Annotated in this window: 71 protein-coding genes; 32 read left to right on the top strand and 39 right to left on the bottom strand. The window is 61.7% G+C overall.

What is annotated here, in order from left to right; translation table 11 throughout:
- Together KGB24_RS07555 and KGB24_RS07550 are read right to left on the bottom strand one after the other, a co-directional pair.
- Positions 1–1,444 (bottom strand): aldehyde dehydrogenase family protein (locus KGB24_RS07555; protein ID WP_223474753.1); only part of this gene is annotated, 1,444 nt, incomplete at its 3' end.
- 231 nt (positions 1,445–1,675) lie between these two features.
- Positions 1,676–2,398, bottom strand: a complete 723-nt coding sequence (locus KGB24_RS07550) for a hypothetical protein (protein WP_223416180.1) — start codon at positions 2,396–2,398, stop codon at positions 1,676–1,678.
- A gap of 201 nt (positions 2,399–2,599) precedes the next feature.
- On the opposite strand from KGB24_RS07550, the gene KGB24_RS07545 reads away from it, so the two are divergent.
- Positions 2,600–2,854: a DUF1652 domain-containing protein gene (locus KGB24_RS07545; RefSeq protein ID WP_008027970.1), complete on the top strand. Its 255-nt coding sequence runs from the start codon at positions 2,600–2,602 to the stop codon at positions 2,852–2,854.
- 50 nt (positions 2,855–2,904) lie between these two features.
- Here KGB24_RS07545 and KGB24_RS07540 read toward each other — a convergent pair whose 3' ends face one another.
- Entirely contained in the window at positions 2,905–3,261 is a 357-nt protein-coding gene (locus KGB24_RS07540) for a hypothetical protein (RefSeq protein ID WP_008039921.1), read from the bottom strand.
- Between the two features lie 345 nt (positions 3,262–3,606).
- Here KGB24_RS07540 and peaA point away from each other — a divergent pair, with 345 nt between their 5' ends.
- The 4 genes from peaA (at position 3,607) to peaD (ending at position 8,167) form a co-directional block, all read left to right on the top strand.
- Positions 3,607–5,187, top strand: a complete 1,581-nt coding sequence (gene peaA, locus KGB24_RS07535) for a quinohemoprotein amine dehydrogenase subunit alpha (protein WP_008027966.1) — start codon at positions 3,607–3,609, stop codon at positions 5,185–5,187.
- 80 nt (positions 5,188–5,267) lie between these two features.
- Positions 5,268–6,698 (top strand): quinohemoprotein amine dehydrogenase maturation protein, encoded by a 1,431-nt coding sequence (peaB, locus tag KGB24_RS07530; RefSeq protein ID WP_008027964.1) that lies wholly within the window; start codon positions 5,268–5,270, stop codon positions 6,696–6,698.
- A gap of 1 nt (position 6,699) precedes the next feature.
- The gene (qhpC, locus tag KGB24_RS07525) at positions 6,700–7,023 is read left to right on the top strand and encodes a quinohemoprotein amine dehydrogenase subunit gamma (protein WP_008027961.1); all 324 of its coding nucleotides are present in this window, start codon (positions 6,700–6,702) and stop codon (positions 7,021–7,023) included.
- 25 nt (positions 7,024–7,048) lie between these two features.
- Positions 7,049–8,167, top strand: a complete 1,119-nt coding sequence (peaD, locus tag KGB24_RS07520) for a quinohemoprotein amine dehydrogenase subunit beta (RefSeq protein WP_008027955.1) — start codon at positions 7,049–7,051, stop codon at positions 8,165–8,167.
- 113 nt (positions 8,168–8,280) lie between these two features.
- Here the strand turns inward: peaD and KGB24_RS07515 are convergent, their stop codons facing one another.
- Both KGB24_RS07515 and KGB24_RS07510 read right to left on the bottom strand, forming a co-directional pair.
- Entirely contained in the window at positions 8,281–8,682 is a 402-nt protein-coding gene (locus KGB24_RS07515; protein WP_223416179.1) for a lysozyme inhibitor LprI family protein, read from the bottom strand.
- 48 nt (positions 8,683–8,730) lie between these two features.
- Positions 8,731–9,654 (bottom strand): ADP-ribosylglycohydrolase family protein, encoded by a 924-nt coding sequence (locus tag KGB24_RS07510; RefSeq protein ID WP_223416178.1) that lies wholly within the window; start codon positions 9,652–9,654, stop codon positions 8,731–8,733.
- Positions 9,655–9,852: 198 nt separating this feature from the next.
- Here KGB24_RS07510 and KGB24_RS07505 point away from each other — a divergent pair, with 198 nt between their 5' ends.
- Positions 9,853–10,341: an SRPBCC family protein gene (locus KGB24_RS07505; RefSeq protein ID WP_223416177.1), complete on the top strand. Its 489-nt coding sequence runs from the start codon at positions 9,853–9,855 to the stop codon at positions 10,339–10,341.
- Between the two features lie 481 nt (positions 10,342–10,822).
- Here KGB24_RS07505 and inhA read toward each other — a convergent pair whose 3' ends face one another.
- Positions 10,823–11,506 (bottom strand): isonitrile hydratase, encoded by a 684-nt coding sequence (gene inhA, locus KGB24_RS07500; RefSeq protein ID WP_223413942.1) that lies wholly within the window; start codon positions 11,504–11,506, stop codon positions 10,823–10,825.
- Between the two features lie 90 nt (positions 11,507–11,596).
- Here inhA and KGB24_RS07495 point away from each other — a divergent pair, with 90 nt between their 5' ends.
- Entirely contained in the window at positions 11,597–12,589 is a 993-nt protein-coding gene (locus KGB24_RS07495; protein WP_223413941.1) for a GlxA family transcriptional regulator, read from the top strand.
- Here the strand turns inward: KGB24_RS07495 and KGB24_RS07490 are convergent.
- The gene (locus KGB24_RS07490; RefSeq protein ID WP_223413940.1) at positions 12,565–12,954 is read right to left on the bottom strand and encodes a hypothetical protein; all 390 of its coding nucleotides are present in this window, start codon (positions 12,952–12,954) and stop codon (positions 12,565–12,567) included. The two genes, KGB24_RS07495 and KGB24_RS07490, sit on opposite strands and share 25 nt — an antisense overlap.
- Positions 12,955–13,289: 335 nt before the next feature.
- Here KGB24_RS07490 and KGB24_RS07485 point away from each other — a divergent pair, with 335 nt between their 5' ends.
- The 8 genes from KGB24_RS07485 to KGB24_RS07450 all read left to right on the top strand — a co-directional run bounded on the left by KGB24_RS07485 (position 13,290) and on the right by KGB24_RS07450 (position 43,339).
- On the top strand, positions 13,290–14,462 hold the full coding sequence (locus KGB24_RS07485; RefSeq protein ID WP_223413939.1) for an MFS transporter: 1,173 nt from the start codon (positions 13,290–13,292) through the stop codon (positions 14,460–14,462).
- Between the two features lie 172 nt (positions 14,463–14,634).
- Positions 14,635–15,369 carry a thioesterase II family protein gene (locus KGB24_RS07480; RefSeq protein ID WP_223413938.1) on the top strand — a complete coding sequence of 245 codons (735 nt, stop codon included), beginning with the start codon at positions 14,635–14,637 and terminating at the stop codon, positions 15,367–15,369.
- Between the two features lie 225 nt (positions 15,370–15,594).
- Positions 15,595–24,837, top strand: coding sequence for a non-ribosomal peptide synthetase (locus tag KGB24_RS07475; RefSeq protein ID WP_223414195.1), 9,243 nt, complete (start codon positions 15,595–15,597; stop codon positions 24,835–24,837).
- 54 nt (positions 24,838–24,891) lie between these two features.
- Positions 24,892–25,950, top strand: coding sequence for a TauD/TfdA family dioxygenase (locus KGB24_RS07470; protein WP_008032309.1), 1,059 nt, complete (start codon positions 24,892–24,894; stop codon positions 25,948–25,950).
- Positions 25,951–25,961: 11 nt separating this feature from the next.
- A complete protein-coding gene (locus KGB24_RS07465; protein WP_223414197.1) occupies positions 25,962–29,060 on the top strand; it encodes a non-ribosomal peptide synthetase in 3,099 nt (1,032 codons plus the stop codon).
- Entirely contained in the window at positions 29,057–40,855 is an 11,799-nt protein-coding gene (locus KGB24_RS07460) for an amino acid adenylation domain-containing protein (protein WP_223414198.1), read from the top strand. The genes KGB24_RS07465 and KGB24_RS07460 overlap by 4 nt, the downstream gene beginning before the upstream one ends.
- A 92-nt stretch (positions 40,856–40,947) precedes the next feature.
- The gene (locus KGB24_RS07455; protein WP_223414199.1) at positions 40,948–41,913 is read left to right on the top strand and encodes an alpha/beta hydrolase; all 966 of its coding nucleotides are present in this window, start codon (positions 40,948–40,950) and stop codon (positions 41,911–41,913) included.
- A 505-nt stretch (positions 41,914–42,418) separates the two neighbouring features.
- The gene (locus KGB24_RS07450; protein WP_223414200.1) at positions 42,419–43,339 is read left to right on the top strand and encodes a hypothetical protein; all 921 of its coding nucleotides are present in this window, start codon (positions 42,419–42,421) and stop codon (positions 43,337–43,339) included.
- 134 nt (positions 43,340–43,473) lie between these two features.
- Here KGB24_RS07450 and KGB24_RS07445 read toward each other — a convergent pair whose 3' ends face one another.
- From KGB24_RS07445 to pvdM, 5 genes are all read right to left on the bottom strand, one after another.
- A complete protein-coding gene (locus KGB24_RS07445) occupies positions 43,474–45,891 on the bottom strand; it encodes a TonB-dependent siderophore receptor (protein WP_223414201.1) in 2,418 nt (805 codons plus the stop codon).
- Between the two features lie 125 nt (positions 45,892–46,016).
- Positions 46,017–47,666, bottom strand: coding sequence for a cyclic peptide export ABC transporter (locus tag KGB24_RS07440; RefSeq protein WP_223414202.1), 1,650 nt, complete (start codon positions 47,664–47,666; stop codon positions 46,017–46,019).
- Between the two features lie 104 nt (positions 47,667–47,770).
- Entirely contained in the window at positions 47,771–48,676 is a 906-nt protein-coding gene (locus tag KGB24_RS07435; RefSeq protein ID WP_223414203.1) for a formylglycine-generating enzyme family protein, read from the bottom strand.
- A 29-nt stretch (positions 48,677–48,705) separates the two neighbouring features.
- Entirely contained in the window at positions 48,706–49,986 is a 1,281-nt protein-coding gene (locus KGB24_RS07430; protein WP_223414204.1) for an aminotransferase class V-fold PLP-dependent enzyme, read from the bottom strand.
- Positions 49,987–50,014: 28 nt separating this feature from the next.
- Positions 50,015–51,364, bottom strand: coding sequence for a pyoverdine-tailoring dipeptidase-like protein PvdM (pvdM, locus tag KGB24_RS07425; protein WP_008032325.1), 1,350 nt, complete (start codon positions 51,362–51,364; stop codon positions 50,015–50,017).
- 245 nt (positions 51,365–51,609) lie between these two features.
- Here pvdM and KGB24_RS07420 point away from each other — a divergent pair, with 245 nt between their 5' ends.
- Positions 51,610–53,238 carry a PvdJ/PvdD/PvdP-like protein gene (locus KGB24_RS07420; protein ID WP_223414205.1) on the top strand — a complete coding sequence of 543 codons (1,629 nt, stop codon included), beginning with the start codon at positions 51,610–51,612 and terminating at the stop codon, positions 53,236–53,238.
- Between the two features lie 140 nt (positions 53,239–53,378).
- On the opposite strand, the gene KGB24_RS07415 is transcribed toward KGB24_RS07420, so the two are convergent.
- Genes KGB24_RS07415 through KGB24_RS07405 form a run of 3 tightly spaced genes read right to left on the bottom strand, consistent with a single transcriptional unit; the run spans position 53,379 to position 57,927 of the window.
- Positions 53,379–54,773 (bottom strand): efflux transporter outer membrane subunit, encoded by a 1,395-nt coding sequence (locus tag KGB24_RS07415; RefSeq protein ID WP_223414206.1) that lies wholly within the window; start codon positions 54,771–54,773, stop codon positions 53,379–53,381.
- A 7-nt stretch (positions 54,774–54,780) separates the two neighbouring features.
- A complete protein-coding gene (locus tag KGB24_RS07410; RefSeq protein WP_223414207.1) occupies positions 54,781–56,754 on the bottom strand; it encodes a MacB family efflux pump subunit in 1,974 nt (657 codons plus the stop codon).
- A complete protein-coding gene (locus tag KGB24_RS07405; protein WP_223414208.1) occupies positions 56,755–57,927 on the bottom strand; it encodes an efflux RND transporter periplasmic adaptor subunit in 1,173 nt (390 codons plus the stop codon).
- 427 nt (positions 57,928–58,354) lie between these two features.
- On the opposite strand from KGB24_RS07405, the gene KGB24_RS07400 reads away from it, so the two are divergent.
- The 7 genes from KGB24_RS07400 (at position 58,355) to KGB24_RS07370 (ending at position 68,871) form a co-directional block, all read left to right on the top strand.
- Positions 58,355–58,834, top strand: coding sequence for a sigma-70 family RNA polymerase sigma factor (locus KGB24_RS07400; RefSeq protein ID WP_008032335.1), 480 nt, complete (start codon positions 58,355–58,357; stop codon positions 58,832–58,834).
- Between the two features lie 149 nt (positions 58,835–58,983).
- The gene (locus KGB24_RS07395) at positions 58,984–60,321 is read left to right on the top strand and encodes a lysine N(6)-hydroxylase/L-ornithine N(5)-oxygenase family protein (protein WP_223414209.1); all 1,338 of its coding nucleotides are present in this window, start codon (positions 58,984–58,986) and stop codon (positions 60,319–60,321) included.
- A 491-nt stretch (positions 60,322–60,812) separates the two neighbouring features.
- A complete protein-coding gene (gene mgtA, locus KGB24_RS07390; RefSeq protein WP_223414210.1) occupies positions 60,813–63,515 on the top strand; it encodes a magnesium-translocating P-type ATPase in 2,703 nt (900 codons plus the stop codon).
- 128 nt (positions 63,516–63,643) lie between these two features.
- On the top strand, positions 63,644–64,360 hold the full coding sequence (locus tag KGB24_RS07385) for an MgtC/SapB family protein (protein WP_008032341.1): 717 nt from the start codon (positions 63,644–63,646) through the stop codon (positions 64,358–64,360).
- A gap of 123 nt (positions 64,361–64,483) precedes the next feature.
- Entirely contained in the window at positions 64,484–64,882 is a 399-nt protein-coding gene (locus KGB24_RS07380) for a chemotaxis protein CheY (protein ID WP_223414211.1), read from the top strand.
- 110 nt (positions 64,883–64,992) lie between these two features.
- The gene (locus KGB24_RS07375) at positions 64,993–65,628 is read left to right on the top strand and encodes a response regulator transcription factor (protein WP_223414213.1); all 636 of its coding nucleotides are present in this window, start codon (positions 64,993–64,995) and stop codon (positions 65,626–65,628) included.
- The gene (locus KGB24_RS07370) at positions 65,629–68,871 is read left to right on the top strand and encodes a transporter substrate-binding domain-containing protein (protein WP_223414214.1); all 3,243 of its coding nucleotides are present in this window, start codon (positions 65,629–65,631) and stop codon (positions 68,869–68,871) included.
- Here KGB24_RS07370 and dkgB read toward each other — a convergent pair.
- From dkgB to KGB24_RS07355, 3 genes are all read right to left on the bottom strand, one after another.
- Complete coding sequence (gene dkgB / locus KGB24_RS07365) at positions 68,868–69,671, bottom strand: 2,5-didehydrogluconate reductase DkgB (RefSeq protein WP_223414215.1); 804 nt, start codon at positions 69,669–69,671, stop codon at positions 68,868–68,870. The two genes, KGB24_RS07370 and dkgB, sit on opposite strands and share 4 nt — an antisense overlap.
- A 235-nt stretch (positions 69,672–69,906) precedes the next feature.
- A complete protein-coding gene (locus KGB24_RS07360; protein WP_223414216.1) occupies positions 69,907–70,446 on the bottom strand; it encodes a PaaI family thioesterase in 540 nt (179 codons plus the stop codon).
- 223 nt (positions 70,447–70,669) lie between these two features.
- On the bottom strand, positions 70,670–71,578 hold the full coding sequence (locus tag KGB24_RS07355; RefSeq protein ID WP_223414217.1) for a LysR substrate-binding domain-containing protein: 909 nt from the start codon (positions 71,576–71,578) through the stop codon (positions 70,670–70,672).
- A gap of 105 nt (positions 71,579–71,683) precedes the next feature.
- On the opposite strand from KGB24_RS07355, the gene KGB24_RS07350 reads away from it, so the two are divergent.
- From KGB24_RS07350 to KGB24_RS07340, 3 genes are all read left to right on the top strand, one after another.
- Positions 71,684–72,550, top strand: coding sequence for a pirin family protein (locus KGB24_RS07350; RefSeq protein ID WP_223414218.1), 867 nt, complete (start codon positions 71,684–71,686; stop codon positions 72,548–72,550).
- 126 nt (positions 72,551–72,676) lie between these two features.
- The gene (gene ycaC, locus KGB24_RS07345; protein WP_008032356.1) at positions 72,677–73,303 is read left to right on the top strand and encodes an isochorismate family cysteine hydrolase YcaC; all 627 of its coding nucleotides are present in this window, start codon (positions 72,677–72,679) and stop codon (positions 73,301–73,303) included.
- 183 nt (positions 73,304–73,486) lie between these two features.
- Positions 73,487–74,929 carry a mechanosensitive ion channel domain-containing protein gene (locus KGB24_RS07340; protein WP_223414219.1) on the top strand — a complete coding sequence of 481 codons (1,443 nt, stop codon included), beginning with the start codon at positions 73,487–73,489 and terminating at the stop codon, positions 74,927–74,929.
- Positions 74,930–75,074: 145 nt separating this feature from the next.
- On the opposite strand, the gene KGB24_RS07335 is transcribed toward KGB24_RS07340, so the two are convergent.
- The 3 genes from KGB24_RS07335 to KGB24_RS07325 all read right to left on the bottom strand — a co-directional run bounded on the left by KGB24_RS07335 (position 75,075) and on the right by KGB24_RS07325 (position 79,071).
- A complete protein-coding gene (locus KGB24_RS07335; protein WP_223414220.1) occupies positions 75,075–77,504 on the bottom strand; it encodes a TonB-dependent receptor in 2,430 nt (809 codons plus the stop codon).
- A 101-nt stretch (positions 77,505–77,605) separates the two neighbouring features.
- The gene (locus KGB24_RS07330) at positions 77,606–78,565 is read right to left on the bottom strand and encodes a FecR domain-containing protein (RefSeq protein ID WP_223414221.1); all 960 of its coding nucleotides are present in this window, start codon (positions 78,563–78,565) and stop codon (positions 77,606–77,608) included.
- Positions 78,565–79,071 carry a sigma-70 family RNA polymerase sigma factor gene (locus KGB24_RS07325; RefSeq protein ID WP_223414222.1) on the bottom strand — a complete coding sequence of 169 codons (507 nt, stop codon included), beginning with the start codon at positions 79,069–79,071 and terminating at the stop codon, positions 78,565–78,567. Before KGB24_RS07325 ends, KGB24_RS07330 begins: the two co-directional genes overlap by 1 nt.
- A 218-nt stretch (positions 79,072–79,289) precedes the next feature.
- On the opposite strand from KGB24_RS07325, the gene KGB24_RS07320 reads away from it, so the two are divergent.
- Positions 79,290–79,730: a carboxymuconolactone decarboxylase family protein gene (locus KGB24_RS07320; RefSeq protein ID WP_223414223.1), complete on the top strand. Its 441-nt coding sequence runs from the start codon at positions 79,290–79,292 to the stop codon at positions 79,728–79,730.
- On the opposite strand, the gene KGB24_RS07315 is transcribed toward KGB24_RS07320, so the two are convergent.
- The 3 genes from KGB24_RS07315 to KGB24_RS07305 form a co-directional block, all read right to left on the bottom strand.
- A complete protein-coding gene (locus tag KGB24_RS07315; protein ID WP_223414224.1) occupies positions 79,731–81,323 on the bottom strand; it encodes a DHA2 family efflux MFS transporter permease subunit in 1,593 nt (530 codons plus the stop codon).
- Entirely contained in the window at positions 81,320–82,441 is a 1,122-nt protein-coding gene (locus tag KGB24_RS07310) for an HlyD family secretion protein (RefSeq protein ID WP_223414225.1), read from the bottom strand. The genes KGB24_RS07315 and KGB24_RS07310 overlap by 4 nt, the downstream gene beginning before the upstream one ends.
- A 97-nt stretch (positions 82,442–82,538) precedes the next feature.
- The gene (locus KGB24_RS07305; RefSeq protein WP_223414226.1) at positions 82,539–83,303 is read right to left on the bottom strand and encodes an AraC family transcriptional regulator; all 765 of its coding nucleotides are present in this window, start codon (positions 83,301–83,303) and stop codon (positions 82,539–82,541) included.
- Between the two features lie 99 nt (positions 83,304–83,402).
- On the opposite strand from KGB24_RS07305, the gene KGB24_RS07300 reads away from it, so the two are divergent.
- A complete protein-coding gene (locus KGB24_RS07300) occupies positions 83,403–84,551 on the top strand; it encodes an MFS transporter (RefSeq protein WP_223414228.1) in 1,149 nt (382 codons plus the stop codon).
- 733 nt (positions 84,552–85,284) lie between these two features.
- Here the strand turns inward: KGB24_RS07300 and paaZ are convergent.
- The 9 genes from paaZ to paaA all read right to left on the bottom strand — a co-directional run bounded on the left by paaZ (position 85,285) and on the right by paaA (position 94,528).
- Complete coding sequence (paaZ, locus tag KGB24_RS07295) at positions 85,285–87,339, bottom strand: phenylacetic acid degradation bifunctional protein PaaZ (RefSeq protein WP_008032371.1); 2,055 nt, start codon at positions 87,337–87,339, stop codon at positions 85,285–85,287.
- A gap of 58 nt (positions 87,340–87,397) precedes the next feature.
- A complete protein-coding gene (locus KGB24_RS07290) occupies positions 87,398–88,651 on the bottom strand; it encodes an OprD family porin (protein ID WP_223414229.1) in 1,254 nt (417 codons plus the stop codon).
- Between the two features lie 32 nt (positions 88,652–88,683).
- On the bottom strand, positions 88,684–90,330 hold the full coding sequence (locus tag KGB24_RS07285; RefSeq protein WP_223414230.1) for a cation acetate symporter: 1,647 nt from the start codon (positions 90,328–90,330) through the stop codon (positions 88,684–88,686).
- Positions 90,327–90,635, bottom strand: coding sequence for a DUF485 domain-containing protein (locus tag KGB24_RS07280; RefSeq protein WP_008032377.1), 309 nt, complete (start codon positions 90,633–90,635; stop codon positions 90,327–90,329). The genes KGB24_RS07285 and KGB24_RS07280 overlap by 4 nt, the downstream gene beginning before the upstream one ends.
- A gap of 193 nt (positions 90,636–90,828) precedes the next feature.
- Positions 90,829–91,905, bottom strand: coding sequence for a 1,2-phenylacetyl-CoA epoxidase subunit PaaE (gene paaE / locus KGB24_RS07275; protein ID WP_223414231.1), 1,077 nt, complete (start codon positions 91,903–91,905; stop codon positions 90,829–90,831).
- A gap of 33 nt (positions 91,906–91,938) precedes the next feature.
- The gene (gene paaD, locus KGB24_RS07270) at positions 91,939–92,472 is read right to left on the bottom strand and encodes a 1,2-phenylacetyl-CoA epoxidase subunit PaaD (protein ID WP_223414232.1); all 534 of its coding nucleotides are present in this window, start codon (positions 92,470–92,472) and stop codon (positions 91,939–91,941) included.
- Positions 92,459–93,220 carry a 1,2-phenylacetyl-CoA epoxidase subunit PaaC gene (gene paaC, locus KGB24_RS07265; RefSeq protein WP_223414233.1) on the bottom strand — a complete coding sequence of 254 codons (762 nt, stop codon included), beginning with the start codon at positions 93,218–93,220 and terminating at the stop codon, positions 92,459–92,461. The genes paaD and paaC overlap by 14 nt, the downstream gene beginning before the upstream one ends.
- 8 nt (positions 93,221–93,228) lie before the next feature.
- Complete coding sequence (paaB, locus tag KGB24_RS07260; protein WP_007943393.1) at positions 93,229–93,510, bottom strand: 1,2-phenylacetyl-CoA epoxidase subunit PaaB; 282 nt, start codon at positions 93,508–93,510, stop codon at positions 93,229–93,231.
- Positions 93,511–93,538: 28 nt separating this feature from the next.
- Complete coding sequence (gene paaA / locus KGB24_RS07255) at positions 93,539–94,528, bottom strand: 1,2-phenylacetyl-CoA epoxidase subunit PaaA (protein WP_008032385.1); 990 nt, start codon at positions 94,526–94,528, stop codon at positions 93,539–93,541.
- 220 nt (positions 94,529–94,748) lie between these two features.
- On the opposite strand from paaA, the gene KGB24_RS07250 reads away from it, so the two are divergent.
- On the top strand, positions 94,749–95,285 hold the full coding sequence (locus KGB24_RS07250; protein WP_223414234.1) for a hypothetical protein: 537 nt from the start codon (positions 94,749–94,751) through the stop codon (positions 95,283–95,285).
- A 647-nt stretch (positions 95,286–95,932) separates the two neighbouring features.
- Here KGB24_RS07250 and paaK read toward each other — a convergent pair.
- From paaK to paaF, 6 genes are all read right to left on the bottom strand, one after another.
- Entirely contained in the window at positions 95,933–97,258 is a 1,326-nt protein-coding gene (paaK, locus tag KGB24_RS07245; protein WP_008025272.1) for a phenylacetate--CoA ligase PaaK, read from the bottom strand.
- Between the two features lie 99 nt (positions 97,259–97,357).
- Positions 97,358–98,569 carry a 3-oxoadipyl-CoA thiolase gene (pcaF, locus tag KGB24_RS07240; protein WP_223414235.1) on the bottom strand — a complete coding sequence of 404 codons (1,212 nt, stop codon included), beginning with the start codon at positions 98,567–98,569 and terminating at the stop codon, positions 97,358–97,360.
- Positions 98,562–99,011, bottom strand: a complete 450-nt coding sequence (gene paaI / locus KGB24_RS07235) for a hydroxyphenylacetyl-CoA thioesterase PaaI (RefSeq protein WP_008025274.1) — start codon at positions 99,009–99,011, stop codon at positions 98,562–98,564. Before paaI ends, pcaF begins: the two co-directional genes overlap by 8 nt.
- Positions 99,004–100,521 carry a 3-hydroxyacyl-CoA dehydrogenase PaaH gene (gene paaH / locus KGB24_RS07230; RefSeq protein ID WP_223414236.1) on the bottom strand — a complete coding sequence of 506 codons (1,518 nt, stop codon included), beginning with the start codon at positions 100,519–100,521 and terminating at the stop codon, positions 99,004–99,006. Before paaH ends, paaI begins: the two co-directional genes overlap by 8 nt.
- Positions 100,522–100,524: 3 nt before the next feature.
- Positions 100,525–101,316 (bottom strand): 2-(1,2-epoxy-1,2-dihydrophenyl)acetyl-CoA isomerase PaaG, encoded by a 792-nt coding sequence (paaG, locus tag KGB24_RS07225; protein WP_008038297.1) that lies wholly within the window; start codon positions 101,314–101,316, stop codon positions 100,525–100,527.
- A gap of 50 nt (positions 101,317–101,366) precedes the next feature.
- On the bottom strand, positions 101,367–102,140 hold the full coding sequence (gene paaF / locus KGB24_RS07220) for a 2,3-dehydroadipyl-CoA hydratase PaaF (RefSeq protein WP_223414237.1): 774 nt from the start codon (positions 102,138–102,140) through the stop codon (positions 101,367–101,369).
- A 359-nt stretch (positions 102,141–102,499) separates the two neighbouring features.
- Here paaF and paaY point away from each other — a divergent pair, with 359 nt between their 5' ends.
- The 3 genes from paaY to feaR all read left to right on the top strand — a co-directional run bounded on the left by paaY (position 102,500) and on the right by feaR (position 105,167).
- Positions 102,500–103,096 carry a phenylacetic acid degradation protein PaaY gene (paaY, locus tag KGB24_RS07215; protein WP_223414238.1) on the top strand — a complete coding sequence of 199 codons (597 nt, stop codon included), beginning with the start codon at positions 102,500–102,502 and terminating at the stop codon, positions 103,094–103,096.
- Positions 103,097–103,242: 146 nt separating this feature from the next.
- Positions 103,243–104,166, top strand: coding sequence for a phenylacetic acid degradation operon negative regulatory protein PaaX (paaX, locus tag KGB24_RS07210; protein WP_008025283.1), 924 nt, complete (start codon positions 103,243–103,245; stop codon positions 104,164–104,166).
- 86 nt (positions 104,167–104,252) lie between these two features.
- Positions 104,253–105,167: a transcriptional regulator FeaR gene (feaR, locus tag KGB24_RS07205; RefSeq protein ID WP_192228907.1), complete on the top strand. Its 915-nt coding sequence runs from the start codon at positions 104,253–104,255 to the stop codon at positions 105,165–105,167.
- Positions 105,168–105,261 lie beyond the last annotated feature (94 nt).

Genomic DNA, 105,261 nt, shown 5'->3' with positions numbered 1-105,261 from the left:
CCGCATACCCCATCTCCCGCCCGACCCCCGACATCTTGTACCCGCCAAACGGCAGCGCCGGGTCCAGGGCGCTGTGGCAATTGACCCACACCGAACCGGATTTGATCCGCGGAATCATCCGGTGCACCGCCGCCAGATCATTCGACCAGATGCTCGCGCCAAGCCCGTAGGGACTGTCGTTGGCCATGCGCAACGCATCGGCCTCATCATCAAATGGAATGGCCACCAGCACCGGCCCGAAGATCTCTTCCTGCACCAGCGAGTGCTTCTGGTCGACATCAACGATCACTGTCGGTTTGACGAAGAATCCCGGCCCGAATTGCTCACCGCCGCAGGCAATCGTCGCACCGCTTTCCCGACCCTTTTCGATGTACCCGTAAACCCGTTCCTGCTGGCGCGCCGAGATCAGCGGCCCCATCTCGACACTCGGGTCCAGCCCGTTGCCGAGCTTCATGGCGTTGGCAATGTCGGCGATGTCCGCCACCACATTGTCGAAATGCTTGCGCTGCACATACAGCCGCGAACCGGCACAGCAGACCTGGCCCTGGTTGAAGAAAATCGCGCTGGCAGCGCCTGCGGCGGCGGTCTTCAGGTCGGCGTCGGCCATGACGATGGTCGGCGATTTGCCACCCAGTTCCAGGGTGACGCGGGTCATGGACTCCATGGCGATCTTGCCGATCTGCTTGCCGACGGCGGTGGAGCCGGTGAAGGTCAGCTTGTCCACCAGCGGGTTGTGGGTCAGCGCCGAACCGGCGGTAATGCCGGTGCCGGTGACCACGTTGAACACGCCTTCGGGATAACCCGCTTCCAGCACCAGCTCAGCAAGTTTCAAGGCAGTCAGCGGGGTTTCATCGGCGGGTTTGAGCACCACGGTGCAACCGGTGGCCAGTGCCGGGCCGAGTTTCCAGCAGGCCAGCAGCAGCGGGAAGTTCCAGGCGACGATGGCGCCGACCACGCCCACCGCTTCGCGACGAATGAAACTGTGGAACTGATCGTTTGGCATCAGCGGCAACGACACTTCCACGCTGGAGCCTTCGATCTTGGTCGCCCAACCGGCCATGTAGCGCAGGAAGTCGATGGACAGTTGCACGTCCATCACCTGAGCCACCGCCGCGCTCTTGCCGTTGTTCAGGCATTCCAGCTGCGCCAGCAGTTCGGCGTCGCGTTCCATCAGGTCGGCAAGTTTCCACAGCAAATTCTGCCGCTCGCGGGGGCGGGTGCGGGTCCAGGTGGAATCATCGAACGCCTGACGCGCCGCGAGCACCGCACGGTCAACGTCTTCGGGCGTGGCCCGCGGCACCACGCACAGCACTTCGCCGGTGGCCGGGTTGTGCAGTGGCATGGTCTGGCCGTCGGCAGCCTCGACCCAGTCGCCGCCGATAAGCATGCGCGGGGCGCGCTGGATGAACGCCGAGGTGGCGGGAAGCAGGTAGGGGAGCGTCATGGCGAGGCCTCTTGTTGTTCGTGAGAACGAGGCTTTCGCAATGGCTGTGCCAACTGTCTGGAAGGGCCGGATAGCCCTTTGGCGGCGGGCGCGGGATGAAATTCGGGGCCGTCGGGTTCCGCTGTGTTGTCGCAAATCGCGACGGCGGCTGAGATTCAAGAGACGGTTTTTTCAGCTCTGGCCAACGATGCGGCCTGAGCTGATTCGGGCACTCCGCCCCTGTTGTCGGAATCAGGCCGTCACGTCGATCTTATTGCGCTCGGCCAGCATCTGCGCTTCTGTTGCTTGCGTCATCCGCTCGCCTTTACTCCACAACTGCGAAGAGAAGAAGCCGTTCAGGGTTTCAGCGTTTGGCACCGAGCCTTTCTTCAAGAACAGGGCGCCCAGATCGATGGTGCTGGCGAAGTTTTCCTTGTTCAGGTTGTACCCGCCCACGTAGCTGCCGCCCCATACAGAGTCGGCGGCCACCAGGTCGATAGAGGCGTCGCGGTAACTGCTGGCTGCCGATTTCAGCGAACTGGAGGCATTCAGCAGATTGTTCAGCCGATTCATGTCGGAAGAACTGAGCTGGCCTGAACTGTTGAGGGCTTTGAGGCTTCCATCCGCTTGAATGGTGAAGCCGAATTTTTTGTCGGCGAGATCCGGATAGGCGTGGGCCAACGCGGACTGGAACTCTTCGAATGAGGATTTCAGCGATTGGTGGGCGTTTTTGTGCCGCTCGGCAACCTGCGGGAAGTCAGGTGACTGGGTGCGGCCGATCCAGGTCTCGATCGACTCCATGGTCGGACTGGGTGCCGGGGCTTCATCGCTTGGGTGGTAAATCGCTGCCGGATTGATGTTGACCGCTGTTTTCTGCAGGTCTTCACTCAGCGTTTTCGCGGTCAGTGGTTGGCTGGACTGGCTGAGCTGAGCGGCCGATGGCTGGATCAAGGCAGCATTTAAAGAAATTGCCATGTCGTCATTCCCTTAACGTTTGGTGTAGCAGGTTATCGGCGCAAAGCGCGATAACTTGAGCGCCGATGACCACCCGTCGAGACGACGAGCAACCGGGTTGCGCCCTTGAGCCCCCCACCTTTGGGGAATAGAATTTTCAGGCTCGGTGGTGAAATGACGGAGCATTTCCCCTGCTATACATCTGGCGTAAGGGAGGTTGCGATGTTCCTTTCAACCCTGGAAATTCAAAGCATCATCGAACACAGTTTTCTACCCGCCGTCTGCACCTGCAACATGGAAGCGGACCAGTCCATGACGATCCGGGTCTGTGACTGCATGACGGGCAAAGTGGACCTGATCGCCACCCACGTTCCGGTGTGGACACTGGACAGTCCCCATGCCATCGCCACACTGGTGGCGGACATGCGCCAGGAAATCGAGGCGCACAAGAGTATTCATCCCACCTATTCCATCTGAACCGGCGACAAGCCGCACCGTTGAAGGCCGGTGCGGCTCGCGTCAGGCAATCAGGCTGCTATTTTCCGGGAAATCTCATCGAACGTGTTGCTATCAACGGCGGCCAGCAGCTTTTTGTCGTCTTTCAGCGTTGCCAGAAAGGTCACTTCAGTTTCTTTTCCGGCCAGCATGAAACCGGCAATCGCGCCGATGGGCCCCAGCAGCATGGCCCCGGCGACGCCAAAGCCGATGGCGTCCTTGATGTTGTTGATCGACTCTTCGTTGGCGACTTCCACGCTTTTGAACGAGGAGAGTGGCAGGGTGATGCCGGGCCACGGGTGAAGCGACGTTCTCAAGGTGAAAACGCCGTCTCTGTACTCTCCGTCACCCTGCAGAAAGTCCCCCGCCAGGACAGTGATGTTTGCCATTTCGTTATCCCCTGAACGGCAATTGGTGAACAACCATTTCGCCCCCGCACGGGCCTGTCGTCAATCGTCGTGCGATGAGCTGTCCCGGTTAAGGCATCTATGCTTGTCTCAGACTGCAACAACTGTCGCGATATTAGACGCACGCGCTCTCGATCAAGCATGGCCAATCGCATTCAACTTCACGCAAACGCTTGATAAAAAAGGTAATCGGCAAGCTGGCACGCTCCGTGTATTGCTCATCGCAGACGTTTCTCTTGCCTCCGTCTGCGGTGCGCCGCCGGCGGCAGAAACCATAAAAACGATAAGCCACAAAAATAAGAAAGCACCGTGCGAGGTTCGACGTTGATGAAGAGAAAACTCCGATCAGGCCTGAGCGTCAGTCTGCTGGCCGTGGCCGCGTGTGTGGCGCTGCATTCGCCTGACAGCCTGGCAGCCCGCGACGCCCAGACCATCCTCAAGGAAACCTGTCAGGGCTGTCACACCCCTGAAGCCGAAAATACCCTGAGCCGCATCAGCCACCAGCGCAAAACCCCGGAAGGCTGGCTGATGAGCATCGCCCGGATGCAGACCATGCATGGTTTGCAGATCAGTGATGACGACCGCCGTACGCTGGTCAAATACCTGGCCGACACCCAGGGCCTGGCGCCAAGCGAGACGGACGGCGTGCGTTACGCGCTGGAGCGTCGACTCAATACCGTCGAGAAGTTCGACGACCAGACCAGCCAGATGTGCGGTCGCTGCCACTCCGGTGCGCGGGTCGCCTTGCAACGGCGTCCGGCCCAGGAATGGGAGCGCCTGGTGAACTTCCACCTCGGCCAATGGCCGTCCCTCGAATACCAGGCATTGGCCCGTGACCGCGACTGGTTCGACATTGCCCGTAAAGACATGGTGCCGCTGTTGGCCAAGCGTTATCCGCTGGACAACCCGGCCTGGAAAAAATGGCTGAGCGCAGCACCCAAAGCCGAAGCGTTTGCCGGTGACTGGAGCTTCAGCGGCCACTTGCCGGGCAAAGGTGAACTGGCCGGGGTGATGAGCGTGACCGCCGCTGGCGATGACACCTTCAAGGTCAGCGTCAAAGGCCAATACGCCGACGGCACGCCGTTCAATGGCGACGGCAGCGCGATTCTCTACACCGGCTACGAATGGCGCGGCAACGTGACCATCGACGGCGTGACCATGCGCCAGGTGTTCGCCGCCCAAGGCAATGCGATGCAAGGCCGGATGTTCGAGGCCGAGCACGATGAGCGTGGTCTGGACTTCGTCGCCGCCAAGCAGGGCAGCAGTCGTTTGCTCGCTGTGCAGCCGGGTTACCTCAAGGCCGGCAGCGAGTCTGAAGTGACCCTGATCGGCAGCGGTCTCAGCGGTAAACCGAACTTCGGCAAAGGCGTGGAAGTGGTCGAAGTGCTGGAGCAAAGTCCGCAGCGTATGCGCGTCAAGCTCAAGGCTGCTGCCAATGCCCAACCGGGGCTGCGCAACGTCACCGTCGGCACGCTGAAAGGCCCGACCCTGTCGGTCTACAGCAAAATCGCCGAAGTCAAAGTCGTGCCCGAGTTCTCGGTGGCGCGGATCGGCGAGGGCGGTGGTTCGACGCCGAAAGTCCAGGGCCGTTTTGACGCCGAAGCCTGGGGCAAGGGCGCTGACGGCAAACCGTATCGCATCGGCGTGTTCCCGGCGCAATGGAAAGTCGAAGCCTTCGACGACCGCGCCAAGGAAGACGAAGACGTCAAGTTCGCCGGCACCATGCAGGCTGACAGCGGCGTGTTCACACCGGGCGATGCCGGGCCGAACCCGCAACGCAAAATGTCCACCAACAATGCCGGCAACCTTAAGGTGATCGCCGCCGTCGACGACGCAGGGAAATCCCTGACCGGCGAGGGCCACATGATCGTCACCGTGCAACGCTGGAACAATCCACCCATTCCATGAGTTGGCTGACCGTTAACCGTTTCAGACACTTTTTGGAATGACCGCAGGCCTCGTGAAGGAGGTCTGCACAGGAGGTTGCAATGGGCGCTATTTTGAATCTGGTCGAGCGGAATCTGCACGAAGTGCACGTCGACGCCGACCGCATGCTGTTCCACATCCCCAGCAGTTCGCTGTTCGCCAGTGATGAGCTGACGGGCACCATCATCGACACCTTGCGCGGTCCAGGCTGTTCGTCGGACGACCTGATCCAGCGCCTGGCCGCACGTTTCAACGGCGAAGAAATCACCGAGACCCTGCGTGAGCTGATCTCGCTGGAACTGGTCAGCGACGGCTCGCCGCTGACCCCCGACATCGGCACCAAACGGGTCGAGCGCACCGCGATCAATACCGTGGTGCTCAACGTCAACACCGGCTGCAACCTGAGCTGCACCTACTGCTACAAGGAAGACCTCGACAAGCCGTCGGCGGGCAAGAAAATGGACGTTGAAACGGCGATTGCGTCAGTGGAAATGCTGCTGCGCGAATCCCCGGATGAAGAGCGTTTCACCGTGGTGTTCTTCGGCGGCGAACCGTTGAGCAATCGCAAGCTGATCGAGTACATGGTCGATTACTGTGAGAAACGTTTTCGCGAAGCCGGCAAGTTCGTCGAGTTCGTGATGACCACCAACGCCACGCTGCTCACCGAAGAAACCGTGGACTACCTCAACGCCCACCGTTTCGGGCTCTCCGTCAGTATCGACGGGCCGAAAACCGTGCACGACCGCAACCGCATCACCGTGGGTGGGCAGGGCACCTATGACGTGGTGCGGCGCAAGGCCGAGATGCTGCTGTCGCGCTACAACAGCCGTCCGGTGGGTGCGCGAGTGACGTTGACCACCGGCGTCACCGACGTCGAAACCATCTGGGATCACCTGTTCAACGAGCTGGGGTTTGCCGAAGTCGGCTTTGCTCCGGTGACTTCCGGCGACATCAGCAGCTTCAACCTCACCAGTGATGAACTGGTGCAGGTGTTCGCCAACATGAAGGCGCTCGGTCGGCGTTATCTGGAAGCGGCGCTGGAGCACCGCAACATCGGCTTCTCCAACCTTCACCAGTTGATCACCGACATCCACGAAGGCCACAAAAAAGCCCTGCCGTGCGGCGCCGGCCTGAAAATGCTGGCGGTGGATCACAAGGGTGAACTGAACCTGTGCCACCGTTTCACCGGCTCGTCCTTGCCGACCTTCGGCAACGTGCACAGCGGGGTGAAACAGGTGGAGTTGAACGACTTCCTGTCCCAGCGTCTCGACCGTACCAACACCGGCTGCGAAGACTGCCAGATCCGCAACCTCTGCTCCGGCGGCTGCTACCACGAGAGTTACGCCCGTTACGGCGACCCGACCCACCCGACCTATCACTACTGCGAACTGATGCGTGACTGGGTGGACTTCGGCATCGAGGTCTACACCCGGATCATGGCCAACAACCCTGCGTTTATCAGCAGCTACATCACTCCGCGCAAGGCTCACTGATATGAAACATCTCAAGGCAATCAATAACAAAGCGTTGAAACTCGATGAAGCCGCGGCCGAGAACCGCATCGAAGAAGTGGTGGCGATGAGCTCTGTCGCGGGCTGCGCCTCGACCACCGACCCGGGCTGGGAAATCGATGCGTTTGGCGGTGTGTCGTCGCTGTGCCAGCCGATGGAAGCCGACCTTTATGGCTGCTCCGACCCTTGCTGGTGGCCGGCCCAGGTGCCGGACATGATGAGCACCTACCCGGACTGGAACAAGGATGCCCAGGCGTCCAACGACAACTGGCGCAACCTTGGCACTGTCTTCCCTAAAGACAAGTGATCGGACAGACAAGAAGGATTCCAGCATGCCTAGCATCAAAGCCTGCGGCCTGGCCGCGTTTGCCGTCCTGAGCACCTGTTCGCTCACTGTTCTGGCCGATGAAAACACTGCTCTGCAAGACGGTCACGAGTACATGTTGACCACCAATTACCCGAACAACCTGCACGTGATCGACCTGGCCACGGACACGCTGTTCAAGACCTGCAAGATGCCCGATGCCTTTGGTCCGGGCACTGTCCAGCTGTCGCCGGACCGCAAGACCGCCTACGTGCTGAACAATCACTACGCGGATGTCTACGGCGTCGAACTGGACAGCTGCAAACAGGTGTTCCACGCCAGCATCACCCAGAAGCCGGGGGAGAAAGCGAGGTCGATGTTCGCCTTCACCCTCAGTCATGACGGCAAGGAGCTGTTCACCGTTGCCAACCCGACGTTGATGCTCAATGACCGCTATGAAGTTCAGCAGCCACGACTGGATGTCTACGCCACCAACGCCGGCATGGATGCCAAACCCGTGCGCAGTTTCCCGGCGCCACGGCAGCTGACCATCATGCAGAGTGGCGACGACGGCACGCTGTATGTGGCCGGGGCGGACGTCTACAAGGTCGATGTGAAAACCGGAAAATTCGACGTGCTGATCCCCAGCCGGCACTGGAAGCGGGCGAACTACAGCGCGCCGGACGTGCTCTACGTGTGGAACCAGCAGACCTATCGCCATGACTTCTCGCTGCTCTACACCGCGGCAAAGTTCAAGGACAAGAAGCAGGATCCGTTGACCGCCGAGTACCTGTACGGGTTGTTCAGCATCGATCTGAAAACCGGCAAGACCGAAACCACCGACTTCGGCCCGCTGACGGAAATCTACTTCAGCGGCATGCGCTCGCCGAAGGACCCGAACCTGATGTTCGGCGTGCTCAATCGCCTGGCGAAGTACGACATCAAGGAAAAGAAAATGCTCCAGGCGGCGACGCTGGATCATTCCTACTACTGCATTTCCTTCAACAAGGACGGCAGCAAGATTTACCTGGCGGGGACGTTTAACGATGTGGCGATTTTTGATGCCGACAGCCTGAAACAGGTGGGCAGCATCAAGTTGCCGGGTGGGGATATGGCGATTACCACGGCGCAGATTTTCGTCCGGTAATCGCGGCATTTGAAAGGACGTCTTCGCGGGCAAGCCTCGCTCCTACGGGTTTCGGTGATCCCTTGTAGGAGCGAGGCTTGCCCGCGAAGAGGCCATGGAAAATGCTAGAGAACTTACTGCCCCGGCACAGGGCAACTCAAATCCCCCTCCTGGCACTTCAAGTAAGTTTTGAAAGCCTCAACCCGAGCCTTGGTCAGGTCCGTGATGCAATTGCTGTAAATCAACGGATAAACACTCCCACCCTCAACCCCGGACGCCGAAAATTTGCACTCGGCATCCCGGAACCCGATCCACGCCCGTTGCGCGCCAATCAACTGCTTCTTGCTCTCGGGGCTGTCCTTCAAGCGCGCGGTGATCTGCTGGTAAAGCGCATTCAACTCCTTGTCCGCCGCCTTGTTCTGCTGCGCCGCGCATTGATTCATCGTGGCCTGGTCGGTGGCGTTGTCGCAATCGACGGCATGAGCAACGGTGGTGAACAGCAACGGCGTCAGCGCCAGGAGCACGCGTGGGGTCATGGGAAACTCGCTGTGACAGGAAAAGAAGAGGTGCAGTGTAGCGAAGCCTCATTTACTTGCGGTGTCAGCGCCTGAAGCCTTGAGCAATTGATCGGCGCAAGCCTCGATGTCTTCGCGCAGGTACAACTTCGCCAGCCAACGTTCGGGAATGGCCTGGACACCGTAGAAAGCCCCGGCCAACTGACCGACGATGGCGGCGGTGGTATCGGCATCATCGCCCAGGTTGGCGGCATTCAGGATGGCGGCTTCGAAGCTGTCGGTGTGATGAAAACACCACAGCGCGGCTTCGAGGGAGGCCACGCAATAGCCGCTGCCACGGATAGCGCTTTCAGGTTTGTCGATATAGTCGCCTCGGGCGATGGCGGCGACTTTGGCTTCCCGGAATGCCGTTGCCGGCAAGCGAAGTAAATCCGCTTTGGCCGCGCCCTGTAACGCGTGACCTATCAGCTCGGCGAACAACTGGCAGCACTCAACGGCTTCAGGCGCGGCGTGTGTCGTACGGGAACTGTGAGCGGAGAACTCGCTGATCCGGTTACGGTCGGGGAAGTAATACAAAACCACCGGCACCAGCCGCATCAACGAGCCATTTCCCGCTGTGTAGGGATCGGTTGAACCCGCAAAGGGTTCGCCGGTTTGCTGATACCGGGCCAAAGCCTCGCTCACGGTCATGCCGATGTCGAAACATTCCCCGGTGGAGCTGAGGTAACCCGATTGCCACCAATTAAGGTAGCGCCCCATCTGGTCGGCGGCATCGAAGCCGTTTTTGCTCAGCAGGCTTTCGGCCAGGCACAGCGCCATTGAGGTGTCATCGGTCCATTGCCCGGGTTTCAGGTTGAATGGGCCGCCGCCCACCATGTCGGTCAGGGGCCTGAACGAGCCGCGTGGCTTAAACTCGACCGTGGTGCCGACGGCATCACCGCAGGCCAGGCCCAGCAGGGCGCCGCGATAACGTTCCGTGAGTGAGGGCTGCATGAATCTTCCTTGTCCGGTCAATGTCGTCCCTGCAAACGGTAGCAGCTCCCGCCCGATGACTCTTGTTCGCAGCGCCGAACTTTGGCCCGGATGTGCGGCCGAATATTTCAGGCAGGTTGATTGAGAGGCCCGATTGGTACAACTTTAGGGTTGGACTTGTGGTCACACAGGCCTACTGTTCAGTACAGGAGGTGACTTATGAACCCAGCATCAGATCGCATCGAAAGGAAGATCCTGCTTAAAGCGCCGCGCTCGCAGGTCTGGCGTGTGCTGGCCCATGCCGAAGCGTTCGGGCAATGGTTTGGCGTGGCATTGGAAGGCAAGCGTTTTGTCGCCGGCGAGTGGACTCAGGGGCAGGTCACTTACCCCGGTTATGAGCACGTTTTGTGGAATGTGCTGGTGGAGCGGGTCGAGCCAGAGCGGGTGTTTTCGTTTCGCTGGCACCCCTACGCGGTGCGCCCGGAAGTCGACTATTCCCAGGAACCCACCACGCTGGTGAAGTTCGAGCTGGAGGACCACCCTGAAGGTACGTTGCTCAAGGTGTCCGAGTCCGGTTTCGATCACATCCCCCAGACACGCCGGGAAAAGGCTTTCCGCATGGACAGCCGGGGCTGGGAGGAACAGATGAACAACATTGAACAGTTTTTGGCTGAAACCGCCAAAGCCCGGGTGAGACAGGAAGAATGATCACCATGGCGCAGGCGCTGCCCGTCGTAGCTCCGCTGCAGGCCTCGAAACTCGCGGCTTGAGCGCTCGACACCTGAGGCGTCTAAGGGTTTTCGGAAGGGCTGGTATAGCGAATGTCTTACACGCGATGGTAGCTATGTCGTCTATTGCACATTGGATCCGATGCGTAATCTAGCCACATCAACTGAAGCACAGGAAGCGCTTCAGGATCACGGATGATCGACCATCAGCAAGGATTCGCTACCGACAGGGAGTCGACAATGGTCTTGGGAAAAACCCGCCTCTGGCGGGTTTTTTTTCGTCCGTAGAAAAGTAATTCAACCATCACACACATCAACTGTAGGAGCCGGCTTGCTGGCGATGGCGTGCGTTCAGGCGGCAAATGTGTTGACTGACCCACCGCCATCGCCAGCAAGCCGGCTCCTACAGTTGATCCCCGTCGTACACAGAGTATGAGCGAACCTGAACCCACATTGATTACCTACAAGCCGAGATTTGCTGCGGCCCGTTCAGTGATCAGCGTCCGCTGCTGCAACGATGGCGCCGTACGCCGATGAGCCTCTGCCAAAACACTCTTGGGCGCTGATTCCGGGCTGCCAGATTCAAACGGCGGCGCCGGCGCGTACTCCAGCTGCAACTGCACCAATTGCGCCGTGTCCTTATCGAACAATTCAGCCGCCAGGGTCAGGGCAAAGTCGATCCCGGCGGTGATCCCGCCACCGGTCAGCAGATTGCCATCGCGCACCACCCGATCCTTCACCGGGATTGCACCCAACGGTCCAAGCAACTCGTGATACGCCCAGTGAGTGGTGGCGCGCTTACCCTTGAGCAAACCTGCCGCGCCGAGCACCAATGCGCCAGTGCACACCGAGGTGACATACCGCGCATTGACCGCCTGCGCCTTGATGAACGCCAACGTCTGCTCATCCTCCATCAATGGCCCGACACCACTGCCGCCGGGAACGCAGATCACGTCCAGCGCCGGACAATCATCGAAAGTGGTGGTGGGCTTGAGCACCAGGCCGGTGCTCGCGGTGACCGGCATCAGGTCTTTCCAGATCAAATGCACCTTCACGTCCGGCAGCGAGGCGAGTACGTCGTAAGGGCCGGTCAGGTCCAGTTGCTGAACCTGCGGGAACAACAGAAAACCGATCTGCAACGTCATGGTGTTTTTCTCGTGAAGTGGGTGGACGGCTTCACTGTAGGCTCGTAGGATTTGGCGTATACGCCAATTACCCCACGAATTACGCCAAGTATGCCCAAGTCTATTCATGTGCTCGCCTTCACCAACGTGCAACTGCTCGATGTCACCGGGCCGCTGCAGGTATTCGCCTCGGCCAATGACATTGCCCGCCAGAAAGGCTTGCCGCCGCCTTACGCGCCGACGGTGATTGGCAGTGGCGGCGGGGCGGTGATGTCGTCGGCGGGCTTGGCGCTGGTGGCTGAACCGTTGCCCGGGCAGGGCAGCGACACATTGATCATTGCCGGCGGCTGGGGCGTTTATGCGGCGGCGGAGGATGAGGCGCTGGTGGCTTGGGTGCGTGAGCATGCGGCGGGGTGTCGGCGGGTGTCATCGGTGTGTACCGGGGCGTTTTTGCTGGCGGCCAGCGGTTGGCTCGATGGCCGGCGGGTGGTCACTCACTGGACCCGTTGCGAACAGTTGGCGCAAAAACACCCGCGCTTGCGTGTCGAACCCAATCCAATCTTTATCAATGACGGCCCGGTCTGGACCTCGGCCGGCGTCACTGCCGGCATCGACCTCGCGCTGGCCATGGTCGAAGAGGACCTCGGTCGCACCATGGCGCTGGAAGTGGCGCAGCAGTTGGTGGTGTTTTTGAAGCGTCCGGGCGGTCAATCACAATTCAGCGTGACCCTGTCGTTGCAAAAGGAAGGCAACCGTTTCGACGATCTTCACGCCTGGATCAGCGAAAACCTCACCATGGACCTGGGCGTTCCGACCCTCGCCTTGCAGGCTGGCATGAGCGAACGCAGCTTCGTCCGTCACTACCGCGCCGACACCGGCCAGACACCCGCGCGGGCCATCGAACTGATTCGGGTCGAAACGGCGCGGCGGTTACTCAGCGATACCGGCGTGCCGATCAAACGGGTCGCGGTGCAGTGCGGGTTTGGCAGCGAAGAGACGTTGCGGCGCAGCTTCCTGCGGGCGATGGGCGTGACGCCGCAAGCCTATCGCGAGCGGTTTTCGGTGAGTTCCGAGGCAGATCAGGCTTCCGTTTCCATGACCTGATTGAAGTACTTCGCCCGATCCGGCGTAAACGTCACCACCATCCCGGTTCGCGAGCAGGTCAATGCCCGCTCTTCAGCCAGATCAACGTCCAGGTCCTCCCCGCGCAAACCTTGCCACTGGGCGAGGTACTTGAGGGATCCGTACTTTTCGAGTTTCTTCAGGCTGCGGCTGACGCCACCTTTCCAGCCCAGCACCGGCAGTTCACCGGCCAGGCATTGTTGGGCCATTTCGGGAAAGCGGGCGGCGCGTTGGCGGCCGATTTCCCAGCATTTGATCAGGCCTTTGTCGGGGTCTTCCCACAGTTCATCGCGGTTCAGGCCGGATCGGAGTGGGGTGTCGATGCTGCGGTAGATGCGCTGGCTCATTCAGGTTCCTTGAATTCGGGTTTTGTTGGACAGCTCCGCTGTACCCGTTGAAGAGGGATGTTAGGTGGGGATGTAATGATCGGCAACAAACGATTTTCCGGGGACGGTGCGGTTTTGTTTAGTGCTTGTAGGTGTGTGGCCTACGGGGCCTGGGTGTTTAAGCAGGCAGACCGCGTTAACGTTCGATCGCCAGCAAGCCGGCTCCTACAGTTGACCGCGTTTCACTGTAGGAGCCGGCTTGCCGGCGATGGGGCCTTCACATTCAACCAACAATTGCCCGCTTTCCCCTCAACCAGCCTTATGGCAACTTGCAGGCCCTTGTCGAGAGCCGAGCCATGGCCAACCCCTACCGCGAACTGTTCAAAGCCCCGGGCAGCCGAGCCTTTGTGCTGGCCGGGATGATCGCGCGCATGCCGATTTCCATGACCGGCATCGGCCTGATCACCATGCTCTCGCAATTGCAGGGCGGCTACGGATTGGCCGGTGCGGTGGCGGCGACGTTTGCCTTGGCCACGGCGTTTTGCGCGCCGCAGGTTTCGCGGCTGGTGGACCGTTTCGGACAGCGTCGGATCTTGCCGGTGTCGGCACTGATCGGTGGCGGCGCGTTGTTGCTGGTGTTGTTGTGCACGCGTTTGCAGGCGCCGCAATGGACACTGTTTGTGTTTGCCGCGCTGGCCGGTTGCATGCCGAGCATGTCGGCGATGGTGCGGGCGCGCTGGACCGAGGTCTATCGCGGCCAGCCGCAACTGCAAACCGCGTACGCCCTGGAGTCGGTGCTCGACGAAGTCTGTTTTATTGTCGGGCCGCCGCTGTCGGTAGGTTTGTGCGTGGTGGTGTTCCCCGAAGCAGGGCCGTTGGCGGCACTGCTGATGCTGGCGATTGGCGTCACGGCGTTCGTCCTGCAACGGGACACCGAACCGGCGATACATCCCCATGAAGAACACCATCAGGGCTCGATCATTCGTTCCAGCGAAATTCAGTTGCTGATGCTGTTGATGGTCGCCATGGGCACCATTGTCGGCGTGGTGGATGTGGTCAGCGTGGCCTTCGCCCAGCATCAAGGGCAACCGGCGGCGGCGAGCATTGTGTTGTCGGTGTATGCCATCGGTTCATGCCTGGCCGGTTTGGCGTTCGGCGCGTTGCGCTCGAAAGTGCCGCTGCCGCGACTGTTTCTGTACGGCGGGGTGGCGACGGCGGTGACCACGTTGCCATTGCTGCTGGCGACCAATATTGTCGGGTTGGCGCTGGCCGTGTTCGTCGCGGGTCTGTCTTTTGCGCCGACGCTGATTGTCGCCATGGCATTGGTGGAACGCATCGTGCTGCCGGCCAAACTCACCGAAGGCCTGACCTGGCTGGTGACGGGGATGAGCATCGGCGTGGCGATTGGCGCGGCCAGCTCGGGTTGGCTGGTGGATGCGTTTGGCGCGCGCAGCGGGTTTTGGGTGGCGATTGCGGCGGGGGCCGTCGTGCTTGGTTCCGCGGTCCCAACCTATCGCCATTTGAAATAGAGATCCAATGTAGGAGTGAGCCTGCTCGCGATAGCGGAGTGTCAGCTTGCATCAATGGTGCCTGAGAAACCGCTATCGCGAGCAGGCTCACTCCTACAGGGGGTATGTGTACGACTAATTCCCGGCGGCGCTCGTCCGTTCTCTTAGCAGACAACTTTTCGAGGTAAGCCCGGTGACCCAGCTGACATTGCTGTGCCTGCCCTATTCAGGCGCGAGCGCCATGGTTTACAGCCGCTGGCGGCGCAAACTGCCGGAGTGGCTCAAGCTGCAGCCAGTGGAACTGCCGGGCCGTGGCGCGCGGTTCGGCGAACCGTTGCACACCGACATGCGGCGCCTGGCGCTGCAACTCGCCCAGGAACAGACAGCCACGCTCAAGGCGCCGTATGCGCTGTTCGGCCACAGTCTCGGCGCGTTGCTGGCCTGTGAAATGGCCCATGCCTTGCGCTCGCTGGGTTGCCCGGAACCGGTGGCGCTGTTCGCCTCGGGCACCGCTGCACCGACGATGCGGGCTGATTACGATCAGGGTTTCGCCGATCCGAAAACCGATGCCGAGCTGATCGAGCAACTGCGCACCCTCAATGGCACCAGCGAAGAAGTGCTGGCCAATGAAGAACTGATGAGCCTGACGCTACCGATCCTGCGCGCGGATTTCCTGCTGTGCGGCCGTTTCGAGCCGATCCAGCGTCCGCTGCTGAAATGCCCGGTGCACGTGCTCGGCGGCAAAGAGGATCGCGCAACCACCGAACAGCTGATCGGCTGGAGCAAGGAAACCCACGGCAGTTTTTCCGTGGACATGCTGGCCGGCGGTCACTTCTTCATCCATGAGCACGAAGCCAAGGTGCTGCGCGTGATCAAGGACCAGCTCGACGTCCACCATCGCCGGCACGCCATGGCCGCGACTGCCTGACCCAATACCCCCTGTAGGAGCCGGCTTGCCGGCGATGGCGGCCTGGCAGGCAACATCTATGTCGCCTGTCATGGCCTCATCGCCGGCAAGCCGGCTCCTACAGGGGAGCGCCCGATTTGTCTCCCCGCTGACACTTATTCTCATTCGCTAATTTTTCCGGTCTGCATTCGTTTTATAGGGACGACGTGCCTTTGTGCTTCCCGCCACTGATCCGGATGCTTAGAAATGAATGCTGATGACTCCTTGAAACTTGCTCGCCGGTTTATCGGGTTGCCCCTGGAAAAGCGCCAGATGTTCCTTGCGGCCCTGCAAAAGGAAGGCATTGATTTCGCCCGCTTCCCCATTCCTGCCGGCGTCGAGGCCGAGGATCGCCAGGCGCTGTCGTATGCCCAGCAACGCATGTGGTTTCTCTGGCAACTGGACGCGCAAAGTGGCGCCTACAACCTGCCGGGCGCGGTGCGTTTGACCGGTGCGTTGAACCTGTCGGCGCAGGAACAAGCCTTCGTCAGCCTCGTGGAGCGTCACGAAACCCTGCGCACGGTGTTCCAGCGCCAGGCCGACGACACCTTGCTGCAAGTGCCGGCCAGCGCGCCGCTGATCATCAAGCATGTGGACTTCAGCGCCTTGCCGGAAACGGAGCGCGAACGTGCCGTCGCCCAAGCGGCCGAACAGCAATCGGTGCTGCCCTTCGATTTGTCCGTCGGCCCGCTGCTGCGGGTGACCTTGCTCAAACTCGCCGAGCAGGAACACGTCCTGCTGCTGACCCTGCACCACATCGTCTCCGATGGCTGGTCGATGAACGTGCTGATCGACGAGTTCATCCGCTGCTACGACGCCTTCGAGGCCGGTGCACAACCGCAACTCGCGCCGCTGCCAATCCAGTACAGCGACTACGCCTTGTGGCAGCGCCGCTGGCTGGAGGCAGGCGAGCAGGCGCGCCAACTCGATTACTGGCAAGCGCAACTCGGCGATGAGCACCCGGTGCTGGAGTTACCGACCGACCACTCGCGCCCGGCGATGCCGAGCTATCGCGGCACGCGCTACGAATTCGCCGTTGACACGCAACTGGCCGAGCAACTGCGCGCCACCGCGCAGAAACACAACATCACCCTGTTCATGCTGTTGCTCGGGGCGTTCAATGCGTTGCTGCATCGCTACACCGGGCAGACCGATATCCGTGTCGGCGTGCCGATTGCCAACCGCAACCGAGCGGAAATCGAAGGCCTGATCGGCTTCTTCGTCAACACCCAAGTGCTGTGCACCCAGCTCGATGGCCATACCCGCGTTGACGATCTGCTGCGTGCCATCAAGGAGACTGCGCTCGGTGCCCAGGCCCATCAGGACTTGCCGTTCGAGCGTCTGGTCGAAGCGCTGAAACTGGAGCGCAGCCTCAGCCACACGCCGCTGTTCCAGGTGATGTACAACCACCAGCCGCAGGTTGCGGACATGTCCAGCATCAGTACCGCGTCCGGCCTGGTGCTGGGCGCGATCGAGTGGGAAGGGCGCACCACGCAGTTCGACCTGACCCTCGACACCTATGAAAAGAGCGGCAAGCTGCACGCCGCGCTGACCTACGCCAGCGACCTGTTCGACGCGCCGACCATCGCGCGCATGGCGCAGCACTGGACGCGGCTGTTGCAGGCAATGGTGATCGACACACATCAGCGGGTCGGCGAGCTGCCGATGCTGGCGGCGGATGAACAACAGGTGCTGGTGCATGACTGGAACCGCACCGCCGAAACTTATCCCGTCGAGCAATGCATTCATGAACTGATCCACGCCCAGGCCTTGCGCACACCCGAGGCGCCGGCGCTGGTGTTTGGCGACCGACAGCTGACTTATGCACAGCTCGATGCGCGCACCAATCAGTTGGCGCATTACCTGCGCGAGCAGGGTGTCGGTCCCGATGTGCTGGTGGGGATCGCCGTCGAGCGTTCGCTGGAAATGGTCATCGGCCTGTTGGCGATTCTCAAGGCTGGCGGCGCTTACGTGCCGCTCGATCCGGAATACCCGGCGGAACGCCTGGCCTACATGATCGAAGACAGTGCGATTGGCGTGTTGCTGACCCAAAGCGCCCTGGCTGGCACGCTGCCGACCGAGGGCATCAAGGTCATCGCACTGGATCAGGACGAGGACTGGCTGGCCGGTTACAGCGAAAATTGCCCGCAGGTGTCGGTGAATCCGCTGAACCTGGCCTATGTGATTTACACCTCCGGTTCCACCGGCAGACCCAAGGGCGCCGGCAACAGCCATGCGGCGCTGGTCAACCGTTTGTGCTGGATGCAACAGGCGTACGGGCTGGACGGCAGCGACTCGGTGTTGCAGAAAACCCCGTTCAGCTTCGACGTGTCGGTCTGGGAGTTCTTCTGGCCGTTGATGACCGGTGCCCGTCTGGTGGTGGCGCCGCCGGGTGCGCATCGCGAACCGGCGCGGTTGATCCGCCTCATCGGCGAGTTCGGCATCAGCACCTTGCACTTTGTGCCGTCGATGCTTCAGGCGTTTATCCACGAGCCGGGCGTTGAAGCCTGCACCAGCCTCAAGCGCATCGCGTGCAGCGGTGAAGCCCTGCCGCTGGATGCCCAACTTCAAGTGTTCGCCAGGTTGCCGGGCGCCGGGTTGTTCAATCTGTACGGTCCGACCGAAGCGGCCATCGACGTGACCCACTGGACGTGCGTTGACGAAGGCGCCGACAGCGTGCCCATCGGCCGGCCGATTGCCAACCTGCGCACCCACGTTCTGGACGCGCAGTTGCTGCCGGTGCCGGCGGGCGTGGCGGGGGAGTTGTACCTGGGCGGCGCCGGCCTGGCGCGCAGCTATCACCGGCGTCCGGGGCTGACGGCCGAGCGGTTTGTGCCGTGCCCGTTCCAAGATGGCGCACGCCTGTACCGCACCGGCGACCGCGTGCGCCAGCGTGCCGACGGGGTGATCGAATACCTCGGCCGCCTCGACCATCAAGTGAAACTGCGCGGCCTGCGTATCGAGTTGGGGGAAATCGAAACCCGACTGATGCAGCATCCGCTGGTGCGCGAAGCGGTGGTCCTGGTGCAGGGCGGCAAACATCTGGTGGCGTACCTGGTGCTGGAAAACGCCGAGGCGCAGTGGCCGGAAACCCTCAAGGGCTGGCTGCTCAATAGCTTGCCGGAATACATGGTGCCCACCTACCTGATGCCACTGGATGCCTTGCCGGTGACCGCCAACGGCAAACTGGACCGCAAGGCCCTGCCGCAACCGGACGCGGCGCCACAACAGGCGTTCGTCGCGCCGCAAGATGCGATGCAGATGGCATTGGCGCAGATCTGGCAAGACGTGTTGGGCCTGGAACGAGTGGGCCTTGAAGACAACTTCTTTGAACTGGGCGGTGACTCGATCATCTCCATTCAAGTGGTCAGTCGCGCCCGTCAGGCCGGCATCCGTCTTAGCCCGCGCGACCTGTTTCAGTACCAGACCGTGCGCAGCCTGGCGCTGGTGGCGACGTTCGACAACCGCAGTGCCATCGACCAGGGACCGGTCAGCGGTGAGGTGCTGCTGACCCCGGCGCAACACTACTTCTTCGAACAGGCCATCGCGCAGCCGCAACACTGGAACCAGTCTTTGCTGCTGACACCGCGCGAGGCGCTGAACCCGCAAGCACTGGAAGCCGCGCTGGTGGCGCTGATCAACCATCACGATGCCTTGCGCCTACGGTTTGCCGCGAGTGTCGATGGCTGGCAGCAGTCTCATGGACCACAGGTCGAAACGGCCGGATTGTGGCAGCGGCACGCGGCGTCGACCGAGGCGTTGACGGCCCTGTGCGACGAAGCACAACGCAGCCTCGATCTGGCCGATGGGCCATTGCTGCGCGCGTTGCTGGTCAGCCTCGACGACGGCACGCAACGCCTGTTTCTGGCGGTCCACCATCTGGCGGTGGACGGCGTGTCCTGGCGGGTGCTGCTCGAAGACCTGCAGCAGGCCTACGCGCAATTGACGGATGGTAGCGCCGCAACGTTGCCGGACAAAACCAGCGCTTATCAACACTGGGCCAAGCACCTGCAAGCGCATGCCCACACGCTGGATCAGCAACTGCCGTACTGGCAGGCACAACACGCCGATGCCCGCGACCTGCCGTGTGAAAATCCGCTGGGCAGCTTGCAGCATCGCCATGGCCAAAAAATCGAATCGAAGCTCGACGCCGGGTTGACGCGGCAATTGTTGCAAACGGCGCCGGCAGCCTATCGCACTCAGGTTAACGACCTCCTGCTGACCGCGCTGGCGCGGGTGATCTGCCGCTGGACCGGGCATAACTCGACGCTGATCCAGCTCGAAGGTCATGGCCGTGAAGACTTGTTCGACGGCCTCGACCTGACGCGCACCGTGGGCTGGTTCACCAGCCTGTTCCCGGTGCGCCTGCAACCTAGTGCGCAAACGGCGAACACGATCAAGGCGATCAAGGAACAACTGCGCGCCATCCCCGACAAAGGCCTGGGATATGGCCTGCTGCGTTACCTCGGCGAACCGGCCCAGCGTGAAGCGTTGCAAGGGTTGCCGGCGCCCCGCATCACCTTCAACTACCTCGGCCAGTTCGACCGCCAGTTCGATGAAGACGCACTGTTTGTACCCGCAGCGGAAAGCGGCGGCCAGGCCCAGGGTGACGATGCGCCGCTGGCCAACTGGCTGACGCTGGAAAGCCAGGTCTATGGCGGTCAACTCTCGCTGCAATGGGGTTTCAGTCGCGACATGTTCGCCGACAGCACCGTTCAAAAACTGGCCGACGCCTACACCGAAGAACTCACCGCACTGATCGAACATTGCTGCGCAACGCCGGTGGGCCAGGTCTCGCCGTCGGACTTCCCGCTGGCTCGCATCGACCAGACGCAGCTGGACGCCTTGCCCGTCGCAGCCCCGACCATCGAAGACATTTATCCGTTGACGCCGATGCAGCAGGGCATGCTGTTCCATACCTTGTATGAGCCGCAGGCCGAGGCCTACATCAACCAACTGCGCCTGGAGATTCAGGGGCTGGAACTGGCGGCCTTCGGTCGGGCGTGGCAGGCGGCGATCAACCGTCACGACATTCTGCGCAGCAGCTTCCACTGGTTGGGCCTGGAAGCTGCGCATCAGGTGATTCATCGCCAGATCGACCTGCAATTGCAGGTGATCGAGGCGGCCGATATCGACCTCGATGCACTGGCCGCCGAAGAGCGCAGCCGTGGCTTCGAACTCAGTGCCGCGCCGCTTTTCCGGCTGATGCTGGTGCGACAGAGCGGCGACGCCTGGCACCTGATCTACACCAGTCATCACATCCTCATGGACGGCTGGAGCAACGCGCAGTTGCTCGGCGAGGTGATTCAGCATTACGCCGGGCAAACACTGGCCAAGCCTTTGGGGCAATACCGCGACTACCTCGGCTGGATACAGCAGCAGCCATCGGCGGCGGGCGAACAGTTCTGGAAACAGGCGCTGGCCGCGCTCGAAACCCCAACCTTGCTGGCGCAAGCCTTGCCGACGCCGGTCGAAGGGCGCGGCATGGGCGAGCATCACCTGACGCTCGAAAGCGCCGCCATGCAGCGTCTGGCAGAGTTTGCCCGGCAGCAGAAAATCACCCTCAACACCCTGTTGCAGGGCGCATGGGGCCTGCTGTTGCAGCGCTACACCGGCCAATCGTGCGTGGCGTTCGGCGCGACGATTGCCGGGCGATCCGCACCGTTGCTGGGTATCGAGCAACAGCTGGGCCTGTTCATCAACACCTTGCCGATCATTGCTGCGCCGTCGTCCGCGCAACCGGTCAGCCAATGGCTCAATGAGTTGCAAGCGCTGAACCTGAGCCTGCGCGAGTTCGAGCATGTGCCGCTCTACGACATTCAGGGCTGGGCCGGGCAGCAGGGCAACGCGCTGTTCGACAGCTTGCTGGTGTTCGAAAACTTCCCGGTGGCCGAAGCGCTGAAGCAAGGTGCACCGGCGGGCCTGACCTTCGGCGCATTGCGCAATCACGAAATCACCAGCTACCCGCTGACCCTCGGCATCGAAGTCGGCACCAGCCTGCGTCTGGAATTCAGTTTCGACCGGGCCTTGTTCAGCGCCGCGCAGATCGAGCGTTTGAGTGCGAACCTGCTGCATGTGCTGGAGCAATTCGTTGCGCAGCCGCAGCAAGTGTTGGGCGCCGTCAGTCTGTTGGATGCGAAGCAAACAGCACAGGTACTGTTGGGCTCGCGTCCCGCCGCGCCGCAGCTGGACAGTCCGCTGTTGGCGCATCAGCGTTTCGAGCAGCAAGCGGCCCGCACGCCCGATGCATGGGCCGTAATCGCCGGCGACGAGCGACTGACTTATGCACAGCTCAACGCCCAGGCCAACCAGCTCGCCCATCGCCTGCGCGAACACGGTGTGGCGCCGGGGCAGCGGGTGGGCCTGTCGGTGCGGCGCAATGCGCAGATGATCGTCAGCCTCATGGCCATCCTCAAATCCGGTGCCGGTTACGTGCCGCTGGACCCGGACTACCCGGCCGAACGCCTGGCCTACATGATCGAAGACAGCAGCATGGATCTGCTGCTGGCGCAACCGGAGCTGCTGACCGATGTCGCGCTGCCCGAAGGCTTGCCGCGCCTGGCGCTGACAGAGGCGTCGCTGGCCGGCTATTCCACGGCCAACCCGGTCAACCTCGCCTGTGCCGAAGACCTCGCGTACCTGATTTACACCTCCGGTTCCACCGGGCGGCCGAAAGGCGTGTGCCTGGCCCACGCCGCACTGCGCGAGTTTTGCGTGATTGCGGCGGACTATTCGCAACTCAGTGCCGACGACCGCGTGCTGCAATTCGCCACGTTCAGCTTCGACGGCTTTGTCGAGCAGTGCTACCCGCCACTGTGCGTGGGCGCGGCGCTGGTGTTGCGCGGAGATGAGCTGTGGGACACCGACACCTTGTACCGGCAGATCATCGAACAGGGCGTGACCCTGGCGGACTTGCCGGCGGCCTACTGGTATTTGCTGGCTCAGGAATGGGCCGCGCAGCCTCAGCGCGACAAAGGTCGGTTGCGGCAGGTTCATGTCGGCGGCGAAGCCATGTCGCTGGAGGGCCTGAAGTTCTGGCATGCCGCCGGGCTCGGCGACGTACGTCTGCTCAACACCTACGGGCCGACTGAAGCCACCGTGGTTTCCAGCACTCACCTGTGCACCCTGGCCGACACGCAAAACCTGATCGGCGTGCCGATCGGCCGCGCCTTGTCCGGTCGGGCGTTGTACGTGCTGGACACCGAGGGTCATCTGTTGCCAACCGGTTGCGTGGGCGAGTTGTGCATCGGCGGTGATGCCGGCATTGCCCAGCACTATCACCAGCGACCGGGTTTGAGTGCCGAACGCTTTATCGCCGATCCGTTTTCCACCACGCCGGGAGCACGTTTGTACCGCAGCGGTGACCTGGCGCGGTATCGCGAAGACGGCGCGCTGGAATACCTGGGGCGCATCGACCATCAGGTGAAAATTCGCGGTTTCCGCGTTGAACTCGGTGAACTGGAAGCGCACCTGCAAGGCTTGCCGATGATCAGCGAAGCCGCAGTGCTGGTGCACGAAGGTGTCGGTGGCAAGCAATTGATCGGTTACGTCGTGCCGGTGTTGCCGAACGCCGAGTCCCGGCAACTCACTGAAACCGTGCGCCAGGCGTTGGGCGAGCGTCTGCCGGACTACATGCTCCCGGCGCAACTGGTGGTGATGAGCGCATTGCCGCTCAACCGCAACGGCAAACTTGACCGTGCGGCGCTGCCGGCACCGGAAGTCTGGGAAGCCGTGGCCGGCACCGCACCGCAAGGTGAGCTGGAAGTCGAGCTGGCGCAGATCTGGCAGCAGGTGTTGCAAGTTGCCCGTGTCGATCGCGAAAACAGCTTCTTCGAATTGGGCGGCCATTCGTTGCTGGCCACGCAGATCGTCTCGCAGATTCGTCAGCGACTGGGCCTGTCGGTGAGTTTGCGCAGCCTGTTCGAACACCCGCGCCTGGAGGATTTCGCGGCTCAGGTGCAAGGCCTGCGGCACGCCGCCAATGTCTGCGAACGCCCGGCGCTGGTGGCGGACCACTCCGGCGAACGCCAGCCGTTGTCCTTTGCCCAGCAGCGGTTGTGGTTCCTGTGGAACCTCGAACCCGACAGCTCGATGTACAACATGCCCGGCGCCTTGCGGTTGCGCGGCGCGTTGAACCTGTCGGCGTTGCAGCAAACCTTCGAAACCCTGGTGCAACGCCACGCCGTGTTGCGCACCACGTTCTATGAGGAAGACGGCCAGGCCTGGCAGCGGGTACACGCCGAACTGCCGCTGGATTTCGCCATCAGCGATCTGCGGCATTTGCCGGCCCCGGACGTCGAAGCCGCGCAACGGGCCCGTGAAGAAGTCGCCCGGCCGTTCGATCTGCGCAACGGGCCGTTGCTGCGGGTGCGGGTGTTGCAGGTTGCGGATCAGGAGCATGTGCTGCTGCTGACGGTGCACCACATCGCGGCGGATGACTGGTCGTTCCGGATTCTGATCAATGAATTCGTCACGCTGTACCCGACCCTCAACCGGGGCGGCGTCGCGCAGTTGCCGGAGCACAGCGTGCAATACGCCGACTTCGCCAAATGGCAGCGCCAGTGGCTGGAGCAAGGCGGCGAGCTGCAACGTCAGCTCGATTACTGGCAGGCGCGCCTCGGTCAGCCGCAAGCCGTGCTGGAGCTGCCGGGCGACGGCGATCAGCGTCAGGCACAAGAAGGCGACAGCCAACATTTCACCTTGAATTCGACCTTGAGTCAGCAGTTGCGCGACTTCGCCCAACAGCGTGGATTGTCGCTGTTCATGGTGCTATTGGCCGGCTTTACCCTGGTGTTGCGTCAGCGCACCGAGGTCAGTCGCGTGCGCATCGGCACCGATATCGCCAACCGAAATCAAGTTGAGCTTGAACAAATGGTCGGCTTCTTCGTTAACCAATTAGTGCTGCAAGTGGAGGTCGATGCCGACCAGGCTGCCGGGCAACTTTTGCAAGCCTGTCGCCGTGCGGTTCTGGAGGCTTCGGACCATCAGGACCTGCCGTTCGAGCGATTGGTGGAAGCGTTGCGCTTGCCGCGTCGGGCCGGGCGTTCGCCGTTGTTCGACATCAAGTTGATCTATCAGGAAGGCGTCGGTCGCTTGCCCTCCATGGACGGCTTGTTGGTCGAGGACTTCCCGTCGGGCCGGCAAGCTGCCGAGATCGGCATGGTCGCTGCGTTCTACAACGAGGCCGAACACATTCACCTGAGTTTCGAAACACCCGCCGGGCAGTACTTGCCGAGCACGCTGCAAAGCCTGTTCGAACAAATCGAGGCGGTACTGCAAGCGTTGTTGCGCGCCGACGAGCTGACGGTCAGCGATCTGCTGGAACTGGCCACCGAGGTGCAGCGCCGTGCCGATGCGCGATTGAACGAGCAGCGCAAGGCGTTGCTGGGCGGGCCCATGGCGATCAAGCGTCGTCGCGGCACGCCGGCAACGCAAGGCGCGGCGGACTGATTTATTGCGGCGGTGCCAACCGGGCGCCGCCGTCATCATTTTCTGGAGGGGTTTATGACTGTTTCAACCACCAAGTCCATTCCCAAAATCGGCCGCGGTGCGCGCAAGAGCCTGTCCACCGACCCGACCCGGCTGGTGAGTTTTGCGCCGATGTTCGACGGCGCCAGCATGCCGCTGGTGTGCCGCCCGGCAGTGCCTGGTGTGAGCCTGGTGGAGTGGGCGACGGAGAATCGCGCCCTGATCGAAAGCAAGCTGCTTGATCACGCGGTGATTCTGTTCCGTGGCTTCCAGGTGGCCGACATCGCCGAATTCAACCGCTGTGTGGCGGCGATTTCCGACGGCGCCCTGGAGTACCTGTTCCGCGCCTCGCCACGGACCCAGATCACCGGTCAGTTCAAGATCTACAGCTCCACCGATTACCCGGCGGCGGAGAAAATCTTCCCGCACAACGAGCATTCCTATTCGCCGGTGTTCCCGCGTCACCTGTACTTCTACTGCGACACGCCCTCGACCACCGGCGGCGAAACACCGTTCGGCGACACCCGCGAAATCCTCGCGCGGATCGACCCGGCCGTGCGCGAGGAGTTTCAGCGTAAACGCATCATGTACGTGCGCAACTACGGCGACGGCATGGGGCTGCCATGGCAAACCGTGTTCCAGAGCGAAGATCGCGGCGAAGTCGAAGCCTACTGCGCCAAGATCGGCATTCAGGCCGAGTGGAAGTCCGGCAATCGCCTGCGCACCCGGCAAAACGGCCCGGCCATCGTGCGCCATCCGCTGACGGGCGAGCGCATCTGGTTCAACCACGGCACCTTCTTCAACGCGCTGACCCTGCCGGACAGCATCCGCGACAACCTGCTGCGTGAATTCGGCCCGCTGGACCTGCCGCAAAACACCTTCTTCGGCGACGGCTCGGCCATCCCCGACGACGTCATCCGCCACCTGCAAGGCATCTATCGCGACGTGATGGTCGAGTTCGCCTGGGAGAAGGGCGACGTGGTCCTGCTGGACAACATCCTCAGCGTGCATGCGCGCAACGAATTCACTGGCTACAGAAAAATCCTCACGGCCATGGCCATCGCGCAGAAAAGCGCCGACCTGGATCAGGAATAAGGACCCTCGACATGAACACCACCGCCCTCGAACCTTCGGTAGACGTTTTCCAGACTTCGGCTCAGCAGGCCTTTTATTTGCGCGCTCAGGAACTGGGCGGACAGCCGCTGTTCGCCGCCTTGACCGTGCCGGTCGCCCAGGCTGTGGAGGCGCAGGCATTGCGCGCGGCACTGGATGAACTGGGCCAGCGCCATGAAACCCTGCGCACGGTCTATCGCCGTTTGCCGGGGATGAAATGGCCGGTACAGAGCCTGTGCGATGAGTTGCCGGTCGCGTTGCTGGGTCGCGTGTCTTCGCTGGATGAAGCGCTAAACCGCAGCCGTGAAACCCTGACTGAGGCGTCGGATCGGGTGCTGGTGGTGGCGTCAGTGGAAACCACGGACGGTCAGCATTTCGTCACGTTGCTGGCGCTGGCCAGCAGCCTCGACGAAGCATCGCTGCGGGTGCTGTCGGCGGAGCTGGCGAGCCTGTTGCGCGGCGAAACACTGGCCGACAATCAGGAAGACTTGCAGTACCTGGATTACACCGCGTGGCAGGAAGAACTGCGCGAAGAAGACATCGGCCATCAAGGCGCCGCATTCTGGCGCAACCTGCAACAGCAGTTCGCGCAGGCCCATCATCTGCCTTTTGAAAAGGCCGTTGGAGTGACGCTGGCTCGCCATCAGGCGACGCTTGATGACGCGGCATGGTTGGCCGATGTGCAACGGCTGGCCGCCGCTCAGGGCGTCGAAGCGCAGCGCGTGGCGTTGTTGCTGTGGAGCGCGTTTGTGGCGCGCATCGGCAATCAGGAAAAGTTGCTGATGGGCTGGGAAGTGGCGGGGCGCAACGAGCAGACCGAAGCGACCCTCGGGCGTTTCGCCCGTCGTTTGCCAGTGGCGTTCGATCACCGCAGCCACGAAACCCTGGCGCAAGCGCTGGCCTCGTTTGCTGGCAACGTCGAGCAATCGCTGTCCTGGCTCGACTGCCTCAACGAGTTCGAACTGAGCGCTGAAGTCGCGACGCCGCTGCGTTATGGCCTGGCGTATCAGGCCGATGCCGACGCGAACATTGAAGTGGACGATGCCAACCCGGAAGTCCTGCGCCTGCGGGTTCAGGGCGAACAGTTGCAGCTATCGTGCCTGGCCGGTGCGGTGCCCGAGTCGATGCTGGCAGCGTGGCTGGAACAGTTTGTCGAATTCAGCCGCCAGTTGCTGACCTCGCCCGAGCTGACCCTGGGCCAGGCCACTCAGGTCAACGCGGTGCAACTGACCCGCTTGATCGAAGACTTCAACCCGCTGGCCGCCGAGCAGGCACTGCCGCATCGCTACCTGCAAGACCTGTTCACCGAACAGGCACGCCTGCATCCGCAGCGCATCGCCGTCAGCGTCAATGGCCAACGCCTGAGCTACGCCGAACTGGATGCACGCTCCAACCAGGTCGCCAATACCCTGCGCGCGCAAGGCGTTGCGCCGGATGAAATCGTTGCGGTCTACGGTCAGCGTTCGCTGGAAATCGTCATCGCACTGCTCGGCACACTCAAGGCCGGCGCCGCTTACCTGCCGCTCGATCCGAACTACCCGATCGAGCGTCTGGCGTTCATGTTGCAGGACGCCGCTGCGCGTCAGGTGTTGGCCTGTCAGCCGCTGCCGGAAGCGTTGCACGGCGAGCGGGTGATTTCGCTGATGCCGGAAACTGAAGTCTGGTCTGCATCGCAGGAACAGCCAGTCCCGCTGGGCGACAGCGCCCATCTTGCCTACGTCATTTACACCTCCGGCTCCACCGGCAAACCCAAGGGCGTGATGATCAGTCACGCCAACGCGGTGGCCTCGACCCTCGCACGCAGCGCGTTCTATCGTCAGCCGTTGCGCGCGTTCCTGATGCTTTCGTCGTTCTCCTTCGACAGCTCGGTGGCCGGGGTTTTCTGGGCGTTGGGGCAGGGCGCGACCCTGTGCCTGCCGGACGAAGACAGCTACAAGGACCCGGCGCTGCTGGCGGCGCTGATCCAGCGTGAAGAGGTTTCCCACTACCTGACCTTGCCGTCCTACCACGCGCAGATTCTCGAACACCTCGAAAACCCGGCGCTGGCGTGTGTGATTGTGGCGGGCGAAGCGTGCAGCAACGCCCTGGTCGCACGTCATCGCGAGGCCTTGCCGCAAGTGGCACTGGTCAACGAATACGGCCCGACCGAAGGCACGGTCTGGTGCTCGGCGTGGGAACTGCCGCTCGGTCAGGATGACGACACCATCCCGATTGGCCAGCCGATTCCGGGGATGCGCATTCACGTGCTCGGCCCGGACTTGATGCCGGTGGCCGTGGGCGTCGAAGGTGAGCTGTATGTCGGCGGCGCCGGCATTGCCCGAGGCTACCTCAAGCGTGCCACGCTGACCGCCGAACGTTTTGTGCCCGACCTGTTTGCGAAGCAGGCCGGTCAACGCCTGTACCGCACCGGCGACCTCGCACGCTACCGCGCCGATGGCGTGCTGGAGTACCTCGGCCGGGTCGATCATCAAGTGAAAATCCGTGGCTTCCGCATCGAACTGGGCGAGATCGAATCCGCCATGCGCAGCGCCCCCGGCATTGAAGACGCCGCCGTCATCGCCCGTGAAACGCCGACCGGTCCGCAACTGCTGGGCTTCGTGATTTCCCCGGCCGACACCGCCGACATCCGCCTCAACGAATTGCGCAGCCACCTCAGCGAAGCGTTGCCGGAGCACATGCAACCTGCGCGCTTGCAGGTGCTGGAACGTTTCCCGCTGATGCCCAACGGCAAACTCAACCGCCAGGCCTTGCTCGACCTCGACGTACGTCGCAGTGCCTTCGTCGCCCCGCGCACCGATCTGGAAAAAGTCCTCGCGGCGATCTGGGCCGAAGCGCTGCACGTGGAGCGGGTCGGCGTGCACGACAGTTTCTTCGAGCTCGGCGGTCACTCGCTGTTGGCAACGCGGATTCGTGCGCGGATTCAGGAAGAACTGAACCTGGCGATCCCGCTGAAGCTGTTCTTCGAGGGCGACACCCTGGAACGCCTGGCGGCGGAAATCGAGCAGTTCCGTCAGCACAGTGAACACAAAGAAAACGATGTAGACGCGCTGGAAGCGTTGTTCGACGAAGTGGATGAGGAACACACGCGATGAGTGCTGCACCGGACAGAATGATGACCCTGGCCCAGCGTTTCTGCGGCTTGAGCCTGGACGCGCGGCGTGCCTTGCAAGAAAAGATGCACGCGCAAGGCCTGACCCTTGAGCTGCTGCCGATCCCGCCAAGGGACCCGGCGGTCGACACGCTGCCGGCGTCGTACGCGCAGCAGCGCTTGTGGTTTTTGTGGCAGATGCAGCCACAGGCGACCGCGTACAACCTGACCGGTGCCTTTCGCCTCAGCGGTGAGCTGAACCGCGCCGCGCTGGCGCAAACCCTCGCCGCGCTGGTGCAACGTCATGAAGTGCTGCGCACCACTTTCGTGTTCGATGAGCAGCAAGTGCTGCAAAAAATCCACCCGCAGATGGACGCGCCGCTGGTCGAGGCAAACGCCGCCGACGAGGCCGAACTGCATCGCCAGGTCGGCCTCAACGCCGAGCAGCCATTCGATTTGCAGCACGGTCCGTTGATGCGCTGCCGGTTGATCCGCCTCGACGCGCAGCAGCATGTGCTGGTGCTGACGTTCCACCACATCGTCACCGACGGCGGTTCGCTGCCGATTCTGTTGCAGGAATTCACCCAGCTCTACGCGCAACTCAGCGCCGGGCAAGCGCCGCAACTGCCGGAACTGGGCATTCAGTACGCCGATTTCGCCCGTTGGCAGCGCCTGTGGCTGGAGGCCGGCGAGGCCGAGCGTCAGCTTGCTTACTGGCGTGAACAATTGGGCCGCGAGCACCCACCGCTGAACCTGCCGGCGGACCGTCGTCGCCCGGCGATCCCGAGCCAGCAGGGCGCCAGCGTCGAGCTGAACGTGCCGGCGGCCCTGGCGTCGGCTCTGAAAGATCTCGCCCGTCGCGAAGGCTGCACGCTGTTCATGGTGTTGATGGCGTCGTTGCAAACCCTGTTGCATCGCTACAGCGGCGAACGGGACATTCGCGTCGGCGTGCCGATTGCCAACCGTACCCGCCAAGACGTGGAAAACCTGCTGGGCTTTTTCGTCAACACCCAGGTGCTGCGTACCCAGCCCCATGCCGACCAGCCATTTATGCAGTTGCTGGCCGAGGTCAAGGCGGCGGCACTGGGCGCGCAGGCGCATCAGGATTTGCCTTTTGAGCAATTGGTCGATGGCCTCGATGTCGAACGCAGCCTGAGCCACACGCCATTGTTCCAGGTGATGTTCAACCACCAGCGCGATGCCGGCGGCGAACAGCGCTGGGACTTGCCGGGCCTGAGCGTCGAGCCGTTGATCTGGGATGAAAAGACCACCAAGTTCGAGCTGATGCTCGACACCGTGGAGAGCGACGACGGCATCCACGCCTCGTTCGTCTATGCCACCGAATTGTTCGACGCTTCGACCATCGAGCGTCTCGGCCAGCATTGGCTGAATCTGTTGCAAGCCATCTGCGCCGATAGCTCGGTCGCCTTGGCCGACCTGAACATGTTCGCCGCAGCCGAGCAGCACGCCACGTTTCTGGACTGGAACCGCAGCGCCGCTTCGCAGGCCACGAACTCTCTGTGCGCGCATCAACTGATCGAAGCCCAGGCCGCCGCGCACCCGCACAACATCGCGGTGACCTGCGATGGCGCGACCCTCAGCTACGCGCAACTGAACCAACAGGCCAACCGCATCGCCCATCGTCTGCGCGAACGCGGTGTCGGGCCGGATGTGTTGGTGGGGATCGCGCTGGAGCGGTCGCTGGAAATGATCGTCAGCGTGCTGGCGATCCTCAAGGCCGGTGGCGCCTACGTGCCGCTGGACCCGGAATACCCGCAGGATCGTCTGGCCTACATGCTGGCCGACAGCGGCACGCGCTTGCTGCTGACCGATTCCGCGCTGCTGCCGCGTTTGCCGTTGTCCGAAGGCATCGAAGTGATTTGCCTCGACCACGCCAGTGACTGGCTGAATGAGGCGTCCGTCGAGAACCTGCCGAACCTGACCTGCCCGGAAAACCTCGCGTACGTCATCTACACCTCCGGTTCCACCGGCAAACCCAAAGGCACCTTGTTGCCGCACAGCAACCTGACCCGTTTGTTCAGCGCCACCGAACACTGGTTCGGTTTCAACGCGGACGATGTCTGGAGCCTGTTCCATTCCTACGCCTTCGACTTCTCCGTCTGGGAAATTTTTGGCGCCTTGTTCTACGGCGGCAAGCTGGTGGTGGTGCCGCACGCCATCAGCCGTTCCCCGGAAGAGTTCGCTCGCCTGCTGTGCGATGAACAGGTCACGGTGCTCAACCAGACCCCGTCGGCGTTCCGTCAACTGATGCCGTTTGCTTGCGCCAATGCCCAGGGCATGGCCCTGCGTTATGTGGTGTTCGGCGGCGAGGCGCTGGACGTCGCGAGCCTGCGTCCGTGGTACGACGCGTTCGATGACCAACAGCCGTTGCTGATCAACATGTACGGCATCACCGAAACCACGGTGCACGTGACCTACCGGCCGTTGTCCCGCGCCGACCTTGACGGTGCCAACAGCTCGCCACTGGGCGAGCCGATTGCCGACCTGCGCTGGTACGTGCTCGACCCACGCCTGAACCCGGTGGCCAAGGGCTGCGTCGGCGAGCTGTACGTCGGCGGTGCCGGTCTGGCGCGGGGTTATCACCAGCGCGCCGATCTGACCGCCACGCGGTTTGTCCCGGACCTGTTCGCCGCCGAGGCGGGTGCACGCCTGTATCGCACCGGCGATCTGGCGCGCTATTGCGCCGATGGCAGCATCGAGTACGCCGGACGCATCGACCATCAAGTGAAGATTCGTGGCTTCCGCATTGAGCTGGGGGAAATCCAGGATCGTCTGCAAAGTCACCCGGCCATTGAACAGGCGCTGGTGCTGGCGCCCGAGATCAATGGCAGTCAGCAACTGGTCGCCTGGTTCACCGTCACCCAGGACGTCGCCGATTTGCGTCAGTCGCTGCGTGAACATTTGCAGGCCGGTCTGCCGGATTACATGGTGCCGGCGCATTTGCTCAAGCTTGATCAGTGGCCGCTGACCAGCAACGGCAAGCTCGACCGCAATGCGTTGCCCAAGCCTGATGCTGCCCTGGCGCAACAGGTTTACACGGCGCCGGTGGACGACCTGCAAGCCGAGTTGGCGGCGATCTGGCAAGACGTGCTCAAGCTTGAGCGCGTGGGGATCGACGACAACTTCTTCGAGCTGGGCGGCGATTCGATCATCTCGATTCAGGTGGTCAGCCGTGCGCGTCAGGCCGGGATTCGTATTACCCCGCGTGACCTGTTTCAACACCAGACCGTGCAGAGTCTGGCGAAGGTCGCGCAGCGCAGCGCCGGTCTGGTCATCGATCAGGGACCGGTGCGCGGTGATGTACTGCTGACACCGATCCAGCACTGGTTTTTCGAGCAGGCCATCGAGGCCCGGGACCACTGGAACCAATCGGTGCTGCTGGAACTTCGCGAGCCACTCGACAGCGCGTGCCTGCAACAGGCATTGGCCGCGTTGCTGGAACATCACGACGCGCTACGCCTGCGTTTGCATCAGGTGAATGGCGTGTGGCAGCAGGCTCAGGCCGAACACTGGAGCAGCGCCGAACTGCTGTGGCAGCGTCAGGCTGCGAACGCCGACGAGCTGCTTGAGCACTGCAACGCCGCACAGGCCAGCCTGAATTTGCACGATGGCCCATTGTTGCGTGCCTTGCTGGTGGACATGGGCGCGGCCGGTCAGCGCTTGCTGCTGGTGGTGCATCATTTGGCGGTGGACGGTATGTCCTGGCGTCTGTTGCTCGAAGATTTGCAAACGGCCTACGACCAGGCGCGTCAGGCTCAACCCCTGCGCCTGCCGGCCAAATCCAGCGCCTATCAAGCCTGGGCGGCGCGTTTGCAGCTGCATGCGCAAAGTCCCGCACTGGCGAGCCAAGCGGCTTACTGGCAGCGCCAATACCACGACGTGATGGTGGACCTTCCCGCCGATAATCCGCAAGGCAGCCTCGCCAGCCAACACGCCGTGAGTGTTGAAACCGTGCTCGACAGCACCTTCACCCGCCAACTGCTGCAAGACGCACCAGCGGCGTATCGCACGCAGGTCAACGACCTGTTGCTGACGGCGTTGGCGCGGGTGTTGGGCGACTGGACCGGCCAGCCTTCGACCCTGGTCAAACTGGAAGGTCACGGCCGCGAAGACCTGTTCGACGACATCGACCTGACCCGCACCGTGGGCTGGTTCACCTCGATCTTCCCGGTCAAGTTGACCCCGGCCAGCGATCTGGCCGGGAGCATCAAGGCGGTCAAGGAACAACTGCGCGCGGTGCCGGACAAGGGCATCGGCTTCGGCATCCTGCGGTATCTGGCGCAGGCCGGTCTTGAGGATTTGCCGCAGCCGCAGATCACGTTCAACTACATGGGCCAGTTCGATGCCAGTTTCGATGAGCAGGCACCGTGGCGCCCGGCCCGTGAAAGCGGGGGCGCCGAGCAGGGCGCTTCGGCCGCGCTGGACCGTGGCCTGAGTATTAACGGTCAGGTGTACGCCGGGCAACTGCGCCTGAGCTGGACCTTCAGCCGCGACGTATTTGCCGAGCATACCGTGCAGCGTCTGGCCGAGGCCTACGCTGGCGAACTGCAACAGCTGATCGAACACTGCCTGAGCGGTGCCGGTGGCCTGACGCCGAGTGACGTGCCGCTGGTCAGCGTCGATCAGGCGCAACTCGATGCACTGCCACTGGCGGCGCGTGAGATCGAAAACATCTTCCCGCTGTCGCCGATGCAGGAAGGCATGTTGTTCCACAGCCTGTTCGCCCCGGATGCCGGCGCCTACATCCCGCAAATGCGCGTGGACGTACAGGGCATTGACGTCGAGGCGTTCCGCAGCGCCTGGCAACAGACGCTGGAAAACCATGAAGTGTTGCGCGCCGCGTTCTTCAGCGAGAGCAATGGCTCGCGCCCGCTGCAAGTGATTCTGGCCAACGCCACGTTGCCGGTGACCGTGCTCGATTGGCGCAAGGAAGTGGATCAGGCACACGCCCTGGAACGTCTGGCCGAAGACGATCGCCTGCGCGGTTTCGACCTGGCAGCCGCGCCGTTGCTGCGCCTGACCTTGGTGCAGACCGCGAACGACACCCATCACCTGATCTTCACCAACCACCACATTCTGCTGGACGGCTGGAGCACCTCGCAGCTGTTCGGCGAAGTGTTGCAGCGTTACTCCGGCGTGATGTCGGTGGCGAGCGGCGGTCGTTATCGCGATTACATGACGTGGCTGGGCGGACGTGATCGCGCCGCGTGCGAAGCGTTCTGGCTGGAGCAGTTGCAGGCGTTCAACGAGCCGACACGTTTGGCCGGCGCGATGCCGGGACCGGTCGCAGGGCAGAGCGATAGTCATCGCACCGTTCACCTGAGCCTGGACCGGGCGGCCAGCGAACGCCTGAGCGGCTTTGCCCGTCAGGCCCGCGTGACACCGAACACCTTGCTGCAAGCGGCGTGGCTGTTGCTGTTGCAGCGCTACACCGGCCAGCGCACCGTCGCGTTCGGCGCCACGGTGTCGGGTCGTCCGAGCGAGTTGCAGGGGATCGAGCAGCAAGTCGGCCTGTTCATCAACACCTTGCCGGTGATCGCCACGCCGCATCCCGAGCGCACGGTCAGCCAATGGGTGGACGAGGTGCAGGCGCTCAATCTCAAACTGCGCGATGTCGAATACACGCCGCTGGCCGATGTGCAGCGTTGGGCCGGGCACTCCGGCGAGTCGCTGTTCGACACGCTGCTGGTGTTCGAAAACTACCCGGTCGCCGAGGCGCTGGAGGGCGGTAATCCGAGTGCGCTGAAGTTCTCGGGTATCAGCAATCACGATCAAACCAGTTTCCCGCTGGCCATCGCCGCCGAGCTGGGCGAGTGCCTGGACCTGCGTTTCAATTACGACACCGCGCTGTTTACCTGCGAGGCCATCGACGGCCTGAGCAAGCGTCTGGTAGCGTTGCTCGATGCCATGGTGCGCGAACCGCAACTAGCCTTGGGTCGCCTGAGCCTGCTCGACGCCGCGCAGACCGAGCAACAAGTGCAAGGCTTCAACGACACCGCCGTGACCTGGCCCGACGTGCGCCCGGTCCACCTGTGCTTCGAAGCCCAGGTGCTGAAAACCCCGGACGCCCAGGCGTTGGTGTTTGCCGGTCAGAGCCTGACGTATCGCCAACTCAACCAGCAGGCCAACCGCCTGGCGCACTACCTGCGCGCCCAAGGTGTCGGTGCCGAAGTGCTGGTGGGGATTGCCGCCGAGCGTTCGCTGGAACTAGTGATCGGTCTGCTGGCGATCATGAAAGCCGGCGGTGCCTATGTACCGCTGGACCCGGATTACCCGCGCGAGCGCCTGGAGCACATGTTTGAGGACAGCGGCGTGCACGTGCTGTTGACCCAGCGTTATCTGCTGGCGCAATTGCCGATTCCCGCCGGGACCACGGCGATCTGCCTGGACGACAGCGCTCAGCTGGTCGAAGGCTTGAGCGACGAAAACCTGCCGTGCGTGGTCGAGCTGCAATCGCTGGCCTACATGATTTACACCTCCGGCTCCACCGGCAAACCGAAGGGTGCGGCCAACCGTCACGATGCGTTGTACAACCGCATCGAGTGGATGCAGGGCGCGTACCCGCTGGACGGTCGCGACACCGTGCTGCAAAAGACACCGTTCAGTTTTGACGTGTCGGTGTGGGAATTCTTCTGGCCGCTGATGGTCGGTGCGCGCCTTGCGGTGGCCGAACCGGGCGCCCATCGCGACCCGGCGCAGCTGGTGCGTTTGATCGAGCAATATCAGGTGAGCACCCTGCATTTCGTGCCGTCGATGTTGCAGGCATTTGTTCAGGGCGAGGGCTTTGAGCGTTGCGCCAGCCTGCGGCAGATCATGTGCAGCGGCGAAGCGTTGTCGGCGGATTTGCAGAACAGCCTGTTCCGCGTGCTGCCCGGCGTCGGTTTGTACAACCTGTACGGGCCGACCGAAGCGGCCATCGACGTGACCCACTGGACGTGCGTCGATGACGGCTCGATCAGCGTGCCGATCGGTTACCCGATTGCCAACCTGGTGACCTACATTCTCGATGACAGCCTGCAACCGCAAGTGGCGGGCTGCGTCGGTGAGCTGTACTTGGGCGGCATCGGTCTGGCGCGGGGTTACCATCGCCGTCCGGACCTGACGGCCGAGCGTTTTGTTGCCAGCCCGTTCGGCGCACAGGGCGAGCGGCTGTATCGCACCGGCGACCTGGCGCGTTATCGCGATGACGGCGTGATCGAATACGTCGGCCGCATCGACCATCAAGTGAAGATCCGTGGCTTGCGTATCGAACTGGGTGAAATCGAAGCCTGCCTGCTGGAACATCCACAGGTGCGCGAGGCGGTGGTGATCGCGCTGGATGTCGGTAAATCCAAGCAACTGGTGGCTTACGTGGTCGGCCAGTCGCTGGCACTCGATGGGCTGAAGCAGCACCTGCGCAACGCGTTGCCCGAGCACATGCAACCGAGCCATGTGATGTTGCTGGAGCAACTGCCGGTGACGCCGAACGGCAAGCTCGATCGCCGCGCCTTACCGCAACCCGATCAGCAGGTTGGTGAATACGTCGCGCCGCGCAATGCCGTGGAGGCGACGCTGCAAGAAGTCTGGCAGGCGCTGTTCGAAGTGCCGGTCGGGATTCAGGACAACTTCTTCGAACTGGGCGGCGACTCCATCGTGTCGATCCAGGCGGTCAGCCGTGCGCGCAAGGCTGGCCTGAGCATTTCGCCGAAGCACGTGTTCAGTCACCCGACCATCGCCGAACTGGCGACCGTCACCCAGGCTGTGGACGCCGAGGAAGCCGCGCCGGTTGTGGCTGCACCGACGCTGAAAATCGAACTGAGCGCAGCGCAATATCAGGCGCTGGATTTGACGGCAGATGAGGTGGACGACGTTTATCCACTGTCGCCGATGCAGCAGGGCATGCTGTTCCACTCGGTGCAGGACGGCGACTCGGGGCTGTACGTCAACCAGATCGAAGTGGGCGTGCGTGGCGTTGACGGTCCGCGTTTCCGCGAAGCCTGGGCCGATGCCGCGCAGCGTCACGCGATCCTGCGCACCGCGTTCCTGTGGGAGGGCGACAAGGAGCCGCTGCAAGTGGTGCTGCGCAACGCTCCGGCGCTGCTGACCGAGCTGGACTGGCGCGGTCTGGATAACCAGCCCGAGCGTGTGCGCCAATTGGCCGCCGATGAACGTGAACGTGGCTTCTCGCTGAACCGCGCGCCGTTGTTGCGCCTGCTGCTGGTGCGTCTGGAAGACGACCGTTATCGGCTGATCTGGACCTATCACCACATCCTCATGGACGGCTGGAGTGTGTCGCGCCTGATCGGTGAAGTGCTGCGTCATTACAGTGGCGACGCGCAGGAACCGGTGGCCGCGTATCGCGACTATATCGACTGGCTCGGCCAGCAAGTCGCCGAGGCCAGCGAAGCGTTCTGGAAAGACAAACTCAATGCCCTCGAAGGCGCCACGCACCTGGCCCGCGCATTGCCAGTGAAGGCGCCGCAAGCGGGTTATCACGCGATTTACACGCACCTGAATGCGCAGCAGACCGCACGTTTGCAGGCGTTTGCCCAGCAACAGCAAGTGACGCTCAATACCCTGGTGCAAGCCGCGTGGCTGCTGCTGTTGCAGCGTTATACCGGCCAGCGCACGGTGACGTTCGGCGCCACGGTGTCGGGCCGACCGGAAACCCTCAACGGTTCGGAGAACATGCTCGGGCTGTTCATCAACACCTTGCCGGTGGTCAACAGCGTGCCGACCGAGGCGAGCGTCGGTGACTGGCTGCGCGAGATCCAGGCCTACAACCTCGACATCCGCGACTTCCAGCAAACCCCGCTCAGCGACATTCAACGCTGGGCCGGGCAGGGCGGGCAGTCGCTCTTCGACAGCATCATCGTTTTCGAAAACCAGCCGGTGGACCGCACGTTGCGCGAGTGGAACGGTGATTCCCTGCGCTTCGAAGACGTCTCCGATTTCGGCCTGACCAGCTTTGCGATGGACTTGATGGTCAGCCTCGATGAAGGGCTGCGCATCGAGTACATGCACCAGCGCGATCAGTTCGGCCTCGCCACTGTCGAAGTGCTGCGCAGCCACATGGAAAGCCTGATGCAACGTCTGTGCGACAACGCCGGGCGCGCCGTCGGCGAGATCGGTTTGCTGACGCTGGACCAAGGCCGGCAACTGGACGGCGAGCTGCCGATGCTGGCCGACGACCACGAACGGCCGGTGCACGAGCTGATCCGTGAGCGAGCGCGGCTGCAACCGGAGCACACCGCGTTGGTGCTCAGCTACGCCGACCGCGACGCCGAACAGTTGAGTTATGCCGAGCTGGATCGTCGTTCCGACGCACTCGCGGTGCACCTGCTGGAGCAGGGTGTGCAGGCCGAAGACGTGATCGGCGTGTTCATGGAGCGCTCGCTGGAACTGGTGGTTTCGCTGCTGGCGGTGATGAAGTGCGGCGCCGCTTACGTGCCGCTGGACCCGCAATATCCGCAGGAACGCCTGCGCTACATGATGGCCGACAGCGACATGCGTTTGCTGCTGACCCAGGAGCGTTTGCGTGACACGGCGCAGCTCAATCCGGGCACGCCGATGGTCGCCGTGGATCGCTTGAACCTCGACATCGAGGTGACGGCACCGCAAAACAACGTACACGCCGAGCAACTGGCCTACCTGATTTACACCTCGGGCTCGACCGGCAAACCGAAAAGCGTCGCCGTGGCCCACGGGCCGTTGAGCATGCACGTGCAGGCGATTGCCGAGCTGTACGAAATGGACCCCGCCAACCGTGAACTGCATTTCATGTCGTTCGCCTTCGACGGTGCCCATGAACGCTGGATCACCGCGCTGATCAGCGGTTCGACCCTGGTGGTGCGCGACAACACCTTGTGGACCGCCGAACAGACCCTGGCGGTGTTGCATCGCCAGCGCATCACCGTCGCCTGTTTCCCGCCGGCGTACTTGCTGCAACTGGCCGAACACGCCGAGTTGCAGGGCGGTGATCCGCCAACCGTGCGCATCTATTGCTTCGGTGGCGATGCGGTGCCGGACGCCACGTTCGAGCGGGTCAAGCACACGCTCAAACCGCAATACCTGGTGAATGGTTACGGTCCGACGGAAACCGTGGTCACGCCGCTGCTGTGGAAAATCGCTGCCGACGGTCACTGCGAGGCGATGTATGCGCCGATTGGCCGCCGCGTCGGCACCCGCAGCCTGCATGTGCTGGACATGGACCTCAATCCGTTGCCGGTGGGCATGGTCGGCGAACTGTACATCGGCGGTCGTGGCGTTGCGCGTGGCTACCACCGTCACCCGTGGCAAACCGCCGAGCGTTTTGTCGCCGACCCGTTCAGCCGCGACGGCGGTCGCTTGTACCGCACCGGTGACCTGGTGCGCCGCCGCGAGGATGGCGTGTTCGATTACGTGGGGCGCATCGACCATCAGGTCAAAGTGCGCGGCTTCCGCATCGAACTGGGCGAAATCGAAGCTCGTCTGCGCGAGCAAGTCGGGGTCAATGACGCGCTGGTGGTGGTGCGTGACGGCGGGCAGGGGCCGCAACTGATCGGCTATGTGGTCGCGGCTGAAGACGACGGCCTGGGCCTGCGTTGTCAGGCGGCCCTGCGTGAAAGCCTGCCGGATTACATGGTGCCGACGCAGGTCGTGGTGTTGCCGCGTTTCCCGCTGACACCGAACGGCAAGCTTGACCGCAAGGCCTTGCCCGACCCGACCTTCGAGGGCCGCGACTACGTGGCCCCGCGCACACCGCTGGAATGGGCGCTGGCCGAGATCTGGCAGCAAGTGCTGGGCGTCGACAAAGTCGGCATCACCGACAACTTCTTCGAGTTGGGCGGCGACTCGCTGCGCACCCTCAAAGTGATCTCGAAGGTGCGGGCGCTGAACGAGCCGGGCTTCCAGTTGAAACTGCGCGACATGATGGCCAAACCGACCATCGCCGGGTTGTCCGGTGTCGATGAGCAACCGCTCAAACAGAGCCCGGAACCGTTGCTGCTGTTGAACCAGCCGGTGGACGATCAACCGGCGCTGTTCTGCCTGCACGCCGGGTTCGGCACGGTGTTCGACTACGAACCGCTGGCCCGTCGACTGGAAGGCCAGCGCACGGTGTATGGCGTGCAATGCCGCATGTTGCTCGACCGTCAGTGGCACGACACTTCGCTGCAGCAAATGGCTGCGGACTACGTCGAAGCAATCCGCCGCAAGCAACCGCAAGGCCCGTATCACTTGCTGGGCTGGTCGTTGGGCGGGGCGTTGGCGTTGATGGTCGGCGACCTGCTTGAACAGCAGGGCCAGCGTGTGGCATTCGTCGGCCTGGTGGACAGCTTTGTGCCGACCCAGGCCAACGCCGTCGCCAGTGTGGATGAGTGGCGGGCGGACCTGCGCGAGTTCCTCGGTGCGACCTTGAGCATGGACAGCGATGCCATTGCCCAGGCGTTGAGTGTCGAAACCACGGGTGATCAGGACGCTGTCGCACGGATCATTCGCACGGTGATCGACACCGAAGGCGAGCAGGCCAGCGGTTACGCATTTCTGGGGGCCGATGAGTTGGCGCAGACGTTCATGGTCAGCACGCGCTTGAAGGCGTTGTCGCGGCAGGTCGAGACCTTGCCGCTGCCGCACGCCGAACTGTGTTGCTGGTGGGCCGATGGCAACTCGACGGCCGAACGCGCGACGCTGGAGCGTCAGCAACCACGGCTGCGCAAAGTGCAAACCGTCGCCGCCAGCCACTTCGATATCCTGCAACGGGATGAATGCCTGAGCGCTGTGGTGACGGCACTCGGTCGCGAGGTGGTGGCGCAGGACTAAGGTTTTACCGCGCCAAAACAAGCTCGCCCTAATGAACGGCCCTCACGGTTCGTTTATAGGGCGAGCTTTTTATTTTTTGGAGACCACCGCCCATGGCACTGCACCCGGACATCGAAGGTTTTCTGGAACTGGCCGAGTTCGGCCGCCTCACCGGCAAAAGCCTGCCCATGCACGAGCTGGACCCGACCGAAGCGCGCCAGCAATTCGAACAAACCTCGCAGCTGCTCGACGCCGCACCGATGGGCGCGCTGACCGTGACGGCGGTCAGCATTCCGGCCCGCGATGGCCATCTGCTCAATGCTCGCCTCTACGCTCGGCCGTCGCTGGGCACGCAGGAGCGCCCGGTGCTGCTGTATTTCCATGGTGGCGGTTACGTGGTCGGCAGCCTCGATTCCCACGACACCCTGTGCCGGCGACTGGCGCTGGCGGGTGGTTTTGCGGTGCTGTCGGCGGATTATCGACTGGCCCCGGAACACCGTTTTCCTGTCGCCTACGAGGATGCCGAAGACGTGACGCGCTGGCTTGCCACCACCGGCGCCGGTGCCTTAGGGCTGGACCCTGCACGTATCGCATTGGCGGGAGACAGCGTCGGCGGCAGCCTGGTGGCTTCCTTGTCGATTGCTATCGCCCAGAACCCGCAGGCCTGGCTGCTCACGCCACGGCTGCAAGTGCTGTTGTACCCGGTGATCGACGCCGTGGAAAAACGCCCGTCGCTTGCACGTTTCGCTGAAGGCTACCTGCTGGAAGCGATCACACTGGAATGGTTCTATCAGCAGTATCAACGCAGCGTTGATGATCGCCGCGACTGGCGCTTTTCCCCGTTGTTCGCCGAGACCCTGCAAGGGCTGACACCGACCTTACTGTGGCTGGCCGAATACGACCCGCTGCTTGATGAAGGTCTGGCCTGGGCCGAAAAGCTGCGTGCCGCCGAACAACCCATAGTGCTGGACGTGAAAGCCGGAATGACCCACGACTTCGCACGGATGGGGGAGATGGTCCAGGAAGTGCCAGCGATGCTGGAGCAACTGGCGGCGCAGATCACAGAAAGCCTGTGTTGATGCGTGATCTGTAGGAGCCGGCTTGCCGGCGATGGCCCCACCGCGGTGAATCAGGCAAACCGTGGCGATGCCATCGCCAGCAAGCCGGCTCCTACAATTTAGCGGAGGTCCCGTAGGAGCCGGCTTGCCGGCGATGGCATCACCACGGTGAATCAGACGATCCGTATCGCCCGCATCGTCGGAACGCCGCCCGCAGCAAGCCGGCTCCTACAACCTACGCAACTCCTGTAGGAGCCGGCTTGCTGGCGATAAACGATAACGCGGTCTACCTGACCGAAACCGCACAACCTCCTGCTTTTCCAGACAATCCAGCACCCGATTCATCGCCAATTCCGCCAGCAAGATGACTTGCGAAATGCCAAATTTTGAATAATGGCATTATGATGTTGTTGCAGATGACGGCTCAGGTAGCCTGTACATCGCAGACTGCAAAGCCAGTTTCACACCGCTGACGGTGATTTCCGGCGGCTGCAAACCATCCAACCTCAAGAAGCAAGGACGCTCTATGCGCACTCTGTTTAAGCTTTGGCTCGGCGCGACTATCGTTTCGCTGACCCTCTATCTTCCGTTCTATGTGTTCTCCAACAACGCCATCGACGCTGTCGAAGAGCTGACTCCCATTGACCTGATTCCGGTGACCGGGATGAAGGGCCAAGACCCGGAACAACGAGAGAACATGCTGAAAAGGATGGGTATCGATACGTCCATGGAGCTTGAGGATGCCTTGGACGACAATGATCGTTTGTCTAATGTCGATATCGATTACGTCGACACCGATGAAGCCCGGCAGGTCGAGTTGTCCAGTGGTCTCAAACTCGTGGCGGCAACAGCAGATATTGATGGTGGCAAGCAACTGAAGATCGTTTTCGGCGTTGTGCCGAAGCGCTTTCTGAAAAGTGCCGCTGGCGTTGCAGGTATCGTTGCTTTCCAGATTACCGATGGCAAGCATTCACTTGAGATCATCCATGGCTTGTCTGATGAGCTCTATCTGTGGACGTTGTTTGAGCCCACTGGAAAGGGCGGCGTCGAGTCCGTCGATCGAATGGTTCATCTGTTCGATGCGCATGTCGCCAGAATCGAAGAAGACAAACGTGCCCGTGAGCAGGACCAAGCTGCGCAGGCGAATGCCCAACGCTCAACCCAGGCAGTAGACACTCAGGCAGCTGCGCCACAGGCTCGCCAATTCGAGAGCCGCACCGTCGCGGGTAATCCGAGCCCTGAACAGGTCATTATTTTCCAGTGGGAAGGTCAACCTGCTTACTGTGCGGATGAAGGGGCCGATGGCCCTAATTGCCATGGCGATGGTGCCGCCTTCATTGGGCAGGGGGGGCACAAGGACTATATGGATTCCGGCAGTGCGCTCTGCATTGCAGGTGAGCCGGATTGCAAGCTTCCACAGTATTTTCCGGAAGACGTTCGAGGATAGTCGGCGTAGACGCTCTGGCCAGCAGCGCCCCTGGGCGCTGTATTGAAATCAAGTACCCCGGTCATACCAATCCCCAAAAACAAAACCGGGCCGCAAGCGGCCCGGTGTTGTTCAACATTTAACCTGCACAGCAATCAATAATTAGCCCGCAACGTCAACGTCAGATTACGCGGGTCACCATAGAAGTTAGTCCCCCACGAAGCATCCACGCGATCGTAGTACTTTTTATCAAACAGGTTGTTGCCGGTCAGTGTCGCCGACAGGTTCTCGTTGAACTTGTAGCCCACCTGCGCGGTGGCGATGCCGTAGCCGCTTTGTTCGAAGCGCACTTCACGCTGGTACCAGGTCTTGCTGACCACACGCACGCCGCCGCCGACGCTGAAGTCTTTGAGTGGGCCGTCGGCGAATTCGTATTTGGTCCACAGGTTGAAGTTGTGCTTCGGCGTGATGGTGCTGAAGGTGCTGCCTTCGGTCGCGTCGTCAGATTTCAACAATTTGGTGGTGGTGAAGGCGTAACCGGTGACGATGCTCCAGTTGTCGGTCAGGTTACCGCTCAACTCGGTTTCCCAGCCCTGGCTGCGCGCCTTGCCTTGTGCTTCGTTTCCACCGGTGTCGGCGTTGAATTGAGCACGGTTTTCATCGTAGATGCGGAACATCGCAACGCTGGCATTCAGGCGGCCGTCATAGAACTCGCGCTTGAGGCCGATTTCATATTGCTTGCCTTTACGCGGTCCGATGGGCGAGTTGTCGCTGCCGAGCTCGCTTTGTGGCTTGAACACGCCGGTGTAGCTGGCGTAGGCCGACAGTTCCGGGGTCAGTTTGGCAATGATGGCGCCATAAGGCACGACCTTGCGGTTGATGCTGGTGTGGGCTTCGCCGAAGCTGTTGAAGAAGGCGTTGGCGTTTTTCGCGTCGCTTTCGTACCAGGTCACGCGGCTGCCGCCGATCACGTCGAGCCAGTCAGTGACGTTGAACTTGGCGCGGGTATAGAGGCCGTACTGGTCGGATTTTGACCAGTTGCCGTTGACCCGCTCATAGTCGTTCTTGGGAATATCGATACTGCCCGGGTTGTAGACGTTGATCGGGAAGTACTCGCCGCCGCCGTATTCGAAGTCTTTGTCGAGATGCTGGTACTCGGCGCCCACGGTGAACTCGTGTCTGCGATCCGCGAATTCGAACGGCGTGGTGACGAAGCTGTCGACGCCGATGGTTTTGATGTGGGTGTAGTAGTCATACGCCACGGCCCAGCTGTCACCGGTATCAGGATCGACTGCACCGTCGGCCCAGGTGAAGTTTCGCTGCGGCGTTTCCGCATCGCGGTAGGTGACGGTGGTCTTGAACTGACCGCCGTTGTCCAGCGCGTGATCGACCTCGGCGAAGGACTCCCAGACTTTCTCGTTCAGGGTGTTCCACTTGGCATCGACGAAGGTCGAGCGCGACACGTCCAGCAACTTGCCGTCGGCAAAGGCCGGCAAGCCGAACGCCGGGGTGGAGTGGTTTTGCTGGTAGGCGCCGCCCACCGACAGGGTGGTGGATGGGTCGAGGTCGAATTCCAGGCGACCGTACACCATCGGGCGTTCGTTCTGGGCGGAGTCGACGAAGGATTTGTTGTTTTCGTACGCGGTGATGAAGCGACCGCGTACGGTGCCTTGATCGTTCAACGGGCCGGTGACGTCTACCATCGAGCGGTAGTGGTCATAGGAACCTGCGCCCAGCTCGCCGCCGAGGGCGAATTTGTTCAGGGCGCGCTTGCGCACCACGTTGATGGTGCCGCCGGGTTCGCCAGCGCCTTGATACAGGCCGGATGGGCCGCGCAACACTTCGACACGATCGTACATCGCGAGGTCGAAGCTGGTGCCCATGTCGCCCTGGCCGGTCGGTTGCGATACGCCGTCAACCTGCACCTGGTCGACGAGGAAACCGCGCATGTAGACGTCGTTCAGGCTGGAGCCGGAGTTGTACGTCTTGATGGTGACGCCGGTGACCTGGCGCATCGCGTCTTGCAGGCTGTTCATGTTCTGGTCGTCCATGCGCTGGCGCGTGACGACGGACACTGACTGCGGGATGTCCTTGAGCTTGATGTTGCCCTTGCCGATGCTCACTTGATCGGAGGTGTAGGAATGCGTGCCTTCGGTGGTAGGCCCCGGCGCCACGCCGGAAATGGCGGTCGCACCCAGTTGCAGCGCACTGGAGTTACCCGCGACCGGAATCAGCGAAACGGTGTTGCCAGTCAGTTGAAACGTAATGCCGCTCCCCAGCAGCAACGTATTCAATGCCTGTTCCGGCTCCAGATTGCCGGAAACCGCCGTGGACTTGAGGCCGTTGACCATGTCCTGGCTGTAAAGAATCTGCAGGTCGGTCTGTTGACCCAGTTGCTGCAGCGCGCTGGCCAGCGACTGCGCAGGCACGTTGACGTTCACCGGCGCGGCCTGGACCTGAGAGGTGCCCAGCAGCAACAGGGTCAGCAACGCACCCGGTACGACTGTTCGGAATTTCTTTTGCGGCGCGATGGCCAGTGCCAACGGCGCGCGGGACAGGGTAGGGCTTTGCATTGCTCAAATCGCTCCTAAGGTGTGCAGATTTTTTTAGTTAATGATAATTATTATTAGACGCATCACCCCGACGAAACCGGAAAACAAACTCCGAAAATCGTCGAGGTATTGGGATTCAATGGAGCTCAGGCGGTCGCCCGTTCCGTCACCACACGGCCCGATTCCATGCGCACCAGTTGATCGGCCATGTCGAAATAGCGGTCGTCGTGGGAGATGACGATGATGGTTTTGCCAAGGCGCTTCAGGTCCGGAAGCAGCTCGGTGTAGAAGATCCGGCGGAAGGTCGGGTCCTGGTCGGCCGCCCATTCGTCAAACACCAGCACCGGGCGTTCTTCCAGCCAGGCATTGACCAGTGCCAGGCGTTTACGCTGGCCGGTGGACAGGTCGGTGGTGGTGAAACTGCCGTCCTTGACGCTGACCTTGTGCGCGATTTCCAGGCGTTGCAGGTATTTGTTGGCGTCTTCGGGAATGTGCTGATCGCCCTGCACCACGTCATCGAACAGGTAGTAGTCGGCAAAAATCGTGGTGAACAGTTGGCGGTAGTCGTCACGGTTCTGCGCATCGACACCTTCGCCGTTGAGCAGGATTGCACCTTGTTGCGGCGCATAAAGTCCCAGCAACAACTTGATCAGCGTGGTCTTGCCGCAGCCGTTTTCGCCGACGATGAAAATGATGTCGCCCTGTTCGATGGTCAGGTTCACCGGCCCCAGGCGGAACGCTTCGCTGCCCGGTGCGGCCGGGAAGGCATAGCTGACGTTGTCCAGTTGCAAGCTGTTGACCACGGCCGGTTTTTTGCCGGTGTCGTTGAGCAGCAAGTGCGGCTCGGGCGAGGAAAACCGGCTCGACAGTTCGGCGATGCGGCGGAAGGCAATCCGCGCCCGGCTGACCACCGGCAAGGTGCCGACCAGATGCTCGATGGGGCCTTTCATGTACAGCAGCACCAGGACGAAGCCACTCATCACCGACTTGTCGGCGCTGGGCCAGAACGATTGCAGGGCCAGCGCCAGGCCGATGACCACGAAGAACAGCATCGACCCCAGCGTCTTGGCGATCACGAAGGTATTGATCGAACGCACCTGGGTGTTGCAGATGAAGTCTGCCGTGCCCTGAATGCCCGAGGTGAACATGCGCTGGCGGCGCGGACGGTGAATGCGCAGTTCCTTGGCGCCGCCGGCGATGGCGTTGTAGTGCTTTTGCAATTCGTCTTCGGCGTCACGGGCGGCCATGAAGCCCTTGATACCCTTGCCTTGTGCGTAAAACTGGATGCCGGTGCCGATGGCGATTGCCAGCACCATCATCAGGAACATCGGCCACGACAACAGGGCCAGGTAGCCCATGCAGCCTAGGGTCACGGTCAGGGAAATGGCCAGCGGCGCGAAGGCAAACGCGAAGTCGCTGATGGTGTCGACGTCATGGGTCAGCACCGGGATCAGTCGGTGGCTGCGATAGCGTTCGATCTGTTCGATGGGTGCCGACAGCACCTTTTCCCCCAGCTCTTTGCGCAGCTTGGCGATGATGTGCTGGCCGACGTAATTGGTGCCGATGTCCGAGCAGATCGAACTCGTCAGCGCCAACAGGCAAAGGCTGCCGAACAGTGCGACCACGCCTTGGGTCAGGCCGCTTTCCGAATGCAGGGCATTGTTGATCGTGGCCAGCAGCACCGTCACGCTCAGACCGCCCACCATGCCCAGAATGATCGACAGGCTGACCACCAGCCGGAACGGTTTCAGGAGGGTGAACAATTCATGAATTGCACCGCGCGTAGGCTGGGTCATGAGGAAAGGGTTCCTTGGGTCTTGAGGCAGATACCCAGAAGAACGTGTGGCCAGGCGTTTAATTTAGACGGCCGCCGACTGGCGGCGGTCAGGGGGAAGGGGTGTCAGCCTTTGGACGGCAGATCGCGCACGACGCGGAAACCGATCCAGTCGCCACGGGTTTGCGGGTAGATGTTGTTGCGGTTGCCGGAACGCGAGAACACCGGCGCTTCGCCCCAGTCATTGCCGCGAATCTGCAAGGCTTCGCAGTTGGGTTCGACCCAGGCGCTGCCGTCGGTGGGGGCGCCTACGTAATCGCTGTGCTCGCAGTCGGCGATCCACTCGTAGACGTTGCCGTGCATGTCGTACATGCCGAAGGCGTTCGGCGGGTAGCTGCCGGCCGGGGAGGTGTAGCTGTAGCCGTCGGTTGGCCCGTAAGTATTGGCATGGGTGGCGATGCTGTACTCGGTGCCTTCATCGAACGGGAACGGGAACGGCCCCGTTGAACCGGCACGGGCGGCGTATTCGCGCTGGGCCTCGCTGACGATGTGGTAGTGCTGGCCGGTCTTGAGGGACAGCCACGCGACATACGCGCTGACCTCGGCAAAGTTCATGCACACCGCCGGCTGACGCGGGCTTTGTGGATAACGCGGTTTGCTGTTGATGCACTCGCGGCCGGGGCGGGTATCGCCGTCGGGAATGGTGATCCCGGTTTCTTTCAGGTACTGGTCCCATTCGCCGGCGGTGATCTGGTAACGGCTCATGGCGAACGGCTTGTCGAACGTCACTTCGTGCATCGGGCCTTCATCGGGTTCGCGACCGACTTCACCTTCCGGCGTGCCCATGGTGAAAGTGCCGGCGGGCAGCACCACCATTTCCGGGCAGTTGCGGCAATCCTTGAACACCTTGCCCGGCAGCGGTGCGGTGGTGGCCTGGGCGGCGCCGGGCAGCGCGGTGCCGAGCAATGCCAGGATTGTCAGTGCCCCGAGTTTTGGGAGCGACAACCCGAGTCTGTGCAGGATGTTTTTCATATGCATTCTCGCTAAAGGAAATCGGTGTTTCAGAGCTTGCTGGCCAACAACGTCATGACGCGGTCGATGTGCGCCTCGGTGTTGAGCAGACCCGGCGACAGGCGAATGATCGGGCCGACATCGCGGTCCACGGCATCGCAGACCACGCGCTGGTCCATCAGGAAATTGGCGACTTCTTCGCAGTCGCGGTTCTTGATCCGGAAGAACGTGAAGCCGGCGGAATACTCGGGCGACAACGGCGTGACAAGCTCCACCGACGGATGCTCCTGCAAGCGCTCTTTCAGGTAGCTGTTGATTTCATGGATGCGCGCCTGAACCTCGGCCTTGCCCAGGTCCAGATGCAACTTGAAGGCTTCGGTCAGTGCCCAGCGGTGTTCAAACGAGTGATAGCCGCCGTAGGTCATCACGGTCGAAAACGTGGTCGCTTCGGAGAACGTCGGGATGGTCGGCGTGAGGTCCTTCATGTCATCGGAGCGCGCGCAGATGATCCCGGTGCCCCGTGGGCCGAACATCCATTTGTGGGTGCCGGCAATGAAGTAGTCGCAATGCATGTCCGGGAAATCGAGGTTTTCCACGCCGAAGCCGTGGACGCCATCGACCACATAAAGGATGCGATCCTTTTCCTCACGGTCGCGGTTTTTCTCGGCGACCAGTTTGCCGATTTCGCCGATGGGCAGCTTCACACCGCTGCCGGAATGCACCCAGGTCATGCCGAGCACGCGGGTCTCGGGGCGAATGTTGCGGGCAATCGAGGCCAGTATTTCTTCGCTCGAGACCTTGTGCGGGTCTTCGAACAATTTGATTTTGCGAACCTTCGTACCGTCCTTTTGCGTGCGGAACTCAAACACGCTGTTGGCGGCGTAGTGCTCATGTTCGCTGGTCAGGATTTCCTGGTCCGGGCGCACGTGAAGGCCGGCGTAAATCATCGCCAGGCCTTCGGTGGTGCTGCCGGTCAGGGCGATCTGCGAGGGCTTGGCTTTCAGGTAACGGCCGGCCCACTCGCGCACGTCTTCTTCCCGGCGTTCGGTTTCGCCGCGATGCCAGTCCATCGCCAGGCCCGGGTTGCGGTCGAGGTTGGCGCGGTGCATCTCGATGGCTTCGCGCACGGGACGCGGGTGTGAGGTCACCAGGAAATTGGCGAAATGCAGGTAATCGGGATCCTGATTGAACAGCTGGCGAAACTGCGCCCATTTGTCTTTGGGCAGCGGTGCCGGCGTGGCGGCCAGTGCCGGCAGGCTGACCGCTGAACCCAGGGGAATGGCGGCCGCGACAATGCCGGCCTGCTTGAGGAATGTACGACGGTTGGTCATGAATTCGGTTCGCTTGGCAAAGTGAATGTCAGTGTTTGGCGACGGGTCTGGAGGACTTCTGCACCTGATCCCAGACGCGCAGGAAATTGCCGCCCCAGAGCTTGGCGATGTCGGCCTCGCTGTAACCGCGGCTGATCAGTTCGGCGGTCACGTTGCGTGCCTCGCTGACGTCTTTCCAGCCGTTCAGGCCGCCACCGTCGTTGAAGTCGGAGCTGATGCCGACGTGATCGATGCCGATTTTTTTCACGGCGTAGTCGATGGCGTCGCCGTAATCCTTGAGGGTGGCCTTGGGTTCTTCATCGACAATGCCGTAGAGCTGACTGGCGTATTCGCCGAAACGCTGTTCCGACCACACGGTGATCACCGGGTCGCCCGGCATCAGCGCCATCTCCAGGCCTTGCAGCGGTTGCAGGTCGAAACGCGCACGCAGGGCGTTGAGTTTGTCCTGGGTGCCCTGGCTCAGCGGCTTGATGTAGGTCGGGAAGCCGACGATCTGCACCACGCCGCCGCTGTTCTTGATCAGCTGCATTTCGCTGTCGCTGAGGTTGCGCGGGATGTCCACCAGCGCCCGTGGCGCCGAGTGCGAGGCGACCATCGGTGCGCGGCTCAATTGGCTGACTTGTTCCAGGGCCTTGGTCGACATTTGCGACACATCGATGATGACCCCGAGGTCGTTCAGGCGATGCACCGCTTGCTTGCCCAGCTCTGACAGGCCGCCCAGCGCATCACGGGAATCATTGAAAAACGGCAGCGGCCGGGACGAATCGGCCCAGGCGTTGTTGCCCACGTAACTGAAACCGAACATGCGCATTCCGCGCGCGGCCCACTTATCCAGGGCGTTGACGTCGTTGCCCAGCGGGTAGGCGTTGAGCATGCTGATGAACACGGCGAACTTGCCCTCGCCGTGCAGGCGTCGGAAATCGTCCGGGGTGTAGGCAATGGCCACCTGATTGGGGAAGTCGCGCACCAGGGTGGTGATGATTTTGTAGCGAGTCTCCTGCTCGTGACGGGCTTCGTCGATGAATCCGGCGGTCGGGCGGTGCGGGGCGTTGTCGCCGTTCCAGATTTCGGGCCAGCCGAAAATGGTCAGCGCCGCGCCGGACAGGCGACCCCGCGCTGTCTTGACCAGGTCGAACTGGCCGCTGCCGTCCTTGTCGGCCTCGTTTTCGGCGGTGCCGAAATCCATGGGCACGGTGATGTGGCTGTCAAACGAGAGGATGCGTTCTTGCAGTTCATCGGCCTGTTTCATCACCGCGACCGGGTAGCCGGGGTTGTCGTTGAACCAGTAATCCCAGGCCGCAAACCCTGCCGCGCCAGCGATGGCCAGCGCCAGGGGCAGGCCAATGAAAAGAGCCTTTTTCGAACGAGGTTTTGTCATTGCCATCTCAGTCAGGTTCGCCGTCGAGGGTGCAGGCGCGGGGGCCTTTGCTATCTGGGGGGAACGAGTGGCCGAGTGGGAAATTTAGTGAGGCTGAGGGCCCCTTCGCGGGCAAGCCTCGCTCCTACAGGTCAACGCACAACCCCTGTAGGAGCGAGGCTTGCCCGCGAAGCTTCTAAATTTGTCGGGGCAACAAACGTTCTAGCTTGGATAAAGCCTGCTCCATGGCTGACACAGGTAGGGCAATGACGATTTCTCGACGATGGTTCCTGGCGGGTCTGGCACTGACCGGTGCCGCCCTGCCTGCGGCGTATTACGGGCATCGCGAACTGACAAAACCGGACCCGACCATTACCCCCGGCGAAGCGTCATTCGACGTCGCGGATGTGGCTGGTCAGCGTTTGGCCAACACCTTGCAGGGCATCTGGGACATTCGCTTCGAGGGGCGTGACGCGGGGCTCGACGGCTTGCCTCGCGAGGGCTTGCAACTGCTGCTCGACGTCGGTCACAAGGGCCGTGGGCTCAACGGTTTTCTCGATACTTTCGAAGCGCTGCGTGCCGCACCGCCACCGCGCTATCGCGTCCTCGGCGATCTGACGGGTGTAGATAACAAAGAGCTGAGCTGGCGCCTGATCGATTCCCGATCCCCGACCGGGACGCCGGACTACGAATTCACCTTCAAGCTGGACGAAGTCTGGGCCGCATTCGGCAATGCCGGCAGCGGCACTTTGAGTGGGCGTGTACTGCGCCTGGATCGTCCGTTGTCCCTGACCGCCCAGGACAACCGTTTCGTCGCGGTCAAACAGGTGTTCCCTGAAGCGCGTGAGCGCACGGGCCTGGGCCCGGCGTTGCTGGCGTGGCTGATTTCGCCCGAGCACCGCTTGTTCCATCAGCTCTGGCACGCCTCCCGCGACAAATGGCACACCTTGTCCGAAGACAAGCGCAACGCCTTGCGCGGCATCGGCTGGCAGCCGGGGCTTCGGGACAAGGAGCGCGATGCGCGCGGGCCGCGCAAGGACCGCAATGGCTCGGGCATCGACTTTTTTTTCATGCACCGGCACATGCTCGGTACCGCGCGCTCCCTGCAAGACTTGCCGTCGTGGCAGCAGTTTCCGTTGCCGCAACCGGAACTGGTGCGTGATCGCCAGGCCTTTGCCCGTTACTTCGACAACCACGACGGCACCGCTTTGCCGCCGGCCTGGCGCGCCGAAGACGATGACGAATACTCGCAATGGGTGGCCGATCTCAAGACCGCTGAGACCTATCACAGCAATTTTCAGGTCTGGGAGTCGCGATACCGTGACCCGCGTTACTTGTCGAAATTGACCTTGGGGCAGTTCGGTTCCGAGGTCGAACTCGGGCTGCATGACTGGCTGCACATGCGCTGGGCGTCGGTGCCCCGCGATCCGTCCAACGGCCAGCCTGTGCCGTTCGCCCGGGATACCGCAGATTTTTCCGCCCGTTGGTTCGCGGCGGAAAACGACTTTCTTGGCGACCCGTTTTCCTCCCATGTGAACCCGGTGTTCTGGCATTTTCATGGCTGGATCGATGACCGCCTCGAAGACTGGTTCCGTGCGCACGAGCGCTTTCATCCGGGGGAAGTCCGTCGGCTGGAGGTCAATGGTGTGCCGTGGTTTGCGCCCGGTCGCTGGGTCGAGATCGACGATCCGTGGCTTGGCCCGAGCACCCACGGCTGCAACACCACGCCGGGGTTGCAGGCGGGCAAGTCGGTGGAAATGGACCCGGAAACCATGAAACTGGCGCTGCGGATTACCTTTGGTGAAGACGAGAAGAAGTTGGAAGACCTGTTCCGCAAGGTGCCGCAACGGCCTTGGTATGCGCGGAATCTGAAGGCTAAACCGATGACCAGTTAATCAGGCGTACCGCGTTATCGTTCAATCGCGAGCAGGCTCGCTCCCACAGTTGATCTCGGGTGTTCACACATAATGTGTTCGCCATAGATCCAATGTGGGAGCGAGCCTGCTCGCGATGGCCATTCTGAGATCGCTGCAAATTACAAAACCTGCCACCCACCCCCAAGCGCCTTGTACAACGCAACACTCGCCTGCAACCTCGCCAACCGCAGCTGCACATTCAAATCCTGCGCGGCATACAGCGTGCGTTGCGTCTCCAGCACCGTCAGCAAATCCTCGGCCCCGGCCTGATAGCGGCTTTGCGCAATGTCGAAAGCCGTTTGCGCCTGATTCAATTCTTCACTTTGCCATTGGCGCTGGGCGTCCAGTCCGCGAATGCCGGTCAGGGCTTTTTCCACGTCGGCAAAGCCGTTGATGATCGCGCCACGGTAGGTTTCCAGCAGTTCTTCCTGGCGCGCCGTGGCTTTATCACGTTCGGCGCTCAGGCGACCGTTGTTGAAAATCGGCGCGACCAATCCGGCGGTGAGGTTGTAGAACGGGCTGCGCAGCACATCGCTGAAGGTGTCGGCGCCAGAACCGATCTGGGCACTCAATGTCACGGTGGGCAGCATTTTCGCCCGGGCCACGGTCACATCGGCGCGTGCGGCCGCCAGCTGCGCTTCGGCGCGAGCGATGTCCGGGCGACGGTTGAGCAACTCGCTGGGCACGCCCGCACCGATGACCGGCCAACTGAGCTGGTCGAAGCGCTGATCGTCGAGCTTCAGTTCCTGAACCGGACGGCCGAGGAGGGCGGCGAGGGTGATCCGCGCTTCTTCGGCTTGTTGCTGCACCAGCGGCAACTGCCGTTGTTGCGCGGCCACCAGGCTTTTTTGCTGGGCCAGTTCCAGTGCCGTGGCAGAGCCTGAGTCGAAGCGGGTTTGTACCAGGTTCAAAACCTTTTGTGCGTTCGCCAGATTGAGCTGCGCGATACGGTGCTGTTCCTGCAATGACAACGCTTGCGCGTAGGTGCTGGCGACCGCACTGAGCAGCGTCAACTCAACCGTATCGCGATCGAACTCACTGGCTCGCAGGCCGAATTGCGCACTGTCGCGGGAGGCGCGCTGGCCGCCCCAGAAATCGATTTCATAACTGGCGCTGAGGCTGGCGTCGAAGTAATCCACCGCCTTGTTGCTGTCGTCGGCGTCCAGTTGGCTGTAGCCGTTGCCGCGCATCAGCTTCTGGCGGTTGGCGTTCCCGGCGGCTTTCACTTCCGGCAACAGCGAACCGCCGGCGATCACGGTGGTGGCCTGGGCATGGCGAACCCGGGCCAGTGCGGCCGCCAGGTCATAACTGCCGACGCGGGCCTGTTCAATCAGTTGATCGAGTTGCGGGCTGCCAAAGTGCGTCCACCACTGGGTGTTCTGCATCAAGGCGTTTTCATGGTGTGCCGAGTGCCAGGTGGGCGGCGGCTGCAGGCCGCTGTCCGGGCGCGGGTCCGGGTTGGCGCACGCGCTGAGCAACACGCAGAGGGTCAACAGGCTGAGTGGCGCTTTCATAGATCGATCATTCACTGGTAAGGGCCGTGACCGGGTCGAGCCGGGCAGCTTTGCGGGCCGGCATGAAGCCGAAGACAACACCGGTGACCAGGGCGCAGCCGAAGGCACCGAGTACCGCTATCAAAGAGAACGCGACGGCCACTTCGCTGAGAATCAGCACGCCGCCGACGATCAGCGCCAGGGCAATGCCGGCGAGGCCGCCGACCACCGAGAGCATCACCGCTTCGGTGAGGAACTGCCGCAGGATGTCGCGCTGACGGGCGCCGGTGGCCATGCGGATGCCGATCTCGCGGGTGCGTTCGCGCACGGTCATGAGCATGATGTTCATCACGCCAATCCCGCCCACCAACAGCGAAATCGCGGCAATAGAACCGAGCATCAGCGACAGGGTGTTTTGCGTGCGCGCTTCGGCCTGAATCATCGCCGCGTTGTTGGTCAGTTCGAAATCCTTTTTGCCGTCGTGCAGGCGCAACATCAACTGCTCGATGGCGGTTTCCGTCTCTTTGACCTTGCGTGCATCGGCCGCCGCGATGGCCACGTATTCGGGGTTGTGGGTGCCGAACAGCCGCACACTCGCGGCGGAATAGGGGATGGCAATGCGGTCGTCGCTGTCGCTGTCACCGGAGCTGGCACCTTTTTCCGCGAGCACGCCGACTACCTGGAAGGGCACGTTTTCGATCAGGATGTACTGGCCGATGGGGTTGGCCACGTCCTTGAGCAATTTGGTCCGTACCTTGTGCCCGATCACTGCGACGGCCGCCGCGTTGCGTTCATCGTCCTGGGTGAAGTAACTGCCTTCCACCACCGGCCAATTGAAGATCGCCGGGAAGTTGGTGTCGTTGCCGCCGACGTAGCTCAAGTGGTCGAGGTTGCCGAAGCGCACCCCGGCCTCCTGGCCGTTGACCGGCATGATGCGCGTCACCTGCGGCAGGCTGCCGACCGCCGCGACGTCATCGAGGGTGATGATGCCCAGCGGTGTTCGCGGGTTCGGTGCCGAGCCGCTGAGGTAAATGATGTTCGAGCCGAACGCGCCCATCTGTGCCATCACCTGGCGCTTGCTGCCTTCGCCGACGGCCAGCATCACCACCACCGACGCGACGCCGATGATGATCCCGAGCAGGGTCAGCGCGGTGCGAAACTTGTTGATCCACATCACCCGCCAGGCCGCGTGTACGGCGTCCACCAGTTCGCCTTTCCAGGCACCGGTGGCCTCCGCGCCTTCGCTCAGGCGCTTGCGCAAATCCACGGCTTGCAGGGCGCCGGGGTTGGCCGAGGTTTGTACGTCAGGGTTGTCGTGGGCGCTGTCGCTGATGATCAGCCCGTCGCGGATTTCGATGATGCGTTTGGCCCGGGCCGCGACTTCGCGGTCGTGGGTGATAAGGATCACCACGTGGCCCTGGCTCGCCAGTTCATCCAGCAACGTCATCACCTCGGCGCCGCTGTGGCTGTCGAGGGCGCCGGTGGGTTCGTCGGCGAGGATGATGTGGCCGCCGTTCATCAAGGCGCGGGCGATGGATACGCGTTGTTGCTGGCCGCCGGAGAGTTGGTGCGGGCGGTTGCCGGTGCGTGAGGCGAGGCCGAGGCGGTCGAGCAGGGCGGCAGCGCGGGCATGGCGTTCGGCGGCCGGGGTGCCTGCGTAGATCGCCGGCATCTCGACGTTTTCCTGGGCCGAACCGGACGGAATCAGGTGATAGCCCTGGAACACAAAACCGAAGGCTTCGCGGCGCAGCCAGGCCAGTTCATCGCTGTCGAGCCCGGCGACGTTCTCCCCGGCGAAGCGGTATTCGCCGGACGTCGGGCGGTCGAGGCAACCGAGGATGTTCATCAGCGTCGACTTGCCGGAACCGGACGCGCCAACAATCGCCACGAATTCCCCGGCGTGGATCGACAGGTCGATGCCGCGCAGCACGTGGACTTGCGGTGAATCGCCGCCGCCGTAGGATTTGCGGATGTCCTGCAGGTCGATCAGGGGCGTCTGCATTCAGCCGCCACTCCCGTCGACCGGGCCGATCAACAGGTGATCGCCTTCCTGCAAGCCGTCGAGGATCTGCACCCGCAGGCGGTCGCTGATGCCGGTGCGAACATCGCGTTGCTCGATGCGGCCGTTTTTGGCGACGACCTGCGCGGTCTGGATGTTCGGTTGCGTGCCGCCTTGCAGCGCAGCAATGGGCGCGGTGAGCACGTCTTTCGCCTGGTCGGACACGAAGAACACTTGTGTGGTCATTTCCGCCATCAGCGCGTTGTCGGCGTTATCGACGTCGAGCAGCACGGTGTACAGCACCACGCGAGCGCTGCCACTTTTGCTCGAACTGGTCGGGCTGCCACCGCCCTGGCTGGTCTGGTCCAGAGGCTTGGGCGGCACCGGCAGGATTTGCCGCACGGTGCTGCTCCAGCGCCGCTTGCCACCGCTGAGGGTGGTGAACCAGGCCGTCATGCCGGGTTTGACGTGACCGATGTCGGCTTCCGAGACTTCGGCCCAGACCGTCATCGGCGACAACTTGGCGATGCGCAGAATCAACGGTGTTTGCTGTTGCGCGTTGAGGGTCTGGCCGACCCGGGCGTCGAGTGCGACCACGGTGCCGGACATCGGCGCGTAAATGCGCGTGTAACCGAGTTCGGCTTGATCGCTGCGCAGGCTGGCCTGGGCCTGGCGGATCTGCGCCTGGAACATGTCGATGCGTGCCTGGGTGGCGCGCAGTTCAGCCTGGGCAGTTTGCACATCTTCTTCGCGGGTGGCGCCGCCGGCCTTGAGGCTCTGCTGGCGCTGGAACTTTTGCCGGGCCAGCTCGTGCTGTGCCCGTTGTTCCTCGAGTTGCGCCTTGAGGTTTTCGACGGAAAAACGCCCGGCGTCGAGTTTGGCCTGTTGCGTGGACGGATCGATTTCCACCAGCAACTGGCCTTCCTTGATCACGTCACCGACTTCCACATGGATCTTCTGGATCTGCCCGGACGCCTGCGCACCGACGTCCACGTAGCGTCGAGGTTGCAGGGTGCCCAGCGCCGTGACACTGCTTTCGATGTCACCCCGACTGACTTGTACGGTGGCGAATTTGTCCCGGCCGGGCGGGATGACCTGCCAGGCAGCCACGGCGATAACGGGGATCAGACAAAGTGCTACAAGCAGGGCGCGTCGGGTGTGTCGGGGACGTTTCATGCAGGGTTCCGGCCAATGGATATCGGCCCGTCGCTCAGCCTGCGCACAAAATCCGGCAACAGTTGAACGCTGTCGGGAAGCCGACAGAGACGGGGAGCTGTCCTTTATACGAGGAAAGAACCGAGGAATTTAGGCACGGACACAAGCCGACACAATCACCTTGTAGGAGCGAGCTTGCTCGCGAAGGACGTTAACGATAACGCGCTTCTTCCTGACTAAACGCGTTGCTCTCAAGTCCTTCGCGAGCAGGCTCGCTCCTACAGGTTCGCGACTATTTGTCGGGCAAGATGAAGCAATACTTTAAATCTATATGAGAATTACTATAAATTACGCACCTCGAACTGCCACTATCGTGCCACTGCCCATTTCGGCGGTCGTTGCGGTGGCTCAAGGAAAGAAACCGCACCCCTGCGGCCGGGAGTCATGGTTGGAAAACTACTATCGCGAGCTGGTGTGTTTCCTCAACGCCAAGCTGGGCAACCGTCAGGTGGCCGAAGATGTGGTGCATGACGCTTATGTGCGGGTTCTGGAACGTTCCAGCGACACGCCGATCGAGCAGCCCCGGGCATTCCTTTATCGCACCGCGCTCAATCTGGTGATCGACGACCATCGGCGCAATGCCTTGCGTCAGGTCGAATCGCTGGAAGTGCTCGACAACGAAGAACGCTATTTCACCCCGTCCCCGCACAACAGCCTCGACCACGGCCAACGCCTGGAAATGCTCCAGCGTGCCCTGGCGGAATTGCCACGGCTGTGCCGCGAGAGTTTCCTGCTGCGCAAGATCGATGGCCTGTCGCACCCGGAAATCGCCGAACGTCTGGGGATTTCCCGGGCGCTGGTCGAGAAGCACATCGTCAACGCGATGAAGCATTGCCGCGTGCGGATGCGCCAGTGGGATGCCCACTGATCTTCTCCGCTGGGTAAAAAAACAATATTAAATTTTGTTTCATTGTCCTCGTTCCCTATCAACAGACGACCTGCTGTCCTGCTCAAGGCTGGTCAGGTCACTTAGGCTTACGCCCCACTGTTGAGGGGTTCATCCAGAGGACACTGGAAATGACACAGGCAATTGCATCGCCCATCGTTCACGACCTGATCGGCGTCGGTTTCGGCCCTTCGAACCTGGCGCTGGCCATCGCACTGCAAGAGCGCGGGCCGACCCAGGGCGAGCTGGATGTACTGTTTCTCGACAAGCAGGCGGACTATCGCTGGCACGGCAACACCCTGGTGACCCAGAGCGAGCTGCAGATTTCCTTCCTCAAGGACCTGGTGACCCTGCGCAATCCGACCAGTCCGTATTCCTTCGTCAACTACCTCAAGCACCATGGTCGTCTGGTGGATTTCATCAACCTCGGCACCTTCTATCCGTGCCGCATGGAATACAACGACTACCTGTGCTGGGTCGCCGGGCAATTCGCCGAGCAGAGCCGTTACGGCGAAGAGGTGCTGACCATCGAGCCGGTGCTGCACAACCAGCAGGTCGAAGCGTTGCGCGTGATCTCCCGCGATACCCAAGGCCAGCAACACGTGCGCACCGCCCGCTCGGTGGTGGTCAGCGCCGGTGGTACACCGCGCATTCCCGAAGCGTTCAAGGCGCTGAAGGATGATGGTCGGGTGTTCCATCATTCGCAGTACCTGGCGCAGATGGCCAAGCAGCCGTGCGTGAACAATCAACCGATGAGCATCGCGATCATCGGTGGCGGGCAGAGCGCGGCAGAAGCCTTCATCGATTTGAATGACAGCTTCCCGTCGGTGCAGGTCGACATGATCCTGCGCGGCTCGGCGCTGAAGCCGGCGGACGACAGCCCGTTCGTCAACGAAGTGTTCTCGCCGGAATTCACCGACCTGGTGTTCCAGCAGGCGAGCAGCGAGCGCGAGCGTCTGGTCAACGAGTACCACAACACCAACTATTCGGTGGTGGACATTGACCTGATCGAACGCATCTACGGGATCTTCTATCGCCAGAAAGTCTCGGGCATCGCCCGTCATGCGTTCCGTACCCTGACCACCATTGAAAAAGCCACCGCCACCGAGCGCGGCATCGAACTGGCAGTGCGTAACAACGCCACCGGTGAAGTCACGGTGCGTCACTACGATGCCGTGGTTTTGGCCACCGGTTATGAGCGTCAGATGCACCGCAAACTGCTGGCACCGCTGGAGCAATACCTTGGTGATTTCGAGGTGGACCGCAACTACAAGCTGATCACCGACGAACGCTGCAAGGCCGGCATCTACATGCAGGGCTTCTGCCAGGCGAGCCATGGTTTGAGCGACACCCTGTTGTCGATCCTGCCGATTCGCGCGGATGAGATTGCCGGGTCTTTGTATGAGCATGGCAAGCATCGTGGGCATGGCCGTTCGGTGGTGGATCTGCTGCTCGCGACTGCCAGTTAAGGTATTCGGCGTCTGTCACGCCGCCATCGCCGGCAAGCCGGCTCCTACAGTTGATCGCATTCCCCTGTAGGAGCCGGCTTGCCGGCGATGGCGTCCTCAAAGACACCAAAAATGCCGAATCCTGAACCCTTCCTGAAGATCCCGGCAATTCCCCGACGACTTGCCAATGCATCGTTTACTCTCCACAAATCGGGGCGTAAGCTTCGCGCGTTTTCATCAATAGCGGAGACCCACAGTGGGTACTTGTTCGAGTGACAGTAGTCGGCCGGTTTCGATAACCGGCAACAACCCGGCAAGATAACGCGCAACTTTTTGTGCCGTTGTCTCGCCTGATAGCGAGCAGCGGCATCCCGATCGCGGCCAGTCCTGGTCCGTGTCCCGACGTCCTCTCATCGACGCTGAACCGTGCGTGATGTTCGACTTTTTGTCGTCATCGCGGTGCACCGACACGCCTGCTGGAAGGTTTCCCGGCTGACCCTGGGGGAACTGCCATGAACCTGAACCTGCTCAAAGAATTCTTTGCCGGATTCCTGCGCACCCGTCACATCGCCCGACACTTCCGTCGCCTGGCGCTGCTGGAAACCTTCACCGACACCACGGTCAGCCGCGAGGTGCCGCCCACTTTGGCGCAAACCCTGGTGAGCGCCGCCAACAGCGACACCGGCCAACTGTTGCACAACCTCGGTAGCCACACCGACGGCCTGAGCGAAGCCGAAGCCGATGCACTGCGCGTGCAATTCGGCCTCAACGAAGTCGAGCACGAGCAACCGCTGCCGTGGTGGACTCACCTGTGGCACTGCTACAAAAACCCGTTCAACCTGCTGCTGACATTGCTCGCGGTCATCTCGTGGCTGACCGAGGACATGAAGGCCGCCATCGTGATTTTCTCGATGGTGGTGCTCTCGACCTTGCTGCGCTTCTGGCAGGAAACCAAATCCAACCAGGCAGCCGACGCGCTCAAGGCGATGGTCAGCAACACCGCCACGGTGATGCGTCGTGATGCCCTGCGCACCGAAGTCCCCATCAAACAGCTGGTGCCGGGCGATCTGATCGTGCTCTCGGCCGGCGACATGATTCCCGCCGATTGCCGGGTGCTCAGCGCCAAGGACCTGTTCGTCAGCCAGGCGGCGATGACCGGCGAATCGATGCCGGTGGAAAAATTCCGCCACCAGCAGGACAGCGACACCAGCAATCCGCTGGATCTGGACAACATCCTGTTCATGGGCACCAACGTCGTGTCCGGCACGGCGATCGCGGTGATTCTGACCACGGGCAACAGCACCTATTTTGGCGCGCTGGCCCAGCGGGTCGGTGCCACCGATCGCGCGCCGACGTCGTTCCAGACCGGGGTCAACAAAGTCAGCTGGTTGCTGATCCGCTTCATGTTCGTGATGGCGCCGCTGGTGCTGTTCATCAATGGGTTCACCAAAGGCGACTGGACCGAAGCGCTGCTGTTCGCACTGTCGATTGCCGTGGGCCTGACCCCGGAAATGCTGCCGATGATCGTCACCTCGACGCTGGCAAAAGGTGCGGTGTTCCTGTCGCGCAAAAAAGTCATCGTCAAGCGCCTCGACGCGATTCAGAACTTCGGCGCCATGGACGTGCTGTGCACGGACAAGACCGGCACTCTGACCCAGGACAAAATCTTTCTGGCGCGCAACGTCGACGTCTGGGGCAACGACTCCGACGATGTGCTGGAAATGGCCTACCTCAACAGCTACTACCAGACCGGCCTGAAAAACCTGCTGGACGTGGCGGTGCTCGAACACGTCGAAATCCACCGTGAGCTGAAAGTCGGCACGGCGTTTCACAAAGTCGACGAGATCCCGTTCGACTTTACCCGGCGGCGTATGTCGGTGGTGGTTGCCGAGCGCGGTCAACCGCATCTGTTGATCTGCAAAGGTGCGGTGGAAGAGGTGCTGGCGGTGTGCACGCGGGTGCGTCACGGCGAACGCGATGAAGCACTGAGCGATGAACTGCTGGCGCGGATTCGTCAGGTCACCGCCTCGTTCAATGCCGAAGGGCTGCGGGTGGTGGCGGTTGCCGCGCGGCCAATGATCGAGGGGCGCGACACTTACAGCCTGGCGGATGAGCAGGCACTGACGCTGATCGGCTACGTGGCGTTTCTCGATCCACCGAAGGAAAGCACTGCGCCGGCCTTGAAAGCGCTGGCCGCGCATGGCGTGGCAGTGAAAGTGCTGACCGGCGATAACGAACTGGTGACCGCGAAGATCTGCCGCGAAGTCGGCCTGGAGCAGCAAGGCCTGTTGATGGGCAACGACATCGAGCGCATGACCGACGCCGAACTGGCGGTGGCCGTGGAGACCACCAACGTCTTCGCCAAACTGACGCCGTCGCACAAGGAACGCATCGTCCGTCTGCTCAAGGGCAACGGCCATGTGGTCGGTTTCATGGGCGATGGCATCAACGACGCCCCTGCGCTACGCACCGCCGACATCGGTATTTCGGTGGACAGCGCCGTGGACATCGCCAAGGAAGCGGCGGACATCATCCTGCTGGAGAAAAGCCTGATGGTCCTGGAGGAGGGCGTGCTGGAAGGGCGGCGGACCTTCGCCAACATGCTCAAGTACATCAAGATGACCGCAAGTTCGAACTTCGGCAACGTGTTCTCGGTGCTGGTGGCCAGCGCGTTCATCCCGTTCCTGCCTATGCTGCCGATGCACCTGCTGGTGCAGAACCTGCTCTATGACATTTCGCAGATCGCCATTCCGTTCGATAACGTCGATGAAGAAATGCTCAAGCAACCGCAACGCTGGCAACCGGCGGATGTCGGGCGTTTCATGCTGTTCTTCGGCCCGATCAGTTCGATCTTCGACATCACCACGTTTGCCTTGATGTGGTACGTGTTCGACGCCAATACCCCGGACCACCAGACCCTGTTCCAGTCCGGCTGGTTCGTGGTCGGGCTGCTGACCCAGACGCTGATCGTGCACATGATTCGCACGCCGAAGATTCCGTTCCTGCAAAGCCGTGCCGCCATGCCGCTGCTGGTGATGACCGGAATCATCATGGCCGTGGGGATCTTCCTGCCGATGGGACCCTTGGCGCACTACTTCAAATTGCAGGCGCTGCCGTCGCTGTACTTTGTGTTTTTGCCGGTGATTCTGCTGGCGTACATGGCGCTCACCCAGGCGGTGAAGGGCTTCTACATCCGCCGGTTTGGCTGGCAGTAATGCTGCCAGATGTAGGAGTGAGCCTGCTCGCGATAGCGGTAGATCAGCCACTTTAATGTTGGATGTACCACCGTCATCGCGAGCAGGCTCACTCCTACAGGGATCGTGTGTTTTTCAAAGGATTCATCATGCAAGCACTCAACAACATCAACCTGACCTCCCTGGTCGACACCCTGGTCAGCCTCAGCGCGGCCTTCATCCTCGGTGGCCTGATCGGCTTCGAGCGCCAATACCGCCAACGCACCGCCGGCCTGCGCACCAACGTGCTGGTCGCGGTGGGGGCGGCGATTTTCGTCGACATGGCCAACCGCCTCGGCGGGGCCGAAGGCGCAGTGCGGGTGGTCGCCTACGTTGTCTCCGGCATCGGCTTCCTTGGTGCCGGGGTGATCATGCGCGAAGAGGGCAACGTGCGTGGCCTCAACACTGCGGCAACGCTTTGGGCCTCGGCGGCGGTCGGTGCCTGCGCGGGGGCCGATCTGGTCCTGGAGGCCTTGCTCGGTACGCTGTTCGTACTGGCGGCCAATACCTTGCTGCGGCCGATCGTCAACAACATCAACCGTCAGCCGCTGGATGTGATTTCGGCTGAAGTCACCAACATCGTTTACGTGATCGCCCGCCGTTCCCAACAAAAAGCCGTGCTGGCGCTACTGGAAGCGGAACTTGAGCGCAGCAATTACCCGGCGAGCGATGTGGATGTGCACGCGTTCGGCGCGGATGAAATCGAGGTGGAGGCGACCCTCGCGACGACGTCTGTGGACGGCGACGAACTGGACGCGCTGGTGGCCCGGATTTCGACATCGACGCTGGTGGTGCAGGCATTCTGGAGTCCGAGTACGACGGAATAGCGTTGAATCCCCTCTGGCAACGGAATAAATGTCTCGGGTTTTAGGAATAGTCCTACAGAAAGCTCGTTGGCTCTTCCGTAGCCTTGCGGCCTCACGAATCTGAAACCCTCCTGGGGGCCCCGGTTGCCGAACAAAGCGTTACGTATCCTGATTGCCGACGAGCAGCATTTTCAGCGGATGAGAATCGAGCGCCTGTTCAACCGGCTCGATTATTACCGCGTGGCCCCCGTGCAAAACCTTGCCGAACTGTTGACCCTGACCGAGTACGGCGGCGTGCCTTTCGACCTGGTGGTCATCAATGCCGCGTTGGCGGACAGGGCACTGGACTTGCGCGACTTCTTCCTCGATCACCCACAGGTTCACCACGCCTTGATCTATGACGGGCCGCCGACCCCGGCTTGCGGGCAGCAAAAGGTTCAGGTGAGCGATGCTGCGTTACCCGATCTGGCGTGCATTCAACGGCTGATGGCGACCGTTGATCCTCAGCTACCGCTCGTCGGCACTGTCATTTCTGTCAGGTAGTCGGGCGCGTGTTTCCGTGCAAGAGTCTTCGCGCAGCTGCTGCGTGTAGCCGGGGTCCGACCCATGGACATTCAGTGTCCGATTGTCGTGTATTAGCACAGGGAGTTGCCATGAAGTCAGCGAAGTCAGCGCTGATAGCGGACGACCATCCGGTGGTTCGCGCTGCCGTCAAAATCCTGCTTAAACAGGAAGGGTTTCAACAGATTCACGAGGTGTCCAGCGGCAACGAGGTCTTGTCGATGATTCGTGACCAACAACCGGATCTGTTGGTGCTTGACCTGGGTTTACCGGGACTCGACGGGCTGGATGTATTGAACCGGATCAAGGCCAGTGGTGTGCGCTGCCGGGTGTTGGTCTTCACTTCACAAGAGCCAAGGTTTTATCAGGATCGTTGCATGCGTGCCGGTGCTGCCGCGTACGTTTCCAAAACCAACGACCTGCAACATTTGCACAAGGCCGTGCACGCGGTGATGGCCGGTTACTCCTATTTCGCCAAGCTCGCCTCGAGCTCGGTGTCGCTGAGCACCTTGCAACGCAGCGAAAGGGAGATGATCGACAGTCTCTCCGACCGCGAACTGACCATCTTGTGTTACGTGGCCCAAGGTATGAGCAACAAGGAAATCGCCGAAATCACCAACCTGAGCCACAAGACCGTCAGCACCTACAAAACCCGTTTGATCGAAAAACTCAATGTGGAATCCAAGGTTCACCTGAGGGATTTCGCCAAACGTAATCATCTGATCTGAATGAGTGCTTTTCGACGATTTCGCCACCTGACCCACCTGGTATTGCTGGGGGGGCTCTGGATTTCCAGCGTCTGTGCACAGCCGCAAACACTGACCCTGCTGGGACGCTCCAGCGTGGACGGCTACGACGTCAAACTGTCGGATGCCGATTCGCGTGTGCTGCGCCAGAAAGGCCGGCTGGTGCTGGCCGTCTCGGCGCCGGATTATCCGCCCTTCGACATCACCACCACCGGCACCGACTATGAAGGGCTGACGGCTGACTATGCCGGGCTGCTCAAACAGCTATTGAACGTGGAAATCGATGTTCAGCGCTACGCATCGCGGGACGAGGCGGTGCGTGCGATCAAGGACGGTGCGGCTGACCTGTTGGGTACGGCTAACCGTTATGAGGTCGAGGATCCACAACTGCGGATGTCCAGTGCCTATGCCGATGATCAACCGGTGCTGGTCACGCGCACCGATTCATCCCTGCCACTGGACCCGGACCTTGCCGGTAAACGGCTGGCGATGCTGTACCACTATTTGCCCGAGCAGCAAGTGCAGGCTTTTTATCCCAAGGCGAATGTGCAGCTGTTCCCTTCGACGCTGGGCGCGGTGGGCGCCGTTGCGTTTGGTCAGTCGGACGCCTATTTGGGGGACGCCATCAGCGTCAATCACCTGATCAGTAAAAATTACCTCAACAACGTTCAACTGGCGGATTTTTCCCGTATGGAGTCCGGGCGTTTTGCGTTTGCGATGAGCCTCGACAACCTCCAGTTGCAACGCATCGTCAACCGGGCCCTGGCGGCGATCCCGACCAATGAACGAATGAATATCCTGCGGCGATGGGGCGGTAGCGGGGCTTCCATTGCCGGCACGCAAGCCCTGCACTTCAGTGTCGCCGAGCAACGCTGGCTCGATGATCATCCACGCGTGCGAGTGGCGATCAACCAAAACCTCATGCCGATTTCCTTTGTCGATGACGGGGGCAATTACCGGGGCATCAGCATCGATGTGCTGGCGAAAATCAGTTTGCGTACAGGTTTGAAATTCGACATTCAGCCAACCCGGTCAGTGGCTGAATTGTTCGAGTGGATCAGGAGCGGTCATGTTGACGTGGTCGCCGGGATCAGCCCCAGCATTGAGCGTGAAACAGAACTGCGATTTACCCGGCCGTTTCTGACCAGCCCGAATGTGCTGGTGACCCGCATCGCATCCGACAGTCCGCGGACACTGGATGAAATGGCGGGCAAAAAACTGGCCATCACCCAGGGCAACAGTGCCGGCGAATTCATTCGCCAGCACTTTCCGCAGGTCGAACTGGTCACTGCGCCGCTGACCGCGGACGGGATGGAAATGGTCGCCGAGGGCAGGACGGACGGCGCCATCAACTCGTTGATCGGTGCCCGGATCATGATTTCCCGGCAATACCGCGACCGTCTGCAAGTGACCAGCACCGTCGGCACCGATCCGGCCCGCAGCACCCTGGCGACCGGTCGCGAGGCCGTTGAGCTGCATTCGATCCTGGACAAGGCGCTGCTGAGTATCTCCCCTGAAGAAATCGATGAAATGACCGGTTATTGGCGCAATGACCTGATGGTTGAACAAAGCTCCTGGCTGCGTCACCGGCAAGACATTCTCCAGGCCTTTGTCGGTGCCGGCGCCTTGCTGTTGCTGGCGCTGGCCTGGATCGCCTGGCAGCGCCGGCAGATCCGCCTGCGCCAGCAATTGCTCAGTCAATTGCAGGACGCCAAGGACGCGGCGGATGAGGCGAACCGTGCCAAGACCACGTTTCTGGCGACCATGAGCCATGAGATCCGCACGCCGATGAATGCGCTGCTTGGCATGCTCGAATTGGCGTTGAAGCGAGCGGATGAAGGCGTCACCGACCGGTCGGCAATCGAGGTGGCGGCCAATGCCGGGCAACAATTGCTGGCGTTGATTGGCGACATCCTGGACATCGCCCGCATCGAGTCCGGGCATTTGTCCCTGACGCCGGAACGGGCCAACCTGCGCAGGCTGGTCGAATCGGTGTGCCGGGTCTTTGAAGGTCTGGCCCGGCAGAAGAACCTGGAGTGGCGCGTCGACCTGGGCGAGCACAGCGACGCCGACGTATTGATCGACCCCACGCGCTTCAAGCAGGTGCTGTCCAATCTGCTGAGCAACGCGATCAAGTTCACCGATGAAGGTGAAGTGCGCCTGACGCTGCGGGTCGAGCCCCGTGCAGTCGGGCAACTGGCGGTCTCGGTGCGCATTGAAGACACGGGCATCGGTATCAGCGAGATCGATCGGCAGCGACTGTTCAGCCCGTTTGTGCAGGCGCAAAACAGCCAGCAAACAGGTCGAAACGGCTCAGGTCTGGGGCTGGTGATCAGCCGCACGTTGTGCGAAATGATGGGCGGGCAATTGCAGCTTGCCAGCGTGTTGGGGAAGGGCACGCGGATTGATGTCTGCCTGGATCTGCCCGCGTTGCAACCGTTGCCGTCCAGCGAGTTACCTGACCGTGAGGAACAGGCGCAGACCCGGCCGCTGACCATTCTGGTGGTCGATGATTACCCGGCCAATCGATTGCTGCTCTCACGGCAGTTGAGCTACCTGGGCCACCGGGTGATGGACGCCGAGGATGGCCAGCAAGGTCTTGATCGATGGCGCGAATATGAATTTGATGTGCTGATCACCGACTGCAACATGCCGGTGCTCAGCGGCTATGAATTGGCCGGGGCCATCCGCGATGAAGAGCAGGTTCAGGGATTACAACCGATCCTGATTCTGGGGTTGACCGCCAATGCGCAGCCCGAGGAGAAGGCCCGTTGCCTGGAAGCGGGGATGGACGACTGCCTGTTCAAACCGATCCGCCTGGCAGATCTGGGCGCCTGGTTGGCGTCCAGGTTTGCCGATGGCGCGGTGCCGCCCCTCGAAACACCCTCAACCGCCGACATCGACTTGAGCGGTCTGGAGCGTTACGTCGGCGAGGACTACGAGCTGATCAATCAACTGCTGAGTGACCTGGCCGCGACCAATCGCACGGATCGGCAGGAGTTGCTCAAGGCTCATGCCCGTGGCGAACAGCATGCCCTGTGCACGTTGGCGCACCGCATCAAGGGCGGGGCGCTGATGGTGCGGGCGGTCAGTCTGATCGAATGCTGCGAGGACCTTGAGCGTGCCTGCGGTGATGGTCGTGCGGGGCTGATCGACGAAGCCGTCGATCAGTTGCAGCAGGCCATGACGCGCCTCGACCAACGCCTGGCGCAGGGCGACGCTTAATCCCAGTTTGGCGCGATGCCTTTGGGGCTGGTCAGGCGATGGGCGCGTTCAAGGCCGGCGATCAACGCCATGTCGGCGTCGCTCAGGGTCAGGGCGCAGGCCTTGAGGTTGCTTTCAAGGTTGGCGCGTTTGGTGGACGACGGGATCACCGCGTAACCCGATTGCATGGCCCAGGCCAGGGTGACTTGCGCAGGTGTTGCTTGCAGGCGCTCGGCGATCTGCTGGATAACCGGGTCTTTCAGCACTTCGCCGTACGCCAGGGTCATGTAGGAAGTGATCTGGATGTCCTGGCTTTGCGCGAATTCGACGACCTTGCGGTTTTGCAGGTACGGGTGCAGTTCGATCTGGTTGGTGGCGATGTGCTCGGCACCGATGGCGGCGATGGCTTGCTTCATCAGGTCGACGGTGAAGTTGGAGACGCCGATCTGCCGGGTCAATCCGAGTTTTTTGGCTTCGAGCAACGCGCCCATGAATTCTTCGACCGGCACTTGGTTTTCCGGCGATGGCCAGTGGATCAGCGTCAGGTCGAGGTAGTCGGTCTGCAGCTTTTGCAGGCTCTCTTTAAGGCTGTCGATCAAGCGGTCCTTGGCGAAGTTGGCGACCCAGATCTTGCTGGTGATGAACAGCTCTTCACGGGCAATGCCGCTGGCCGCGATGGCCTCGCCGACCTCGGCTTCGTTCTCGTAGATTTGCGCGGTATCGATGGCGCGGTAGCCCAGTTCCAGGCCAGTGCTCACCGAATCAATGACCACCTGGCCTTGCAAGCGAAACGTACCAAGACCGAATGCGGGAATAGACATCAATGACTCCAGAGGTTGCAGTGGGAATGGGCACGAGTATCGGTGCCTGCATCCTTGAGAAAAACCGCTGGATGGGCAAAGCAATGTTTACCGCAAGTCATGAATAGTGGGATGTCTGCGAAATTGATGGTGTCCGGTCTGGCCCCTTCGCGGGCAAGCCTCGCTCCTACAGGGGGGCACACTGTTTCTGTAGGAGCGAGGCTTGCCCGCGAAGGCCGCGACTCGGTTTCGGATCTTATCCGCGAGCCTCAAGAATCATGCAAGTCGTCGACCCCGTCGCATACAACCGCCCATCCACATCATAAATCCGCCCCTCGGCCAGCGCCGTCGAACGCCCCAGGTGCACAATCTTGCCCTCGGCACGCACCGGTCCGCTGGCGCCGGTCAACGCGCGGACATAGCTGATGCGCAGATCCAGCGTCGTATACCCCTGGCCCTTTTTCAGCTGCGTATGAATCGCGCAGCCCATGCACGAATCCAGCAAGGTCGCCGCATAGCCGCCATGCACGCTGCCCAGCGGGTTGTAATGCCGGGCGTCCGGCGTGCCCTGGAAGATGAACAGCCCGGCCGACCATTCGATAGGGATGAAGTCCATCAGCGTGCCAATCGGCGGCGAGGGCAGTTCACCGTTGCCGATGCCCTCGAAGAACTCGGCCGGCGACAGAGCACTGACCTCGGCCAGCGACAGGCTGCCGGGCCCGGCCAGACGTGCGCGCATGGCGTCTTCCTGAACGATCCATTGGGCGAGGGTGGCTTCTCGGTTGGTGCTTTGCATGTTCAGTGTCCTCGGACGGGCGCAGATATTATGGTTGTAATCTGCGTTAATATTATGTCCGAAATAAAAACTCCGCCAGCCCCCACTCATCGGCCCTGTAGGAGCGAGCCTGCTCGCGATGGAGGTCAACGGTAACGCAGCCAGTCTGGCACCCCGCGGAGCTCTCACGTTTTTCGCGAGCAAGCTCGCTCCTACAGGTTCGTCCGTGTCGGCAAAAAAAGGGCTAGGCGATGTCGCTGTGGGTGAATTCCTCACCGAGAAAGTCAATCAACGTCCGTACCGACGGCAGTAACCCACGGCGAGAGGGGAAGATCGCATGGACGATCCCGCACTTGGGCGCCCAGCCCGGCACCAGTTCGACGAGGCGTCCGGCGGCAATGTCATCGCGCACCACCACGCTGGGCAGGTGCGCGACGCCAATCCCCGCGAGCACCGCGTGACGCAAGGCCAGCAAGTCATCGGTGACCATGCGCGGTGCGTGTCGAATCAGCGCGCTGGCGCCGTTCGCACCGAACAATTCCCATTGGTACTCACGCTGCGCCGCGCCCCAGTGCACGCTGGGCAAACCGCTGAGGTCGGCCGGGGAGGCGGGCGACGACAGCCGTTCGGCAAACGTCGGGCTGCCCACCAGGCTTTGGGTGCTGTTGCCCAGCACCTTCATCACCATGTCGGTGTTTTCCAGTGGCGGAAAGCGCACGCGCAGGGCGATGTCGAAACCCTCGTGAATCAGGTCGACCCGGCGGTTGGTGCTCTCGATGAACAACTCCACCAACGGGTATTTGAGCATGTAGCGGGTCAGCATCGGCCCGACCCAGGAGTTGAGCAAGGCGGTCGGGCAACTGATGCGCACCAGGCCCTGGGGTTCGGAGCGGTTGCGCTCGATCAGTTCGGCGGCGCTTTCCGCTTCCACGCGCATGGCCAGGCAGCGCTGGTAATAGGCCTGGCCGATTTCGGTCAGCGAACAATGCCGGCTGGTGCGGTGCAGCAGACGTACACCGAGGCGATCTTCGAGTTCCGCGATGCGTCGGCTGAGCTTCGATTTGGGCATGTCCAACGCCCGGCCGGCCGCAGCGAAACCCTGATGTTCCACCACTTGGGTGAAGTAGTAGAGGGTGTTGAGGTCTTCCACCATCGTTCTCCATATAGAACGCTAAGGCTGATTTTTGCAGTCTAGCGCACCAAAGGGTTCAGTTTTAAGCTTTGTCCATCGCGTCAAACCACAGATTTCGGAGGCAGCATGAAAAACATCATCGGCATCTACACCAGCCCACGGACCCATTGGGTCGGCGACGGTTTTCCGGTTCGTACGCTGTTTTCCTACGACAACCTGGGCAAACACATCAGCCCGTTTTTGCTGCTGGATCACGCCGGCCCTGCTGAATTCACCCCGACCACCGAGCGTCGTGGCGTTGGTCAGCATCCGCACCGCGGTTTCGAAACCGTGACTATCGTTTATAAGGGCGAACTGGAGCATCGCGACTCCACCGGCAGCGGCGGCAAGATCGGCCCGGGCGATGTGCAATGGATGACCGCCGCCTCGGGGATTCTCCACGAAGAGTTCCACTCCGAAGGCTTCGCCAAAACCGGCGGCACCCTGGAAATGGTCCAGCTGTGGGTCAACCTGCCGGCCAAAGACAAAATGGCCGACGCCGGTTACCAGACGATTCTCGACGGTGACATTCCGAGCATTCCGCTCAAGGACGAGGCCGGCAGCCTGCGCCTGATCGCCGGCGAATTCGACGGCTACACCGGCCCGGCGCGGACATTCACCCCGGTCGATGTCTGGGACTTGCGCCTCAACGGCGGCAAGTTGCTGACCCTCGATCTGCATGAAGGTCGCAACACCGCACTGGTGGTGCTGCGTGGCACGGTTCAGGTCAACGGCCTGGAGCTGGTGCGCGAAGGGCAGTTGGCGTTGTTCGAACGCAATGGCCATCAGATCAGCCTGGAAGCCAATAACGACGCCGTCGTGTTGCTGCTCAGCGGCGAGCCGATCGACGAACCCATCGTCGGCCACGGCCCGTTCGTGATGAACAGCGAGCAGGAAATCCACCAGGCCTTTGCCGATTTTCAATCGGGCCGGTTTGGACGGATGAGCGGTTGATACACGGATAGATGGTTGCACCGCGCCAGGCTTGACTGACTACGCTTGTCTGGCCGCGTCTGAATGATCAATCAAAACACCCCCACGCCGAACTGTTCGGCATCGATTAAAACCGAGGATGACCCCATGACTACTTCTTACAAACGTCTCGACAAGGATAACGCCGCCGTTCTGTTGGTGGATCATCAGGCGGGCCTGCTGTCTCTGGTGCGGGACATCGAACCGGACCGTTTCAAGAACAACGTGCTGGCCCTGGCCGACCTGGCCAAGTACTTCAAATTGCCGACCATCCTCACCACCAGTTTCGAAACCGGCCCCAACGGCCCGCTGGTGCCCGAGCTCAAAGCGCTGTTTCCGGATGCGCCTTACATTGCCCGTCCTGGCCAGATCAACGCCTGGGACAACGAAGACTTCGTCAAGGCGATCAAGGCCACCGGCAAGAAGCAACTGATCATCGCCGGCGTGGTGACCGAGGTGTGCGTGGCATTCCCGGCGCTGTCGGCACTGGCGGAAGGTTTTGACGTGTTTGTGGTGACGGACGCTTCCGGCACGTTCAACGAGCTGACCCGTCAATCGGCCTGGGACCGCATGTCGTCCTCCGGCGCGCAATTGATGACCTGGTTCGGCCTGGCCTGCGAGCTGCATCGCGACTGGCGCAACGACGTGGAAGGCCTGGCGACCCTGTTCTCCAACCACATCCCGGACTACCGCAACCTGATGACCAGCTACAACACGCTGACCAATAGCAAATAATCACTGACACACACATCACCCCTGTAGGAGCCGGCTTGCTGGCGATGGCGGTCTGACAGTCACTCAATTGTTGACTGCTCTACCGCTTTCGCCAGCAAGCCGGCTCCTACAGGTTTTTGTGTTGTTCTCAAGCCTGCGTTTGCTCCTACACTGTGCCCATCCGTACATGGCTGGAGTTGCTTGATGCTGTCACTGCTTACCAATCACCCGCTGGTCTGTGCCCTGATCCTGATCATCATCGATCTGGGGCTGTGGCGCTTGATCAGTGCCAGTGGCAGCAACTGGAAACTGTTGGTGCGGCTGCTGATTTTCACGTTGTTCAGCATCCTGTTGTTCAACGAAGGCCTGAACCCTCTGGAGCCTGCGCCCTGGGCGGACAACGTGCCGTTGCACCTGGCGGCGACCGGTTTGCAGATTGGCTGGTGGCTGTTCGGCGCGCGCACCCTGACGGTGTTGATCGGCGCAGGGATGATGCAACGGGTCGGGCACACCGGTCGCCTGCTCCAGGATTTGCTGGGCGCGGTGATTTTCCTGATCGCGATCATCGCGGCCCTGGCGTACGTGCTCGACCTGCCGGTCAAAGGCGTGCTGGCGACGTCCGGCGCGTTGGCGATCATCGTCGGCCTGGCGCTGCAAAGCACCCTCAGCGACGTGTTCTCGGGGATCGTCCTCAACACCACCAAACCCTATCAACTGGATGACTGGATCTCCATCGACGGCACCGAAGGTCGGGTCACCGACATCGATTGGCGCGCCACGCGCCTGCAAACGTCCCAAGGCAGCATGGCGGTGATCCCCAACTCGCTGGCGGCCAAGGCCAAGATCATCAACTTCAGCCGGCCGAGCGACATTTTCGGCGTGTCGATCAGCTTGCAGTTGAGCCCGCACGCACGTCCGCAAACGGTGATCGATGCGCTGGAGCGGGCGATGGAGGGGTGCCGATACCTGCTGGCCAAGCCGGCGCCGTGTGTCGCGCTCAAAGGTTCGAGCGCCACCGGCGTGGAGTACGAAATCAGCGGCTTCGTGGTCTCGATGGACCAGAAGCGCATGGTGCGCAATCTGCTGTTCGATCTGGCGTTCCGGCACTTGCAAGCGTCGGGCGTGAGCCTGTTGTCCAGCGTCGAATCGAATGCACCGGTGAACCTGTCGCGGCCACGGGCGTTGCTGGAAAGCTCGGCGATTTTTTCGACTTTGCGTCAGGAAGAGAAAGAAACCTTCAGCCAGCACATGACCCTGCAAAACTTCCGCGCCGGGGAAATGATCCTGCCGGCGGGGGAGGTCAGCGATCATCTGTTCATCATCGAATCCGGCGTGGTCTCGGTGGCGTTGAGCCGCGTCGGGGGCAAGTTCGAGTCCGGGCGCATGGGGCCGGGCGAGGTGATCGGCGAGGGCGGGATCTTGTCGGACACGGCGCTGCCGGCGGACTTCAGCGCCAAGACCGCCTGCAGCCTGTACCGGATCGAAAAGGACTACCTCAAACCGTGCCTGGATGCGCGGCATGACATCGGCGAAGCGATGAAGGCGTTGCTGGATTTCCGTTTGCACAAGGCACAGACGTTGACCCAGGAAACGCCGAAGGTGGTGGAGAAGAAGGGGTTTTTGCAGTGGTTGCGCAGTCGGGCTTAGCGATCTGGGTTGGATGGCCGCTGCGCGGATCGCGAGCAGGCTCACTCCCACAGTTGACCGAGTTCTATCTGGGAAATACGGTCAACTGTGGGAGCGAGACCGGCTTGCCGGCGATGGCGGTTGCAGGCTCACCACAGAATTCAGATCAGAAATCTAGCGTCGCCGAAACCTTCAGCGTCCGCGGCGTCCCCTGTGTCAGGTACCCGCCATTCGCCGAGGCCCAATACGCCTTGTTCGCCACGTTCTCCAGATTGGCGCGCAAGGTGATGTACTTCTCATCCATCTTGAAGGCATACCGCGACCCCACATCAAAGCGGTTCCACGCCGGAATGCTCTGGGTGTTGGCGGCGTTCAGGTATTGCCCGCCGGTGCGCAACATCCGCGCACTGAGCGCCGCGCCTTCGATCCCCGGCACGTCCCAATCCGCCCCGACGTTGAGTTGAAAACGCGGTACGCCGACAGCGCGGTTGCCATCGTTGACCCCGTTGGTGCTGCCTTCGATTTCGGTCTTCATCAGCGTCGCACCGCTCAGCAGGCGCAGGCCATCAAGCGGCTCGCCATAGACGTTCAACTCCACGCCTTTGTTTTGCTGCTCGCCGTCGACCCGGAAGATCCCGTCCTGGGTGTAGCTCGACGGTTGTTCGATGCGGTACACGCCCAGGCTTGCGCCATACGTGTCCATGTCCAGGCGCACGCCGGCTTCGATTTGCTTGCTGCGCACTGGGGCGAAGGTTTCGTCGCGGTTGATCGCGCTGGTCGGCGGCGTCGGGCCCTTGGCCAGGCCTTCGATGCGGTTGGCGTAGAACGAAACGTGCTCCCACGGCTTGATCACCAGGCCATAGACCGGCGTGGTGATCGACTCTTCGTAGCTTGAGGTGCGCGCACCGGTGGTGGTGTTCCAGCCATCGACGTTCAGTGTCTGGCGCCGTACGCCGAGGGTGAGCAAGACGCGATCATCGATGAAACCCAGGGTGTCGGACACCGCCGCGCTGCGCAGGGTGTTCTTGCCGACGATGCGCGGGTCGTGAATGTCGCTGGCAAACGATGTGGGGCTTGGGCGCGGTTTGTCAGTGACGTCGTAGAGATTGGTGCTGTAGCGCGTGGCGGCGCCTATGGTTTCGAACGCCGAGCGTTGCTGGCCCCAGATACCCGCGAGGCCCAGGTTCAATTGGTGACTGATCGGCCCGGTGTTCAAGTGGCCGTTGAGGCCGGTCATCAGGCTTTTGTTGTCCTCATCGTGAGGCGAGTACAGCATGCCGCCCCGGGCATTGCCGTTGAGGTCGGTGACGGTCAGCGACGAATACACGCCGTTCTCCCGCGTGTGTTTGGCGCCGCCGGACAGATAGGCGGTCCAGTTGTCGCTGAGGTCGTACTCGGCGCGGGCCATGCCGAAGGTGTCTTCCAGTTGCGAGTAGCTCCAGCTCTGTGCGTACCCGGCGTTGGCATCCGGTACCTTGGGCGCTTTGCTCAAGGTCGAATCGACATAGATCACCGAGCGGCCCTGATTGATCACCTGTTTCTGATAGCCCAGGTCCGTCGACACCCGCAGGCGATCACCTCGGTAGTCCAGGCCGACGCTGATCAGCGACGAGCGACGGTCTTCGTCATCGACGGCGGTGGCGCCTTCGCGTTGCAGCAGATTGACCCGCGCGCCGAATCGGTTGTCTTCACCAAAGCGCTGGCCCAGGTCCAGATGCCCGCCGACCCGGCCATCGTCACTGTAATCAAGGGTGACGCTGCGGGTCGGCACATCGTTGGCGCGTTTGGGTTGCAGGTTGACGCCACCGCCAATCCCGCTGCCGCTGGGTGTAACACCATTCACAAAAGCGTTCGGTCCCTTGAACAACTCGACCCGTTCCAGCGCTTCGGTGGCGATGATCTGCCGGGGCAGGATGCCGTAAAGACCGTTATAGGAAATGTCATCAGACAGCAGCGGCAAACCGCGGATCACGAACACCTGGGAGAAGTTGCCAAAGCCGGCGGACTGCCGCACCGAAGCGTCGTTGAGCAACACATCGCCCACGGTCTGCGCTTGCTGGTCGGCGATGGTTTTGGCGGTGTAACTGGTGACGCTGAAGGGCAGGTCTTTCAAGGCCTGGTTACCAAGCATGCCGATCTGCGCAACCTTGGCGACCTGACCGCCACCGTAGGTGTCCGCGTTGTCGTCGCGCAGGGCGCTGACGCTGGTGGCGCCCAGCTCCAGCGCACCGTTGGCAGCGACTGGCGGCGCCACGGTGTAACCGTTTCCGCCCGTGCTGATCAACTCGAAGCCGCTGCCCTCAAGCAATTGCGCGAAGCCTGATTGCACGCTGTAGTTGCCTTGCAATCCCGGGCTCTGGCGATTGCCCAGTTGCGCCGGATCGAACGACAACGGCACGCCGACCGCCACGGCGAATTGCGCCAGGGTATGACTGAGCAGACCCGGGCCGATGTTGATGGTGTGGCTGGCGCTTTCGTTGACAGTGTCAGCGGCATGGCTGTTGATCGGCAGCCACGCGGTGAAGGCCAGTGCAACACTCAGGCTCAGGGCTTTGAGCGGGAAATCGGCGGGGCGGTGCAGGGGCGTTGAAGTCATTCGGCGTTCCTGTCGAGCGCGTGGAATTGAAGAGGTTTATCCACACACCGAACGAAACGCAGAAAAGTATCAGGGGACTGTGAAATAGTTTTTCCGCGCGATCAGACCCGCGGTTCGACCGACAGCCAATACCGGGTCAGGCTGCTGATTTTCAGCGGCAGCGTATCGCTGAGCAGGCGCAGGCTGGCGTCGGTGTCACGCAGGGAAAACGCCCCCGAAACCCGCAACCCCGCGACATCCGCATGACAGCGCAACACGCCGGGGCGATAGCGGCTCAATTCGCCGAGCAATTCATCCAGGCGCATGTTGTTCGCCAGCAACATGCCCTTGTCCCAGGCCAGGGCACTGGTGTCGAAGTTCTCGAGCGGGTCGAGGCGATTGAGCTTGAAACTCTGGCGCTCACCGGCCTTGAGGGTTGTACTCTTGGTCAGCAACTGCGGCGTGACCTCCACGAGCCCTTCGAGCACCGACACCTGACTTCGCGAGTCAGTGACCCGCACGCAAAACCGCGTACCCAGCGCACGTGCGATGCCTTGCGGGGTTTCGACGATAAAGGGCCGGGCGCCGGGATCCTTGGCGGTGCTGATCAACACTTCGCCATCGAGCAGCACAACCCGGCGTTCGCGCAGGTTGAAGGCAACATCCATCGCACTGGCGGTGTTGAGCAGCACATGGCTGCCGTCCGGCAGTTGCAGGCTTTTCTGCTCGCCGACGGTCGTGCGTTGATCGGCGGTCCATTGCTGCCATGGCATACGTTGCGAGGCAATGCCCAAGGGGCCGGCCATCAGGAACACACCCAGGCACGTGAGGGTTTGGCGACGGCTGAGGCCATCCTTGTGCGCGGCCCGTTGCAGGGTCTGGATGGCCAGGTTGGCCGGTACGCTGCGGAACTCTCCGAGCAGCGCTTCGGCGCGTTGCCAGGCCAGCGCATGCTCGGCACTGCGATTGCGCCATTGGGCAATGGCCTGATGGTCGGACGGCGTCGCGCTGCCTGAATGCAACTGCACCAGCCAGTCGGCGGCTTCGCCGAGAATGTGCGGGTTGATCATCGACGAGTTCATCAAGCGACACTCAGGCAGGCGATGAACGCGGCGCGCATATGTCGTTTGACGGTGATCAGCGACACATTCAGTCGAATGGCGATCTGGGCGTACGTCAGCCCTTCGATCTGTGACAGCACGAAGGTGTCGCGAGTGACGGCGGGTAATTCGCGAAGCAAGGCTTCGATGCGCATCAGGGTTTCGAGAATCAGCAGGCGGGTTTCCGGTGACGGCACCTCGGCGACTGGCAGGTGAGCAATGGTCTCCAGATAGGCGCGCTCGATGTCCTGACGTCGCCAGCGATCAATCATCAGGCCTTTGGCGATGTGCGTCAGCAGCGCGCGAGGTTCGCTGCCCCAGGGCTTGACGACTTGCCGGGTCAACAGGCGCAGGAACGTATCGTGAGCCAGGTCCGCCGCGTCGCAGCGATTACCGAGTTTTCGATGCAGCCATCCCTGCAGCCAACCGTGGTGTTCGCTGTAGAGGGTATGGATATGCTGATTCGAAGGTTGGTCGGCTGACGACATGGGGGACTGATACTCTTTTCCGGCGTCCTGGCCTGATGCAATTAAGAATTGATCGCATTCTAGTGGCGAGGACCGAGTGCTGGCAATCAGCCTGACAGACTATTTTTTCGCCCCCCTGTAGGAGCGGCGGTCTACTCGACTTCTGAGAAATTGGATATTCCAGCAGCCGGCCTGCGGGACTAACTTAGCTCCACCCCCACTTGCTCCCGGAGCCTGCCATGAAACCTCGTATCGATTTCTACACCGCGTCCCCTGACGCCCTGAAAGCCATGATCGCCCTGGAAACCGCCGTTTCGAAGCTGCCGCTGGAAAAGACCCTGATCGAACTGGTCAAGCTGCGTGCATCGCAAATCAACGGCTGCGCCTTCTGCATCGACATGCACACCGCCGATGCCATCAAGGGCGGCGAAACCCCGCGTCGCCTGTTTGCCGTGACCGCCTGGCGCGAGGCACCGTTCTTCACCGAGCGTGAACGTGCTGCGTTGCTCTGGACCGAATCCCTGACCCAACTGAGCCTGACCCACGCTCCGGACGAAGACTACGACGTGGTCGCTGCGCAGTTCAGCCCCAAGGAAATGGTCGACCTGACCGTGGCGATTTCCACCATCAACAGCTGGAACCGTCTGGCGGTAGGCTTCCGTAAAACGCCTCAGGCCTGATCAGTGAGCGTCCGCTGACGGCGCGGCCGGTGGTTGCACCTTGCGCATCAAGGGCACCATCGCCGTGGCGATGATGAAGCAGACCATGATCATCAGAAACGCATCGCCGTAGGTTTGCGTCTGCGCTTCGCGGTAGGTCATCAGCCATAACTGGTGCAGGCTGGCGGTGACACCCGCGTCACCGCTTTGGCCGAGCGTGGCGAAGTTGTTGCCGACCTGGGAAAACCATTGATTCAGGGCTTCGTTGGTGCTGTTGAGGTTTTCCGCCAATCGTGTGAAGTGCAGGTTGGTGCGGTCATTAAGGATCGTCGCGCAGGCGGCGATGCCAATGGCTCCGCCCAGGTTGCGCATCAGGTTGAACAGCCCGGAAGCGTGTTTGAGTCGGGCCGGTGCCAAGCCGCCGAGGGTCAAGGTGACCGCCGGCGGCACCGCCAATTGCTGGGCAATTCCGCGTAGCGCTTGCGGCAGCATCAATTCCTTGCCTCCCCAGTCATGGGTGATCGGGCTGAAATCCCACATCGACAAAGCGAACAACCCAAGGCCGGTCATCATGACCCAGCGCAGATCGATGCGGTTGGCCAGAAAGGCGTACAGCGGAATCGCCATGATCTGGAACACCCCGGTGGAGAAAACCGCCAGACCAATGTCCAGCGCGCCATAACCCCGCACCCGGCCGAGAAACAACGGCGTCAGGTAAATCGTGGCAAACAGGCCGATCCCGGTGACAAATGAGAAGAAGCAGCCGAGGGCGAAGTTGCGGTCTTTGAGGGCGCGCAAATCGACGATCGGATTGGCCACGTGCAAGGTCCGGCCGATGAACGCCAGGCCCGCCAGGCCGCTGATCCATGCGGTGGTCAGAATCGTGCGATCACTGAACCAGTTCCAGCGCGGGCCTTCTTCGAGGGTGTATTCCAGGCAGCCGAGAAACAGCGCCAAAAACACCATGCTCAAATAGTCGGCGCCCTTGAGCAGCGACAGTTCCGGCTGGTCGATTTTCACCAGCATCGGCACCGCCACCGCAACAAAAATCCCCGGCACCAGGTTGATGTAGAACAGCCAGTGCCAGGAGGAAACATCGGTGATCCAGCCACCAATCACCGGCCCCAGTGTCGGTGCCAATGACGCCACCGCGCCGATGGTCGCGGCGGCGATCACCCGTTGTTTGCCGGTGAAGAAAAAGAACGCCGTGGTGAACACCAGCGGGATCATTGAGCCGCCAAGAAACCCTTGCAGGGCGCGGAAGGCGATCATGCTCTGAATGTTCCAGGCCGCGCCGCAGAGCAGGCTGGCCAGGGTGAAACCCACCGCGGATGCGCAGAACAGCCAGCGGGTCGAGAACACGCGGGAGAGCCAGCCGGACAGCGGAATCACGATGATTTCGGCGATCAGGTAGCTGGTCTGCACCCACGCCGTTTCGTCAGTGCCCGCCGAAAGTCCGCCACCGATATCGCGCAACGAAGCCGAGACGATCTGGATATCCAGCAGGGCAATGAACATGCCGATGCACATGGTGGCGAAGGCGAACACCTTGGTCGCCGTCGCCATGCTGGCGGCGTTGAACGGCTGCGCGGGGGCGGCGAGGGCGCGGCTCATGGCGCGCTGGCCACGGCAGGTGTTTCAGGCTCCTTGCGTGTGTCGACTTCAGCGGTCACCGACAGGCCCGGACGCAGATGCCCGAGCACGCCGTCGGCAGGATCGAGCACGATCCGCACCGGCACTCGCTGCACGATTTTGGTGAAGTTGCCGGTGGCGTTTTCCGGTGGCAACACGCTGAACTGCGAACCGCTGGCTGGCGCGAGGCTGTCGAGGTGACCGTGGAATACCTGCCCCGAGAGCACGTCGGCGTGAATGATCACTGGTTGGCCCGGTGTCATGTGCGCCAGTTGGTCTTCCTTGAAGTTGGCATCGACCCACAGCCCGCTGGCCGGCACCACCGACAACTGCTGCGAACCGGCCTGCGCATAAGCACCGACCCGCGCCCGGCGATTGCCGATCACGCCATCCATCGGTGCGCGCAACTCGGTGTAGCCGACGTTCAATTGCGCCAGGTCTCGTTCAGCCCGGGCTTGCATCAATGCCGCGCGCGCCTGCTGTTTCTGAGTGTCGATCACGTTCAATTGGCGTTGCGCCGCCAGCAGTTCAGCCTGGGCCCGTGCACTCAGCGCCTGGGCGGTCTTGAAGGTGGCGTCGGCCCGTTGCGCACTTTCCACGGAGACAGCGTTGCTGCCGACCAGGCGTTTGTAGCGTGCATTGTCGTCCCGTGAGCGGGCCGTTTCAGCGCCGGTGGCATCGATCCCCGCACGGGCCTGACTGATCACTGCGTGTTGCAGTTGTTCGGTGGCGTCGAGGTTGGCCAGCAAGGCTTCTTGCGCGGCCACCGCGCCTTCGGCCTTGGCCAGGTTGGCGCGGTAGTCACGGGAATCGAGGCGGATCAACACATCGCCGGCCTTCACTTTCTGGTTGTCGCTGACCAGCACCTCTTCGATGTAACCCGCAACCTTCGGCCCGATCACCGTCACGTCGCCGCCAATGTAGGCGTCGTCGGTTTCTTCGATGAAACGCCCGGCGGTCCACCAATGGGCGGTGTAAAGGCCTGCACATACCAGGGCAGCAATGGCCAGCGTCAGCAGGATCAGGCGCTTGAGCAGGGGAGGCTTGGGTGTGCTCACCGCAACGGCAACGTCGGGTTCAAGGCTGGGCATGCTGGTCATGGAGGATTACCTGTGGGAATTGGCGTTTAATTACGTACGTAATATGACGCATGTAATATTTGGTCGCAATTAATTTCTGCTGCCGATCGTCAGGTGCTTATTTTCGCCAGTGGCCAGGGGTGATGCCGGTCATGTCCTTGAAGAAGGCAATAAACGCACTGTCACTGGCAAAACCCAGTGCGAAGGCGCTGTAACCGATGTTTCTGCCGGTGGTGAGCAGTTCGATGGCCCGCATCAACCGCCACTGTTGGCGCCATTGCTGATAACTCATGCCGGTTTCACGCTGGAAGATTCGCCCGATGGTTCGGCCGCTGGCGCCGATCTGCGCTTGCAGGACCTGAAGTTCGGGCGGTAGCTGATCGAGCGTTGCAAGCAGCGGCGTCAGGCGTTTGTCCCAGGGCAATGGCAGCAGCATCGGCTGCTGTGCGGCGTCACGGATTTCGCTGAGGCACAGGCCCAGTAAGTGAACGAATTTGCCGTGCTGCCAATCGGTGTCGAATTCCGCTTGGGCAATCGATTCCAGCACTGCCCGCAGCAATGGGCTGACTTCAATCACGCAGACGTGTTGCGGCAGCTCGGCGCACAGCGAAGGTGTCAGGTAAATCGAGCGGTAGTCGACGCTCTGTTGCATCACCGCGCGGTGTGTCACCCCGCAGGGAATCCACGCTGCGCGGGAGGGCGGCAGCAGGCACAACTGCTGCGCGAGGGTAATGCGCGTGCTGCCCTGGCGGGTGAACAGCAACTGCCCCCGTTGATGTTGATGTAAACCGGAGTCGTGATCGCCAAGGGTGGCGGCGATACCGATCACGGCGGCGGGATAGCTGTCGGGGTCGAATTGCGCGTGTGCATCCAGCCAGGTCATGGTTTGTCCGATTTCATAGATTAGTTGTCCGGGTTTTGATAATACGTCAGTCACGGTTTCATAAGCTGCTCGCCAGTTTTCCTGGGGAGTGAAGTCGTGATGAGTTACAAAAAATTGTTGGTGTTGACCATCGCTTTGCTGATGTTCCCTCAGATCGCCCAAACCCTTTACAGCCCGGCATTGGCGGACATCGGCCAGGCCTTCGCGGTCGGGCCGCAGGCGGCGGCGCAAATGCTTTCCGTGTATTTCCTGGCCTTTGCGTTTGGTGTGGTGGCGTGGGGCCGGATGTGCGACCGCATCGGACGTCGACCGTCGATGCTCGTTGGCCTGGGGGTGTACGCCGGCGCATCGCTGCTGGCGCTGAACGTCCGCACGTTCGATGCGTTGTTGATGGCGCAGGCGCTGGCGGCGTTCGGTGCGGCGGTGGGCTCGGTGGTGACGCAAACCGTGCTGCGCGACCGCTTCAAGGGCGCGGAACTGGCGCACGTGTTTTCGCTGATGGGCATTGCGCTGGCGGCCAGTCCGGCGATTGGCCTGTTCACCGGGGCGAGCCTGGTGGAAGGTTTCGGGTATCGAGGTGTCGTGGCGTGTCTGTTGCTGTTGTCCGCGGCGCTCTGGCTGTGGTGCCTGCGCGTCCTGCCCGAAACACGACCGCAGCAGGTGACGACACCGGCCTTGTTCGAGACGCTGTGGCGAATGCTGGGCGACCGCGATATCTGGCATTCGACGTTGCTGGTCGCGCTGTTCAACATTGCCTTGTTCAGCTACTACAGCCTCGGTCCTTTCGTGTTCCAGCGACTGGGCTTGAGCGCGCAGTGGTTCGGTTACAGCGGGGTGATCCTCGCGCTGGGTTCCGGTCTCGGTGCCTGGCTCAACCAGCGGCTGTTGCGTCGAGGCGTGAGTGGCCCGCAGCTGATTCAGCTGGCGGCGATGCTGGTGTGGGTGGGGGCCAGTGGCGTATGGCTGATGCAAGAAAGCCTTGGGTTTGTATTGCCGATGCTGCTGGTGGTGCTGGCGTTCGGGATGGCCATCCCGAACATTCTAGGCTCGGCACTCGCCAGTTATGGGGACCGGCTGGGCACGGCGGGCGCGCTGTTCGGATTGTTGTATTACCTGTTGATCGGCGGCGGGCTGATGCTGGTGGCCTGGGCACAAGCGTTGGGCGAAACCCTGATGGTGTGCGGTGGGTTGGCGATGTTGCTGGCACACACGAGAAGCCGTTTGGTTATTGACCGATGTGCAAACTGACAGGAACTCACTCAAACGCCTTGCCGGCGATGAGGCCCTTGGATTTGCATCGATCATGCGGACGCCATCGCCGGCAAGCCAGCTCCTACAGTGGATCGGTGTGAACGTTGAGACTGGCGTTCACACAAACCCCTTGTAGGAGCCGGCTTGCCGGCGATGGGGCCTTTGGATTTGCATCGATCATGCGGCCGCCATCGCCAGCAAGCCGGCTCCTACAGTGGATCGGTGTGAGCGTTGAAACTGGCGTTCACACAAAGCCCTTGTAGGAGCCGGCTTGCCGGCGATGGGGCCATTGGATTTGCATCGATCACGCGGCCGCCATCGCCAGCAAGCCGGCTCCTACAGTGGCTCGGTGTGAGCGTTGAAACTGGCGTTCACACAAAACCCTTGTAGGAGCCGGCTTGCCGGCGATGGGGCCTTTGGATTGGGATCGATCATGCGGACGCCATCGCTGGCAAGCCGGCTCCTACAGTGGCTCGGTGTAAACGTTGAGACTGGCATTCACACAAACCCCTTGTAGGAGCCGGCTTGCTGGCGATGGGGCCATTGGATTTGCATCGATCATGCGGCCGTCATCGCCGGCAAGCCGGCTCCTACAGTGGATCGGTGTGAACGTTGAAACTGGCGTTCACACAAAGCCCTTGTAGGAGCCGGCTTGCTGGCGATGGGGCCTTTGGATGTGCATCGATCATGCGGACGTCATCGCCGGCAAGCCGGCTCCTACAGGACTGCGTTAATCCTCGCGTTTGACGACCAGCGTGAGGATGTCGTAACTGGCGACCAGTTCGCCCAGCTGGTTGGTGACTTCCACGTCCCACGCCACCACGCCCTGTGGAATGCCCTGCGGGCTCTTTTTGCCTTGATCGATTTTGCGTTTGCAGGTCAGGCGCGCCTGGATGGTGTCGCCGATGCCCACCGGGTTGATGAAGCGCAACGTATCCAGGCCGTAGTTGGCCAGCACCGGGCCTGGCGCCGGGGAGACGAACAGACCGGCCGCCGCCGACAGTACGAAGTAACCGTGGGCGATGCGTTTGCCGAATTGCGATTCCTTGGCGGCGATCTCGTCGAAGTGCATGTAGAAGTGATCGCCGGACAGGCAACCGAAGTTCACCAGATCGGCCTCGGTCACGGTGCGACGGTGGGTCAGCAGCGACTCACCGATCTGCAGGTCCTGGAAGAACCGGCGGAACGGATGCACCTCGGTCTCGATGACCTTGGCGCCGCGCACGTATTCACCGGTGACGGCGGCGAGCATGGTCGGCGAGCCTTGCACGGCGGCGCGTTGCAGGTAGTGTTTCACTGCGCGCAGACCACCGAGCTCTTCACCGCCACCGGCACGACCCGGCCCGCCATGCTTGAGTTGTGGCAGGGGCGAGCCGTGGCCGGTGGATTCGGCGGCGGATTCGCGGTCCAGCACCAGCAAGCGACCGTGCCAGGCTGCCGCGACGGGAATGGCTTTGGCGGCGATCTGCGGATCCTTGGTGATCAGGCTCGCCACCAGGCTGCCTTTACCGCGTGCGGCCAGGGCCAGTGCTTCGTCGAGGTCGTCGTAGGCCATCAACGTGCTGACCGGGCCGAACGCTTCGATGTCGTGCGCGCCGCCTTCAGCGTGCGGGTCGCGGGCCTGCAACAGGGTCGGCGCGAAGAACGCACCCTGGCTGACGTTTTCGCCACGCGGTTCAAAACCGTCGCGAGCGCCGAACAGCATGTCGCTGCTCTGCAGCAGGCTTTCCAGACGCTCGGCGACGTCTTTTTGCTGATCGTGAGAGGCCAGTGCACCCATGCGCACGCCTTCCACCGACGGGTCGCCGACCACGACTTTCTTCAGGCGGTCGCGCAAACGGGTCGCGACGGCATCGATGTGTTTGGCCGGCACGATGGCGCGGCGGATGGCGGTGCATTTCTGCCCGGCCTTGGTGGTCATTTCCCGTGCGACTTCCTTGATGAACAGCTCGAACTCTTCGTCGTCCGGGGTCACGTCCGGGGCGAGGATCGCGCAGTTCAGCGAGTCGGCTTCGGCGTTGAACGGCACCGAGTTGCGGATCAGGTTCGGATTGACCCGCAACTTCGCGGCAGTGTCGGCCGAACCGGTGAACGTCACCACGTCCTGGCCTTGCAGGCGGTCGAGCAAGTCACCGGTGCTGCCGATGATCAGTTGCAGGCTGCCCGCCGGCAGCAAGCCGGATTCGTCCATCAGCCGCACCACGGCTTCGGTCAGGTAGCTGGTGGCGCTGGCCGGTTTGACGATGCACGGCATGCCGGCGAGAAAGCTCGGCGCGAATTTTTCCAGCATGCCCCAGATCGGGAAGTTGAACGCATTGATATGCACCGCCAGACCACCGCGCGGCACCAGAATGTGCGTGCCGGCGAAGGTGCCTAGCTTGCTCAACTGCATCGCCGGGCCTTCGTGGACGATGTTGCCCGACGGCAGTTCCCGCGAACCGAGGCTGGCGTAGGTGAACAGCGTGCTGTTGCCGCCCTCGATATCGATCCAGCTGTCGGCACGGGTGGCGCCGCTGTGGTGGGAGATCGCGTAAAGCTGTTCCTTGCGTTCGCTCAGGTACAAGGCCAGTGCCTTGAGACGTTGCGCCCGTTGCTGGAAGTCCAGCGCCATCAAGCCGCTGATGCCTTGGCGACGACCGTGCTCGACGGCTTCGGCGAAGTCCGGACGTTCCTCGTGGGTGCGTGCAATCTCGTGGCCGTCGATGGCGCTGCGCAGCACCTGGGCACCGTGTTGGCCGATCCAGCGACCGGCGATGAAACTTTGCAGGGTAGGGGCGTGAGACATCACGATTCCTCCAGGTTGTGAAAGGTGTTGGCGCGGCGGTAACCGCGCCCTTCAGGGATTACCAAAGCGCCACGGTGTAACCGACGATCAGCCGGTTTTCATCAAGGGCGGTGTTCAGGCCATTGCCGGAGCGGAAGGTCACGTTGCGCCAGCGCAGGCTGACGTCCTTGAACACGCCGCTCTGGATGACGTAACTGATGTCGGTGTCGCGCTCGCGCTCACGGCCGTTGTCGACGGTGCCGGCCTTGACGTGGCGCCCGTCGGTGTATCGGGTCATGAAGGTCAGGCCGGGAATGCCTTGCGCCGCGAAGTCGTAGTCGTAACGCAACTGCCAGGAGTCCTCGTCGGCGCGGGTGTAGGTGTTGAAGGTCACCAGGTTGACCACGTACGGATCGCCGCCGTTGAGGAACGGAAAGGCACTGTCGCCGGACAACTGCTGGTACATGGCACTGACCTTGTGGGCACCGTGGGACACGGTGAACATGCTGTTGAAGTTGCGGTTGTCGATGCGCCCGGCGCGCTCGGCGCCATCACCCCGGCTGTCGAAATAGCGCAGGTCGCTGCGCAGATTGAAACCGTTGCCCAGCGGTTGGGTATGCACCAACCCGACAAATTGCTGGCGATAAATCTGATCGAGCTTGCCGTAGTAGTAACTCAGGTTCAGCTGTGGATTGAAGGCGTAGCTGCCGCCGGCAAAGTCGAAGTGATCACTGCTGGCGGCGGCGTAGCCGATGTCATCGTTGCTGGAGGAGTCCCGCAGGTTGGCCTTGGTCAGGCGCCCGGTATTCAGCGTCAGGCCACTGATTTCCTGGCTGGTCAGCAAGCCGCCTTCGAAGGTCGAACCGAGCAGGCGGGTGTCGTTGTAAGTCGCCACCGGCAGCAGAGGTTGCAGGGTGCCGAGCTTCAACACGCTTTTCGACACCCGCACCTTGCCGGTCAGCCCCAACTCGCTGAACTCGTCCGCCGGCTCATGGCTTTTCGGACCGAAGGGCAGCAGCCCGGTGCCACGGCGATCCGGGCTGGAGTCGAGTTTCAATCCCAGCTCCCCCAACGCATCGAGACCGAAGCCTAAAGTGCCGTCGGTGAACCCGGACTCGATGCGCGCGGTGAAACCCTGCGCCCATTCTTCAGCCTTGGATTGCGCCGCGTTGTCCTGACGGAAATCGCGATTGATGTAGTGGTTGCGCATTTCAATGCGGGCCTTGCTGTCGTCGATGAAGTCGGCCATGGCGCTGGGGGCGACCATGGGCAGGCTCAATGCGGCGGCCAGCGAAAACAGTGATTCGTAAGGTGCAGAACGTGCGGGCTTCATTGTTTTTATTCCCTGCCATCAGTCGGTCGTGATTAGTGCTTGCTGGCGCCGGAGGCACCGATGCCGGTCATCGAACGGATGAACTGCGCCAGATAGCGGCCGCGCTCAAGGACCGCTCGCGGCGAGGTGTCGGTGACCGAAAACAGCCAGGCACTGAAAAACGCGAGGCTCATGGAAAACAGCGCCGGGTTGGAGTACGGGAACAGCGCCTTGTCGTGATGCAACACGTTGACCCACACCGCCGGGCTCAGCACCAGCAGGACAATCGCCGAGACCAGCCCCGTCAGGCTGCCGGTGACCGCGCCGCGAGTGGTCAGGCCTTTCCAGTACATAGAAAGGAACAGCACCGGGAAATTCACCGACGCGGCGATGGCCAGCACCAGGCCGGAAAGGAACGCAATGTTCTGCGATTCGAACAGCAGGCCGAGGATGATCGCCAGCACACCGATGCACAGCGTGGCGATGCGCGAAACGCGGATTTCCTGCTGCTCGGTGGCCTGTCCTTTGCGCATCACGCAGGCATACAAATCGTGGGACACCGCCGAGGCACCGGACAACGCCAGGCCTGCAACCACCGCCAGAATGGTGGCGAAAGCCACCGCCGAGATGAAGCCGAGGAACAGGTTGCCGCCCACGGCTTGTGCCAGGTGCACGGCGATCATGTTGCCGCCGCCGATGATCGCGCCGCTGGCATCGCGGAACGCAGGATCGGTGCCGACCATGACGATGGCGCCGAAGCCGACGATGATCAGCAGCAAGTAGAAGTAACCGATGAAACCGGTAGCGTAGAACACGCTTTTACGCGCTTCCTTGGCATCGCTGACGGTGAAGAAACGCATCAGGATATGCGGCAGGCCGGCGGTGCCGAACATCATGCCCAGCCCCAGCGAGATCGCATCGATCGGGTTCGACAGCAAGCCACCGGGCGCCATGATCGCGCTGCCCTTGGCGTGTACGGCAGTGGCGCCGGCGAACATCGCTTCGGTGCTGAAACCGAAATGCTTGAGCACCATGAATGCCATGAACGTGGTGCCGAACAGCAGCATCACCGCTTTGATGATCTGCACCCACGTGGTGGCGAGCATGCCGCCGAAGGTCACGTAGAACACCATCAACACACCGACCAGCATCACCGCGTAGAGGTAGTCGATGCCGAACAGCAACTCGATCAACTTGCCGGCACCGACCATCTGCGCCACCAGGTACATCAACGCGACGGTCAGGGTGCCGAAGGCCGAGGTCAGGCGCACCGGGGTTTGTTCCAGGCGATAAGAGACCACGTCGGCGAACGTATATTTGCCGAGGTTGCGCAGGCGTTCAGCGATCAGGAACAGGATGATCGGCCAGCCCGCCAACACGCCCAGGGCGTAGAGCAAGCCGTCGTAGCCATTGAGAAACATCATCGCCGAGATGCCGAGGAAGGACGCCGCCGAGATCATGTCGCCGGCAATCGCCAGGCCGTTCTGGAAGCCAGTCATGCCACCGCCGGCGGTGTAGAAATCGCTGGCGGAACGGGTACGCAATGCGGCCCAACGCGTGACGCCGAGGGTGAACAGCACGAACACCAGGAACATGCCGATGGCGTTCCAGTTCAGTGGGCGGGACGCGCCGTCGGCGGCGACCGCGAAGTCGGTGACCGCTGCCAGCGGCAGCAGGAACAACGCCAGGAGCCGGCTCATCGGGCGCACTCCTGCTTCAGCTTTTCGTTGAGCGGATCAATCACGTTGTTGGCGCGATAGACGTAGAAACCGGTCAGCGCGAAGGCCAACACCACAATCACCACACCGACCAGCATGCCCACCGAGGTCACGCCGCCGCTCAAGGATTGACCGAGGGTGGCGGGGGAGAACGCCACCAGCAACACGAAGCCGAAATAGATCACCAGCATGATCAGCGACAGCGACCAGTACAGGTTTTGTTTGCGACGAACCAGCTGGATGAAATCGGGGTGCTGGCGGATGAGTTCTACGTCTGTGGGTGTCATGGCACGCTCTCTGTTGTTTTTGTTGTGGGGTGAAACGTGGTGTTTCGGCGTAATGCCTACAGAAACCGGATTCCGGCAGGCAGTACACGAAACCTGTAGGAGCTGGCTTGCCAGCGATGACGGTCTGACGTTCGCGGTGATTTAACGGACCTCATCGCCGGCAAGCTGGCTCCTACAAGGGGTGTGGTGATCTTCAGAGTTGGTCGAAATCCAGGATGACTTTGTCGCTGACCGGGTACGCCTGGCACGACAGCACGTAACCGGCGGCCACTTCGTAGTCTTCCAGGGCGTGGTTGCTGTCCATTTCCACTTCGCCTTCGATGACCTTGCATTTGCACGTCGAGCACACGCCGGCCTTGCACGAGTAAGGCAGTTCGGCGCCCTGGGCGTTGCCGGCATCGAGGATGCTCTGGCTGTTGCGCGGCAGGTCGAAGGCCAGCGCGCGGCCGTCGCTGATGACGGTGATCTGGCTGACCGCCGCATCAACTTGCCGTGCAGCCTCGCGAGCTTCGCGTTTTTGCTGGCTGCCAGCGGCGGCGAACAGTTCGAAATGGATGCGCTCCGGTGCCATGCCCTTGGCCTTGAGGCTGTCGCGCACGGTTTCGGTCATCTCCTGCGGGCCACAGATAAATGCCGCATCAAGGGCTTTGACATTGAGCCAGCGGGAGAACAGTTGCTCGCATTTCTCGGCGTTGATCCGGCCGTTGTACAGGTCGACATCCTGCTGCTCGCGACTGAACACGAAGATCAGGTTCAGACGCTGCAAGTAGCGATTTTTCAGATCTTCGAGCTGTTCACGGAACAGCGCGCCGGAACTTGAACGGTTGCCGTACAGCAGCGTGACGCGGCTGTGCGGCTCGGTTTGCAGGGTGGTCTTGATGATCGACAGGATCGGCGTGATGCCGCTGCCCGCCGCCACGGCCAGGTAATGACCGTGGCGTTGTGGGTCGAGCTCGACGCAGAAGTGCCCGGCCGGCGGCATCACTTCCAGGCTGTGCCCGGCCTTCAGCTGTTCATTGGCGAATGCGGAGAAACGCCCGCCGGCCACACGCTTGATCGCGACGCGCAGTTCGCCGTCATTGACGCCGGTGCAGATCGAATACGAACGACGCACTTCTTCGCCATCCATCTGCGTGCGCATCACCAGGTGCTGGCCTTGGGTGAAGTGAAAACTGTCTTGCAGGTGCTGCGGAATATCGAAGGCGATGGACACCGCGTCACGGGTTTCGGCGCGCACGTCCTTGATGGTCAGGCTGTGAAATTTGCTCATTATTGTTCTCCAGCTGGGACGGCCGATCGCCGCTCAGATGCACTTGAAATAGTCGAACGGCTCGCGGCAATCGACGCAGAGGTACAACGCCTTGCACGCGGTGGAACCGAACTCGCTGAGCACTTCGGTGTGCGCGCTGCCGCATTGCGGGCAGACGATCACCGGGCTTTCGCCGAGCAGGCTGCGTTTGCTGGTGCTGCCGTCGGGCGGTGCGATGCCATAAGCGCGCAGGCGTTCGCGGCCGATGTCGGTGATCCAGTCGGTGGTCCACGCCGGGGTCAATTTGCGTTCCAGTTGCGGTGCCCTGAAGCCGGCAAGCTCCAGCGCATCGCGGATGTCGCTTTCAATCACCTCGGTGGCGGGGCAGCCGGAGTAGGTCGGCGTGACCACCACGTGCAAGTGGCCGGCTTGCCAGTCGAGATCGCGCACGATGCCGAGGTCGACCACGCTGACCACCGGCACTTCCGGGTCCATGACCTGCGCCAGGGTCGCCCACGCGGCGGCCAGGTCCGTCGGTTGGGCCGGCCGGGCGCCGAGGTCGCTGGCGATCAGCTCACCAGGTTGCATCGGGGTACGCTCGTGGCAGGAATTGCATCTCCGCCAACAGGATGCCGAGGTGTTCGGTGTGCAGCCCCTTGCGCGCATTCAGGTAGAAATAGCTCGGCGCGGCAGGCACGGGCAGGGTGGCGCTGGCGAAAATCTCGTTGACCCTGGCTTGCCACGCGGCGGCGACGGTGGCGATGTCCGGGGTGATGCCGGCTTCGCACAGACGCTGCTCGCTGTCATCGGCGGCGATCAGTTCCACGGTAAAGCGCCAGACCTCAGGGATCGCCGCGAGCATGCGCTTGTGGCTTTCCTCGGTGCCGTCGCCCAGACGCTCGACCCACTCGCCGGAACGGCGCAGGTGATAGGTGACTTCTTTTACGGCTTTGGCAGCGATCCCAGCGACGCGCTCATCGCTGGACTGGCTCAAACCTTTAAGCACTTCCAGGTGCCAGGCGTCATACAGGAACTGCTTCAGGATGGTCACCGCGTAATCGCCGTTGGGTTGTTCCACCAGCAGCAGGTTGCGATAGGCGCGCTCATCGCGACGGAACGCCAGATGATCGGCATCGCGATCGTCGCCCAGCAGTTCAGCGGCGTACTCCAGCCAGTTGCGCGCCTGGCCGACGAGGTCGAGGCCGACGTTCATCAGCGCCAGTTCTTCTTCCAGCGCCGGCGCCTTGCCGCACCATTGGCATAGGCGCTGGCCCTGGATCAGGGCGCTGTCGCCGAGGCGCAGCAGGTATTCGATCAGATCGGTGTTGTTATTCATGGTCGACCTCACATGTGCCCGACTTCGGCCGGCAGCTCGTAGAAGCTGGCATGGCGATAAACCTTGTCGTCCGACGGGTCGAACAGCGGGTCTTTTTCATCCGGCGACGAGGCGGTGATCAGTGCCGACGGCACGACCCACAGGCTCACGCCTTCGCTGCGACGGGTGTACAACTCACGCGCGTTCTCGATGGCCATGGTGGTGTCGGCGGCATGCACGCTGCCGACGTGCTTGTGGTTGAGGCCGTGCTTGCTGCGCACAAAGACTTCGAAAAGGGTCCATTCGGACATGGCGGTGTCTCCAGATCAGGTGGCCGAATCAGGCGGCGTTCTTGTTTTGTTTTTTGCGGGCGTGGGCAACTGCGGCTTCGCGGACCCAGGCGCCGTCTTCAATGGCTTTGCGGCGAGTGGCGACGCGTTCCTGGTTGCACGGGCCGTTGCCCTTGAGCACTTCGTAGAACTCGCTCCACTGGATTTCACCGAAGTCGTAATGGCCGCGTTCGGCGTTCCACTTCAGGTCCGGATCGGGGCAGGTGCAACCGAGCAATTCGAGTTGCGGGATGGTCTGGTCGATGAAGCGCTGGCGCAGTTCGTCGTTGCTCTGGCGCTTGATTTTCCAGGCCATGGACTGGGCGCTGTTCGGCGAGTGTTCGTCGCTCGGGCCGAACATCATCAGCGACGGCCACCACAGGCGGTTGATCGCGTCCTGGACCATGTCTTTTTGCGCCTGATTGCCGTGACGCATCATGGTCAGAAGGATTTCGTAGCCTTGGCGCTGGTGGAAACTTTCTTCCTTGCAGATGCGCACCATGGCCCGGGAGTAGGGGCCGTATGAGGTGCGTTGCAACACCACCTGATTGACGATCGCGGCGCCGTCAACCAGCCAGCCCACTGCGCCCATGTCGGCCCAGTTCAGGGTTGGGTAGTTGAAGATGCTCGAGTACTTGGCCTTGCCGCTGTGCAGCTTGGCGATTTCTTCGTCGCGGTCGGCGCCGAGGGTTTCCATGGCGCTGTACAGGTACAGGCCGTGGCCGGCTTCGTCCTGAATCTTGGCCATCAATTGCAGTTTGCGTTTGAGCGATGGCGCGCGGGTGACCCAGTTGCCTTCGGGCAGCATGCCGACGATTTCCGAGTGGGCGTGCTGCGAGATCTGCCGGATCAAGGTCTGGCGATAGGCATCAGGCATCCAGTTTTTCGCTTCGATCTTGATTTCTGAATCGATTTTTTCCTGGAAGGCGCGTTCCTGTTCGGACATTTCCGACAGGTCCTTGATGCGCTTAACGCCGGTTTCTACGAGCTGTGCGTACATTGGGGGTCTCCCGCCTTGAATCTGATCGAGGGCATGGAGAACTTTATAAGCGATACAGAATTTAATATCAAATAGAAAATATCGTGTCGCATGCTTTTTTGTATCGCTTTCGACGTACGGGGCAAGTCCGGTTTCTGGACAGCCTGATGGCGCCTTAGTAGCATCCGCCGCTTACCGGCTAGGCGACTCGTCGTCGGTGACGGAATTTCAAGGAGTGGGCATGCAGGATTTCACCTTCGGTAAGGTCAGGATTCATTTCCACATCGAGCATGGGGTGGTGATCAGCAACACGCCGAGCCGTGGGGTGATCTGGATCAGAACGAAGGAGGGCGAAGAGCGCCGTCTGGAATATGGTTTTGAAGATTTCCAGTTGCGTAAAGGTCATGAGGTTTCCGTGATCTACGCAAGCAGTTCACACAAGGAATATGTGTGTCCGGTAGTGCTGCGCAATCACCATCTTTCGCTCAGTTATGCCTTGGGTTCGAGTGATGTTATCTATAAGGAGATGGCCAGGCCGCTGGCGTGGTCCTGGCTGGTTTTGGTGGCGCTGATCGTCCCGTCATCGTTTATTGCCAAGTGGTTTGGTCATTTTGGAGGAGGCTTTGTACTGCCATTCATCTATTGGCTGGGGGTGGCCAAGCTCGACGACATGCGCAAAGCGCGACTGATCCCGGCGCTGGGTGCTCACATCGATAGGCTGGACAGACGCGCCACTGCCAGACGCGTCGTCGCCAGAGCTCTCTCGCGTAATCGCTGATGGCGAGGTTCTGACTCCTTCGTTGTGGTTCGCATGCCCCCTGTAGGAGCTGGCTTGTCGGGTCGCCGCATCGCAGCGATGGTCGTCAACGATAACGCGTGCTGCCTGAATGAACGCGCCGTCCAAACGCTTTTCGCCGGCAAGCCGGCTCCTACAGGGAATCCCATACGCTTTTGCTTTTCACCACTCATCAGGCCGAGCGTTAGCTCGCCTTCAGCTCTTGATCTGAGCGCCCCCTCGAGAGGCCGAGCGCAGGTTCTGCGCAGTGGGCAACCCGGCATGGATGCCGGGTTAGCCGCCCCCGGCCATGGATGGCCGATGGCGGCGGGCCCACGGAGCAGGACCGGAGCGAGGGCATGGCGAGCCTTGGCGAGGCACCGAACGAAAGGGGCAAGAGCGCTTGGTTACTTGGGGCTTTTCCAAGTGACTCGCCGTAAGGGCGAAACCATTAGCGGCCGTTACCGCAGGAATGGATATGTACACCCTCATATAGCCATCGCCGGCAAGCCGGCTCCTACAAGGACCGTGTACATCCGCGAGAGTCGGGTTGCCTGTAAAGCCTTCGCGAGCAGGCTCGCTCCCACAGGATTCGTGCGCGTACACCCAAAAAAAAGCCCCGCAAAAGCGGGGCTTAAAGGGTGCAGCAGTCATGCTTTCGGGCGTTTGTCCATTACGTGACAAGCCTTGCCCTCAGAGCGCTTGATCGAATGCAGAGGCTGCAAAACAATCCGCGAACTGATCCCGATATACGTCTTGATGTGCTTGCTCAACTCGCCACAAACAGCCCTCTGCTGCTCATCGCTCAAATGCTGGTGTTCAGCCTTCAACTCGACATGCACATCCACGCTGTCCAGATTCCCGTTGCGATACAGATGAATCTCATAACACTCTGAAAGCTGTTTGATTTTCAGTACCTGCTCCTCGATCTGCGTCGGAAACACGTTCACCCCGCGAATGATCAACATGTCATCGCTGCGTCCGGTGATCTTGTCGATCCGCCGCATCGGCCGCGCAGTCCCCGGCAGCAAACGCGTCAGGTCGCGGGTGCGGTAGCGGATCATCGGCAAGGCTTCCTTGCTCAGGGACGTGAACACCAGTTCGCCCATCTGCCCGTCCGGCAGCACTTCACCGGTGACCGGGTCGATGATTTCCGGGTAGAAGTGGTCTTCCCAGATCGTCGGGCCGTCCTTGGTTTCGGCGCATTCCATGGCGACGCCCGGCCCCATGATTTCCGAGAGGCCGTAGATGTCCAGTGCAGTGATGCCCAAACGGTTCTCGATGGCGCTGCGCAGTTCGCCGGTCCACGGCTCGGCACCGAAGATGCCCAGGCGCAGGGCCAGTTTGTGCGGGTCGATGCCCTGGCGCTCGATTTCATCGGCGATGTTGAGCATGTACGACGGCGTGACCATGATGATGTCCGGCTGGAAATCCTTGATCAGTTGCACTTGCTTTTCAGTCTGGCCGCCGGACATCGGAATCACCGTGCAACCCAGGCGTTCGGCACCGTAGTGCGCGCCGAGACCGCCGGTGAACAGGCCGTAGCCATAGGAAATGTGCACTTTGTCGCCACGTCGGCCACCGGCTGCGCGGATTGAGCGCGCGACCACGTTGGCCCAGGTGTCGATGTCGTTCTGCGTGTAGCCGACGACGGTCGGTTTGCCGGTGGTGCCGCTGGACGCGTGCAGGCGCACCACGTCCTGCATCGGCACGGCAAACATGCCGTAGGGGTAGTTGTCGCGCAGGTCGGATTTGGTGGTGAACGGAAACTTCGCCAGGTCTTCCAGGGATTTGATGTCATCCGGGTGCACGCCCAGTGCATCGAAGCGCTGACGGTACAGCGGCACGTTTTTGTAGGCGTGGTTGAGGCTCCAGCGCAGGCGTTCCAGCTGGTGCTGACGGAGTTCGTCAATGCTGGCGGTTTCCAGCGGGTCCAGCACGGGATCAAGCACGGCTTTGGCAATTGGCATGTTCATAACTTCACTCGAATTATTTTTGTGTTTCAGCCCGGCCGCAGCCGGGCTTTGAGTGCATGCCCCAAGGATACCTCTAGGCTCCCCGGGAATCGCGATTCTTTAGTCGGACAAGCGCTCAATGATCAGCGCAATGCCCTGGCCGACGCCGATGCACATGGTGCACAACGCGTAGCGGCCCTGACGTTCTTCCAGTTCGTGCAGGGCGGTGGTCACCAGCCGCGCGCCGCTCATACCCAATGGGTGGCCGAGGGCGATGGCGCCGCCATTCGGGTTGACCCGCGGGTCAGTGTCGCTCAAACCCAGTTCGCGCAACACCGCCAGGCCTTGCGCGGCGAAGGCTTCGTTGAGTTCGATCACGTCCATGTCGGCGAGGCTCAGGTTGGCCAGTTCCAGCACTTTGCGCGTCGCTGGCACCGGGCCGATGCCCATGATGCGCGGCTCGACCCCGGCAGTGGCCATGGCCACAACCCGGCCGCGAGCCTTCAGGCCATGGCGTTTGGCGGCCGCCGGGCTGGCCAGCAACAGTGCGCAAGCGCCGTCATTGACCCCGGAGGCATTGCCGGCGGTGACGCTGCCGCCTTCGCGAAATGGCGTGCCGAGTTTCTGCAACTGCTCAAGCGTGGTGTCGCCGCGTGGGTGTTCGTCATGCTCGACGACTTTGGCCGGGCCTTTGCGCTGCGGGATTTCGACCGCGACGATTTCCTTGGCCAGACGCCCACTGGCCTGGGCCGCGCCGGCACGCTGCTGGCTGCGCAGGGCAAAGGCGTCCTGGTCGGCGCGGGAGATGTTGAACTGCTCGGCGACGTTCTCGGCGGTTTCCGGCATCGAGTCGATACCGTAGGTCTTTTTCATCAGCGGATTGACGAAGCGCCAGCCGATGGTGGTGTCGTAGACCTGCGCATCCCGAGAGAAGGCTTGTTCGGCCTTGCCCATGACCAACGGCGCGCGGGACATCGATTCGACGCCGCCGACCAGCATCAGCCCGGCTTCGCCGCAACGAATCGCCCGCGCTGCGGTGCCGATGGCATCCAGCCCGGAACCGCACAAACGGTTGAGCGTGGTGCCCGGCACGCTGACCGGCAACCCGGCCAACAGCGCCGACATGCGCGCGACGTTGCGGTTGTCTTCGCCGGCCTGGTTGGCACAGCCGTAGATCACATCATCCACGGCATTCCAGTTGACCTGCGGGTGGCGGCGCAGCAGTTCGCGCAACGGCACTGCACCGAGGTCGTCGGCACGTACGCTGCTCAAGGCACCAGCGTAGCGGCCGATCGGGGTCCGCACGGCGTCGATGATCAAGGCGTCATTCATTCGGGGTCTCCTGCGCGAGCACAGCGCCGCGCACTTTGTAGGATTTGCCATGGAACAGCGCGATCAGCTGGCCCAGTTGGTTTTCAATGCGCACGTCGTAGTTGCCGGTGCGACCGGAGCGGCTCTGCTCGGTGCAATCGGCGGTCAAGGTGTCGCCCAGGCGTGCCGGGGCGATGTAGTCGATGCTGCAACCGATGGCCACGGTGGCTTCGTTGTAGCTGTTGCAGGCAAAGGCAAACGCCGAGTCGGCGAGGGCGAACAGGTAACCGCCGTGGCAAGTGCCGTGGCCCTGAATCATGTCGGCGCGCACGCTCATGCCGACGCGGGCGCAGCCCGGTGCCGCCGAGAGCAGGCGCATGCCCATGGCCTGGCTCGCGGCGTCGCGCTTGAACATCGTTTGTGCGCAGTTGCTGGCAAGGTTCATTGCTTCGTGATTAGTCATGGAACGTCCTCCCTTCAGCGACGCGGCGGCGCAACAGCAGCGACGGTCGATAGCGTTGTTCGCCGTAGCTCGTTTGCAGGTTTTCCAGCACGTTGAGGATGTGCGCGAGGCCAATGGCGTCGGCCCAGGCCAGCGGGCCTTGCGGGTAATTGACCCCGGCGCGCATCGCCAGATCGATGTCGGCGGCCGAGGCCACGCCTTGCAGCACGGCGTCGGCGGCTTCGTTGGCGAGCATCGCCACCGTGCGCAACACTGCGAGCGCCGGGCTGTCGCTGAGTTGGCTGACTGTGAATCCAGCGCGTTGCAGCAGTGCGACGCCGTGTTCGAGTGCCGAAGGGGTGATGTCTGCCGAGCAACTGATGGCGATGCGGCTGGCCTTGCCGTAGTCGAAGGCCAGGTCCAGCAGGATCAGATTGCGCAGTCCGTCTTCTTTCGCCCGCTGACAGGCCATGCGCCCGTCGCTAAGCGCCAGCACGGCATCGCCGACTTTCAACAGGCCCAGGCCATCACGCTGAATGACGTTGATCTGATGTTCGCGCAGACGCGCAATCAACGCGTTGGCGATGCCGAGATCACCTTCCACGACGCAGGTTTCAACCGGGTGATCACAGCTGATAGAGGTCGGCTGTGGCCGTTCGGCGCCTTCGGCATAACGGTAGAAGCCATGGCCGCTCTTGCGACCCAGGCGCCCGGCGTCGACCAATTCCTTCTGAATCAGCGAAGGCAGAAAACGCGTGTCACCGTAATAGGCATCAAACACCGAACAGGTCACGGCATAGTTGACGTCATGGCCGATCAGGTCGGTCAGCTCGAAGGCGCCCATCGCAAAACCACCGGCCTCGCGCATCAGCGCATCCAGCGTCGGGCAATCCGCCGCGCCTTCCTGCAGCAGACGCAGGCTTTCGGCGTAGAGCGGGCGGGCGACACGGTTGACGATAAAGCCCGGCGTAGAGCGGGTGTGTACGGGTTTTTTGCCCCAGGCTTTGGCGGTGTCGTACAGGCACTCGGCCAACGCCGGATCGCTGGCCAGCCCGGAAACGATTTCCACCAGCGCCATGACCGGCGCCGGGTTGAAGAAGTGCAAGCCGAGCAAGCGTTGCGGATGGTTCAACTGTGCGGCGATGCTGGTGATCGACAGCGACGAGGTGTTGCTCGCCAGAATGCAGTGCTCACCGCAGATGCCTTCCAGTTGGCGGAAGAGCGCGCGTTTGACCTCAAGGTTTTCGACGATGGCTTCGATGATCAACTCGCACTCGGCCAGCGCTTCGATGGCCTCCACGGCATGCAGGCGCGCAATCGTTGCGCTGCGCGACTCGGCGGACAGTTTGCCGTTCTCGACCCGTTTGCCCAGTTGTCGATCAATGCCTTCAATGGCCTGGGCCGCAGCGCCGGGGCGATTGTCCAGCAGCAACACCGGATGACCGGCCTGCGCCGCGACCTGGGCAATGCCAGCGCCCATGGCGCCGGCGCCGATCACCGCGATGCGCGCGTTAGTGTTCAGTGCGGTCATGACTCAGCGCCCCTTGAAGCTTGGGCTGCGTTTTTCCATGAAGGCGCTGACGCCTTCACGGTAATCCTCGCTGCGCCCGGCCAGGCGTTGCAGGTCTTTTTCCAACTCCAGCTGTTCGTCGAAGGTGTTGCTCAGGCTGGCGTTGAGGCTGCGCTTGATCAGTGCCAGGCCATACGTCGGTTGCGTGGCCAGATGGCGGGCGAGGGTCAGGGCTTCATTGCGCAATTCGGCGTCATCCACCACGCGGTAGATCAGCCCCCATTGCTCGGCTTGCTCGGCGCTCAGGCGATTGCCGAGCAAGGCCAGTGCCTTGGCGCGGGCCATGCCGACCAGGCGCGGCAAGGTCCAGGTGCCGCCGGAATCCGGGATCAAACCGATCTTGCAGAAGGCCTGGATGAAGCTCGCCGAACGCGCTGCCAATACCAGATCGCAAGCCAGTGGAATGTTGGCGCCGGCGCCGGCCGCCACGCCGTTGACCGCGCAGATCACCGGCAGCGGCAGGTCGCGTAATTGGCGGATCAGCGGGTTGTAGAACTTCTCGATGGACTCGCCCAGATCCGGCACGGCGCTGCCCGGCGCGACATTGCGGTCGCTGAGGTCTTGCCCGGCGCAGAAACCGCGACCTTCACCGGTCAGCAGCAGTACGCGCACGTCCGGGTTCTGCCGAACCTGCTTGAGCGCTTCCTTCACTTCGCCGTGCATCTGCGTGTTGAAGCTGTTGAGTTGGTCTGGGCGATTGAGGCTCAGCAGGGCAACGCCGGCCTCGATGGAAAACAGGATGTGTTCGAAGTTCATGGTCTTGGCGTTCTCTGGGAGGTCGTTCGAATTCGTTATCGATGGCCGGATTACTGGCCAGTGAAGGTCGGTGTGCGCTTTTGCTGAAAGGCCGCAATGCCTTCGTCGCGGTCGCGGGTGCCGGCCAGCACGGTGAAGGCGTGGCGCTCGAAACGCAGGCCGCTGGCGAGGTCGGTGTCCATTGCCTTGAGCAGCGCTTCCTTGGCCAGGCGCACCGCCAGCGGTGCTTTCGTGGCAATGCTGCGGGCGATCTGCAGCGCACGCTCGACGGTGAATTCCGGTTGGGTGACTTCGCTGACCAGCCCGGCGCGCTGGGCCTGGCGGGCGTCGATCGGCTCGCCGGTCAGGACCATCTGCATGGCCATGGATTTACCGACGGCGCGAAGCAAACGTTGGGTGCCGCCGGCGCCGGGCATGATCCCGAGGTTGATTTCCGGCTGGCCGAAACGTGCGTCCTCGCCGGCGATGATGATGTCGGCGTGCATCGCCAGTTCACAGCCACCGCCGAGGGCGAAGCCGTTGACGGCGGCGATCAGCGGTTTGTTGAAGCGGGTGATGGTTTGCCACGACGCCTGGCGCGGGTCGTCGAGGATGCCGACCAGATTGCGCTCGGCCATTTCCTTGATGTCAGCACCGGCCGCGAAGGCTTTGCGGCTACCGGTCAGGACCACGACGCGGGTCTCGGGATCGGCTTGCGCGGCCGTCAGTTCGTCCGCCAGTTCACCCAGCAATTGGGTGGTCAGGGCATTCAACGCTTGCGGACGCTGCAAGGTAATCAGGCGGACGCCCGGTTCGAAGAATTCGACAGCAAGGGTTAGAGGCATGGCGGATGCCCTCACGGTGCACGCTCGGCTGTAATGCCGGCTCATTATTGGATCGGCGCGTAGGCCGGTTTTGCCGGAGTATACCTATAACGTGATACGTAAATGCAATACAAAAGTAGATTTAATGTGTCCTATCGTCGGGTTTGTGGTTTTATGGCTTTGGTTTGAATGGCTTGGATCAAGCGCTGGATGCGCCTGTTTTATTGGTTTCGGTCGGGGTTTTGTCGTCCAAATAGACGCGGCTGGCGAGTGGCTTTGTAAGTGATACGGTTTTTGTGCTTTGTTAATGTAAAAGTGATGTGATACAAAATGAGTCTGCATCGGCATCGCTTTGTGAATGCTCTATAAGGAAACGCCCCATGACCTGCTACAGCCTCGATGGCCTGACTCCGGTGGTTGACCCCAGCGCTTACGTTCACCCGTCCGCCGTGCTGATCGGCGACGTGATCATCGGTCCCCATTGCTACGTTGGTCCGCTGGCGAGTCTGCGCGGTGACTTCGGCCGGATCGTGCTGGAGGAGGGCGCCAATCTGCAGGACACCTGCGTGATGCACGGTTTCCCGGACAGCGACACCGTGGTCGAGCGCAACGGCCATATTGGTCATGGCGCGGTGTTGCACGGCTGCCGGATTGGCGCCGACGCGTTGGTGGGGATGAATGCGGTGGTGATGGACAATGCGCGCATCGGTGCTCGCTCATTCGTCTCGGCGGCGGCCTTCGTCAAGGCCGGTTTCGAAGGCCCCGAGCAGTCGCTGATCATGGGCGCGCCGGCCAGCGTCAAGCGCAGCCTCAGCGATGAAGAGGTGTCGTGGAAGCAGGCGGGCACTCGTGAATATCAGCAACTGGCCAAGCGTTGCCTGGAGCAGATGCAAGTCTGCGAGCCGCTGACCGAACCGGAGCCCGACCGCCCGCGTATCAGCGACAACGGCCTGCGGCCCAAGGGCAGTTCTTCATGAACACGCAATCCTTGTAGGAGCCGGCTTGCTGGCGATCACGGTGTGTCAGTCGAGATTAATGTTTCTGACACACCGCGATCGCCAGCAAGCCGGCTCCTACAAAGGAAATTCGGTATATTCCTTTCTTTTTTCAGCTCGGTACGCCCATGTCGTCCCTGACACCCTTGAACCATCTGATTACCCGCTTCCAGGAGCAGACGCCGATCCGCGCCAGTTCCTTGATCATCACGCTGTACGGGGATGCCATCGAGCCCCACGGCGGCACGGTGTGGCTGGGCAGCCTGATTCAGTTGCTCGAGCCCATCGGCATCAATGAACGGCTGATCCGCACCTCGATTTTTCGCCTGACCAAGGAAGGCTGGCTGACCGCCGAAAAAGTCGGGCGTCGCAGCTACTACAGCCTGACCGGCGCCGGCCGTCGGCGTTTCGACAAAGCTTTCAAGCGGGTCTACAGCTCCACCGTTCCGGCCTGGGACGGTTCGTGGTGCTTGGTGATGCTTACGCAACTGACTCAGGACAAGCGCAAACAAGTGCGCGAAGAACTGGAGTGGCAAGGTTTTGGTGCGATATCGCCCGCCGTGCTGGCCTGCCCGCGCAGTGATCGGGCCGACGTCAACGCGACCTTGCTCGACCTGGGTGCCCAGGAAGACACCATCGTCTTCGAAACCACCGCACAAGACGTGCTCGCCTCCAAGGCCCTGCGTTTGCAGGTGCGCGAGAGCTGGAACATCGAGGAACTGGCGGCCCATTACAGCGAGTTCATCCAGCTGTTCCGACCGCTCTGGCAAGCGCTTCGCGAGCAGGAAAACCTGCAACCGTCGGACTGCTTCCTGGCACGGGTCCTGCTTATTCACGAGTACCGCAAACTGCTGCTGCGTGACCCGCAATTACCGGACGAGTTGTTGCCCGGCGATTGGGAAGGACGCGCCGCCCGCCAGTTGTGCCGCAACATTTACCGGCTGATCTACGCCAAGGCCGAAGAGTGGTTGAACACTGCACTGGAAACCGCCGATGGTCCGTTGCCGGACGTGGGCGAAAGCTTTTATCGGCGCTTTGGCGGGCTTAAGTAACCCGTCTGTTTCCGTAGGAGCGGCACTGTTCAGGAGAACCCGTGGATTGGCGTAGATAATAAAAACAAGCCTGCGTGAGGCCCGACATGATTTCTTCAATTGCACAGCGCCGTGATGGCTTCGATCAGTGGATTCATCAGATCAACCAGATCTGCGGCGCCTTCAATGCGCAACCCCTGGGCGATGAATTTGCCGGACAGATCCGCGAGCACCAGGACGGCGCGCTGAAGCTCAGTTTTGTCGATGCCCGCCAGGCACGGCTGTACCGCACGCCTCACGAAGTGGCGGCGGGCGAGGACGGTAAATATTTTGCGGTGTTTCAGCTCGATGGCAGCGCCGGCATGGCTCAGGGCGACAGCAAGGTGTTGCTGTCGGCCGGGGATATCACGCTGATCGACGCCTCGCGCCCCAGCGACTTTACCTACAGTGAAAACTCCCGGCAGTTGTCATTGATTCTGCCGTCGCAACTGGTCGAGCAAACCCTGCGCTTCAATCAGGTCCAGTGCGGTCACCGGATCGCCGCGACATCCCCCATCGCGATGCTTTCGCACCGTTTGATTCTGGACGCCACGCACCAGCAATGCCTGAGCCGGGCAGAAAGCGAAGCGACGCTGGAGGCGATTGTCAGCCTGCTGCGCCCGGCCATCAGCCACAGCGAAGCATGCGCGGACGTGCATGAGCGCCTCTTTCGCAAGACCCTGGGTTTCATCGATGAGCACATCCGCTCGGAAGACCTCTGCCCCGAATGGCTGGCGCGCGAGGTGGGAATGTCGACGCGTGGTTTGTACCGGATGTTTGCCAAGAAGGGATTGGTGGTGGCGCGGTACATCAAGAATCGGCGCCTGGATTTGTGCGCGGAGTCCCTGCGCCAAACGCGTACCGAGCAGAAGTTGTCGGTGCTGGGGTATTCGTGGGGCTTTTCCGATTCGAGCTACTTTTCCACCGCGTTCAAATCGCGCTTCGGCATTTCGCCCGGTGAGTACCGCAAAAAACACGCCTGAGATCCAACTGAATAAACGCCTAACCCCTGTAGGAGCCGGCTTGCTGGCGATGGCGGTGTGTCAGAAACATTAATGTCGGCTGACACTCCGCCAT

The organism is Pseudomonas sp. BF-RE-25 (assembly GCF_019956105.1).
Lineage (GTDB): Bacteria > Pseudomonadota > Gammaproteobacteria > Pseudomonadales > Pseudomonadaceae > Aquipseudomonas > Aquipseudomonas migulae.
Note: the sequence above shows the minus strand (reverse complement) of the source record. Positions and strands in the feature narration are given on the sequence as shown.

Bases quoted from the DNA above. Each gene is read 5' to 3' on its own strand.
- KGB24_RS07250 (WP_223414234.1), top strand. From the start codon at position 94,749: ATGCAGGATTTCACCTTCGGTAAGGTCAGGATTCATTTCCACATCGAG.
- KGB24_RS07430 (WP_223414204.1), bottom strand. From the start codon at position 49,986: ATGACCAACCGTCGTACATTCCTCAAGCAGGCCGGCATTGTCGCGGCC.
- KGB24_RS07485 (WP_223413939.1), top strand. From the start codon at position 13,290: ATGGCCAACCCCTACCGCGAACTGTTCAAAGCCCCGGGCAGCCGAGCC.
- paaB (WP_007943393.1), bottom strand. From the start codon at position 93,510: ATGTCCGAATGGACCCTTTTCGAAGTCTTTGTGCGCAGCAAGCACGGC.
- KGB24_RS07550 (WP_223416180.1), bottom strand. From the start codon at position 2,398: ATGGCAATTTCTTTAAATGCTGCCTTGATCCAGCCATCGGCCGCTCAG.
- KGB24_RS07415 (WP_223414206.1), bottom strand. From the start codon at position 54,773: ATGAAAGCGCCACTCAGCCTGTTGACCCTCTGCGTGTTGCTCAGCGCG.
- KGB24_RS07405 (WP_223414208.1), bottom strand. From the start codon at position 57,927: ATGAAACGTCCCCGACACACCCGACGCGCCCTGCTTGTAGCACTTTGT.
- KGB24_RS07465 (WP_223414197.1), top strand. From the start codon at position 25,962: ATGAACACCACCGCCCTCGAACCTTCGGTAGACGTTTTCCAGACTTCG.
- KGB24_RS07350 (WP_223414218.1), top strand. From the start codon at position 71,684: ATGAAAAACATCATCGGCATCTACACCAGCCCACGGACCCATTGGGTC.
- KGB24_RS07515 (WP_223416179.1), bottom strand. From the start codon at position 8,682: ATGACCCCACGCGTGCTCCTGGCGCTGACGCCGTTGCTGTTCACCACC.
- paaI (WP_008025274.1), bottom strand. From the start codon at position 99,011: ATGACTAATCACGAAGCAATGAACCTTGCCAGCAACTGCGCACAAACG.
- KGB24_RS07320 (WP_223414223.1), top strand. From the start codon at position 79,290: ATGAAACCTCGTATCGATTTCTACACCGCGTCCCCTGACGCCCTGAAA.
- qhpC (WP_008027961.1), top strand. From the start codon at position 6,700: ATGAAACATCTCAAGGCAATCAATAACAAAGCGTTGAAACTCGATGAA.
- paaG (WP_008038297.1), bottom strand. From the start codon at position 101,316: ATGAACTTCGAACACATCCTGTTTTCCATCGAGGCCGGCGTTGCCCTG.
- dkgB (WP_223414215.1), bottom strand. From the start codon at position 69,671: ATGTCTATTCCCGCATTCGGTCTTGGTACGTTTCGCTTGCAAGGCCAG.
- KGB24_RS07385 (WP_008032341.1), top strand. From the start codon at position 63,644: ATGCAAGCACTCAACAACATCAACCTGACCTCCCTGGTCGACACCCTG.
- paaX (WP_008025283.1), top strand. From the start codon at position 103,243: ATGTCGTCCCTGACACCCTTGAACCATCTGATTACCCGCTTCCAGGAG.
- KGB24_RS07495 (WP_223413941.1), top strand. From the start codon at position 11,597: ATGCCCAAGTCTATTCATGTGCTCGCCTTCACCAACGTGCAACTGCTC.
- KGB24_RS07470 (WP_008032309.1), top strand. From the start codon at position 24,892: ATGACTGTTTCAACCACCAAGTCCATTCCCAAAATCGGCCGCGGTGCG.
- KGB24_RS07490 (WP_223413940.1), bottom strand. From the start codon at position 12,954: ATGAGCCAGCGCATCTACCGCAGCATCGACACCCCACTCCGATCCGGC.
- KGB24_RS07360 (WP_223414216.1), bottom strand. From the start codon at position 70,446: ATGCAAAGCACCAACCGAGAAGCCACCCTCGCCCAATGGATCGTTCAG.
- KGB24_RS07330 (WP_223414221.1), bottom strand. From the start codon at position 78,565: ATGAACTCGTCGATGATCAACCCGCACATTCTCGGCGAAGCCGCCGAC.
- inhA (WP_223413942.1), bottom strand. From the start codon at position 11,506: ATGACGTTGCAGATCGGTTTTCTGTTGTTCCCGCAGGTTCAGCAACTG.
- KGB24_RS07375 (WP_223414213.1), top strand. From the start codon at position 64,993: ATGAAGTCAGCGAAGTCAGCGCTGATAGCGGACGACCATCCGGTGGTT.
- KGB24_RS07440 (WP_223414202.1), bottom strand. From the start codon at position 47,666: ATGACCCAGCCTACGCGCGGTGCAATTCATGAATTGTTCACCCTCCTG.
- paaH (WP_223414236.1), bottom strand. From the start codon at position 100,521: ATGACCGCACTGAACACTAACGCGCGCATCGCGGTGATCGGCGCCGGC.
- feaR (WP_192228907.1), top strand. From the start codon at position 104,253: ATGATTTCTTCAATTGCACAGCGCCGTGATGGCTTCGATCAGTGGATT.
- KGB24_RS07460 (WP_223414198.1), top strand. From the start codon at position 29,057: ATGAGTGCTGCACCGGACAGAATGATGACCCTGGCCCAGCGTTTCTGC.
- pcaF (WP_223414235.1), bottom strand. From the start codon at position 98,569: ATGAATGACGCCTTGATCATCGACGCCGTGCGGACCCCGATCGGCCGC.
- KGB24_RS07395 (WP_223414209.1), top strand. From the start codon at position 58,984: ATGACACAGGCAATTGCATCGCCCATCGTTCACGACCTGATCGGCGTC.
- paaY (WP_223414238.1), top strand. From the start codon at position 102,500: ATGACCTGCTACAGCCTCGATGGCCTGACTCCGGTGGTTGACCCCAGC.
- KGB24_RS07455 (WP_223414199.1), top strand. From the start codon at position 40,948: ATGGCACTGCACCCGGACATCGAAGGTTTTCTGGAACTGGCCGAGTTC.
- KGB24_RS07450 (WP_223414200.1), top strand. From the start codon at position 42,419: ATGCGCACTCTGTTTAAGCTTTGGCTCGGCGCGACTATCGTTTCGCTG.
- peaA (WP_008027966.1), top strand. From the start codon at position 3,607: ATGAAGAGAAAACTCCGATCAGGCCTGAGCGTCAGTCTGCTGGCCGTG.
- KGB24_RS07305 (WP_223414226.1), bottom strand. From the start codon at position 83,303: ATGACCTGGCTGGATGCACACGCGCAATTCGACCCCGACAGCTATCCC.
- paaC (WP_223414233.1), bottom strand. From the start codon at position 93,220: ATGAATAACAACACCGATCTGATCGAATACCTGCTGCGCCTCGGCGAC.
- KGB24_RS07315 (WP_223414224.1), bottom strand. From the start codon at position 81,323: ATGAGCCGCGCCCTCGCCGCCCCCGCGCAGCCGTTCAACGCCGCCAGC.
- ycaC (WP_008032356.1), top strand. From the start codon at position 72,677: ATGACTACTTCTTACAAACGTCTCGACAAGGATAACGCCGCCGTTCTG.
- KGB24_RS07370 (WP_223414214.1), top strand. From the start codon at position 65,629: ATGAGTGCTTTTCGACGATTTCGCCACCTGACCCACCTGGTATTGCTG.
- KGB24_RS07290 (WP_223414229.1), bottom strand. From the start codon at position 88,651: ATGAAGCCCGCACGTTCTGCACCTTACGAATCACTGTTTTCGCTGGCC.
- KGB24_RS07325 (WP_223414222.1), bottom strand. From the start codon at position 79,071: ATGTCGTCAGCCGACCAACCTTCGAATCAGCATATCCATACCCTCTAC.
- KGB24_RS07340 (WP_223414219.1), top strand. From the start codon at position 73,487: ATGCTGTCACTGCTTACCAATCACCCGCTGGTCTGTGCCCTGATCCTG.
- KGB24_RS07545 (WP_008027970.1), top strand. From the start codon at position 2,600: ATGTTCCTTTCAACCCTGGAAATTCAAAGCATCATCGAACACAGTTTT.
- paaK (WP_008025272.1), bottom strand. From the start codon at position 97,258: ATGAACATGCCAATTGCCAAAGCCGTGCTTGATCCCGTGCTGGACCCG.
- KGB24_RS07510 (WP_223416178.1), bottom strand. From the start codon at position 9,654: ATGCAGCCCTCACTCACGGAACGTTATCGCGGCGCCCTGCTGGGCCTG.
- peaB (WP_008027964.1), top strand. From the start codon at position 5,268: ATGGGCGCTATTTTGAATCTGGTCGAGCGGAATCTGCACGAAGTGCAC.
- KGB24_RS07335 (WP_223414220.1), bottom strand. From the start codon at position 77,504: ATGACTTCAACGCCCCTGCACCGCCCCGCCGATTTCCCGCTCAAAGCC.
- paaA (WP_008032385.1), bottom strand. From the start codon at position 94,528: ATGTACGCACAGCTCGTAGAAACCGGCGTTAAGCGCATCAAGGACCTG.
- KGB24_RS07435 (WP_223414203.1), bottom strand. From the start codon at position 48,676: ATGAAAAACATCCTGCACAGACTCGGGTTGTCGCTCCCAAAACTCGGG.
- peaD (WP_008027955.1), top strand. From the start codon at position 7,049: ATGCCTAGCATCAAAGCCTGCGGCCTGGCCGCGTTTGCCGTCCTGAGC.
- KGB24_RS07475 (WP_223414195.1), top strand. From the start codon at position 15,595: ATGAATGCTGATGACTCCTTGAAACTTGCTCGCCGGTTTATCGGGTTG.
- KGB24_RS07285 (WP_223414230.1), bottom strand. From the start codon at position 90,330: ATGAGCCGGCTCCTGGCGTTGTTCCTGCTGCCGCTGGCAGCGGTCACC.
- KGB24_RS07300 (WP_223414228.1), top strand. From the start codon at position 83,403: ATGAGTTACAAAAAATTGTTGGTGTTGACCATCGCTTTGCTGATGTTC.
- paaE (WP_223414231.1), bottom strand. From the start codon at position 91,905: ATGAGCAAATTTCACAGCCTGACCATCAAGGACGTGCGCGCCGAAACC.
- KGB24_RS07505 (WP_223416177.1), top strand. From the start codon at position 9,853: ATGAACCCAGCATCAGATCGCATCGAAAGGAAGATCCTGCTTAAAGCG.
- pvdM (WP_008032325.1), bottom strand. From the start codon at position 51,364: ATGACAAAACCTCGTTCGAAAAAGGCTCTTTTCATTGGCCTGCCCCTG.
- KGB24_RS07280 (WP_008032377.1), bottom strand. From the start codon at position 90,635: ATGACACCCACAGACGTAGAACTCATCCGCCAGCACCCCGATTTCATC.
- paaD (WP_223414232.1), bottom strand. From the start codon at position 92,472: ATGCAACCTGGTGAGCTGATCGCCAGCGACCTCGGCGCCCGGCCGGCC.
- KGB24_RS07445 (WP_223414201.1), bottom strand. From the start codon at position 45,891: ATGCAAAGCCCTACCCTGTCCCGCGCGCCGTTGGCACTGGCCATCGCG.
- paaZ (WP_008032371.1), bottom strand. From the start codon at position 87,339: ATGTCTCACGCCCCTACCCTGCAAAGTTTCATCGCCGGTCGCTGGATC.
- KGB24_RS07410 (WP_223414207.1), bottom strand. From the start codon at position 56,754: ATGCAGACGCCCCTGATCGACCTGCAGGACATCCGCAAATCCTACGGC.
- mgtA (WP_223414210.1), top strand. From the start codon at position 60,813: ATGAACCTGAACCTGCTCAAAGAATTCTTTGCCGGATTCCTGCGCACC.
- paaF (WP_223414237.1), bottom strand. From the start codon at position 102,140: ATGCCTCTAACCCTTGCTGTCGAATTCTTCGAACCGGGCGTCCGCCTG.
- KGB24_RS07420 (WP_223414205.1), top strand. From the start codon at position 51,610: ATGACGATTTCTCGACGATGGTTCCTGGCGGGTCTGGCACTGACCGGT.
- KGB24_RS07310 (WP_223414225.1), bottom strand. From the start codon at position 82,441: ATGACCAGCATGCCCAGCCTTGAACCCGACGTTGCCGTTGCGGTGAGC.
- KGB24_RS07355 (WP_223414217.1), bottom strand. From the start codon at position 71,578: ATGGTGGAAGACCTCAACACCCTCTACTACTTCACCCAAGTGGTGGAA.
- KGB24_RS07540 (WP_008039921.1), bottom strand. From the start codon at position 3,261: ATGGCAAACATCACTGTCCTGGCGGGGGACTTTCTGCAGGGTGACGGA.